Raw genomic sequence first — 113913 nt, 5'->3', positions numbered from 1 at the left:
TGACAAAAACATGTGGATGCTGATGGGCGCAGATGCAAAACCCTACCCAAGCCTCGAGCCGGGAACGCTGGGCGGCCACCGAGGCGGCAAGCGCTATGGAAAGCTCGACTGTCGTGCGGCGCTGCGAGCCATTGCGCGTGGCGGCTACGTGAAAAATCGCGTGTTTTTTCTCGATGAAGCGACGGCTATCGCCGCGGGATTTCGTCCTTGTGCGGTGTGCATGCCATCCGAATATCGCCTGTTTCGAGGGCACGCCTGAATCGAGTGTCCGGGACAAATTCCAGGCAAAAAAAAGCCTGCATCGCTGCAGGCTTTTTTACTATCTGGCTCCACGACCTGGACTCGAATAGAAGATTAAGCATCTGTTTTAAAAGTAAATTATGTCGACTTATAAAATATTTATCCCTAAGGTTATCCTTATTAAGCCCGGATTTTATACGAACTCTTTGGATCCCCATGAGCACGGCAGTTGCGTCCGTCCCGCCTACCGATCAGTGCAGTAGTTCGTTCCTCGTGATCACTGTGTCAGTCAGAAACGGACTTTAGTTGGGTGGTTTAGGTATTGAAAAAGACGTCCTGAATTTCGACAGGTTTTGATTCGTGGTTTGCATTCCTGCCGGCTAATCAATGGCATTGATGCTGACCATCTTTTGCATCCGACTTGACCGATACTCGTAGAGAAGGTGACCGGCAGTGAGCAACCCAAAGCTGACGATTGCGATGGGCAGAAATTGGCCGTTCTTTGCCGGTCGCGACGGGCAAGAGTCGGCCAGAAGGTACCATTGAGTAACGGCAACAATCGACCCAAAGTAGAAACTTAGGGAAGCAAACTGGCTCTACCACCACGGTTACGATTCAGGAGGACTATTCCCGAATGGGACTGATGCCCTCTAGAGTCGAGAATGATGTGTCTTTCGCCGTCAGCAGAAAATCCCTCATGTAGGGTGTGGTCAGCATGTCCGTACGCACCGCAGCGAATAGAGTGGGAAATAGGCCTTTGTCGCCCAGGCGTCGAGCTGTGACATATCCACGAGACGTGTATTCGTGCACGGCCCAGTTTGGTAGGCAGCAAATCCCTCTACCAGATGCGACGAGTTGCATCATCATCACGGTCATTTCTGAGGTTCGTATGTTGAGCGGTTCGACATCGGCGGGGTCAAGGAAACGAGTGAAGATGTCGAGCCGGTCTCGGTCGACGGGATAGGTGATCAACGTGAAGGGCTTCAAGTCCATTGGCAGAATAATACTTTTCCCAACCAGTGAATGATGGTTATCCACGGCCAGCAATGCTTCATACATGAACAGCGGCACATAGGTAACGCCACTCAGGTTTATCGGATCGGAGGTCACGACCAGATCCAGATCCCCTCGGGCTAAAGCTGGAAGCGGCGCGAATGAAAAACCTGATGCCAGATCCATCTCCACCTCAGGCCATGAGGTCCTGAAGGCGTCAATGGCTGGCATCAGCCACTGGAAGCAGCTATGACACTCAATTGCCAGGTGCAAACGCCCAGCAGAGCCTCCCGCTAACCGGCTGAAATCGCGCTCAGCTTCCCTCATCAATGGAAGCACTTCATCCGCCAGCCTGAGCAATCTAAGACCCGCACTGGTAAAGCGCATCGGTTTGGTCTTGCGCGCGAACAATGTCATACCCATCCGCTCCTCCAGCTCTTTGAGCTGATGGGAAATGGCTGACTGCGTCAGGTTCAAACGCTCAGCCGTCTCCACCAGACTGTTGGTGTCACGCATGGTTTGTACGGTTTTAAGATGACGAATATCGATCATGATCATGAATAAAATTTGAGTTGTCATAGACTAAAATTAGTTTGTCTCACCATAGATTAATTGACGACAATGGGTCTAGAGATAAACGAATTGCAGTCGCCTGCTTCTCAGGGGTTAATCCTCCTCGTATTTCCGTGTATGGGAGGCGACTGTGAACCTGGAAATCCCGCTGAGAACTCGCGATGACAACGGTAGATCGACCTCAACTCACCTTGCCGAATGGAGCCGATAAGCTGCTCCTCCACTCTTGCTGTGCTCCCTGCTCTGGAGAGGTGATGGAAGCGATCACGGCATCGGGGATCGACTACACAATTTTCTTCTACAACCCGAACATTCACCCTGCACGCGAGTACCTGCTGCGCAAGGACGAGAACATCCGTTTTGCCGAAGACCACAACGTGCCGTTTGTGGATGCCGACTATGACACCGACAACTGGTTCGCTCGTGCTAAAGGGATGGAGCATGAACCTGAACGCGGCGTACGTTGCGCCATGTGCTTTGACATGCGTTTTGAACGTACGGCCCTGTATGCCTTTGAGCATGGATTCAGCGTGATCAGCAGCTCGCTAGGGATTTCTCGTTGGAAGGATATGAAGCAGATCACTGATAGCGGTATCCGCAGCGCGCAGAAATATCCTGGAGTCAGCTATTGGGATTACAACTGGCGCAAGGCGGGCGGTTCGGCACGGATGATCGAGATCAGCAAGCGTGAGCGTTTCTATCAACAAGAATACTGCGGCTGTATCTACTCACTGCGAGACACCAATCACCATCGCAAGGATCAAGGGCGAGACATCATCCGTATCGGCGTGAAGTATTACGGGGATGACCGTGATGATGGCTCGGTTGGTAGGTAACCGGCCAGAAACGGCACTCATATGCAAAAGGAAAATTCCTCACTTTATGTCGTCACTGGAGCCGATGAGGATGTGCGGCTGAATGATGAGATCTCTCCGATACGGATAAAACATGAGTGTGTTGAAAGAAGCACTGCACGATGGCGTATTCACTTGCGTCGTTGAGTTTGTGCCCAAACCATCATCGGAGCGTTTTGCTGCTTTTGAGGCTCTCATGGAGCATGCACGGCTTCACGAGTGGCCGCTCGTCGCCGCCGTGGCAGACCGTGTTGGCGGTAACCTGGATGTGGGCCCTGTGGACGCATGTGCTGCTTTCAAACGCCCAATTCCGGTGCTCATTCATTTTTCTGGAAAAGACCGCGAGCGTTCCGACCTGTTGGCACAACTGGACAGGCTGGAAAACCTGGGTGTAAATCAGCTGCTGCTCATCAGTGGCGACCGATTGTCAGGACGTGAGCCTGGCCAGCGCCCGGTGCGTTATCTCGAATCGGTGCCCGCGCTGCAAATCGTTCGTGCGGCTCGCCCGGACTGGCTGTTGGGCGCTGCGCTCAATCCATTTAAATATTGCGAGGAGGAAGGCGGCGCCCAGTACCTCAAGGCACAAAAGAAGCTTGCTGCGGGTGCCGATTTTCTCACTGTACAACTCGGCTTCGACACCCAGAAGCACTTGGAAGCGCTTGCTTGGATGGCTGAACAGGACAGGCCTAAGCCACTTCTGGCTTGCGTGATGGGGTTAACCCCGCAACGCGCCAACATGCTTCAGCGTACCTGGCATCGTGATCAGCCCCTCTATGCTTAAAGCGCTGGCTGCTGAGGCAGCTATCTCAGAGGATCATGCACACTTGCGCTGCATTGATCGCTTGGCTCTCCAGATCGTCGGCTTGCGGTTGATGGGATATGCCGGAATCCACCTGTCCGGTGTCCACACGCCAGATGAGCTTGTAGCGTTGGAACAGCGGATTTCCATTTGGGTCAGCCAAATCGATTCCCTGAAACAGTGGCAGCCAGCTTGGGAAGCTAGTTGGCACTTGGATGGCCAACGTTGCAGTCACTTTTAACCCCATTGGAGGCAATTGGTATCGGGGCGAATCCAGCGTGAAGGCGACTCTGAAAGAAACGTTTCGCTACCACGTATTGTCGGCCTTCCATTCTCACCTTTTCAGTCGAACCACGGGGCTCAGCAAGGCTTTCGGCTGGAGCGTACAGCGCTCTGTATGGTCTTCCGCTACGGGGTAACGATGGTTGCACCAATTGGAGCGAAATCTGAAACGTCCCGTGATGGGCTGCAACACCTGCGGGCAGTGTCGTCTTGAGGATACGCTGTATGTCTGTCCCGAAACATGTCCGAAAGGATTGGCCAATGGCCCCTGCGGCGGCACTCAACTCAACCGTTGCGAGTTCGGGGATCGGGAGTGCGTACACAGTGTGAAGTACCGTACCGCCAAGTCAGTAGGTCAGTTTCCAGTTCTCGCAGATCGCTTGATTCCGTGCGTTGAGCTGGGCAGTAGACATCGTAGTTCCTGGCCACACTGGTTTGCTGCCGATTCCAGGCAGTCTGGAAAAGCATCCGAATGAAATCGAAAGAGCAGCAGGCGCATGAGCCGAGAATTGAGCATTCAGGATCGACCAGACAACTGATAGCGCCTTTAGTTATCGAAGCGGTCAAGCAGAATCGCTACCAGGTAGCGCGCAGATATGGCCGGGTCACTATCGCCTAGCATGAGTATTTTTACGTGCGAGCACAGGATATTCTGGTACATAGCGACGTTTTTCACACGTATCAAAAAGAAGGACGTCAACGGTTGCTCGATGCAGATGTATACGGGGTGATCGACAGGGGCCTCCACGATGACCTCACCGCTGCGCCTACACGCCATCATGAGCGTGACTAATATTCTTTTGAAATCAATTCGTTTTTGTTCATGTAGCCTGCCTGCTTAAAATGCGTGCAGCACTTCACTGTGGCTGATCTACAGGCCGTCGAGCGAAGGAAGAGAATGTTGATCAAAGCTGAAAGAGGCAATGCGCCAGTTCAGGCTTGTCAAAAATATAGGTGCAGGTCACGATGAACAATGAATTCACATTTGCTATCAAGAAAATTTGTTTTGATGAAAACTACTTTCCCTCAGACAATACGCGCATTACGACCAACTTTGCTAATTTAGCAAGAGGAGAGAGTCGTCAGGAGAATTTGCGTAACACTTTAAAGATGATTGACAATCGATTTAATGCTTTGGCGCACTGGGATAATCCGACCAGTGATCGTTACGCGGTCGAGTTGGACATTATCTCCGCTGAAATGAAAATTGATCCTGAAGGTTGCGGCCAACCTATTCCGTTAATTGAGATTTTGAAGACAACCATTGTTGATCGAAAAACCAATGAACGCATCAATGGCATTGTAGGTAATAATTTCTCATCCTACGTGCGAGACTATGACTTCAGTGTGAGACTGCTGGAGCACAACAAGAACCAGTCGGAGTTCAGCACCCCAGATGACTTTGGCGATTTGCACGGCAAACTGTTTAAGTGCTTCGTCAACTCAAGCGCTTACAAAGATCATTTCGACAAGCCACCTGTCATCTGCCTGAGCGTATCAAGTACCCGGACATACCTGCGAACCGAGAACCAGCACCCTGTCCTGGGCTTTGAGTACCAGCAAGATGCGTACTCTTTGACAGATGAGTATTTCAGGAAAATGGGCTTGAAGGTTCGTTATTTCATGCCGCCGAACAGTGCTGCGCCACTGGCTTTCTACTTCTCAGAGGATTTGCTCGGTGATTACACCGATCTTGAGTTGATTGGCACCATCAGTACAATGGATACGTTCCAGAAAATCTACCGTCCTGAGATTTACAATGCGAACTCCGTAGCTGGAAAGTTCTATCAGCCTAGTTTGAAGCATCAGGACTACTCATTGACTCGAATTGTTTATGATCGAGAAGAGCGTAGCCGACTGGCTGCCGAACAGGGAAAGTTTGCCGAAGAACAATTCATCAAGCCATATCAAGCCATTCTTGATCAGTGGTCTGTTAGCTGCGCGCTTTAATAATTTAAATCAAGGTCATTTTTAATGAAAAAACTGTTGCCTACTTCGACCGCTGGTAGCCTGCCTAAACCTTCCTGGCTTGCACAACCTGAAACGCTTTGGTCACCCTGGAAATTGCAGGATGAAGAACTAGTTGAAGGTAAACAAGACGCTCTGCGCCTCTCATTGCAGGAGCAACAGCTGGCCGGTATCGATATCGTCAGTGATGGCGAACAGACTCGTCAGCACTTTGTGACGACCTTCATCGAGCATCTCGAAGGTGTCGATTTTGAGAATCGTGAAACCGTCCGGATTCGAGATCGCTACGATGCCAGCGTGCCGACGGTTGTAGGTGCGGTTGCTCGGAGAAAGCCGGTGTTCGTCGAAGACGCCAAATTTTTGCGCCAGCAGACGAAGCAGCCGATCAAGTGGGCCCTACCTGGCCCAATGACCATGATCGATACCCTCTACGATGCTCACTATAAAAGCCGTGAAAAACTGGCTTGGGAATTTGCGAAGATTCTCAATCAGGAGGCCAGAGAGCTGGAGGCTGCCGGGGTAGATATCATCCAGTTCGATGAGCCCGCATTCAACGTGTTCTTCGACGAAGTGAATGACTGGGGTGTAGCCACCTTGGAGCGAGCCATCGAAGGGCTTAAATGCGAAACCGCCGTGCATATTTGCTACGGCTACGGCATCAAGGCCAACACCGATTGGAAGAAAACGCTTGGTTCGGAATGGCGCCAATATGAAGAGGCGTTCCCCAAGTTGCAGAAATCCAGCATCGATATCGTCTCGCTGGAATGTCATAACTCTCACGTCCCTATGGATTTGATCGAACTCATTCGGGGCAAAAAAGTAATGGTGGGGGCCATTGATGTGGCAAACCATGCTATCGAGACGCCCGAGGAGGTTGCCAATACCCTGCGCAAGGCACTTCAGTTCGTCGATGCCGACAAGCTCTATCCATGCACCAACTGCGGCATGGCTCCGTTGCCTCGTCAGGTGGCAAGGGGCAAGTTGAATGCGTTGAGTGCAGGCGCAGAGATCATTCGGAAAGAGCTGTCGAACTAGGAACTGCGATGTCACTCACTGCCGCTACCAATGCTACAGCTATTGCCATCGAGCCCGTGAGCTTTCGTGAGGCGCTCGGGCATTACGCCTCCGGTATTACGGTGATCACATCGCACACCGGTGATGAGCCGATTGGCTTTACTTGTCAGTCGTTCTATAGCGTTTCGATGAACCCGCCGTTGGTGTCGTTCAGCGTCATGCGCAGTTCGGCCAGCTATCCGAAGATTCGCGACGCAGGTCGGTTCGCAGTCAATATTTTGTCCGGTGAGCAGGCCGGGATTTCCAACCAGTTCGCTCGCCGAGGCACGGATAAATGGCAGGGAATCGAATGGCAGGAATCGCCGCTGGGCAATCCGGTCATCGATGGCAGCCTGCATTGGCTCGATTGTGAGATTCACGCCGAGTATATCGCGGGTGATCACGTGATCGTGATTGGTGAGGTGAAAGCTTTGGATCTGCAAAAAGCTGATACCGAACAGCCATTGCTGTATTTCAAAGGGCAGTATCGCAACCTGGCGGCGCATGGCGCAGTTTGAGCGACGAGCGTTTTTCTGCGTAACCGGAGTGGCCACAAACCACTCCTTTATGCTGCGTTAAAGCAAATTAGACGCCTACAGCCTTGCGAGATGGGTATAGGGCCAACTCGGCAACCTTGCCGAAAATCAGTCCTAGGCTAGTCCACAGTACGATCTGGATACCTAACGACGCCGTACGGAACTTCCACAGCAGTACCGCAGAGAAGTTGTCTGGCACCTCATTGATCGTTGGGAACAAGTAAGCGGCGACCGATACGATGACTAGATAAAGCGCGACACCACTGATGGCGCCACTCCAGATGCCGTTTTGGCCGATCAGCTTGCGGCCCACATTGACCGAAATCACGGCGCCGATCACAGACACCAGCATGATCAGGAAGAACAGTTGAGTGCGCAATCCGATTGTGTCTGGGTTACCAACCGAAGGCGGATTCGGCGGATACTTCAGGCCAGGAATAAGAAACACCGCCACGAACGCGGTCAGTGCCAGCAGTGCTGCCAGACCGCAAGGCCCGACACGGCCAATGCGACCCAACGCGTAGGCGAAAACCAGCGAGAAGATGCCGCCCAGCGATACGCTGTACACGACAACGCCAGTTAGCAGGCCAGCGCTGCCCTGCACGTCGCGGCTAACCAGTTCCTCCTCTTCCTCGGCGTCACCGTGCATATGCGCCATGCTTTCTTCGAAAGCAATCGCCTTGTCCACCTGTGGCTCACCAAACACTTTGGCGAATCCAAATGCCAGAAGGCCTGCAATTAGACCGACAAGCATGCCCCTGACGAGTAAACGACCAGTCATGTGAAATACCTCAAGAAATCAGTGGCAGGGGAAACCCAGAAGATGACGACTATCGTGTACGAACTCGTGCACGTACATGCCTTTGAATACCGCCGTGGCGCCTTGTTCGGCGCCGACGAAGTAGATCGCGAGCATTAGCAGCAGGCCACCGAAGATTGCCCAAGGCAGCACTTCACCCAGAGGAATGGTAGGGATGGAGATGTCGGTATCAGTTGCAGCGGTATAAGCCACGAAAACCTCCTGGGATTTCGCGTCCCGTTGACGGTGGTAAGGATCGAAGAAAGGTCTGGCTTTCGGCAATGAGCCGACCACAGTGGCGCGACCGCGTCAGAGTTAGACCGACTTCTTGCTTCGTAATAAATTGATACAACTCCGCTAGTGTAGTCCTTCCCTGCTTAAGCTCACATGAATTTTTACCGTGCAGCACGAACCACGATATCCGCTTAGGCTGAGTTTTTTCCAAAGAATGGAGAAGGGAGATTTTGCAGCGGAGTGACGGTTATTGGCTGTTTTCTGACCTTCGCTTAGCGGTTGAACTGCCAGGATTTTCCTAGTCGATAAGTGAGTAATTGCATGGTCAGCAAATAGTAATAACGCGTCGAGTCAGTGCGCTGGTTTAGGTGGTGCTTTAAAAACCACGCAAGGTGTTTTCTCTGCCAAGTCCATGGGTTGTCGCGCTGCCATCGCTCAGCGATTGCTGTTTGGATAGCCTCCGCCTGACGAAGGTGGCGTTGGCGTGTGGAATGCGATCCGGTCAGAACGCCGGCCAGGAACAGCTCCATATCGAATGCCTTGCTCATGTTCGACCGCCAATGTAAGCCGACACCACGTCGATACGGCCGTGCCCGAGTTCATCGCTGATTTGTACTCGGGCCTCCTGATCTAACCGTCGGTCGAGCTGATAGCAGCGGCCACCGTTGATGGGCGCGAGATGATGGGTGATCTGTTCATAGCGTTCACACGCATAGGCCGCCCGCAAGTCGTGAAAGCCTTTGAGTTCGTGCGTATGGAGGAGGTCTCGAACGGGGCGGACGGAGCTCTGTGTGAAGTCCAGATAACTTTCGTGCGGTGCTAACAGGTTGTGGCTACCGTCAGGCGAGACATGATGGGCGAATGCCAGAGCGCCGCGGATTTGATCGTTCACCGTGATCCAGCGAGGGGCCGACGCACCTGAGCGGCCACCTTTGGTGACATCCTGGATGTTCATCTTGCCGTAGTGTTCGGCCTCACGTTTTAAACGCGGTAGGTCCGCCAATATGACCTCGCGTAAGCGCATGCCGGTGGCTCGTGCCAACTGAGCGATCGCCGCCGCGCGCGGCATTTGGTGTTCGCAGAGCACGTCGACGATCCGCTTCACCTGTTCGCGGTCTTGGCCTTGCGGCACTGAACGACGAACAGTGGTGCGTCGCATTCCCAGCGCCTCACTCGGGCTCGGCACTTTCACATACTGATCACCGCGAAGCGCGGCCATGGTTCGATTCACACTGGACAACCGGTTTTGCGCAGTGGCGATAGCCAGCTCACCTTGTCCAACTTGTTGGCGCAGATGTCCGGTGTAGTCCAGCAAGGTTTGGCGATCTATCTGCCGCGCATCGTTAAACCCTAGCCCATCCTCCGACCGACACCAGCGCACAAACGCCTGCCACCGATCACTGTGTGCCTTGACCGTGCCGTAATGTCCGCCGCCAAATAGGTCTTTGAGCGCTTGCGGCCCGGCATAGCTCAACTGCCGACCATAGCCAAAATTGCGTCCATCTCGCCTGCCCACCAGTGCCATGATAGAAGTCCTCTCGAAGCCAAAACTTTTAAAACTGTCCCCACGTCATCCCGCCAAGAATGTTGAGTGTTATCAGGGATCAAGGCCCCTGCGACCTGTGAGGGTTGTCCACTAACGCGGGACTGGCGGCTCTTTACGACCGTGAGCTTGGGCATCTCATGATCTAGCCTCCTGAGCACTTCCGAAGAAGTGGGCGGGCGGAAGCTGCGCTGGCTGACGAGACCAATGCGCGAGATCCTGAGTCGGGTGAAGGCAGTGATGCGATGACTGGGGCATGCCTGACTGTCAGTCAGGTGCAGTCCATTCCGTGGGCTGCGGCACCATCATCTGCATCGCTGTTGCTGGTGACTTCGGTGTTTGTCGCGCCGATTGTCACGAGGGGGAATGCCGCAAAGCCTTGTACGAGGTGGGCTGCAGCAGTGGTAGGAGTGCCCGTCTCTTTCCGGGAGAAAGAGACGGGCAAAGTGGATAATTTGGGTCAAGGCTCGAATTTTCCGGAGCTCTGCGGTGGTGGATGAAATTATTCACCGGCGGAAATCGGTGGTTTTCCACAGATAGCTATATGGGCTTTAGATTTTTTAAGGGAGGTCCATCCAAACAGGGCGGCTTTGCAGCCCTATTTGGATGGACCCGCGTGGACAAAGCGGATCACTGAGATATGAGGACCGAGCGCTTACTCAGTTGCGCCACGTTTTGCTTTTAGGCGAGTGACATTCCCACCCGTCTGATTGGCGAATTCGCGTGGGCTGACATGCTTCTGCTGATTAGCCTCAAGGTAGCGACTCCACCAGTTCATGATCAGCCTGCGCTCTTCGATGAACTCGGCCTTGTGGATGTACGCGGCGCGGACGTTGTTGCGTTCCTTGTGGCTCATCTGCCGCTCAATGGCTGTGTCTGTCCACAAACCTGACTCGATCAGTGCGCTGCAGGCCATCGAACGAAACCCATGCCCACAGATCTCGGATTTGGTGTCGTACCCCATCTTCCGAAGCGCGCTGTTCACCGTGTTTTCGGACATTGGTTTCCAAGATTTGGTATCGCCTGCGAACACCAAGTCAAATTTGCCTGTGATTGCGTAGATCTGTTCGAGCAGGGCGATCGCTTGCGGCGATAAGGGTACAAGATGGATATCGCCTGCCATCTTCGTACCCCTTGTGGAAAAGGGTACGCCTTCCAACGCTGGTCGCGTGTCGGGTATTTCCCAGACGCCACGTTTGAGGTCGAACTCGCTCCAGCGGGCGAAGCGCAGCTCGCTGGAGCGTACAAACACGTGCAGCGACAGCAAGACCGTCAGCCGGGTAAGTGCGCGGCCTTTATAAGTGTCGATCCGTTCCTGCAATTCAGGCAAACGCGATAAGGATAAGGCGGGGCGGTGGATGACTCGCGAGGCTTTGATCGAGCCTACGAGGTCGTAAGCAGGGTTTACGGTGATAAGCCGGAGGCGCTTTGCCTCGCGCATGATGCTCTGCAGGTAGTTTTGTACCCTTAAAGCAATGTCTATCGTTCCGCGCCTCTTAATCGCGTCCAGGGGCCGCATCAGGTCGTGGGTATCAAGGTCAACAATGGCGCGGGCGCCGATCAGCGGGAAGAGGTGAGTTTTGAGGCGATTCATCACTGTCTTGGAATAGTCTGGTGCCCACTTGGCTGACATTTCCGTGTGCCAGCCGAGGGCAACGCTTTCAAAGGTGCGGCCTTTGATCAGAGCGTCCGTCTTGGCTAGGTTCTTGGCTCCTATGGGGTCAATGCCATCCGCCAGCATTCGCTTGACCTCCAAGCGCTTACGGCGCGCATCCGCGAGGCCAACGATGGGGTAGTTGCCGAATGAGGTCAGTCCTTCCCGGCCATCAGGTTTGACGTATCTGAGACGCCAGCCTTTGCGGCCATTGGGTTGGACTAGAAGGTAAAGGCCGTCGCCGTCGAAAAGCTTGTAGGCGCGGTCTGTGGGCTTGGCCGAACGGCAAGCGGCGTCGGAGAGTGGAGCAGTAGTGCGCGACATAAGGGTACTCCCTATTATCGAACTGACCTTTATCCCAAACTCTACCCTTAAAATGGCTGGTACCCACCGGAATCCGACAGAACGCCAAAATGAAAAAACCCGCCAGAAGGCGGGTTTTTCGGGGGTTTCAGAGATTTTGAAAGCCTTCTCTGGAACCTTGTATGGCTCCACGACCTGGACTCGAACCAGGGACCCAATGATTAACAGTCATTTGCTCTACCAACTGAGCTATCGCGGAATGCGCCGTATGTTACTGATTGAAAAGGAGAAGTCAAGCATTCAGTGAGATTTTTGCTCCACCCCAGGTGCGCCGCGCTGGAAAATCACCACGCCACTTCCTGTCACGACGCTGTCATACGTCAACGCCAACATCCGCAGATACCCCGCCCCTACCCTCTTCTTGAAGGACGACACATGCACACTCGCTCAGGCCCGCCAGCGGTAAAAACCCTGCTTGCCCGTTTTATCGTTATCGGATGCAGCCTGACGGTGAGCGCGTGTGACAGTGTGACCAGGAGCGCGCCTGTCGCGCCTGCTTCGTTCAAAACCCTGGACGGTGCATCGCCGCTGGTTATCGGCCATCGCGGCCTGCCAGGACTGTACCCGGAAGAAACCCGGGCCTCCTACGAGCATGCAGCCGACGCTGGTGCAGATTCGCTGGAGCTGGACCTGCACATGACCAAGGACTGTGTATTGGTGGCCCGGCACAATCCCTGGTTGAGCGACAACACCAACATCAGCGACGTCGCGAAGACCAATCCCGAAGTTGCACGCCGCAAGCGCACGGTGCCGGGTGTGCTGGTTAACGTCAGGTACCCGGCCACTGCAGAAAATGGCCCGGCCCAGTACCTGAGTGATCTGACTGACCCCAACGATCCAAAATCCGTGTTGAAGTCCTTGATCGTGGATGGCGAAGACCATACCAACGACTGGTCAATCAGCGATTTCACCCTGGCCGAACTCAAGCAATGGATCGGCGGCACGACGTACGACGCCCGCGACGAGCGCCCGACCGAACTCAACGGCAAGCTGCCGATCCTGAGTTTCCAGGAAGTGATCGACATCGCGAAAGCCAAAAGCGCCGCCACTGGCCGGGTGATTACCACCTACCCGGAAAGCAAGAACCCGATCTGGAACAATGCCCAGGCCATCGCCAACGGCTGCGGCGCGCCGGGCAGTCATCCGTTCGAAGCGGCGTTTCTCAAGACCCTTGAAGACAACAACCTCAATCGCAAAGATGCGCCGGTGTTCGTGCAGAGCTTCGACCCGAACAGCCTGAAGTACCTGCGCTCCATCGGCCTGCAATCCAGGGCGGTTCAACTGGTGGATGGGAACGGGGTGAACTTCAAGACCGGCGAGACCATTTTCATCACGGACAAACCCAACACCTTCGTCAGCGGCCGCCCCTACAGCTGGACCGTCGCCGGCGACCCACGCGCCTTTGGTGCGATGCTGACCCCGGCCGGGCTGGCCGAGGTCAAGACCTATGCCGACGGCATCGGGCCATGGAAGCCGCAAGCAATGTCGCTGACCGCCGCTTCAGCGCATAACCCCGGCTTGCCCGAGGTCGATACCTTCAAGCCCACCAGCCTGATCAGCGATGCGCACAAGGCCGGCCTGTTCGTGCATATTTTCACCTTCCGCAACGAAGCCAAATACCTGGCAGGTGCCTACAAGGGCAACCCGGCGGCGGAATACATGGCCTTTTTCCGCGCCGGTGTTGACGGTGTGTTTACGGATTTCACGCCGACTGCCGTTGCGGCCCGAACTGCCTACCTTAAAGAAGTCGCGCGCTAAAAAGTCGTGCGCAAAGATGGCGGCCTTATGGGCCGCCATCCTTCAGTCGAGTTGCTCAATCACCCCTCCTGCCTTGAGCTGCCCCAACTGCTCTGCCGACAACCCGAGGCGCTCGCCCAGTACCTCATCGGTATGCTGCCCCAACATCGGCGCCGGCCTTACATACTCTACCGGCGTGCCCGACATCTTGATCGGGCTGCCGACCATCTCGAACTGCGGATTCCTGGGATGCGGGATCTTCACCATCAACCCACGGGCAATCACCTGCGGCTCTTCCAGGGATTGCGCGATGTTGTTGATCGCCCCCACCGGTACTTTCGAGGCGTGAATACTCGCCACCCACTCGTCCGCCGTGCGCCCCAGGAAGTGCGCCGACAACAGTTCGACAATCTCCGCCCGATGCGCAACCCGATCGGCATTGCGCCGAAAGCGCGGGTCTTCCGGCAGGTGCGGCAAACCGATGCTGTGGCACAGCGCTACAAACTGGCTGTCGTTGCCGCAGGCAATAATGAAGTCGCGGTCGGCGGCGCGGAATACCTGGTACGGCACGATGTTGGCGTGGGCGTTGCCGAAACGCTGCGGCACCTTGCCCGAGGCCAGGTAGTTCATGCTCTGGTTGGCCAGGGTTGCCACTTGTACGTCCAGCAGCGCCATGTCGATGTGTTGGCCAACGCCGGTGCGTTCGCGGCTGAGCAGTGCGGCCTGGATCGCGACGGTGGAATACAGGCCGGTCATCAGGTCGGAGAACGCCACGCCGACTTTTTGCGGGCCGCCGCCGGGCAGGTCGTCGCGCTCGCCGGTGATGCTCATCAGGCCGCCGATGCCCTGGATGATGAAGTCGTAGCCGGGTTCTTCGGCGCGCGGGCCGGTCTGGCCGAAGCCGGTGATGGAGCAGTACACCAACCGTGGATTGATCTCGGCCAGGGTCGCGTAATCCAGGCCATAACGCGCCAGGGAACCGGCCTTGTAGTTTTCGATCAGTACGTCGGAGCTGGCCGCCAGGGCCCGCACCAGTTCCTGGCCTTCGCTGGTGGCCAGGTCAATGGCCACGGATAGTTTGCCGCGGTTGGTGGACTGGTAATAAGACGCCTGCCCGGACGACTCGCCGGTGTCGGTCTTCATCCACGGCGGGCCCCAGCCGCGGGTATCGTCGCCACTCTGTGGCCGTTCGATCTTGATCACTTCCGCGCCCAGGTCGGCCAACACCTGGCCACACCAGGGCCCGGCCAATACACGGCTTAAGTCCAGCACCCGCAAACCTGTCAATGCACCCATTATTCTTGTCCTGTGATGAATCGAAATCAGCCGACTGCCGGCTCTTCATGACGCAGGGAAATCCCCAGCGCCGCACGCCGCCGCAGCCAGGGGCTGGGGCGATAACGTGGGTCGTGGGTGAGTTCGCTCATGCGTTGCAAAATCGTGAGGATGCGCCGTGGCCCGAGGGCATCGCCCCAGGCGAGCGGGCCTTGTGGATAACCCAGGCCGAGTTGTACGGCCTGGTCAATATCGTCGACGCTGGCGATGCGTTGCTGGGCAATGTCGCAGGCCAGGTTGACCACCATCGCCAGGGTGCGCTGGGCAACGAAGCCGACGCTGTCGCTGATCACTGTCACACCTACACCGTCATTGGCGAGCAACGCGTGGGCGGCATCGCGGGTGGCGGTGGACGTCAGTGGGTTTTGCATCAGGGTGCGGTGGCGAGACAGGTCGGTCAGCAGGTCGATGCACAGGGTGCGTGCCGGGTCAGTGTGGAAGCGCTCGCTGGCCGAGGTGGCGTCGAGACCGTAGGGCGCCAGCAGGCACAACGCTTCAGGCGAAGGCTGCGCCGCGCTTTCAAGGTGCGCGCCCAACTCGATCACCAGGGCGCTGAGGCGCTCGTAGTCGTCGGTGTTTTCGGTGGCGATCCATACCGGCGGGAATTGCTTGATGGGAGGCACCGGCTGCGGCTGCGGGCCGTCCACCACCTGGCCATTTTCATAGCGGTAGAAGCCCTGCCCGCTCTTGCGCCCGAAGCGTCCGCCCACCAGCATCTGGCGGGTCAGGGGCGATGGTTTGTAGCGCGGGTCCTGATAGAACTGGTTGTAGATCGACTCCATCACCGGGTGGGAAACGTCGAGCCCGGTGAGGTCCAGCAGTTCCAGCGGCCCCATGCGAAAGCCTGCGCCTTCACGCAGGATACGGTCGATGTCGCCGCGCTCGGCAATGCCTTCATCGAGCATCTTCAAGGCTTCGGTGCCGTACGCACGGCCGGCGTGGTTGACGATGAAACCCGGGGTGTCCTTGGCGCGCACGCCGCGATGGCCGGTACGGCCGACGAAGGCCAGCAGGTCATCGCCGACCTTCGGTGCAGTGGCCAGGCCGTCGATTACTTCGACGACGCGCATCAACGGTACCGGGTTGAAAAAGTGCAGCCCGGCGACCCGCTCAGGGTATTGGCAGCCGGTGGCGATGGCCGTGACCGACAGCGACGAGGTGTTGGTGGCGAGGATGCACGCCGCGCTGACCACACCTTCCAGCTGCTGCAACAGGCCGCGCTTGGCCTCGAGGTTTTCGACAATGGCTTCCACCACCAGGTCGCAGTCGTGCAGCGCCTCAATGGTGGCGGCAACTTGCAGGTTCGCAAGCGCAGCGTCCACCGCTGCCTGGGTGATCTTGCCCTTGGCGGCCAGCTTCGAGAGCGTGGCGCCGAGGTTATCCCGAGCGGTTTGCGCCGCACCGTCGCGGGCATCGAACAAGCGCACCAACACGCCCGCCTGAGCGGCAATCTGAGCAATCCCGGCGCCCATCACGCCGGTGCCTACCAGGCCCATGATCTTGATTGAATCAGCCATTGTCATTCCCCCAGGTAGTTCGCGGTGCGTTTTTCGAAGAACGCCGCGGCGCCCTCCTTCTGGTCTGCCGAATCGAACAGCAGTTGAAAGGCCTTGCGCTCCAACACCAGCGCGCTTTCCAGCGGCAGGTCGGCGCCGGCCAGCATCACTTCCTTGATCTGTTCCACCGCCAGTGGCGGCAAGGCGGCGATCTGCGCGGCCAGTTCCAGGGCGCGGGGGATGGCCTGGTCATCGGCCACCACTTCGCTGAGCATGCCCATGGCCAGGGCTTCCGGGGCCTTGACCATGCAGCCGGTCAACGCGATGCGCATGGCCTGGAACTTACCCACGGCGCGTACCAGGCGCTGGGTGCCACCGGCGCCCGGCATCAGGCCCAACTTGACCTCGGGCTGGGCGAAGCGCGCCGATTCCCCGGCGACGATCAGGTCGCAATGCATGGCCAGCTCACAACCGCCGCCCAGGGCAAACCCGTTCACCGCGGCGATCACCGGCTTGGGGCAGCGGCTGATGGCTTCCCACAGGTATTCAGTGTGGCGGCGATACATCTCGATCGGGCTGGCGCTGGCGAATTCCTTGATGTCGGCACCGGCCACGAAGAACTGGTCGCCGCCGGTGAGCACGATGGCGCGCACATCACGGCGTTTGGCCAGGGCACGAAAGTGCTCGGCCAGCTCTTCGCGAACCTGGGCGTTCAAGGCGTTTTTCACTTCGGGACGGTGGATGCGTACCACGGCGACGCCATTGTCCTGGACGTCGAGGTGCACTACGGGTTGGTCGAGGCTGGCCACAAATTCTCCTGCTGCAATGTTCTTGTTAGTTCGGATATCGCCAGTTTCGCTATGCGAAACAACATTCCGTATTTAGCGATAATCATAAGGACCGAGTCGCCGTGATGTAAACGTAAAAACCTGACCCTCCGATAAATCGGGCTATAACTCGTTGTTTAGACGAGTTTTATTAAACAAAAAGACAACGCCACGCAAAGTTGATTAGTTTCGCTGTGCGGAATACAATTTTGTTTTGTTGATTTTCTAAAAAAAGGGGGACTAACATGCGCCGTCGAAACCTGGACCCGAACACACCCGAAACACCTGCCGGCAACCACGCCTTCGAGCACTTGCTGATCGATCCGATGAATGCCGACGAGGAAGAAGACAAGGACCGCCAGTTCGTCACCGCCCTGGCCCGAGGCCTGGAATTGCTGCGCTGCTTCACCCCCAGCGAAAGCGTGCTGGGTAACCAGGAGCTGGCACGCAAGACCGGGCTGCCAAAGCCGACGATTACGCGGATGACCCATACGCTGACCCGCTTGGGCTATCTCAAGCACCTGCCGCAGTCAGGCCGGTATCAGCTGGATGTGGGCGTGATGGCATTCGGTTACGCGATGCTGTCGAACCTGTCGGTGCGGGCCGTGGCCCATCCGCTGATGGAGACGATGGCCAAGTACGCCCAGGCCGCGGTGGCGATGGCCACGCGGGACCGCCTGGACATGGTTTACCTGGACGTGGTCCAGGGTGAAGCCAACATGACCATGCGCCGCCAGGTCGGCACACGGTTGCCGTTGCACTTGAGTTCCGCAGGCCGCGCCTGCCTGGCAGCGATGCCGGAAAACGAGCGGGAATTTATCCTCGACCATATCCGCCAGCGTCATCTGGAGGACTGGCCGGGCATCAGGAAGGGTCTGGAACGTGCCTTCCGGGATTACACCGATTTCGGCTATTGCATGTCGATCGGTGAGTGGCACCGCGATGTAAACGCCATCGCCGTACCGCTGCTGCATGCACAACATGGGCTGCTGACGTTCAACTGTGGCGGACCGAGTTTTCACCTTTCCCGGGAGAAACTCGAGGACGACATCGGGCCCCGTCTCAAGCACATGGTGAACAACATCGAGGCCGCCGCCCGCTAGACAGATCGGTGCAAGGCCTCGGCAGATTGACGACAACAGGCCCGCCGAACGGGCCGCTGAGGAATGCACATGATCCGAGACCCCGAAACGCTTCATCTGTTGCTGGAAACCCTGCAGCAGTTCGTCAACGAGGCGCTGATCCCCCGGGAAAACGAACTGGCCGAGACCGATGACGTCCCGGCGGATATCGTCAGCCAGTTCCGCGAGCTGGGCCTGTTTGGCCTGACCCTGCCCGAAGCCTACGGCGGCCTCGGGCTGACCATGGAAGAAGAGGTCAATGTGGCCTTCGAACTGGGCCGCACCTCGCCGGCATTTCGTTCCTACTTCGGCACCAACAACGGCATCGGCTCCATCGGCATCCTGCTGGACGGCACCGAGGCGCAGAAGCAGCACTACCTGCCAAAACTCGCCAGCGGTGAACTGCTCAGTTCGTTCTGCCTGACCGAGCCGGACTCCGGCTCCGACGCCGCCTCGCTGAAAACCACGGCGGTGCGCGACGGTGATCACTACGTCATCAACGGCACCAAGCGCTTTATCACCAACGCCCCCCACGCCGGGATCTACACGGTGATGGCCCGTACCAACCCGGACATCAAGGGCGCGGGCGGCATCAGTGCATTCATTGTCGAGCGCAACACCCCCGGCCTGTCCCTGGGCAAGCGCGACCACAAGATGGGCCAGAAAGGCGCCCACACGTGCGACGTGATTTTCGACAACGTGCGCGTACCGGCCGACCAACTGATCGGTGGCGTCGAAGGCGTGGGGTTCAAGACCGCAATGAAGGTGCTCGACAAGGGCCGCCTGCACATTGCCGCCGTCAGCGTCGGGGCCGCCGAGCGCATGCTCAACGATGCCCTGAACTACGCCCTGGAGCGCAAGCAGTTCGGCCAGCCGATCGCCGAGTTCCAGCTGATCCAGGCGATGCTCGCCGACAGCAAGGCCGAGATCTACGCCGCCCGCTGCATGGTGGTGGACGCTGCGCGCAAGCGTGACGAAGGCCTGAACATCGGCACCGAAGCGTCCTGCTCGAAAATGTTCGCCACGGAAATGTGCGGCCGCGTGGCCGACCGTTGTGTGCAGATTCACGGCGGTGCCGGGTATGTGAGCGAGTACGCCATCGAGCGGTTCTATCGCGATGTGCGCTTGTTCCGCCTGTATGAAGGCACTACGCAGATCCAGCAATTGGTGATCGCCCGCAACATGATTCGCGAGGCCAAGCACTGAACCCCGGGAACAACACTGGACCAATGTGGGAGCGGGCTTGCTCGCGAATGCGGTACATCAGCCACCGGATGCATTAACTGACACACCGTTTTCGCGAGCAAGCCCGCTCCCACATTTTGACCGTGTTCCAACCGCATTACCGCAACACCCATAACTTGTGCCCTAACAACTACAACAAGGTATCGCTATGGAAGTCGCCGCTTCGGCGGGTGCGTTGTCGCCCGCGCAAAACAAACTGTGGATCATCGTATTCATCTTCTGCTTCCTCGGCCTGCTGATCGACGGTGCCGACTTGATGCTGCTGTCCTACAGCCTCAGCAGCCTCAAGGCCGAGTTCGGCCTGACCAGCGTCGAAGCCGGCAGCCTGGGCAGCTTCACCCTGGCCGGGATGGCCATCGGCGGGATTTACGGCGGTTGGGCCTGTGACCGTTTTGGCCGGGTGAAAACCGTGGTCTGGAGCATCGTGCTGTTCTCCGCCGGCACGGCGATCCTGGGCATGACCCACAGCTATTGGCAGTTCGCGAGCACCCGTTTCTTCGCGTCCCTGGGCCTCGGCGCGCTGTATGTCGCGTGCAACACCCTGATGGCCGAATACGTGCCGACCCGCTATCGCACCACCGTGCTCGGCACCTTGCAGGCCGGTTGGTCGGTGGGCTACATCGTCGCCACCCTGCTCGCCGGCTGGATCCTGCCGAACCACGGCTGGCGCTGGTTGTTCTACGTGGCGATCATCCCGGTGATCCTCGCCGTACTGATGCAACGCCTGGTGCCGGAGCCGCAAGCCTGGATCAAGGCCCAGGCCGAACGTGCCCGGGAAAAGGCCGAAGGCATCAAGCGCGTGTCGGCGAAGAAACCCGACGGCATGTTCAAGCTGATCTTCAGCGACCCGAAAGCCAGCCGCATGTTTATCCTCTGGGCACTGACCGCAGGCTTCCTGCAGTTCGGCTACTACGGCGTGAACAACTGGATGCCGTCGTACCTGGAAGGCGAGCTGGGGATGAACTTCAAGTCGATGACCAGCTACATGGTCGGCACCTACGCGGCGATGATTTTCGGCAAGATCCTCGCCGGGCTCGCGGCAGACCGCCTGGGCCGGCGCCTGGTGTTCGCCGTCGGCGCGCTGGGCACGGCGATTTTCCTGCCGGTGATCGTGCTGTTCCAGAGCCCGGACAACATCCTGTGGATGCTGATTGTGTTCGGTTTCCTGTACGGCATCCCCTACGGCGTGAATGCGACCTACATGACCGAAAGCTTCGAAGCGAAATTTCGCGGCTCTGCAGTGGGCGGCGCCTACAACATTGGCCGAATCGGCGCGGCGGTGGCACCGGCAGCCATTGGTTTCCTGGCGTCCCATGGCTCGATTGGCGTGGGATTCCTGGTCATGGGCGGCGCGTACTTTATCTGCGGCGTGATCCCAGCGCTGTTTATCCGTGACAAGCAGTTCGACCCGCAAAAACAATAAGCCCAACCCGGGGCCCGCGGCGACGCGGCCCCGGCTATAAGACGTGCGGCAGTTATACCCTTAGGCAAACCGGGCTAGACTGTACGTCAGTCCTACGGAACTGAAGGAACAGTACGACGCTCTCACCCAGCCTGTAAGACAGTTTTGTGCTTAGAGGCTCATTCGCTTATGAAAACACCGACCCAGACCAACGCAATTGACTTCGACAGCGCCAAATTGCAACGCCTGGGCTTTGGTCAGCCTTCCCTTCTTACACGACGCCCCGCGACGGTTGAGCAACTTCGCCAGCAACTGGGCATGCAATTGCAAACCAGCCTGGAGCCGGAGCATATCCTTGCGTTGTTCTTCCGCGAGATCCAACGCCTGGTGCCGCTGGACGCCCTGCAATACCGCCACGAAGCCAGCGACCTGCGCCTGGAGTACGGTCACCGCGGCCATCATTCGGTGAGCTATGCCCTCAGCCATGAAGGCGAGCACCTTGGCGAACTGGTGTTTCGGCGCAACCAACGCTTTCTCGAAGACGAACTGGCCAACCTGGAATCGCTGCTGGCCACCTTGCTCTACCCGATGCGCAATGCCCTGCTCTACCGTGCGGCGACTCGCAGTGCCCTGCGCGACCCACTGACCGAAACCGGTAACCGCATCGCCATGGACCAGACCCTGCAACGGGAAATCGACATGGCTCGCCGGCACCTGCAACCCCTGTCCTTGCTGATGCTGGACATCGACCACTTCAAGCACATCAACGACAGCCACGGCCATGCCACGGGCGACAAGGTGCTCAAGGCCGTCGCCGCCTCGATCAAGAGCCAGCTGCGCAATGTGGACATGGTGTTCCGGTTTGGCGGGGAAGAGTTTCTGATCCTGCTGTCCAACACCGGCCGGGACGCGGCATCGATGGTCGGCGAGCGCCTGCGCCAGGCGGCACAGGCCCAGGATTATTGGGCGGATGATGAGCGGATCGAATTGACGGTGAGCCTGGGCTGCTCGACCTTGCTGGCGGGAGAGTCCGCCGAGAGCCTGTTGCGCCGGGCGGACAGTGCCTTGTATGTGGCCAAGCGTGAAGGCCGCAATCGGCTGGCAATGGCGGGGTAATTTACCCCGCCATCACCCCGTTTACGCCTCGCTGGCAACCAGGGCGGGTTGTTTGCGGGGGGCGGCCACCGACTTTTCCAGCTGCATGCAACGTTCCAGGAACAGGTACATGTAGTCGTAGCTCTTGCAGACCGCCTGGCGCAGCTCTACCTGCAGTTCCTTGGTCGGGTTCATGCCGGCCAGGGTGCAGATGATTTCCAGGGCTTCCCAGGGATGTGCGTCATCGTACTGGGCATGCATCTTCAGCCACTTCATCGCGCGCTTGCGGTCTTCCTCAGGGAAAGCCGCGGCATAGACGCCGGTGGAACACACCACGGCGGACCACTCCCCAGTGGCCCCCTCGATGGCGTAGTTGGTGGCGGCAATCGCGACAATCAGCGAGTCGGCCGAGCTGGTGTGCCAGCACCAGTGGCTCAGTGCATGCAGCTCCGGCGGCACTTCCTGTGCCTGCAATTCTTCCAGGCTGACACCATGGGCGCGGGCCCAATGCACCCAATAATCGGCGTGGTTGAGTTCCACGCGAATATTGCGCATCAGCCAGCGGCGCGCCATGTCCTCCCCAGGATGGCGGGCAAATTTGGTCTTGGTGAGGTTCTGTGCCATGTACAACGCAAACTGTTCAACCACCGGCCAGCCACCAATCAGGTAGTGGCGCATGGTCTTGGCGCTGAGCTTGTTATCGCGCATGCGCTGGTACAGTTCGTGTTCGACAACGCGACGCTTGCTCTCGCTACAGTCCTGGATCAGCTGTTGCGCCCAGGCGGGGTAACTTGAGGCTTCCATAAGCGGGCCGGTTCTGTTGAATGTGTCGATCACTGTCGGGCTCCTTTTGATTTGTGATATGTACAGACCAGCAAATGTTTCATCGGAACGTGCCAGGCGCCTTGAATAACAGAGGGTGCGGTCGCACAGGTCGACACTGCAAACTATCAAAGGTAAACAACTGCGGTCGCTCGATCAGGTATCCCTGAGCGTAGTCGACCCCGATCTCAAGCAAGGCTTGTTCGATCTGGGGTGTCTCGACAAATTCGGCAATTGTGCGCTTACCCATGACGTGACCGATGTGATTGATCACTTCGACCATAGCGCGGTTAATCGGGTCGTCCAGCATATCCTTTACGAAACTTCCATCGATCTTCAAGAAGTCTACAGGTAAATGTTTAAGATATGCGAACGAGGACATCCCGGCGCAGAAGTCATCCAGGGAGAAATGGCACCCTAACTCTTTGAGCTCGTTGATAAAACGAATCGCACTACCCAAATTCGCTATAGCGCTGGTTTCTGTAATTTCAAAACAAATCATTTCCGGTGGAATGCCGTAGGCAATGAATTGCTCACGCAGGAACCCAAGAAAGTCCTCATCGCCGATGGTAGTGCCTGACAGATTGATCGCACACATGGCCATGGGCCGGCCCGGGCGCTCACGCATGCAGCCCGCGATGATCTTGAACACGTTCTCCACCACCCAACGGTCCAGGGAGGTCATCAAGCCGTAACGCTCGGCGGCCGGGATAAAACTGTCCGGCAGGATGATCCGCCCCGCCTCGTCATGCAGGCGCAGCAGGATTTCGATATGCCCATCACCCTGTTCGGTGTGCCCAAGGGGCGCGATTTCCTGGGCGTACAGGCAAAAACGGTTCTCTTCCAGCGCCATGTGCAGGCGCTGCACCCAGGCCATCTCGCCAAAGCGCAGGGACAATTCCGAGTCATCGGCGTGATACACCTGCACCCGGTTGCGGCCCTTTTCCTTGGCCATATAGCACGCCATGTCGGCGGCTCGCAGGGAAGTCTCCAGGGTGGTCGGGGCGTGCGTGATGTGCACCAGGCCAATGCTCACGGTGGTGACAAACGGCCTGCCCTTCCACACAAAGTGCAGGCTCTGCACGGTGTGGCGCAGGCTTTCGGCGATTTTTTCCGCCACCGGCGCCGGGCAGTTCTCCAGCAGGATGCCGAACTCGTCGCCCCCCAGCCGGGCCAGGGTGTCACCTTCACGCAGGTCGGACTGCAAGAGCGCGCAGATATGCCGCAACAGTTCATCCCCCGCGGCATGCCCGCAGGTGTCGTTGACCAGCTTGAACTGGTCCAGGTCGAGGAACATCAAGGCATGGCGCCCGGTTTGCTGGCGCCCGACGTTGTGCAGCACCTGCTCCAGGCGGAACTCGAACTCGCGGCGGTTGGCCAGGCCGGTCAAGGCGTCGTGGGTGGCCTGCCAGGACAGGTTGGCGATGTACTGGCGTTCCTGTGTCATGTCGTGCAGCACCAGCACCGCGCCGACGACTTTGCCGGCACTGCGGATCGGCGCGCCCACCAGGGTGACGGACACGGTGGTGCCGTCCAGGCGCTGGATCAGCTTGGAGTGCTCGCTGCCCCCACCGAGCTGGCCGCCCAATATGTGTTCGATCAGGGTAAAGCCGTCGGCCTGGGCATTTTCGTCCAGCAGGTTGAACAGCGCCGCCAGCGGCAGCCCCTGGGCCTGGGCGGCTTTCCAATGGGTCAGGGCTTCGGCGGCCGGGTTCATATACGCAATGGCGCCGTCGACATCGGTGGTGATCACTCCGTCGCCAATCGACTCCAGGGTGATCTGCGCCCGCTCCTTCTCCAACTGGAGCGCGTCGGCAAACGCATGCCGCTGGGCCAGCAGTTTGTGGGTGCGCAACAGCGCCAGCACGATCAAGCCGAGTGCCGTGGCCAAGTTGGTCACCAGCAGCAGGCGCAGAATCATCCGCGAGCCTTCACCCAGAGCATCGCTGAAAGCTTTCGCGGCCGGCGTCACCCCGTCGTTGATCGCGAAGATCCGCTGCTTCCAGCGGTGTACGTCGCTGCCGCTGACCTGATTGGCCATGATCGCTCGGTGCATCTCCTGGGCCAGGTCGTCCAGTTGCACCAGGTAGCCATCGCCCACCGTCCACAGTTCAATGGCTTTTTCCAGGTAACTGAAATGGCGGAAGTTGAGGTACAGCCAGATCAGGCTGGAAACGTCGTCAGGGTGGTTACCGCCCTTGAGGATGCCCTGGCGCGCGGCAGGCAGGTCCGGCGTCGGGCGGTCCAGGGCCAGCCGCAGCTCATGCCCGCCCTGGGGTACGGCAATCGCGTTCTGGTATTTGAGGAAGGTGGCTTCGTCGCGGCTGTCGGCGTAGAGCGTCAGGTAAAAGATCGCGTCTTTCTGGCCCTTGGACCACAGGCTTTCGCCCGCCACATAACCGCGCACCGCCGAGAGTACGTAGAGACTGACGCAGCCTAACAATGCCTGGAACAGCACGACGGCGATAAAAGGCCACACAATGCCCAATAACCGAGGGGTTCCGAGAGTCTGCTTTTGCTTCATGAGGTCCCTTGCACATGCACAACTAAAATACGCACGCGAGTGAAAACCGCTCCTGATAGCTCAGCGTAGGCTAAATCACCGCACTTGTTGCAAGTGTCCGTAAAGTTTGGCGTACAAGCCACCATCAGCAATCAACTGCTGATGGTCGCCATCTTCGGCAATATGGCCGCCATCGAACACCAATACCCGATCCGCCTGTTTCACCGCCGACAGCCTGTGGGCGATGATCAACGTGGTACGGCCACTGAGAAACCGCGCCAGCGCCTGGTGCAGGTTGTATTCGGTTGCCGCATCCAGGGCCGAGGTGGCCTCGTCGAGTATTACCACTTTCGGCTCCGCCAGCACCATCCGTGCAATGGCCAGGCGTTGACGCTGCCCACCGGAAAAGCGCACGCCGGAGCGTCCGACCACGCTGTCCAGGCCCAGCGGCAGCGCCTTGACGGTCGCATCCAGCTGGGCAATTTCCAGCGCCTGCCAACAGGCCTGGTCGCTGCGCTCGCGGCCCATGGTCAGGTTGGCGCGCACCGTATCATTGAACAGTGCCGGGTGCTGCAGCACCACGGAGACATTCTCGCGAATCGTCTCCAGGCCGATTTCCTGCTGGGTCGAACCACCGAAGCGAATGCTGCCGGCCTGCGGCGTATACAGCCCCAGCAACAGCTGCACCAGGGTGCTTTTGCCGCCGCCGCTGGCGCCGACAATCGCGACTTTTTCACCCGGGGCGATGTTCAGGTTCAACTGGTCCAGCACCAGTTCCTCGCCGTAGCCGAAATTCAGGCCGCGCACTTCGATGCCGACCGTCTCGCGTCCGGTAAACGGATCGGCACCGCCCGCGTACTGCGGCTCGTCGGCGCGGGCCAGCAGTTCGTTGATCCGCGTCAGCGCCCCGCCCGCCGCGTAGTAGGCGTATTGCAGGTTCAGCAACTGTTCCACCGGGCTGATCATGAACCACAGGTAACTGAACACCGCGAGCATCTGGCCGATGGACAGGTCGGAAAACAGCACCGTCAGCATCGCCGCCGCACGGAAGATGTCGATACCGAACTGGAACAGCAAGCCACTGGCGCGGCTGGAGGCGTCGCTTTTCCACTGGGAATTGACCGCAAAATCCCGCACTTCCTGGGCCCGCTGGCCCAGGCGCCCGAGGAAAAAGCCCTGGCGATTGCCGGCACGCACTTCCTGGATCGCATCGAGGGTTTCGGTCAGCGCCTGGGTGAACCGCGACGTGCTGTCGTTTTCCAGCTTCTTCAGGTGCTTGACCCGCTTGCCCAACTGCACCGTGGCGTAGATCACCAGCGGGTTGAACAGCAGGATCAACAGTGCCAGCTTCCAGTGCATCCACATCAGGATCCCGGAGGTGCCTACCAGGGTGAGCATCGCCACCAGGAACCGGCTGAGGGTTTCACCGACGAATTTGTCCACCGTGTCCAGGTCGGTGACCAGGTGCGTAGTCACCGTGCCGCTGCCCAGGCTTTCGTATTCGCTGAGGGAAATGCGTTTGAGGCGCTCGATCAGCCGCACGCGAATGCGATAGACGATGTCCTTGGCCAGTCGCGCAAACAACCGCGCCTGCAGCACGTTGAACACCAGGGCGCCGCAACGCAGCAGCAAGGTCACCAGCAGCATCAGGCCGATATAGCCGGCGGCCTTCTGCCAACCCAGGGGCAATGCGTGGTTCATCACCTTCAGTGCCGCATCGCCATGGCCCAACAGCACTTCGTCCACCAGCAACGGCAGCAGCAATGGAATCGGCACGCTGCACAAGGTTGCCAGCACGGCGACGCCATTGGCGATCCACAGGGATTTCTTGTGATGCAGCGCCAGGCGGCGGACTTCCGCCCAGGTCAGCCGGTCGACACGCTTGGGTTGCTCAACGGGATCGGGCTGATCATGCACAGGCAGCTCGCTCCAGCCAGCGGCTCAGCAGCGGCGCCAATTCGGACAGCGGCTGATAGCCGTTGGTCAGCAGCGCCAGTTGCCCATTACGCTCCGCCAGCAAGGTCGGGAAACCGGCGATGCCCAGGTCCTGGACCCAGGTGAAATCCGCCGCGGTGGCCGCGTGCTGGTCGGCGCGGTCGAAAGCTTCGGCGAACTCAATACGCGGCACGCCGGCGGTCTCGGCCAGTTCCACCAATACGTCGGCGCGAGTCACGTCGCGCCCTTCGACGTAGAACGCCTGCTGGATCAGCCCCAGCAGTTTCCAGGCGCAATCCGGCGCCAGGCTGCGGGCAGTGACCACGGCGCGGCAAGCCGGCTCGGTGTCGTAGACAAAACCATCAGGCAGCGCACCTTCACGCTTGAACGGCTGGCCGGTGGCGTCGGTCACGGCCTGCCAATGCTCAAGAATATAGCGCCGGGTCGTCGGCTCCAGCGCCGCGCCACTGCCGGTGCGCAAGCCGCCCACCACCAGGTGCAGCTCCACGCCTGCGGCCTGGGCCTGCTCAACCAGCGCCTTGGCCACCGGGGCGAAACCCCAGCACCAGGAGCACATCGGATCCATTACATAGAGCAGGCGTGCGGACATGGCTCAGGCCTCGGAGGATGGGGATTGCTTGTAGTTGTAGCCAATCGGGTGCGGCATATTGCGGGCCTTGGCCAGTTCAATCTGCTTTTGCCGGTCGATCGCGCTGCGACGGGTCTTCTCTGAAAGCTTATCCCAGCAATGCGGGCAACTGATGCCAGCTACATAGTGTTCGGATGCACGGTCCTCGACGCTGACCGGTGTGCGGCAGGCATGACATTGATCGTAGTCGCCTTCGCTCAAGTCGTGGCGCACGGTCACGCGATTGTCGAACACAAAGCAGTCGCCCTGCCACTTGGTTTCTTCCTGCGGCACCTCTTCGAGGTACTTCAGGATGCCGCCCTTGAGGTGATACACCTCGTCGAAACCCTCGCTGAGCATATAGCTCGAGGCCTTTTCGCAACGAATGCCGCCGGTGCAGAACATGGCGACTTTCTTGTGTTTGGCCGGGTCGAAGTTGGCTTTGATGTAGTCGGGAAATTCGCGGAAGCTGGTGGTCTTCGGGTCGATCGCGCCTTCAAAGGTGCCGATGGACACTTCGTAGTCGTTGCGGGTATCGATCAGCAGCACTTCAGGGTCGCTGATCAGCGCATTCCAGTCCTGCGGCTCGACGTAGGTGCCGACTTTCTTGTTCGGGTCGACGCCTTCGACGCCCAGGGTCACGATTTCTTTCTTGAGCTTGACCTTGGTGCGGTAGAACGGCTGCTCGTCGCAGTACGACTCTTTATGGTCGATGTCGTCCATGCGCGGGTCGTTCTTGAGCCAGGCCATCAAGCCATCAATGCCTTCGCGGCTGCCGGAAACGGTGCCGTTGATGCCTTCTTCGGCGATCAGCAAGGTGCCTTTGATGCCGTTGTCGACCATCGCCTGCAGCAGTGGCTCGCGCAGGGCGACGTAATCTTCGAGGGTGACGAACTTATACAGTGCCGCCACGACAATCGGTTGAGTCATGGGTGTTCTCTCCAGGTGGCTACCCTCGTAAAGGGTGAACCGGATGCAAAAAAAACGCGCCGACTGAGCGGCGCGTTGCGGATTCTAACAAAAATGGCGACGATTATGGGCCGCCTCTTACTGTGGCGAGGGAGCTTGCTCCCGCTGGGCTGCGGAGCGGCCCCAACCAGGCAGTTGCAACCTTTCAGAAAGATCGCGGTGATTGGCAGAAGGGCTGCTGCGCAGCCCAGCGGGAGCAAGCTCCCTCGCCACATCAAGCTGATGTGCCACAGTGTCAGTGACCGCCGGCGCAGGTCGGCGAGGCCGGGGCTGCGTCGATTTTCGCCCATTCTTCAGGCGTGTAGGTATGCAGCGCCAACGCATGGAATTCGCTCATCAGGTCACCCAACGTGGCATAGACCTTCTGGTGGCGCTTGACGCGGTTGAGGCCCTCGAACTGCTGGCTGACCAGCACGGCCTTGAAGTGGGTCTGCAACCCACGGCTGTGCATATGGCTTTCATCCAGCACGCTCAAGTGTTCCGGGCTCAGGGCGACGAGTGCCGATTCGATACGCTGTTGCATGGTCATTCCTGTTTACTTCTTCTTGGCCGGGGCCGGGGCTTTTGGCGTCAGCTCGTTGGTCATGTCTTCCAGCAGCTTGTTCACCACAGGTACCGCGCTTTCAAGCTTGGCCTGGGTCATCTGGGCCGATTGCTGGGTCAGCTGGGGCATTTTCTCCAGGACTTTCTTGCCCAGTGGCGACTGGTAGAACGCAACCAGGTCCTTGAGCTCGGATTCGCTGAAGTTGTCGGTGTAGAGCTTGATCATGTCCGGCTTGAGCTTGTTCCAGCCGATGGCCTGGTCCAGGGCGGTGTTGGCCTTGGCCTGGTAGGTGTCCAGGACGGTTTGCTTGGAAGCAGGCGCCTTGGTCTGCTCGAAACGCTGGGCGAACATTTGTTGCACTTGCATGTACACCGGGGTACCCAGCTTGTCGGCATGGGCCAGGGTAAGGAAGGCTTCGGCACTGGCGTTGTGGCTGGCGGTATCGGCAAAAACCTGGCCGCTGGCACATACCAGAGCAACCGCGGTACAGATGGCACGAAGACGAGTCATCGAGTTTCCTTTTCTAGCAGGCGAGGTAAGACCCCAAGGGCGCCCATTCTGCGCCTAAAAAACGCCGCGGCTCAACCCCACGCCTTGTGGGGCCTGGTTTTGCGGGGCTTAATCCGATGAAAAGTCTTTTAAGGGAACCCCACCGGGCGATCAGGGCCTAAACTGCGCAAACGAACCTGAAGGAGTGTGCCCGATGAGCCGTATCGAAACCGACAGCCTGGGAGAAGTGCAAGTCCCGGATGACGCTTACTGGGGTGCGCAGACCCAACGCTCGCTGGTGAACTTCGCCATCGGCGACCAGCGCATGCCCCTGGCTGTGTTGCACGCCCTGGCCCTGATCAAGAAGGCTGCGGCCCGAGTCAACGACCGCAATGGCGACCTGCCCGCCGACATCGCCCGGCTGATCGAACAGGCCGCTGACGAAGTGCTCGCCGGCGAACACGACGACCAGTTTCCCCTGGTGGTGTGGCAGACCGGCAGCGGCACCCAGAGCAACATGAACGCCAACGAAGTGATCGCCGGCCGTGCCAACGAGCTGGCGGGCAAGCCCCGCGGCGGCAAGAGCCCGGTGCATCCCAACGACCACGTCAACCGTTCCCAGAGTTCCAACGACTGCTTCCCCACCGCCATGAGCATCGCCGCCGTGCAGGCCGTCACCGAGAAGCTGTTGCCGGCGATCCGTGAACTGTCTGGTGGTTTGGCAGAGTTGTCGGCGCGCCACATGAAGCTGGTGAAAACCGGCCGCACCCACATGATGGATGCGACGCCCATCACCTTCGGCCAGGAAGTCTCGGCCTTTATAGCGCAACTCGACTACGCCGAACGCGCGATCCGCAGCGCCCTGCCCGCCGTGTGTGAACTGGCCCAGGGTGGTACTGCCGTCGGCACCGGGCTCAATTCACCCCACGGTTTTGGCGAGGCGATTGCCTCGGAATTGGCCGCGCTGTCGGGCCTGCCGTTTGTCACCGCACCGAACAAATTCGCCGCGCTGTCGGGCCATGAGCCGTTGACCACCCTGCACGGCGCCTTGAAGACCCTGGCCGTGGCCCTGATGAAAATCGCCAACGACCTGCGCCTGCTGGGCTCCGGCCCGCGTGCCGGGCTGGCGGAAGTCAAGTTGCCGGCGAATGAACCGGGCAGCTCGATCATGCCCGGCAAGGTCAACCCGACCCAGTGCGAAGCGCTGTCGATGCTGGCCTGCCAGGTGCTGGGCAATGACGTGACCATTGGCTTCGCCGCCAGCCAGGGCCACTTGCAGTTGAACGTGTACAAGCCGGTGATCATCCACAACCTGCTGGAATCGATCCGCCTGCTGGCCGACGGTTGCAGCAACTTCCAGGAGCACTGCATCGCCGGCCTGGAACCCGACGCCGAGCAAATGGCCGCGCACCTTGAGCGTGGCCTGATGCTGGTGACTGCGCTGAACCCGCACATCGGCTACGACAAGTCCGCCGAGATTGCCAAGAAGGCCTATGCCGAAGGGCTGACCCTACGGGAAGCGGCGCTGAAGCTGGGCTATCTCACGGACGAAGAGTTCGACCAGTGGGTGCGTCCGGAAAACATGCTGGAAGCCGGTCATTAAGACGCCAATCGTGCACGCCGGGCCCTGAGCCCGGCGAACAGCGACGGCGCCAACGCCACGGTCGCAGACCCCAGCACCACCAACACGGCACCGCCGTAGCCGAGGGCATTGATGTCTTCGGCGTGCACATACTCGGGCCACATCCAGGCGGCCAGCGCCACCGCGACGAAAGTCACCAATGGCGTCAGCGCCAGGGTGGCGCTGACCCGCGAGGCTTCCCAGTGGGCCAGGGCTTCGGCGAATGCGCCGTAGGCAATCAGCGTATTGAAACAGCAGGCCAGCAGCAGCCAGCCTTGCAGCGGGCTCAGTTGCAGCGCTTCCATCGGGTGCGCCCATGGCGTCAGCAAGAGCGCGCAGGACAGGTAGATCACCATCATCACCTGCAACGAATTCCATACCGTCAGCAACTGCTTCTGGCCCAGGGCGTAGAAGGTCCAGATGGTGGTGGCCAAGAGAATCGTCAGCACCCCGGCGGTGTAGCTGCCCAGGGAGGTCAACAACTCGGTCAGGCGCTGGTTGAAGAACAGGCCGAAGCCGATGATCAGCACCAGCAGGCCCATGCCCTGCCCGAGGCTGAAGCGTTCCTTGAACACGAAGACGCTGGCGATCATCAGGAAGATCGGGCCCACCTGTACCACCAGTTGCGCGGTGCCGGGGCTCAGCAGTTTGAGGCCGACCAGGTAGAGCACGTAGTTGCCCATCAGGCCGCACACGGCGATTGCTACCAGCCAGCCACCTTTTGGTCCGAGGGAGCGCCAGCTGGGCAGGCGCCTTACGGCGGCGAGATAGATAAACAGACAACTGCCGGAGACGACCAGGCGAAACCAGGTGACGGTGACGGGGTCCATCACCTGCAAGACCTGTTTGAGTTTGATCGGCAGAATGCCCCAGAGCAGCGCGGTCAGCAGGGCCAGGGATAAACCGTAGACCCAACGGCCCGATGAGATGTGCATGAGTGCCCCGAATGCCTGAGGTGGAGGAGGTGCATTCTAGGGGGATGTGAACGGATTGGGATACGGTGCTGATCAAATGTGGGAGCGGGCTTGCTCGCGAAGGCGGTCTATCAGCCAACATTTTCATCGACTGCCCCGCCGCATTCGCGAGCAAGTCGAATCGTCGCACCGCCACTCCCACACTGAGTCAGCGTACGGCTTCGAACAAGCCGGTGGCCCCCATGCCGCCGCCCACACACATAGTGACAATGCCGTAACGCAACTTGCGCCGCTGCAACTCACGCACCAGATGCCCCACCTGCCGCGACCCCGTCATCCCAAACGGATGCCCGATGGAAATCGACCCACCGTTGACGTTGTACTTGGCGTTATCAATTTCCAGCCGATTACGCGCATAAAGGCACTGCGAGGCAAACGCCTCATTCAACTCCCACAAATCAATATCCGCCACTGCCAGCCCACGGGCCTTGAGCAACTTGGGCACCGAAAACACCGGCCCGATCCCCATCTCATCCGGCTCACACCCCGCCACCGTAAACCCGCGAAAAAACGCCTTGGGCTTAAGCCCCAGTTCCAGCGCTTTTTCCAGGCTCATCACCAGTGTCATGGAAGCCCCATCAGACAACTGCGACGAATTCCCCGCCGTCACCGACCCATCCTCCGCAAACACCGGCTTCAATCCCGCAAGACTGGCCAACGTCGTATCCGGACGATTGCAATCATCCCGATCCACCACCCCCTCCAACACCTGCACCGCGCCAGTGTTCTTGTCCTCAACCTTGTACTTCACCGCCATCGGCACGATTTCATCATCGAACAACCCGTCAGCCTGGGCCTGAGCCGTACGCTGCTGGCTTTGCAGCGCATACAGATCCTGCTCTTCACGACTGACGTGATACCGCCGCGCAACGATTTCCGCCGTCTGCCCCATGGGAAAGTAAATGCCCGGCACCTGCTCCTTGAGCAACGGATTGATCAGGTTATCGGTGTTGACGCTCTTCATGGTCAGGCTGATGGACTCGACCCCACCGGCGACAATGATCTCGCTGCAACCGGAAGCAATCTGGTTGGCGGCGATCGCAATCGCCTGCAACCCCGAGGAACAGAAACGGTTGAGGGTCATGCCCGCCGTACCGGTACCCAGTTGCGACAACACCGCCACATTGCGGCCGATGTTGTAGCCCTGGGCACCTTCGTTGGAACCGGCGCCGACGATGCAGTCCTCGACCGTGGCCGGGTCGATGCCGTTGCGGGTCAGCAACGCGTTCACGCAATGGGCAGCCATGTCATCGGGACGGGTCTGGTTGAACTTGCCGCGAAAGGACTTGGCCAGGCCGGTTCGCACGCTGTCGACGATCACTACTTCACGCATGGGCTACCTCAATTGTTGTGGTTGTTGAGAGATGGATCGAGCATAGATCCCGCCCTCTTCAACCGCGACAATCATTCACCCCGCGTATGCAAAAGCATGGCGTTACTTCTTCTTGTCCTTCTTGTCATGCTTGTCGGTCTTGTCGAACGCTTCCTCCAGCGCCCGGTTGATGGTGCGCAGTACCTTCACCCGCGCCCAGCGCTTGTCGTTGGCTTCAACCAGCGTCCACGGCGCAATCTCGGTGCTGGTGCGGTCTACCATGTCGCCCACCGCCGCCCGGTAGTCGTCCCACTTCTCGCGGTTACGCCAGTCGTCCTCGGTGATCTTGAAGCGTTTGAACGGAATTTCCTCGCGGGCCTGGAACCGCTCCAGCTGCGTCTGCTTGTCGATCGCCAGCCAGAACTTGACCACGATCACCCCGGCGTCGCGCAGTTGCTCTTCGAAGTCGTTGATCTCGCCGTAGGCGCGCATCCAGTCCGTCGGCGTGCAGAAGCCTTCGATGCGTTCCACCAGCACCCGGCCATACCAGGAGCGGTCGAACACGGTGAACATGCCCCGCGCCGGAATCTTCTGCCAGAAACGCCACAGGTAAGGCTGGGCGCGCTCGTCTTCACTGGGCGCGGCGATCGGCACGATGTGGTACTGCCGGGGATCGAGGGCTGCCGCCACACGCCGGATGGCCCCACCCTTGCCCGCCGCGTCGTTGCCTTCAAACACCGTCACCAACGCGTGCTTGCGCATGCGTTTGTCGCGCATCAGCCCGGAGAACCGTGCCTGCTCGGTAATCAGTTGTTCTTCGTAATCGTCCTTTTCAAGGCTCAGGCTCATGTCCAGGCTGTTCAGCAGGCTCATCTGGTCAACCGCCGATGGCAGCGGCGCCGGGTTCATGCCGCTGGCTTTACCCTTGGGCACTTTCAAGGCGTTTTGCAGGCCTTCGAGCAGGATCTTGCCGACGGTCAGCCCGCGGTAGTGCGCATCGACACCCTCGATCACATACCAAGGCGCATAGTCACGGCTGGTGCGGCGCAGGATCCGCTCACCAAAATGCACAAACTTGTCGTAGGTCTTGGACTGCTGCCAGTCCAGCGGGCTGATGCGCCAGCTGTGCAGCGGGTCGTCCTGCAAGGCCTTGAGCCGGGATTTCATTTGCTTCTTGGAGAGGTGGAACCAGAACTTGAAGATCAGCGCGCCTTCGTCACACAGCATCTTTTCCAGGCGCTCGGCCCCGGCGATGGCCTGATCCAGCCGCGCGTCCTTGATCTCGCCATGGACGCGACTCTGCAGCATCTGGCTGTACCAGTTACCAAAAAAGATCCCCATGCGGCCTTTCGCCGGCAGCTGGCGCCAGTAGCGCCAGGCCGGTGGGCGGGCCAGTTCTTCGTCGGTCTGCTGGTCGAAGGTGCGCACCTCGATCAGGCGCGGGTCCATCCATTCATTCAGCAATTTGACGGTTTCACCCTTGCCCGCGCCTTCGATGCCATTGATCAGGATGATCACCGGGAAGCGCTTCTGCTGTTGCAGTTCGTACTGCACTTCCAGCAAGGCTTCACGCAGGGCCGGCACTTCGGCGTCGTAGGTGTCTTTGTCGATGGCGTGACCGATTTCGGCAGATTCAAACATGGGCGGCTCCGTTCCAGAAGTGATCAAGACTAGCGGATTGGGCAACAACACGTGGCAGGAAATTCCGCAGCGGCTTGCCATGGATCAATGACAACCCTGTTGATCAGCTAGAATGGCCGCCTTGCCTTTGCCGAGCCGCTCATGAACCCCGTATCCCACGCCCAGCTTGACTGGGATGACCAAGGTCGCCCGCACTCGCGGGTCTTCGATGACGTGTACTTCTCCGACAAGTCGGGCCTTGAAGAAACCCGCTACGTGTTCCTCGAACAGAACCGTCTGCAGGAACGTTTTGCGGCGCTGCCGGTGGGCGGGCGCTTGGTGATTGGTGAGACGGGCTTCGGCACCGGCCTGAATTTTTTGTGCGCCTGGCAGTTGTTTGATCAACACGCGGAGGCGGGTGCGCGCCTGCATTTTGTCAGCGTGGAAAAGTACCCGCTGAGCCACGCCGACCTGCAGCGCGCCCTCGCCCTCTGGCCGGAACTGGCACCGTTCGCCGAGCAGCTGTTGGCGCAATACATCGCGATTCACCAAGGCTTCCAGCGGCTGGTACTGGATAACGGTCGAGTCACCCTGACGTTGCTGATCGGCGACGCCCTGGAGCAATTGCCGCAACTGGACGCGCAAGTCGACGCCTGGTTCCTCGACGGTTTCGCCCCGGCCAAGAACCCCGACATGTGGACTGCCGAGCTGTTCGCCGAACTGGCGCGGCTGGCGGCGCCGGGCTCGACCATCAGCACCTTTACCAGCACCGGCTGGGTACGGCGGTTGATCAACGCCGCCGGGTTCAAGATGAAGCGCACCCCCGGCATCGGCCACAAGTGGGAAATCCTGCGGGGTGAGTTTCTCGGCTGGCCCGCTGAAACGCCTGCGCCTGCCGCGGCAAAACCCTGGTTTGCGCGCCCGCCTGCGGTTTCCGGTGAACGCCATGCACTGGTCATCGGTGGTGGCCTGGCCGGTTGCGCCACGGCGGCCAGCCTGGCGGCACGCGGCTGGCGCGTCAGTTTGCTGGAACGCCACGCAGCGCTCGCGCAGGAAGCCTCCGGCAACCCGCAAGGGGTGTTGTACCTCAAGCTTTCCGCCCATGGCACGGCACTTTCGCAGTTGATTCTCAGCGGTTTCGGCCACACCCGGCGCCTGCTGGAACACCTGCAACGTGGCGTGGACTGGGATGGCTGCGGCGTGCTGCAACTGGCCTTCAACGCCAAGGAAGCCGAGCGCCAGGCACAACTGGCCGGCGCTTTTGCCCCGGACCTGTTGCACCTGCTGGATAAAGAGCAGGCACAGGCGCGCGCCGGGATAACGCTGGAGCACGGCGGCTTGTTCTTCCCCGAAGGCGGCTGGGTTCACCCGCCGGCGCTGTGCGAATGGCAAGCCAGGCACCCGCTGATCGAAGTGCTCCAGCACCACGACGCCCTTGAGCTCAAGCAGGTCGACAGTCAGTGGCAGGCGTTGCAGGGCGATACGGTTCTGGCTCAAGCCAGTGTGGTCGTGCTGGCCGGCGCCGCCGAGATCAAGCGGTTTTCCTTCAGCGCTGACTTGCCCCTCAAGCGCATCCGCGGGCAAATCACTCGCCTGCCGCAAACGGCGCAAAGCCAGGCGTTGGCCACGGTGGTGTGCGCCGAGGGCTACGTCGCCCCGCCACGCCTGGGCGAGCACACCCTCGGTGCCAGTTTCGACTTCAAGAGCGATGACCTTACGCCCACGGTGGCCGAGCACGCGGGCAATCTGCAGATGCTGCGGGAAATCTCCCTCGATTTGCTGCAACGCCTGGGCGCCGACAGCCTGGCACCCGAACAGCTCGAAGGCCGCGCCGCCTTCCGTTGCACCAGCCCGGACTACCTGCCGATCGTCGGACCGCTGGCGCAGCGAGAGGCGTTTGATCACACCTACGCCGCCCTCGGCAAAGACGCCCGGCAGGTCCCTGATGCGCCGTGCCCGTGGTTGCACGGCGTGTATATCAACAGTGGCCATGGCTCACGGGGGCTGGTCACCGCGCCACTCTGCGCAGAGCTGCTGGCCGCCTGGCTCGACAATGAGCCCCTGCCGCTGCCGCGCAGTGTCAGCGAAGCCTGTCACCCCAATCGGTTCGCGCTGCGTGCCCTGATCCGCGGTAACCCAGGCAAATCCTGAGGGCCATGACGGGCTCGCAACCCGTCAAGGCTCTTTGCCTTATAACGTATTGTTCTAAAACTCCCACAATTTACCCGGGTCAGTCTCTGGGTACCCGCTGTTTTGGCGGGCTGCATTTCTATCCCTCCCCAACGGAAAAACCGGTAAGGAATTTATGTGCGGATTAGCTGGAGAGTTACGTTTCGATCACCAACCTGCCGACCTGGCAGCGGTGGAACGAATCACCCATCATTTGGCGCCACGCGGTCCTGACGCATGGGGCTTTCATGCCCAGGGGCCGATTGCCCTGGGCCATCGACGCCTGAAAATCATGGACCTGTCGGATGGCTCCGCCCAACCGATGGTCGACGCCCAGCTGGGCCTGTCCCTGGCGTTCAACGGCGCGATCTATAACTTCCCGGAATTGCGTGAAGAGCTGGAAGCCCTGGGCTACGCCTTCTATTCCGGTGGTGACACCGAAGTGTTGCTCAAGGGCTACCACGCCTGGGGCGAAGCCCTGCTGCCCAAGCTCAACGGGATGTTCGCCTTCGCCATCTGGGAGCGCGATGCCCAGCGCCTGTTTATCGCCCGTGACCGCCTCGGCGTGAAGCCGCTGTACCTGTCGCGCACCGGCCAGCGCCTGCGTTTTGCCTCGGCCTTGCCGGCGCTGCTCAAGGGTGGCGATATCAACCCGATCCTCGATCCGGTGGCCCTTAATCACTACCTGAACTTCCACGCCGTGGTGCCGGCGCCGCGCACCCTGCTGGCGGGCATTGAAAAGCTGCCGCCCGCCTCCTGGATGCGCATCGACGCCGATGGCAAGACTGAACAGAAAACCTGGTGGACCCTGCCCTACGGCCCCCACGCCGACGAAGCCAACCTGACCCTGGAAGACTGGACCGACCGCGTGCTCGACAGCACCCGCGAAGCCGTGGCGATTCGTCAGCGGGCGGCGGTGGATGTGGGCGTGCTGCTTTCCGGTGGTGTCGATTCCAGCATGCTGGTGGGCCTGTTGCGGGAAGTCGGCGTGCAGGACCTGTCGACCTTCTCCATCGGTTTTGAAGACGCGGGTGGCGAGCGCGGCGACGAATTCCAGTATTCGGACTTGATCGCCAAGCATTACGGCACCCGTCACCACCAACTGCGTATCGCCGAAAGCGAAATCATCGAGCAATTGCCGGCGGCGTTCCGCGCCATGAGCGAGCCGATGGTCAGCCATGACTGCATTGCCTTCTACCTGCTGTCCCGGGAAGTGGCCAAGCACTGCAAGGTGGTGCAAAGCGGCCAGGGCGCCGATGAACTGTTCGCCGGTTACCACTGGTACCCGCAGGTGGATGGCGCAAGCGACCCGTACGCGGCCTACCGCGACGCATTTTTCGACCGCAGCTACGACGACTATGCCGCTACCGTCGCGCCGAAATGGTTGACCGCGAATGACGCCGCCGGTGACTTCGTGCGCGAGCATTTCGCCCAGCCCGGCGCCGATGCGGCGGTAGACAAAGCCCTGCGCCTGGACAGCACCGTGATGCTGGTGGATGACCCGGTCAAGCGCGTCGACAACATGACCATGGCCTGGGGCCTGGAAGCGCGCACGCCGTTTCTCGACTATCGCCTGGTAGAACTGTCGGCCCGCGTGCCGGGCAAATTCAAACTGCCGGACGGCGGCAAGCAAGTGCTCAAGGAAGCGGCGCGCCGGGTGATCCCGAGCGAGGTCATCGACCGCAAGAAAGGCTACTTCCCGGTGCCCGGCCTCAAGCATTTGCAGGGTGACACCTTGAACTGGGTGCGTGAGCTGCTGCTGGACCCAAGCCAGGACCGCGGCCTGTTCAACCCGGCCATGCTCGACCGCCTGCTCACCGATCCCCAAGGCCAACTGACCCCGTTGCGCGGCTCCAAGCTGTGGCAACTGGCGGCGCTGAACCTGTGGCTCAGCGAACAAGGAATCTGATTCATGAAACCTCATGCCACGGCTTACAGCCAACGCTTGCTGCGAGGCCAGGCGCCCTCCTACGAGCGCCTGCAAGCCCGCTTCGCCGAAGACGGCAGCGAACTGGACCCCACGCCGATTGCCGTGCATTGCGGTTGGGGCCGGTTGTTGATCGGCCACACCTTCCCGGACCCGGCGAGCCTGGCCCTGGAGTTGCTCAACGAGCAGCCCGGCGAGCGGGATATCGCGCTGTATGTGGCGGCGCCGCAGCAGATCCTCGGGATTGATCCCCAGCAGTTGTTTCTCGACCCGTCCGATACCCTGCGCCTGTGGTTCACCGACTATCGCCCGGCAACCCGGGTGTTTCGCGGGTTCCGGATTCGCCGGGTACAAACCGAGGCGGACTGGCAGGCGGTGAACCAGCTGTACCAGGGGCGCGGCATGTTGCCGGTGGACCCGGCACTGCTGACGCCACGTCATCAAGGCGGCCCGGTGTATTGGCTCGCCGAGGATGAAGACAGCGGCGCGGTGATCGGCAGCGTGATGGGCCTGAACCACCAGAAGGCCTTTCACGATCCGGAGAACGGCTGCAGCCTCTGGTGCCTGGCGGTCGACCCGCAATGTACCCGTCCCGGGGTGGGTGAAGTGCTGGTGCGCCACTTGATCGAACACTTCATGAGCCGTGGCCTGAGCTACCTCGACCTGTCGGTGCTGCACGACAACCGCCAGGCAAAAAGTCTCTACGCCAAGCTTGGCTTTCGCGCGCTGACCACCTTCGCCATCAAGCGCAAGAACGGGATCAACCAGCCGCTGTTCCTCGGCCCTGGCCCGCAGGCGGAGTTCAATCCCTATGCGCGAATCATTGTCGAGGAAGCCCATCGGCGCGGGATCGACGTGCAAGTGGACGATGCCGATGCCGGCTTGTTCACCCTGAGCCACGGTGGCCGCCGGGTGCGCTGCCGCGAATCCCTCAGCGACCTGACCAGCGCCATCAGCATGACTTTGTGCCAGGACAAGAGCCTGACCCACAAGGCACTCAAGGCTGCAGGCTTGAAGCTGCCGGAGCAGCAGTTGGCCGGCAGTGCCGACGACAACCTGGAGTTTCTCGACGAGCACCAGCGTATTGTGGTCAAGCCGCTGGATGGCGAACAAGGCCAGGGTGTGGCGGTGGATTTGCAGACCATTGAAGACGTGCAAAAAGCCATTGAGGCGGCCCGCCAATTCGACACCCGTGTACTGCTGGAAAGCTTCCACGAAGGCCTCGACCTGCGCATTCTGGTGATCGGCTTTGAAGTGGTTGCCGCCGCCATTCGCCGCCCGGCGGAAGTCACCGGCGATGGTCAGCATTCCATTGGCGCGTTGATCGAAGCCCAGAGCCGCCGACGCCAGGCCGCCACCGATGGCGAAAGCAAAATCCCCCTGGACCATGAAACCCAACGCACCCTGCAGGCGGCCGGCTACGACTACAACAGCATCCTGCCCCGTGGCGAACGCCTGGCGGTGCGGCGTACCGCCAACCTGCACACCGGTGGGTGCCTGGAAGACGTGACGGCCATCCTCCACCCGACCCTGGTGGACGCCGCCGTGCGCGCCGCCCGTGCCCTCGACATTCCCATGGTGGGCCTGGACCTGATGGTGCCGGCCGCCGACCAACCGGACTACGTGTTTATCGAAGCCAACGAACGGGCCGGGCTGGCCAACCATGAACCGCAGCCGACGGCTGAAAAGTTCGTGGACCTGTTGTTCCCCCATAGCCAACCGACGGCTTGAGAAAGGTGTTGCCTTGACTGGCGCTTTCGCGAGCAAGCCCGCTCCCACAGGGGAATGCATTCCAAATGTGGGAGCGGGCTTGCTCGCGAAGACGCCGGTACAGCCAACACAATCTCTGAGGCGCCCCTTTCATCGAAACCATCGATGCCCTCAACTCATCAGGAGTTTCCATGACCCGAACCATCCCCGAACCGGATCTCGCTTACCTGCAAAAAGTGCTGCTGGAAATGCTCGCTATTCCCAGCCCCACCGGGTTTACCGACACCATCGTGCGCTACGTTGCCGAGCGCCTCGAAGAGCTGGGCATTCCCTTTGAAATGACCCGGCGCGGCACCATCCGCGCCACCCTCAAGGGCCAGAAAAACAGCCCCGACCGCGCCGTTTCCGCGCACCTGGACACCATCGGCGCCGCCGTGCGGGCGATCAAGGACAATGGCCGCCTGACCCTCGCGCCGGTCGGCTGCTGGTCCAGCCGTTTTGCCGAAGGCAGCCGCGTCAGCCTGTTCACCGATAACGGCGTGATCCGTGGCAGCGTGTTGCCGTTGATGGCCTCCGGTCACGCGTTCAATACGGCCGTGGATGAAATGCCCATCAGTTGGGACCACATCGAACTGCGCCTGGATGCCTACTGCGCCACCCGCGCCGACTGTGACTCCCTGGGTATCAGCGTCGGCGATTTCGTCGCCTTCGACCCGCTGCCGGAATTCACCGAGAGCGGGCATATCAGCGCCCGTCACCTGGACGATAAAGCCGGGGTTGCCGCGCTGCTGGCGGCGCTCAAGGCGATTGTCGACAGCGGCCAACCGCTGCTGATCGACTGCCACCCGCTGTTCACCATCACCGAAGAAACCGGCAGTGGTGCGGCGGCGGCATTGCCGTGGGATGTGAGTGAGTTCGTCGGCATCGACATTGCGCCGGTGGCCCACGAGCAGCACTCCAGCGAGCACGCGGTGAGTGTGGCGATGCAGGATTCCGGCGGGCCGTATGACTATCACCTGTCCCGCCACCTGCTGCGCCTGGCGGCGGAAAATGAGCTACCGGTGCGTCGCGACCTGTTTCGCTACTACTTCAGCGACGCGCATTCGGCGGTGACCGCCGGCCACGACATTCGCACCGCACTGCTGGCGTTTGGTTGCGATGCCACCCATGGTTATGAGCGCACGCACATCGACAGCCTCGCCGCGCTGAGTCGCCTGCTGGGCGCGTACATCCTCAGCCCGCCGGTGTTCGCCAGCGATGCACAGCCGGCCAAGGGCTCCCTCGACCGGTTCAGTCACCAGATCGAACACGACACACAAATGGAGAGTGATACCCGCGTGCCGTCGGTGGACAGCCTGGTGGGCCAAAAAACCTGAGACTGGCAACTCGGATCCCGGCGCAGTAGCATCGCCGGGATTCCCTAGCCGAGGCTTGTATGCTGATTCCCTACGATGCACTTGAAGTCGACACCCTGACACGCCTCATCGAAGACTTCGTGACCCGCGACGGCACCGACAATGGTGACGACACACCTCTGGAAACCCGGGTGCTGCGGGTACGCCAGGCGCTGACCAAGGGCCAGGCGCTGATTGTCTTCGACCCCGAGAGCGAGCAGTGCCAGTTGATGCTCAAGCACGATGTGCCCAAGCACCTGTTCGACTGAGACTCAAGGGTTTGGCACCGGCACTGGATGGGTGTTGGCCTGCTGCCCGTGGCGACTGAGGATCTTCTGATAGACCTCCGCCCGGTGCACATTGACCCCCACCGGCGCTTCCACACCCAGCTTCACTTGGGTGCCGTTCACTTCCAGAATGCGCAAGGTGATCTGGTCACCCACCGAAATTATTTCACCTACCGCGCGGCTTAATACCAGCATGGGGTTCGTCCTTTTTAAGTTACCGAACCCCGACCATGCGCTCCCTGCCTGGCACCATCAATGGCCTTCAGGTTAAACAGGCATGCCTTACACATCAGGGTAAATTACCCTACAGACAGGCAGTGAATAATCTCGAATTACACCCAAGAACCAAACGATATGTTCAAATTTGCAGGCGCTCTCTGTGGCTAGAGAGCCTGTTGTGGCGAGGAGCTTGCTGTGGCGAGGGAGCTTGCTCCCGCTGGGTTGCGAAGCAGCCCCCAATAAGGTCAATGCATTCTTTCAGGAAGACTTGGGCGGCTGGTTTTGGGGCTGCTTCGCACCCCAGCGGGAGCAAGCTCCCTCGCCACAGCAAGCGCCCTCGCCACATCAGGTGCTAACCTGAAATTCAACCTTTTACCGCCTGCGACTGGGCTTTCGCCCGCATCTTGTCCGCCATCACGGTCATCTCGTCATACAGCAGTTGCGGGTTCTTCTGTTTCAGTGCCCAGGCCATGCGCCCCTGCTCGTGGGGCAGGATCATGAATTGCCCTTGCGCCACCTGCTGGTAGATGTAGTCGGCGATCTGTGCGGCGGTAATCGGCGAGCTTTCCAGCAGCTTGCCCACCTGGGCCTTCATCGCCGGCGTCGGCCCGCGGAACGAGTCCAGCAGGTTGGTCTGGAAGAAGGATGGGCACACCACATGCACGCCGACTTCCTGTTGCTTGAGTTCCACCAGCAGGCTCTCCGAGAGCGCCACCACGCCGGCCTTGGCCACGTTGTAGTTGCTCATGGCCGGGCCCTGCATCAGGGCGGCCATGGACGCGATGTTGATGATGCGGCCCTTGCTCTTTTCCAGCAGCGGCAGGAAGGCCTTGCAGCCCTTGACCACGCCCATCAGGTTGATCGCGATCTGCCAGTCCCAGTCTTCCAGGGACAGTTCGCTGAAGAACCCGCCCGATGCGACACCGGCGTTGTTGACGATCACGTCGATGCCACCGAGCTTTTCCTCACAGGCCTGTGCGAACGCGGTGAGCTGGCTGTAGTCGCGCACGTCGCAGCGCTGGGTGAAACCGTCACCACCGGCCTGGCGTACAAGCTTGAGGGTTTCTTGCAGGCCCGCTTCGCTGACGTCCGACAAGGCCAGCTGCCAACCCTCACGGGCCCAGCGCAGAGCGATTTCGCGACCCAGGCCAGAACCGGCGCCGGTGATCATCATGCGATTTTGCATAGGAAAGTAGCCTTGTGGTTCACGGAAGAAGTGAGCCGCAGTGTAGCGAAGGTTTTTCCTGCACCCACGCACCATCAGACTGCTGAATGCCCCAGGCAAACCGTGGGCCGGGTCGGATAGCGGGAAACCCGCCAAGTTCCATTTATTTGAACTAAGGACGGTTATTTGCAACGGGGTTAAAGGAAATAAGCAAGTTAGCGAAAAGCTTTAAAAAAACACGGAATTTTCTGCCAAACACAGGGGTCGGAGTTATTAAGGCGTCCGTATCAGCTGTCGGGCCTATCCGTTAAATACCAGGTCTTTTCAGAAGACAATAAGGAAAACAAAACATGAGCCTCATTCTTATCATTATTCTGATCCTCCTGCTGGTCGGCGGTCTTCCAGTGTTCCCTCACTCACGTAACTGGGGTTACGGGCCATCGGGTATTCTCGGTACTGTGTTGGTAGTGCTGCTGATTCTGTTGTTGCTCGGCAAGATATAACGCGTTCCAGCGTGCAAAAAAAAGAGGCCTTGAAAGGCCTCTTTTTTTATGCGCGGGTGTTTAGTCCGGCTTGCCGTCCACTACACCGGCGGTGTTGTCCAGCAGGCTCTTGGTAGCGGTCTGCAGGAACGATTCGAGCTTCTGCTTCAACGCAGCCTCGTCCGGCGACTCTGGAATCACTTTCCCGGTCGGGTTGGCGCCCAGTTCGTATTCCCACAACTTTGGTGGCATTTCCTTGGGCAGGACCAGCACGCGATCACCGGTGAGCAAGGCGACGGTCTGGTCGCTGCCCGACGGCTTGATCACACCAAAGCCCTTGTCGCCTTCCGGCAGGTTGAGCAGGTCACGGCCCCAGCACTGGTGCAGGGTGTCACCGCCCAGGCGGCCCATGATGGTCGGCACGATGTCGATCTGGGTGCCCACGGTGTGGTCACGCTCGCCGAACTTCTCCTGCATGCCCGGTGCGATCATCAGCATCGGCACGTTGAAGCGGCCCAGGTCCATTTCGGTGATCTGTTGCTCGTTGCCGAAGCCGTGGTCGCCCACGATCACGAACAGGGTTTCCTTGAAGTACGGCTCCTTGCGGGCCTTTTCAAAGAACTGGCCCAAGGCCCAGTCGGAGTAGCGCATGGCCGTCAAATGCTCGTTGAGGCTGCCACGGTCGGTGACCTTCTCGACCGGCAATGGCGTCGGCAACGCGTACGGCGTGTGGTTGGACAGGGTTTGCAGCAGCGCATAGAACGGCTTGCCGCCTTCACGGGCCTTCAACTCTTCCAGGCCACGGTTGAACATGTCCTGGTCGGACACGCCCCAGGTCGGGTCCGAGAACACCGGGTTGACGAAGTCATTACGCCCGATGAAGTTGGTCATGCCCTGGTTGCTGAAGAAGCCCGACTGGTTATCCCAGGCGAAGTCGCCGTTGTAGACGTACACGTCATCGAAATCGCGATGGCTGAGCAACTGCGGCAGGCCCGACAGCTTGTGGCTGCCTTCCGGAGTCTGCATCAGGTATTCGAAACCCGGCAGGTTCGGGAAGCAGGCCATGGTGGCGAACATACCCTGGTGGGTGTGGGTGCCGTTGGAGAAGAAGCGGTCGAACAGCAGGCCTTCCTTGGACAGTTTGTCGAAGTACGGCGTGATGTTGCCCGGGCGGCCCAGGGCGCCCACCGAGTGACCGGCGAAGCTTTCCATCAGGATAACCACGACGTTCTTGATCGGCAGGGTCTTCTCGGACGGCGGCGTGAAGTCACGGCGTACCGCGGCGGTGTCGGTGTCGACCAGTTTCTCGCTCGGCAATACCAGCATGTCGCGCACGGTCTGGGTGGCCAGCGGCTGCTCCAGGGTGGCTTTCCAGATGTTCGAACGCTCCTCGGAGAAGCGCGATTTCGCCGCCGCAATCAGCGACAAGGTACCGTTGAGCCCCAACTGGTTGGCGAAGTTCGAGTCGGTGGTGTACACGTCGCCCCAACGCAGTGGCGGGCCCTGGCGCAGGGTGCCACGGATGGCGACCACGGCGACCAGCAGGCAGACCACGAACACCGCGATGCGCGTGTACCACGGCGCTACCTGGCGAGTGCCGATGCTGCCACCGCTGAACGGGCCGCGTGGGCGCGTTGCACGGTCGGCGCCTTTGAAGGCGATGCTCAGGATCAGCGTACCCACGGCCCAGGCCAGCAGGTAGCGCACCACCGGGAAACCGTACCAGAGCATGCTCATCACGGTTTTCGGGTCTTCCTTCACGTACTGGAAGACCAGACCGTTGAGGCGCTGGTGGAACTCGCGGTAGAAGTCCATTTCCATCAGGCCCAGGAACAGCGCGATGCTGGACGCGACCGTCAGCCACAAGCGGAAGAACCCGCGCGCCGCCATGGCCCGTACGCTGAACAACGCCAGCAGCAGCGGCACCAGCAGGTACATCACCAGGCGGATATCCAGGCGCAGGCCGTTGGCGAACGCTTCAAGGAAAGTCGAGGCCGGTGTGTCGAGGATCATCTCGCGGTTGTAGACCAGCAGCGCCAGGCGCAGCAGGGAGAACATCACCATCATGATCAAGGCACAAAGCAGCGTGTACGCCAGATGGGATTTGACGGTCGGTTGCAGCAAGCGATTAGAAGCTCGCTGCTGATTCAGGGCGTCCGGGTTTGCCATGTCGTTTTAGGACCCATTGGAAGTTTAAGTTGCGAATGAATACAGCGGCGCCCCGCCCTCGCCCAGGCAAGCTGGGGTAGACGGTGAACGCAATGGCGCAAATGGTGCCCGATCAACGCCGGCAACGCCATTGATTACTCAATCCGGCCAGTGTTTGAGACTCGTCTTAGAGCATCCGACAGGAAAAATAGCCGGCGAATTGTCTTGGATGGAATGTGAAAATTCTGTGCAGCGAATATCTCGAAACACAATAACGGGCGTACGGAAACAGATGTGGGAGCGGGCTTGCTCGCGAATACGGTAAATCAGTCGATACATCAGGTGACTGTTACACCGTATTCGCGAGCAAGCCCGCTCCCACACTTACTGTGCCCGCTCTGGATAGCGTTGTTTGGATCAGATCCGCACGTTACCGCGCGGCCCGGCGATCGCCCAGATGATCAAGCCCAGTACCGGCAGCAGCAGGATCAACAGGATCCACAACACTTTGGCGCCGGTACTCGCGCCGCTTTTGAACACGTTGATGATCGCCCAGATATCCAGCGCGAGGATGATCAACCCGATCAGACCATTAAAAGTGGAACCCATGGTGTCGCTCCTAAGTGAGGGCTTGCCTGCTTAGGATAGTCAGCCGTGGCCGGGGGTTCCGTTTTATTTCAGACGTGTACCGCAACCCGCAGGGCTTCCAGCGATGGTTCGCCCTTTATGCCGGTTTCGGCACACAACTCCAGCACCCGTGGCACGTCGTTGCCGTAGACCAGCACAGCCTGGATCTCGTCGTCCAGCAATTGGCTGAAGTTCATCAGCACGTAGCCGCCGTTCTCCGGGTTGAGGGCGCTCATCTGGATCTGGATGCGGTTCAGCGCGGTCAGGGCTTCGGTCTTGGCCAGTTGCTTGGGCTTGAGGTTGAACGCCACGCCGGGGCCAAAGGAGGCGACGATCTGGGCGAACAGGTCCAGGTAGGTGTCGGCCTGGAACAGCACGGTGTCAGGCAGGCTGCCGACGACGATCCACTCACCCAGGGGAATCGGGAAAGTGTCGTCGTAGTTGATGTCGGGGTTGGCGGCCAGGAAAGCGTCGGGATCGGCGTAGGCCTGGGCCGCCTCGTCCGCCACCTTGGCGATCTCGGGTTCGCTCATGCAGCCGGAGCTGATTTTGCTGATGAGTTCGACGAGTGCGGTTTTCATGGGGTGGTCCTGTGGCGGGGCTGATTTTGAGGGCGCAAAGCCTACACCAGTTTTTGCAACTGCGCCGCCGTATCCACCGCCCCCATGGTCTGCGCGGCTGCCAGCGCGGTCACGCCCTGGGCATCGGTGGCCTTGGGATTGGCGCCCTGGCTGATCAGGTAGTCCACCATTTCGGTACGGTTGAACATCGCCGCCATCATCAAGGCGGTGCGACCATCAGAGGATGCGCCTTCGACCAACGCTCCGCCTTCGATCAACGCCTTGACCACCGGCAGGTTGCCCTTGAACGCCGCGCCGGCAATCGGCAGTTGGTTCTTGTCGTTGGCAATCTGGGGGTCGGCCTTGAATTCCAGCAGCACTTTCACCGCGTCCACATGGCCATGGTAGGCCGACAGCATCAACAGCGTATCGCCATTGTGGTTGCGCAGGTTCGGCGGCAAGCCCTTGGCCAGCAACGCCGCCAGCATCGCGGCATCGCCCTTGCGCGCCACGTCGAACACCTGCTCGGCAAATTCGGCGGCTTCGTCTTCGGTCATTTGTTTGGCTTGGTCTGACATGTGGGGCTCCTTGTCTGGTGTTTCATAAGGCGCCCAGTCTCGCGATGGAGTTCCCCACTGTCATGCCTTTTTTCCCAAAAGCGGCGATAGGCAGAATCAATAACGGAACTTGCCCGCCTGAATATCCGCCAACAGTTGCCCGGTGACCGGCACATAACTGTCCGACCCAGGCAGCCAGGCAAAGATCGGATCATCACCGGCCTTGCCCGGATCGAACGCTTCCTCCTTGAGTTTCACCTTCTGGTATTTAAAGGTGCCCGTGGTTTCCATCTTCACCTTGATCCGCAGGAACAACGGCACCGCATACGCGGGCAATTGCCCGTGGGCGAAGGTCAGCAACTCGCGCATGTCCAGGGAAGCCAGGGATTCGGCAGGCGTAATGGCCGCCATGCCCGCGCGGCCGTTGGTGTTTTCAATCTCCACGCCGTAGGCCACCACTTCGGAAATCTGCGGGTGCTGCAGGAAGATGTTCTCGACTTCGGTGGTGGAGACGTTTTCACCTTTCCAGCGGTAGGTGTCCCCCAGCCGGTCAACGAATTGGGCGTGGCCGAAGCCGATATTGCGCAACAGGTCGCCGGTGTTGAAATACCGGTCGCCCTTCTCGAACACGTCGCTGAGCACCACCTTGCGGTTCTTCTCGGGGTCGGTGTAGCCGTCGAACGGTGCCTTGTCATCGATCCTGGCCAGCAGCAGCCCCTGGCCCCCCTTGGGCACTTCGCGCATGAAACCGTCGGCGCCGCGAATCGGCTCACAGCTGTCATGGGCGTAGTCCACCAGTGCCCAGTGCATCAGGGAAAAGCCGATGGTGTTGTCGAAGTTCAGCACATTGGTGAAGCCGATGTTGCCGTCACTGGCGGCGTACAGCTCGCAGATATGATCGACGCCAAAGCGCTGCTTGAACTCAGCCCAAACCCCAGGGCGCAGGCCGTTGCCGATCATCTTCGTCACCCGGTTATCCAGGTCGCGCCCGTGGGCAGGCTGGTCGATCAGGTAGCGGCACAGCTCGCCGACATAACCCAGGGTGGTCGCATTGAATTTGCGCACATCGTCCCAGAACTGGCTGGCGCTGAACTTGCGGCGAATCGCGAACCCCGACGCCCCGGCAATCGCTGAACCCCAGCACACGCACAGGCCAGTGGCGTGATACAGCGGCAAGGTGCAATAGACGACATCCTCGGGCCCCATATCCAGGGCGATGGTGCCGAAACTGGCCGAGGACTTCATCCAGCGGCCGTGTTTGAAAATGCCGGCCTTGGGCAAGCCGGTGGTGCCGGAGGTGTAGATATAGAAGCAAGGGTCGTTGAAGTAGATCTGCTGAGTGCTGGCGGGGTTTTCCACCGGGCAGTCGGCGCTGGCGGCCATCAGGTCGACGTAATCCGGCGGCACATGGCTGTGCTGCTGATCGGCAATAAACCAGGTTTTATCCGCCTCGATGGCCACCTGGCTGCGCACGGCCTCGTAGGCCCCTACCAACTCGGCTCCCACCACGATGGCCGCCGGTGCCACCAGGTTGAGGCTATGTACCAGCGCCGACTGGGTTTGCGAGGTATTGAGCATCGCGCAAATGCCGCCCACCTTGGCCACGGCCAGTACGCTGAGCAACAACTCGGGGCGGTTTTCGATAAACAACGCCACCACGTCGCCCTTGCCGATCCCCTGCCGCTGCAGGTAGTGAGCCATGCGGTTGGCCTGCTGGTTGGCCTGGCGGTAGCTCAGCACCGTGTCGCCATACAGCAGCGCGGCGCCGTCGGGGTTGCGTTGGGTGGCTTGTTCAAAGGTCCAGCCCAGGCCGCACGGCTGGTCGGGATCGGTGATGTTGGCAACGCGGATTCCGCGCACCAGGCGCGGCAGCGCACGGACAATGGTGGGCACCTTACGCAGCATCATGCCCCAGGTGATCATGTCACTTGGCGGGTGGTTCATGGCGGGAACGTCCTTTTTCTTATTGTTCGTATGACCCTCAAGGCACTCATCGCACTGTAAGACCCGCGCCGAATGCCTTGCAGGAAAATACGCCAGCCGTTCTTCGGCTGTACACGCAGGATTTGAAAAGTTTTGTATCCCGAAAGGAAAAGGAATTTTGCGCACCGCCAGGTGGTCACTATGGAAGACCTGCCTTGCGTGCCAGCGGTGAAACACTTGGCAAAACCCCGCAAAATGCAGGATGCACGATGGCCATTCATGCAAATTGCACGAAACCGGAAATCTTAAAATTTTATAACTGATTGATTTATAACGATTTTTTAAGATACTCAGTACTGGCACAATCGCTGCACCTATCACTCCACGCTGCAAAACATGAGCTAACGGAGCTGATAGACATGAGCCTGATCCAAGATAAATTTTCTTCTGTGTTCTCCAATTTCGACGTCACCACCCAGGCGCGTCCTGATGGCGGCATCCTGCTGACCTTGCGTAACAGCGAAGGCAAGCAGATCAAACGTTCGATCTCTTATCAGCAACTGCACACGGCCGACCAACTGACGTGGGTCATCAGCGCCATTCGCCGCGACCTGGCTGAACAAGCCAGCGACCTGCCACAGATTTCGATGCTGCAAAGCCAGAACCGCTTTGCCCTGCCGACCTACCATTCGGCTTGACCGTCATGCAGGACCCGAACAGGTCGTGGTGCCGTTGCGCACCACGGCCTTTTTTTATTTGCACAATCCCTGTTTCACCGCCTCGTTCACGGCCTGGACCCGGTTAGTCACCTGCAACTTGCCGTAGATGTTGCGCAGGTGAAACTTCACCGTGGCCTGGGAGATGGAGCGAATCCTGCTGATTTCCCACACCGTCTTGCCCTCGACCGCCCAATGCAGGATTTCCCGTTCCTTTGGGGTCAGGGGTTTACCCGACAACATCGCACGCGCCTTGCGGTTGGCAACCGGCGCGCTGTCCGTTTGCGTGGACGGTTGTTCCTGTGGCTCCGAACCGCTCATGCAGGCCTCTCTCTTCATATAGGTCTTGTAACGCCCGAAGTCGGATTACTCCTATTGACAGGCGAATAAATATTGAGACCAGAGAGAGTTACACAAAGAGTGGAAGTAACAAGTAAGGTCAACGATAAACAGCTGTTACCCACAAACTTTCAAGTTTATTCCTACAGCGATTTCCAACCTGAAGGAATTGAAGTTAAAAAAATGCCCCCTGTTCAGGAGGCATTGCCGGACGGACTTAGTCATCAAGCCGGGGAAAACCCTCGGCGATCGCGTCGCCGGTCAGCATGACCGCCAGCCCTTCAGGGTCACTGAACAGGCGGATCGCCACAAAGTGCGGGTTCTCCCCCATATCAAACCAGTGCGGGATGCCGCTCGGCACCAAGATCAGGTCGTTTTTCTCGCAGAACACCGCGTACACATAATCTTCGATGTGCAAGGTAAACAGCCCACGACCCGCTACGAAAAAACGCACGTGGTCTTGGGCCATGCGGTGTTCGTCGAGTCGCTCGGCGCGCAATTGGGCTTTCTGCGGGTGATCATTGCTGATGCGGAGCACATCAACGGTGGTGTAGCCGCGCTCGGTCATCAGCTTGTCGATGGGCGCCTGGTAGGCCGCGATAATCTCAACCTCGCTGGCCCCGGGCTCAAGTCGGGTAGCCGCCTGCCAGCGATCGAAACCCACACCCAGCTCGGCCAGGGTCGAGGCGATATCGTCCTGGTGAGTCAGGACCTTGTTCGGGGTGTCGGGGGTGCAGACGTGGTAAACCGCGAGATAGCTCATCAAACTCTTCCTCTGTCACGGGAGCCGCTCATGGCCGCTCCTCTTGCAATCGAATGCCAATGATTAGGGCGGCGGCCAGGGCCGCGATGCTGGCAATGCTGAAGGTCAGGGTCGGCCCCAGCAGGTTCCAGCTGTAACCTGAATAGAGTGCGCCCAGCGCACCGCCGGTACCGGCCAGTGCCGCATACAGTGCCTGGCCCTGGCCTTGCTGGCGAGCGCCAAAGCTGCGTTGCACGAACTGGATGGCCGCCGCGTGGAAGCTGCCGAAGGTCGCCGCGTGCATCACCTGCGCCAGCAACAGCACCCAGAAGAATTCGGCAAACGAGCCCAGCAGCAACCAGCGCAGTGCGGCCAGCAGGAAACTCGCCATCAATACCCGGCGTACCGAAAAGCGCGTGAGAATCCGGCTCATGGCCAGGAACATCAAGACTTCCGCCACCACGCCCAGCGCCCACAACATGCCGATCACGCCACGGCTGTAACCGAGGTGTTCAAGGTGCAGGGTGAGGAAGGTGTAGTACGGGCCGTGGCTCATTTGCATCAGCGCCACGCAGGCATAGAACGCCAGCACGCCGGGGCTGCGCAGTTGCCGCAAAAAGCCGTCACCGGCCAGGCGGTTGCCCTGGGCCGGCGGCTGCGCATTCGGCACCCAGAGGCTGGCGCCGATGATGCCGGCCATGATCACCACGACCACCACCGGGTAGATATCCAGGCTCAGCCAGTCGAACAAGCGGCCCATGATCACCACGGTGAGGATAAAACCGATGGAGCCCCACAACCGCACCTGGCTGTAGCGCGAGGTCTGGCCTTGCAGGTGCGCGAGGGTGATGACTTCAAACTGCGGCAGGACCGCGTGCCAGAAGAACGCGTGCAAGGCCATCACCAGCGCCAGCCAGGCGTAGGTCTTGCTGACAAAGATCAACGAGAAACTCACCAGGGTGCACACCGCGCCAAAGCGCACGATGGCCAGGCGCCGGCCGGTGTAGTCCCCCAGCCAGCCCCACAGGTTGGGTGCCACGCAGCGCATCAGCATGGGGATGGCCACCAGCTCGCCGATGCGCGCGCTGGAGAACCCAAGGTGATCGAAGTACAGCGCCAGGAACGGCGCCGTCGCCCCCAGCAGGGCGAAATAGAACAGGTAGAAGCTGGAGAGTCGCCAGTATGGAAGGGCTTGCGTCAGCATAAGTGACTTGTGGCGAGCGAGCTTGCTCGCGCTGGGTCGCGAAGCGGCCCCACTAGAAGCGCCGCAGTTCTCCAGGTACTACCGGATTGCAGGCTTTGGGGCCGCTGCGCAGCCCAGCGCGAGCAAGCTCGCTCGCCACACACGGTCACAGCTGGCCCAATACCGGAGTACTGACTTTTACGTCGGCGTTTTGCCCACGATGGCGCAGCAGGTGGTCCATCAACACAATGGCCATCATCGCTTCGGCAATCGGCGTGGCACGGATGCCGACGCACGGGTCGTGACGGCCCTTGGTGATCACGTCCACCGGGTTGCCGTGCACATCGATCGAGCGGCCCGGCGTGGTGATGCTGGACGTCGGCTTGAGGGCCAGGTGCGCAACGATCGGCTGGCCGGAGGAGATGCCGCCGAGAATGCCGCCGGCGTTGTTGCTGAGGAAACCTTCCGGGGTCATCTCGTCACGGTGCTCGGTGCCACGCTGGGCCACACAATCGAACCCGGCGCCGATTTCCACGCCCTTGACCGCGTTGATGCTCATCAGCGCGTGGGCCAGTTCGGCATCGAGGCGGTCGAAGATCGGCTCGCCCAGGCCCGGCATCACGCCTTCGGCAACCACGGTGATCTTGGCGCCGACGGAATCCTGGTCGCGGCGCAACTGGTCCATATAGGCTTCCAGCTCCGGCACTTTGTCCGGGTCTGGGCAGAAGAAGGCGTTGTCTTCGACGCTGTCCCAGGTCTTGAACGGGATTTCGATCGGGCCCAGCTGGCTCATGTAGCCGCGGATCACGATGCCCTGGGTCGCCAGGAACTTCTTCGCAATCGCACCGGCCGCCACACGCATCGCGGTTTCCCGCGCCGAGCTGCGGCCACCGCCACGGTAGTCGCGCTCGCCGTATTTGTGGTGGTAGGTGTAGTCGGCGTGGGCCGGGCGGAACAGGTCCTTGATCGCCGAGTAGTCCTTGGACTTCTGGTCGGTGTTGCGAATCAGCAGGCCAATGGCGCAGCCGGTGGTGCGGCCCTCGAACACGCCCGAGAGGATTTCGACTTCGTCGGCTTCCTGGCGCTGGGTGGTGTGGCGGCTGGTGCCGGGCTTGCGGCGGTCGAGGTCACGCTGCAGGTCTTCCAGGGACAACTCGAGGCCCGGCGGGCAGCCGTCGACAATGGCGACCAACGCCGGGCCATGGCTTTCGCCCGCGGTGGTAACAGTGAACAGCTTGCCGTAGGTATTGCCGGACATGCAGGGCGCTCCGTGAAATCAGTTGAATCAAGTCAACCGTAATAACTTAAGGCGGCCAGTATACGCAGGCTAACCGACTAGTTCATCCTCGAAACCTTACCGGTAGACGTTGGTCCAACCGGCACCTTCCTCATGATGGCGCGATGATGCTGCGAGTTCTGCTTTTGACCCTCACTCTGTTTTCCAGCCTTGGCTTCGCCGCCTCCCCTGTCGTGCTGCAACGGCCCATCAGCCTGGACACCGGCAGTGGCGAGCTGTTTGGTTCGCTGTTGTTGCCCAAATCCGACAAGCCGGTGCCGGTGGTGCTGATCATCGCCGGCTCCGGGCCCACCGACCGCAACGGCAACAGCGCCGACGGCGCACGCAACGACAGCCTCAAGCGCCTGGCCTGGGTGCTGGCCAGGCACAACATCGCCAGCGTGCGCTACGACAAGCGCGGCGTGGCCGCCAGCCTTGCCGCCACCCCCGATGAACGCAACCTGACCCTGGATGCCTACGTGTCCGACGCCGTGGCCTGGGGCAAGTTGCTCAAGGCCGACCCACGCATGGGCCCGCTGATTGTGCTGGGCCACAGCGAAGGTGCACTGGTGGCCGCCCTCGCCGCCCCGCAGCTCAACCCGGCCGGGGTGATCTCCCTGTCGGGCAGTGCGCGCCCGGTGGACCAGGTGATCCGCCAGCAACTGGCCGACCATATGCCTCCAGCGCTGTTACTGCGCAGCAACCAGATTCTCGATCACCTCAAGGCCGGCCAGGTGGACGCCGATGTGCCCACCCCCCTTGAGGGCATTTTCCGCCCCAGCGTGCAGCCCTATCTGATCAGCCTGTTCCGCGCCGACCCTTCGGCGGCCTTTGCCAAATTGACCATGCCGGCGCTGATCGTCCAGGGCACCAATGACCTGCAGGTCGGCGTGGCCGATGCGCAACAATTGCAGAAGGCCAAGCCCGACGCCGAGCTGACGGTGATCGAAGGCATGAACCACGTGATGCGCATCGTGCCCAACAACGTGAAGCAGCAACTGGAGTCCTATAACGACCCGCAGTTGCCGCTGGCGGCTGAACTGGGCACCCGCCTGGTTCGCTTTATCGACGGACTTCGCGCCAGTTAAGCGAGTATTGCCCCTCCAGTCCTGAGCAAAACGGCCGATAAGCCATGGGTCGACAGCAAAAAGCCTGTCGACCCGCAGAGCTTGGACAGGATCGCGCCGAATGACGAACACCGAAGCAACACCCGAACCTACCGCCGACACCACGGCTGACACCGAGGCCGCCGCATCGGCCGCGTTACCGTGGGCGGAGGTGCAGGCCGAACACTTCAAGATGCTGCGCCTGGCCCCTTTGGCCACCGACCGTGCCACGGGCGTGCGGCCCCTGCGCTTTGTGCAGTTTGGCTGGGCCGAACGCAACAACAAGGACCACAGCCTGCTGCGCATGGTCATTCAGTTGCCGGGCCAGCGGGTGCGCCGGGAACAGAACCATTTGGATATCTGGGTCGATCACGCGACCCATCGGGTGCACTTTGGCCCGGGCAACAGCCTGGAGATCGAGCCGGCTAACCGCGGCATCGGCCGTTTCCTGGTAGCCCAGGGCGCCGCCTGGGCGAAAAAGAAGTGGTCGCACTACCGCGTCGACGGCGTCGACCTGGCCAACAAGGACGCCCTCAACGAAGCCACGCGCCTGCGCCGGGATCACTTCCTGCGTATCCAGGGCTTTGATGTGGCGTACGCCGATGTCCAGCATTTGAAGGGCAACGTGCAGCCGGGCAAGGTCAGCGATGTGCTGGACAGCTGGAACACCGAAAAGCTGCAGTTCGTGGAGATTCTGGAAGCGGCGCAGATGCTGCAACAGGCCGAGCAGAACCTGGCGGAACAGGAAGTGAAACTGCGCAAGGAAGAGGAAAAAGTCACCAAGTTCAAGCGCGAAGACAGCGGGTTGCGCTTCACGATTACGTGCCTGGTGGCGTTTACCGTGTTTCAGGCGGGGTTGTTGATCTGGATTGCGACACATCGGTAATCCGGTTTATCAATTGAAACCGGATCAAAATGTGGGAGCGGGCTTGCTCGCGAATGCGGTGTGTCAGTCACCGGATATCTTGACTGAGCCACCGCATTCGCGAGCAAGCCCGCTCCCACACTGACCGCGTTACCCACTTGGAAGCGGTTAAACCCTGGCGGCAAACACCGCCTGATGCGCCCGGCACTGCTCGGCCGTCAACATGAACACGCCATGCCCGCCGCGCTGGAACTCCAGCCAGGCGAAGTCCACTTCGGGGTACAACGCCTCGACGTGAACCTGGCTGTTGCCCACTTCGACAATCAGCAAGCCCTTCTCGGTCAAGTGATCTGCCGCCTCGGCCAGCATCCGCCGAACCAGGTTCAAGCCGTCGTCACCGCAGGCCAGGCCCAGCTCCGGCTCGTGCTGGTATTCATCCGGCATGTCGGCAAAGTCTTCGGCGTCGACATACGGCGGGTTGGACACGATCAGGTCAAAACGCTGGCCCGGCAAACCATCAAAGCCGTCGCCCTGAACGGTATACACGCGCTCATCGACGCCATGGCGCTCGATGTTCTGGTTGGCCACCTCCAGCGCTTCGAAGGACAGGTCGCCCAGTACCACTTCGGCGTCCTGGAACTCGTAGGCGCAGGCAATACCGATGCAACCGGAACCGGTGCACAGGTCCAGAATGCGTGCCGGCGGTGTGCCCAGCCACGGTTCGAAGCGGTTTTCGATCAGTTCGCCAATCGGTGAGCGGGGAATCAATACACGCTCATCAACGATAAACGACATGCCGCAGAACCAGGCTTCCTTCAACAGGTAAGCGGTCGGCACACGCTCGTGGATACGGCGGTGCAGCAACCGTTGCACGTGGGAGATTTCCTCTTCTTCCAGGTTGCAATCCAGGTAACTGTCGGCAATTTCCCATGGCAGGTGCAAGGCGCCGAGCACCAGTTGCCGGGCTTCGTCCCAGGCGTTGTCGGTGCCATGGCCAAAAAACAGGTCTTCCCCATGGAAACGGCTGACGGCCCATCGGATGTGGTCGCGCAAGGTGCGCAGGCGGGAAGTGATCACGGGGGCAAGCTCCTGGAAAAAACGACCGGCGATTCTAACAGTCTTAAGCTGTACCGACGATGTACGAAAAAACCCTTTGCCGCACGTCGGATTTCATCTTAAACGTGGTTTTTGCCTAAACGTAGTGCCCTATTGACATCGCTGCACGCCAACAACGGCGTACCTTACGATGGTAGCGATTCACAGAAGCGCTCAGCCAGAGGACAATGTCACAAAAGCCCCACTCACAGGAGCCCCAGAATGTCCGTTCCAAAGACGATGTTTCAACTCAGCGGTCGTGGTTACGCAGCGGCGAACCTGAACCATGCGACCCTCGTGATCATCGACGCCCAGAAGGAATACCTCAGTGGTCCCCTCGCCCTCTCGGGCATGGACGCTGCTGTCGAACATATCAAGCAACTGGCGGCTGCCGCGCGCAACGCCGGGCGCCCGATCGTGCATGTGCGCCACCTGGGCACTGTCGGCGGGTTGTTTGACCCTCAGGGCGAGCGCGGTGAGTTCATTCCTGGCCTTGAGCCACAGGCCGACGAAACCATCATCGGCAAGCTGCTGCCCAGCGCCTTCCACGGCACCGGCCTGGAGAAACACCTGCAAGACCTCGGTTCCCTGGACCTGATCGTCTGCGGCTTCATGAGCCACTCCAGCGTCAGCACCACGGTGCGTGCGGCAAAAAACCTGGGCTTTCGCTGCACCCTGGTGGAAGACGCCTGCGCCACCCGCGACCTGCCTTACAAGGGCGGCATCCTCAGCGCCGACCACGTGCAGCAGACTGAAATGGCCATCATGGCTGACAACTTCGCCACCCTCGCCTTGACCAAAGATCTGATCTGATCGACCTTCGATGAGCGGGTAGCCGCCCGCTCATCCGCAAATACCTGTCATTTGCTGCAATTGCCTCTGTACCCGGAACAACCTGTGTATCTTCCGGTCGAAGGGCCGATACCCTGGAGGAAAGGTCGGAATGAAGATATCCGATGGTTTTGATGCTCGTCGCTTGCGCCCCAAGGGCCCGAGCAACTGGCGTCTGCGCATCGGCGCCGGCTTTGCCGCGCTGTTGGCGATAGGTGGCGTACTACTGGCAATTGCTGGCGGCGCTGGTTTGGTTGGACACTCACCGGCCCTGGGCGAGCTGAATGCCAGCCCTGGCGGTTCTGCAATACTCTTGGTCATCGGCCTGCTGGTGCTGTGGTTCGGCGTATGGCTGTGGCGCCGTTGCCGTCGGCGCATGCGCCAACCGCTGTCACTGAACATCGCTTCGCACCTGATGAAAAAGCACGACTGATGGCGCACAGATAGCGTTTGTTGCGCATCAAGCCGCCGCGATTAGGTAAACTGCCCGCCCTTCGCGGAGGCTGACATGCAAGACGACGATTTTTCCCTATTCAAGAACGAGCTGCGCGGCGTCAAGCCGATCAAGCATGATCGCGCCGACACCGGCAAACCCAAGACCGATCGCGCCCAGATCGCCAAGCTGCGCCAGGCCGCGACCGTGCGCACGGACGCCACCACCGTGGACGGCCTGTCGGATCAATTCGTTATCGATGTAGGTCCCGAAGACGAGTTGATGTGGGCCCGCGACGGCGTGCAGGAAAGCCAGATGCGCAAGCTCAAGGTCGGCCAGATCCCGTTCGAGGGTAGTCTCGACCTGCACGGCATGACCGTCGAAAAAGCCCGCGAAACCCTCTGGGCGTTCCTCGCCGAAGCCACCAAATTCGAAATCCGCTGCGTGCGCGTCACCCACGGCAAGGCCGTGCGCCTGGACGGCAAGCGGCCGATGATCAAAAGCCACGTCAACACCTGGTTGCGCCAGCACTCCCAGGTGCTGGGTTTTACCTCATGCCAGCCACGTCACGGCGGCGCTGGCGCGGTGTATGTGATGCTCAAGCGCACCATGATGGAAGGCCGCGACGAGTAACAAGTGCCATCGTCAGGCTTGCAGCGATGTGTTGGCCGCCGTACCCTTGCCCTTTGCGAAAATCCCACTAGGTAGTTTCATGTCCCTGGAACAGAATTACACCGCGATTCTCGGCCAACTCGGCGAGGACGTTTCCCGCGAGGGCCTGCTCGACACGCCAAAACGTGCCGCCAAGGCCATGCAGTATCTCTGCCGCGGTTATGAACAGACCCTCGAAGAAGTCACCAACGGTGCCTTGTTCAGCTCTGACAACAGCGAAATGGTGCTGGTCAAGGACATCGAGTTGTACTCGCTGTGCGAACACCACCTGCTGCCGTTCATCGGCAAGGCTCACGTCGCGTATATCCCGAGCGGCAAAGTGCTGGGCCTGTCGAAGGTCGCGCGTATCGTCGATATGTATGCCCGCCGCCTGCAGATCCAGGAAAACCTCAGCCGCCAGATCGCCGATGCGGTCCAGCAGGTCACCGGCGCCCTGGGCGTTGCAGTGGTGATCGAGGCCAAGCACATGTGCATGATGATGCGCGGTGTGGAGAAGCAGAATTCGTCGATGATCACGTCGGTGATGCTGGGTGAGTTCCGCGAAAACGCGGCGACCCGCAGCGAGTTTCTCAGCCTGATCAAGTAATACGCGGCACCTGGAAAAACCGGCGTTCATCGCCGGTTTTTTTTCGCCTGTGAAAAATCAGGTAAGCTGCGCCCCCTTAAGTCTAGGGCAAGAGGTTTCAGCCATGTTCGTCAAAGCACTTCGAGTGGGCCTCGGCCACGTCATCATCGCCGGCGACTTCCTGACCCGTCCGCGCAAAAAGCAGCGCCCTGCCGAACAACAGGCGCAGGTGAACGCAGCGGCCAAGGACCTGACCCTGTATCAATTCCACGCCTGCCCGTTCTGCGTGAAGACCCGCCGCACCCTGCACCGCCTGAACGTGCCGGTGGCCTTGAAGGATGCGAAGAACAACGAGCAGGACCGCCAGACCCTGCTGGAGCAAGGCGGCAAGATCAAGGTGCCATGCCTGCGCATCGAAGAGAACGGCCAGACCACCTGGATGTACGACTCCAAGGTGATCATCGATTACCTCGACAAGCGGTTTGCGGCGGTCTGACAAACAGCGAGGATCCAGTGTGGGAGCGGGCTTGCTCGCGAAGGCGGAGTATCAGTCACAGATGTAGTGGCTGACACTCCGCCTTCGCGAGCAAGCCCGCTCCCACATTAGTTTGGTATTGCCAATTCAAGATCCAGCAATGCTGAGCCCAGGCACTTGCCATGGGCGTCCAGCGCCAGCGACCGCGTCACCCCGCCTCGCAGGATCCCCGGCAACACGAAGTTCAGTGCCTGCACATTGGGCAGTTCATAACGCCGCACCGGTGCAGCTCCCGCCTCCAGCAACGGCGCAAAAAATGCCGCCACCACCTCAGCCGTGAGTTGCTTGCAGAGCAGCGGATAGTCCTCGGCCCGATACGCGATGATCGAGATGTTCGAGGTGTCGCCCTTGTCGCCCGTTCGGGAGTGGGCCAGGGTGTGCAGTTTCATGACTCGATCCTCGGGTTGACCGCGTGACGAGGCAGCAGCAACGAGGCCACCGCCACCACCTGGCGCAGGCTCTTGCTGGCGCCGCCGCCGCCGGACGGGCCGTTGGTGTAGAGAGTTTCAACTTCATTGCCGACACGCACCGCCTCGCTGCGTTCTGCGCAGCGGGCGGCTATGCGCAGGCGCACTTCCCACGGTTCAACCGTGCTGCGCGGGCCGTGCAGGGAGTCGACGCCGATCAATTCGGCACGCACGTCCTGCATGCGCACACCGGTCAACTCCAAGCGTTTCAGGACCACATCGCGAGCCAGTTGCGCACGAGCGACCGCGCCCGGGCCACCGTAGGAAATCTGCCCCTCACCGATCCAGCCGTCCAGATAACCGACGCTGACTTTCAACGCTTCGGGACGTGGCCGTCCGCTCGCGCCGTGGGCACGCACCCGGTCCACGGCTTCTTCGGTAAACGCCACCTGGGAAAAATCCGCGCACACGTCCGGTGTGAGGTAGGCCGCCGGGTCGTGCACTTCGTAGATCAATTGTTCGGTGCACGTGGCACGGCTGACCCGCCCACCGGAACCTGCGACCTTGGTGATCAAGGCCTCGCCGTCTGGGTCAATCTCGGCCAGTGGAAAGCCCAGGCGTGCCAGGTCGTCCACATCCTTGAAGCCCGGATCGGCAAAGTAGCCACCGCTGACCTGCCCCGCACATTCCAGTAAATGCCCCACCAGCGTGCCGCGCCCCAGCCGTTGCCAATCATCCGCAGCCCAGCCGAATTCGAACATCTGCGGCGCCAGGAACAACGAAGGGTCTGCGACCCGGCCGGTGATCACCACGTCGGCCTCGGCGCGCAAGGCGTCGATAATGCCGTCGGCGCCCAAATAGGCGTTCGCGGAAATCAATCGCTCGCCCAACGAGCCAAGGGTCTGACCGTTGTCGAGCAACTGCTCCGGCTGGGCACGCAAGGTCTCAAGCACGTCGTCGCCAACCACCGCCAGCACCTTGAGGTTAAGCCCCAATTCACTGGCAATCCGCCGCACTTCAACCGCCGCCGCCACCGGATTGGCCGCGCCCATATTGGTGATTACCCGCAGGCGTCGGCGCCCTTCGGACCGGCCGACAAAGGGCAGCACGCGGCGCATGCGCTCACTCAACAGCGGGTCGTAACCGCCTTGTGGATCGCTGATCCGCGCCTGTTGCGCCAGGGCGATGGTGCGTTCGGCCAGGCATTCGAAGACCAGGTAATCCAGGTCGCCCTGTTCGGCCAATTCCACCGCAGGTTCGATACGGTCGCCGGAGTAGCCGGCGCCGGAACCGATGCGCAAGGTTTTCATTTCAAATCACTCCCAGGAACAAAGCCGTCAGAGTCATCAACACCGACGCGGCAAACAGAAAGGGGATGGTGAAGCGCTGGTGATCGGCCAATTCGATCTTGCACAGGCCCACCAACAGGAAGGTCGCAGGCGTCAACGGGCTGACCGGAAAGCCGGTGGTGTGCACGCCCAGCAACGAGGCCTGGGCCACTTGCAGCGGGTCGACGCCCAAGGCCTTGCCGACTTCGGCGATCACCGGCATCACGCCGAAATAGTAGGAGTCGGGGTCAAACAGCATGCTCAGCGGCATCGACAGGAAGCCCACCACCGCCGGGATCAACTTGCCGTGGCCCGCCGGAATCTGCGCCACCGCCACTTCGGCGATGGCCTTGAGCATGCCGGTACCTTGCATGATGCCGGTGAACACACCGGCAGCGAGCAGGATGCTGGCCATGGTCAGGGCGGTTTTTGCGTGGGCGTCGATCCGCGCGCGCTGGGCATCGACGTTCGGGTAGTTGATGCACAGCGCCACCACAGTGCCGAGCATGAACATCACCACCGGGTCGACCCAACCGGCGATCATCACCACCATCACCAGTACCGTCAGGATCAGGTTGACCCAGAACAGCCGCGGGCGACGCAGGGCAATGTCATCGTCGCTGAGCACCCGTTGCGGCACGGCGTCCACGCTGGAACCAGCGCCCAGGCCCAGGCGTTTTTCTTCCCGGTGGCCCAGCCACCAGGCGCAGGCGAATACAAAGACCAGGCCAACGATCTGCACCGGGATCAGCGGCTGGAACAAGTCCGCCACCGGCACGTGCAGCGCCGCCGAGGAACGCAGTACCGGGCCGGTCCACGGCAGGAAGTTGACCCCGGCCGCCATCGCCGCCACACACGCGAGGATGCGTTTATCAATTCCCAGCCGCGTGTACAGCGGCAGCATCGCCGGCACCGTCACCAGGAAGGTCACCGCGCCGGAGCCGTCGAGGTGCACCAGCAGGGCCAGGGTCGCGGTACCGACGACAATCCTTGTAGGACGCGTCCCTACCGTGCGCAGGATGCGATCAATGATTGGATCCAGCATGCCGGCATCGGTCATGATCCCGAAGAACAGGATCGCGAACACAAACATCCCCACCACGGGGGCGACGTTCTTGATGCCGGTGATGATGAAGGCGCTGGTTTGCAGGCCGAAACCGCCCAGCAGCGCGGCGATGATCGGCAAGGCAATCAGGGCCACCAGTGGCGACAGGCGTTTGCTCATGACGGCAGTGAGCAGGCACAGGATGGTGATGACACCCAGGGTAGCGAGCATGGGGTAGCTCCAGAACGGCGTTTTCGGCCGGTTATTGTTTTCCCTGGAGTATTGGAATCGCGTTAGGCTTTGTAAATTGGAATATTCGGCACTCCACATTCGAAAAAACAAAACGCTCGAGCAAAATAAAAATGAAAAATTCGATCCAGCATATCCAGGCGTTTCTCGCCGTTGCCCGCACGGGCAGTTTTACCAAGGCTGCCAACGAACTGCATTTGTCGCCCTCGGCGCTGACCGTGCAGGTGCAACAACTGGAGGAATGGCTGGGCGTCGCGCTGCTCGACCGCAGCCCGCGCCACGTCAGCATCACCGCCGCCGGGCTGGATGCACGCGGGCCGATGGAGAAATTGCTGCTGGACCTGGACAACATCGTCACCGGCTCCCGTGACCTGGCGGCGCTACGTCGAGGCGTGGTGACCATCGCCGCCCTGCCCTCCGTGTGCGCCGGCGCGTTGCCTCCCGCCCTGCGCCTGTTTCGCGAGCGTTTTGCCGGGATCGAGGTGCGCTTGCATGACCTGGTTGCTCACCGCATTCATGCGCAAGTGCGTTCGGGCGAGGTGGATTTCGGTATTGGTGTGCGGGCGCGGCTGAGTCATGGACTGGCGTTTGTGCCGGTGCTGAATGATCGGTTATGTGCGTTCGTGCCGCTGGATCATCCGCTGACTCGTTTTGCAAAGTTGAGCCTGGAGCAACTGGCCGACCAGCCGATCATCCTCACCGGCCGCGACAGCAGCGTGCGGGAACAGGTGGACGCGTTGTTCGATGAAACACGCCTGACGATGCTCGCGGGGATGGAGGCCAACTACATGTCGACCGTGTTGGCGTTGGTGCGGCAGGGCTTGGGGATCAGTGTGTTGCCGGAATCGGCGGCGGACAGTCTGGAGGGGTTGAAGCGGATTACCATTGATCATCCGGGAGTGAACCGGGAGATCGGGTTGATCAGTCGCAGTGGACAGCCGTTGAGCCCAGCGGCGCAGCGCTGTTTTGAGTTGCTCAGTGAAGAATTACCTGGCGCACCGCAAAACTAAATGTGGGAGCGGGCTTGCTCGCGAAGGCGGTGGGTCAGCCAATACATGTGCTGACTGGTACACCGCCTTCGCGAGCAAGCCCGCTCCCACATTTTTGACCGCATTTCAGCCCAGCATCGGCACATGCTTGGGATGGCTGGCCACGCGCTTCAACCACGCCTGCACGCCTGGATAGGCGCTCAGGTCAAAGCCACCTTCATCCGCCACATGGGTGTAGGCATACAGCGCCACGTCGGCAATCGAGAATTGGTCGCCCACCAGATACGGTGTCAATTGCAACTGGCGCTCCATCACCTTCAGGGCTTTATAACCGCCCTTGTGCAGCTTCTTATATTCCTCCAGGCGATCTTCCGGCAGCCCCAGGTAAAACTGGATAAACCGCGCCACCGCGATGTACGGCTCGTGGCTGTACTGCTCGAAAAACTGCCACTGCAGAACCTGGGTGCGCAGGCGCGGTTCGCTGGGCAGGAACTCGCTGCCATCGGCCAGGAAGTTGAGAATCGCATTGGACTCCCACAGGCAGGTACCGTCTTCCAGCTCCAGCACCGGGATCTTGCCGTTGGGGTTCTTGGCCAGGAACTCCGCGGTCTGGGTGTCGCCCTTCAGGATGTCGACATCGATCCACTCATAGTCGATGCCCAACAGGCTGAGCATGAGTTTGACTTTGTAGCAGTTGCCCGATTTGTAATCGCCGTAGACCTTGTACATGGAGGCTCCCCTATGCCGCTTGCGCGTGCTGTGCTTGACGGACCACCGCAGCGAGACGCTTGAGACCTTCGTCCAAGCGCGCCGGGTCGATATGGCTGAAATTGAGCCGCAGGTGACCGTGATGATTGTCCGGCTCGGAAAAGAACGGTTCACCGGGCATGAACGCGATGTCCTGGTCGAGCGCAGGTGCCAACAAGGTGCGGGTATCGAGCGGCTGTTTCAAGGTCAGCCAGAAGAATAATCCGCCCTGGGGTATTTGCCAGTCGGCCAGGTCGCTGAAATGCCGCGCCAGTGCAGCCTGGAAAGCGTCGCGCCGGCCCCGGTAAAAGCTGCGCAACTCTACCAGGTGATGCTGATATTTCTCGGTGCCGATCCATTGCATCGCCTGCCACTGGCCAACGCGGTTGGTATGCAGGTCGGCTGACTGCTTGAGTTTGAGCAGGTGCGGGAACAGGTCCGGACTGGCGATCAGGTAGCCGACCCGCAGGCCGGGCAACAAGGTCTTGGATACGGTGCCGGTGTAGATCCAGCTGGCCTTTTTCAGTCGGCTGACGATGGGTTGCGCGCTGCCGCCGTCGAAGGTCAGTTCGCGGTAGGGTTCGTCTTCGATCAGGGTTACGCCAAACTCGTCCAGCAACGCGGCGACGGCCTCGCGCTTGGCATCGCTGTAGCGCACCGCCGAAGGGTTCTGGAACGTCGGGATCAGGTAGACGAAGGACGGGCGATGCTGCTCAAGGCTGCTGCGCAAGGCTCTGAGGTCCGGACCGTCCGCCTCAAGCTGTACGGTCAGGCAATCGGCGCCGAACAATTGGAAAATCTGCAATGCCGCAAGGTAAGTCGGGCCTTCCAAGAGGATTTTGGTGCCCTTGTCGATGTACAGCTTGGCCGCCAGGTCCAGGGTTTGCTGGGAGCCGCTGACCACCATGACCTGGCGCACATCGCAGGCAATACCCAGCACCCGCGCCTCGGCCGCCAGCAATTCACGCAACTGTGGCTCGCCTTCGCTCATGCCGTATTGGCCGATATTCAGCGGCATGCCTTCCCAATCCAGCGTGGGCAGCATCACTTCGGCCGGCAGGCCACCGGCAAAGGACATCACCTGCGGCTTTTGCGCCGCCGCGAGGATTTCACGGATCAGGGAGCTTTTAAGACGCGAAACACGTTCTGAGAAGGCCATAAGGGTCACCGGTAGCAAAGCCTGGGGAAAATACGTCAAACTGCTTGACCGAAATTACGACGACTTGGGCGGATACGTCAATATGCTTGACCTTAAAAACCAGACCAGCCAGCAAACCGCCATGGAAGCCTTCTTCTTCGGCTACCAGGCGTTCACCGCCAAGGCTGACGAAATGCTGGAGCGCCGCGGCTTGAGCCGGGTGCATCAACGCATCGTGTTTTTTATTGCGCGCTACCCGGCCTTGAGCGTCAAGGAGCTGCTGGAACTGCTCGGCGTGAGCAAACAGGCGCTGAACATGCCGTTGCGCCAACTGCAGGAAATGCACCTGGTGGACAGCGTGGCGTCCGAGACCGACAAGCGTAAGCGCCTGCTGGAGTTGACCGAGGAAGGCCGGCGTTTCGAACAATCGCTGCGGCGCGAACAGGTAAAGCTGCTGCAACGGGCGTTTGCCGAGGCAGGCGAGACGGCGGTAGAAGGCTGGCTGGCGGTAAACAAGGCACTCAGTGGCCAATCCTGAATTGCCTTTCATCCCCTTTCGCACACAAAATAGAAAACATTATTTGCTTTATTTGTATACAAAAGCATAATTCGCTTCGTGCGAGTTCCTGACCTATTGGTCAACAAAACCCGCTGGTACCTCAAAGCGCTGCTGCCCACTCATGTGTCCGGCGCTGGAAATAACAATAAAACTCTTGAGGAGTACTTGCTGTGGAAAGCCGCAAATCCGAAGCCCCTACGCTCGACCTCTCGCCAACCCACAACGGTTGGCTGGAACGCCTGTTCAAACTCCGCTTGCATGGCACCACAGTGAAGACCGAGCTGATCGCTGGCCTCACGACCTTTATCACCATGGCCTACATCATCTTCGTCAACCCCAACATCATGGCCGACGCCGGCATCGATCACGGCGCGGCGTTTGTCGCCACCTGCATCGCCGCCGCGCTGGGTTGCCTGCTGATGGGCCTGTACGCCAACTGGCCAGTAGGCCTGGCGCCGGGCATGGGCCTGAACGCGTTTTTTACCTACACCGTGGTCGGGACCATGGGCTACAACTGGGAGACGGCACTGGGTGCGGTGTTTATCTCCGGTGTGTTGTTCATGATCCTGACGCTCTCACGCATTCGCGAGTGGCTGCTCAACAGCATTCCGGTGAGCCTGCGCCATGCCATGGGCGCCGGCGTCGGATTGTTTCTCGGGGTGATCGGCCTGAAAACCGCCGGCATCATCGTGCAAAGCCCGGCCACCCTGATCAAGCTCGGCTCCCTGCATGAACCCGCCCCATTGCTGGCGGCCATCTGCTTCCTGTTGATTGCGATCCTCAGCTACCACCGGGTATTCGGCGCGATCCTGATCAGCATCATCGCCGTGACCCTCGCCGGTTGGGGCCTGGGCCTGGTGGAGTACCACGGCATCCTGGCCACCCCGCCAAGCCTGGCGCCGACCTGGATGGCCATGGACGTGATGGGCGTGTTCAACGTCAGCATGATCAGCGTGGTGTTCGCCTTCCTGTTTGTGCACATGTTCGACACCGCCGGCACCCTGATGGGCGTGGCCCAGCGCGCAGGCCTGGTGAATGCCGACGGCAAGATCGAAAACCTCTCCCGCGCCCTGAAAGCCGACAGCGCCTCCAGCGTGTTCGGCGCCATGGTCGGCGTGCCGCCAGTCACCAGTTACGTGGAAAGCGCCGCCGGGGTTGCCGCCGGTGGCCGCACCGGGCTGACGGCGGTTACGGTTGGCGTGTTGTTTATCGCAGCGATGTTTTTTGCCCCGCTGGCTGGCATGATTCCGGCCTATGCCACCGCCGGCGCGTTGATCTATGTGGCGATGCTGATGATGAGCGGCATGGCCCATATCAATTGGGACGACGCCACCGACAGCATTCCGGCGATCGTCACGGCCATCATGATGCCCCTGACCTTCTCGGTGGCCGACGGCATCGCCCTGGGTTTCATCACCTACGTGGCGCTGAAGGCCGGCACGGGTAAACACAAGGAAATTTCCATCAGCCTGTGGGTGCTTTGCGCGATCTTCATCGCCAAGTTCGCGTTCCTGTAGGCCAACCCGCTTGACCCTGCCTCACCCCGTCGGGTGGGGCTTTTGTACGAATGGAGGAATGCAATGAGTCTGGAAACCTGGCTGCTGTTCAGCGGCGCTGCGCTGGTGGTGATCCTGATCCCCGGCCCCCTGTCCTTATTGATGATCAGCAACAGCCTGAACTACGGCCTGCGCCGTTCGTACCCGGCCTTTCTCGGCGGGGTGATTGCTTCGATCTGCCTGCTGAGCGCCTCGGCGCTGGGTTTGGGTGCGTTGTTGTTGGCCTCGGAACAGCTGTTCAGCGCCCTGAAGATCGTCGGCGCGCTGTACCTGTTCTACCTCGCCTGGCAGAGCTGGCAGCAATCCCGGCAACCGGCGCACGTCGCCGACGTACCGCAAGTGGCCGCCACCCCGCGATTTCGTGCGCTGTTTGGCCGGGCCTTTGTGCTGGGCGCCAGCAACCCGAAGGACATCCTGTTTTTCGCCGCCTTCCTGCCGCAATTCCTCAGTGCCCAGCAGGCCTTTTTGCCGCAGTTGCTGATCATGATCGCCACCTGGACCGTGCTCGACCTGCTGTGCAAACTGGCCTACGGCCTCGGCGCCCATGGCGCCGCGCGCTACCTGCGCAGCGGCAGGGGCCAGAGCTGGTTCAACCGGATCAGCGCGGGCTTGTTCACAGGCGCCGGCGCTGCGTCGCTATTGAGCCGCTGAAGATCCAGCCCCGATCGCACTGACGATCGGGGCCGCCTTTATTGTGCAATCAGCAGGCGAAAAAAAGCCCGCAGTGTGAGCGGGCGAAAAACCAACGAAGAGCTTTGGGGGTGTGAAGCGCGGTGACGACTCAGCTACCGCGATAGGTGGAGTAGCTGTAAGGCGAAATCAGCAAAGGCACGTGGTAGTGATCCTGTTCGGCGCTGATGCCGAAGCGCAGCACCACCACATCGAGAAATGCAGGTTCGGGCAGTTGCACACCGCGGGCGCGGTAGTAATCACCGGCGCTGAACTGCAACTGATAGACACCGCTGCGGTAGTCATCGCCTTGCAGCAGGGGTGCATCGCAGCGGCCGTCGCTGTTGGTCAGGGTGCTGGCGACCAGCTCAAGCTGTGCGCCCTCGACACGGTACAACTCAACCTTGATTGCGCTGCCAGGGCAGCCATGCGCGGCGTCCAATACGTGTGTGGTCAAACGTCCCATAGCGTCTGCGCGCCTCCCGAAGTCAGTAAAAAGTGAAAGACCGCACCTTTTCAGGTCACTGAAAAAGTCGGCGATGGCTGATTAAGACACTTTTCAAAAAAATTGTACACAATAAATTCAACAAGCCTGCGTTCCGTTGCTGACGCCGATACTGTAGGAGCGAGCTTGCTCGCGAAGATCGTTAACGATAACGCAGCGCTTCAGGGTTAACGAGGCGCTCTCAGGTTTTTCGCGAGCAAGCTCGCTCCTACAGTGAATGAGGTTTTTTTCAATTTAGCTGACCAGTCAGGCAGGTTTCTTGCAGTGCTATTCTGCAAAGACCCTGCGGAAAAAATGCAGAAATACAGGCTTACAAAGTGCACACTAAGTTGTATACAATCAGTCATCGTTGTGACGCCACCCAGCCTTTCCGCTGCCCGGCCGCCACACACACCGCTACCACGAACAAGAAGGAAGACTGCAGTGAGCGCTGACTACCCACGCGACCTGATCGGTTACGGCAGTAACCCTCCTCACCCACACTGGCCGGGCAAGGCCCGTATCGCCCTGTCGTTCGTACTCAACTACGAAGAAGGTGGTGAGCGCAACATCCTGCACGGCGACAAAGAGTCGGAAGCCTTCCTGTCCGAGATGGTCTCGGCGCAACCGCTGCAAGGCGAGCGCAACATGAGCATGGAATCGCTGTACGAATACGGCAGCCGGGCCGGCGTGTGGCGCATTCTCAAGTTGTTCAAGGAATTCGATATCCCGCTGACCATCTTCGCCGTGGCCATGGCCGCCCAGCGTCACCCGGATGTGATCCGCGCGATGGTCGCCGCCGGCCACGAGATCTGCAGCCACGGCTACCGCTGGATCGACTACCAATACATGGATGAGGCCCAGGAACGCGAGCACATGCTCGAAGCGATCCGCATCCTCACCGAACTCACCGGCGAGCGCCCACTGGGCTGGTACACCGGCCGCACCGGCCCCAACACCCGGCGGCTGGTGATGGAGGAAGGCGGCTTCCTCTATGACTGCGACACCTATGACGACGACCTGCCCTACTGGGAACCCAACAACCCGACCGGCAAGCCGCACCTGGTGATCCCCTACACCCTGGACACCAACGACATGCGCTTCACCCAGGTCCAGGGTTTCAACAAGGGCGACGACTTTTTCGAATACCTGAAAGACGCCTTCGACGTGCTGTATGCCGAAGGCGCGGACGCACCGAAAATGCTCTCCATCGGCTTGCACTGCCGCCTGATCGGCCGCCCGGCACGCCTGGCCGCCCTCAAGCGGTTTATCGAATACGCCAAGGGCCATGACCAGGTGTGGTTTACCCGCCGCGTCGACATCGCCCGTCACTGGCATGACGTACACCCTTTCCAGGGAGCCGCCAAATGACCGCGTTCCAAACCCTGAAACCGTCGAGCCTGAGCCGCGACGAATTCGTCAAAGCCTTCGCCGACATCTACGAACATTCGCCATGGGTGGCCGAAAAGGCCTTCGACCTGGGCCAGGACGCTTCGATCGACGAGATCGAAACCCTGCACCACCGCATGAGCGACATCCTGTTGAGCGCCGATCACACCAGCCAACTGGCCCTGATCAACGCTCACCCGGACCTGGCGGGCAAAGCGGCCGTCCAGGGCCAGTTGACCGAAGCCAGCACTAATGAACAGGCTGGCGCCGGTATTCACCAATGCTCGAGCGACGAGTTTTCGCGCTTCACCGAGCTGAACGATGGCTACAAGGCCAAGTTCAAGTTTCCCTTCATCATGGCGGTAAAAGGCAGCAACCGGCACCAGATCCTTGCCGCGTTTGAAACGCGCATTCACAACTCGGTGGAAGCCGAGTTCAAATGCGCGCTGGCCGAGATCAATAAAATCGCGTTGTTCCGATTACTGACCCTTTAGCAGACCTGGCCCGAGCGATTCATGAACGCCCAGGGCCTGGCGAGCATCCCAAGCCACTTACTTTAAGGCAGACAAGAAGAATGAAAGCGCAACCCGTACCTTTCGAAAAGTTCGTCAACCTGGCCGACGCCCGCCTGGGCACCAAGATCATCTCTGTCACCGATGACTGGTTCGCCGACGCCAACCGCCTGTTCCAGCCGACCCCGGCCGTGTGGAAGGAGGGCGTTTTCGATGACAACGGCAAGTGGATGGACGGCTGGGAGTCGCGCCGCAAGCGCTTCGAAGGCTACGACAGCGCAGTTATCCGCCTGGGCGTACCGGGTTCGATCAAAGGCGTGGACATCGACACTTCATTCTTCACCGGCAACTTCCCGCCATCGGCGTCCCTGGAAGCCTGCTTCCTCGCGAGCGGCGAGCCGGATGACAACACCCAATGGGTTGAAGTGCTGTCGGCTGTAGAGCTGCAAGGCAACAGCCATCACTTCCACGAGATCAACAACGACCAGGCCTTCAGCCACCTGCGTTTCAACATCTACCCGGATGGTGGCGTGGCCCGTCTGCGTGTGTACGGCATTCCGTTCCGCGACTGGTCGGCGGTGGGCGACAACGAACAGGTGGACCTGGCTGCTGCATTGAACGGCGGCCGCGCACTGGCCTGCTCCGATGAACACTTCGGGCGCATGAGCAACATCCTCAACCCGGGCCGTGGCATCAACATGGGCGACGGCTGGGAAACCGCACGTCGTCGTACGCCGGGCAATGACTGGGTGATCGTCGCACTGGGCCACCCGGGCGAGATCGAGAAGATCGTGGTCGACACCCTGCACTTCAAGGGCAACTACCCGGACACTTGCTCGATCCAGGGCGCATTCGTGAAGGGCGGCACCGACAGCCAGATCGAAACCCAATCGCTGTTCTGGCGCGAACTGCTGCCGGCGCAGAAACTGGAAATGCACGCTGAACACACGTTTGCCGAGCAGATCAAGGCGCTGGGCCCGATCACCCACATTCGTCTGAATGTGTTCCCGGATGGTGGTGTGAGCCGCCTGCGGGTTCTCGGTAAGGTCTCGAAGTAAGCGGTGAACCTGTGGCGAGGGAGCTTGCTCCCGTTGGGTCGCGAAGCGGCCCCAGGAAATGGGACTGCTACGCAGTCCAGCGGGAGCAAGCTCCCTCGCCACAAAAGCAAACAACACAGAATCCGGATAAGAAGACAGCCATGCGCACACTGATGATCGAACCCCTGACCAAAGAAGCCTTCGCCCCTTTCGGAGACGTTATCGAAACCGATGGCAGCGATCACTTCATGATCAACAACGGGTCGACCATGCGCTTCCATAAACTGGCGACGGTTGAAACCGCCACGCCAGAAGATAACGCGATCATCAGCATCTTCCGCGCCGACGCGCAGGACATGCCGCTGACCGTGTGCATGCTGGAACGACACCCGCTGGGCAGCCAGGCTTTCATCCCGCTGCTCGGCAACCCCTTTCTGATCGTGGTCGCGCCACTTGGCGATGAACCTGTATCGGGCTTGGTCCGCGCCTTCGTTACCAACGGCAGGCAGGGCATTAATTACCATCGCGGCGTCTGGCACCACCCGGTGCTGACGATCGAAAAGCGGGATGACTTCCTGGTGGTTGATCGCAGTGGCACAGGCAATAACTGCGATGAGCATTTTTTCAAAGAGGATGAGCGGTTGATCCTCGCCCCCCACCAATAAGAGAAGGTCTGATCACTCGACGACAGAGTGACAGGCGAGAGGTAAAGACTGTGGAAGCACATTTGATGGAATGGCTGAACCTGAGCGTGCGCTGGGTTCACATGATCACTGGCGTCGCCTGGATCGGCGCTTCGTTCTACTTCGTCTGGCTGGAAAACAACCTCAACCGCGTCAACCCCAAGGACGGCCTCGCCGGTGACTTGTGGGCGATCCACGGTGGCGGTATCTACCACCTGGAAAAATACAAACTGGCCCCACCGACCATGCCGGACAACCTGCACTGGTTCAAATGGGAAGCCTACTTCACCTGGATGTCCGGCATCGCGCTGCTGTGCGTGGTGTTCTACGCCAACCCGACCTTGTACCTGCTGGCCCCGGGCAGCAGCCTCAGCGGTCCAGAAGGTGTGTTGCTGGGCCTCGGCTCGCTGCTGGCCGGCTGGTTCATCTACTCCTTTCTCTGCGACTCGGCACTGGGCAAGCGCCCCGCCCTGCTCGGCCTGATCCTGTTCGTGCTGTTGATTGCCGCTGCGTACGGCTTCAGCAAAGTGTTCAGCGGCCGTGGTGCGTACCTGCATGTGGGCGCCGTGATCGGCACCATCATGGTGGGCAACGTGTTCCGCATCATCATGCCGGCCCAGCGTGCACTGGTGGCGGCCATCGCCGAAAACCGCACACCCGACCCGGCACTGCCGGCCAAGGGTTTGCTGCGTTCGCGCCACAACAACTACTTCACCTTGCCGGTGCTGTTCATCATGATCAGCAACCACTTCCCGAGCACCTACGGCAGCCAATACAACTGGCTGATCCTCGCAGGTATCGCGGTGGCGGCGGTGTTGGTGCGTCACTACTTCAACACCCGTCACAACAGCCAGAAATACGCCTGGACCTTGCCGGTTGGCGCGCTGGCGATGATTTGCCTGGCCTACGTGACCGGCCCAAAACCGGTGGCGACTGCACCGGATGTGGCCAAGGCTCCTGCGGCCATCGAATACCAGCCGCTGCCGGAAACGGCGTTGGGTGGCGGGCTTAAACCGGCTGCTCCAGCGGCACCTGCACCGGCACCTGCCGAAGCAGCACCGGCCCAGGCATCGATTGATTTTGACAAGGTCCACGGGGTGATCCAGGAGCGCTGCGCGGTGTGCCATTCGGCCAAGCCGACAAGCCCGCTGTTCAGCACCGCGCCGGCCGGGGTGATGTTTGATACGCCGCAGCAGATCCAGCAAATGGCCCCGCGCATCCAGGCACAGGCCGTGGCCAGCCAGATCATGCCGCTGGGCAATATCACCCAGATGACCCAGCAGGAACGGGACTTGATTGGCACCTGGATCACTCAGGGGGCGCGTACCAACTGACTGATTAACGCAGGACTAGTGTGGGAGCGGGCTTGCTCGCGAATGCGGTGTGTCATTCAACACTTCAGGTGACTGAACCACCGCGTTCGCGAGCAAGCCCGCTCCCACATGGGATCTGCGGTGTGCTTTGACGAATGAGTTCCACCCGGCAATTGAATGCCGAACAACACAACAATAAAAAGATCCGAGGTGTTGCATGTCCCAGCTAGAAACGCAGACTCCTGCCGCGCCCGCCATGGTGCGGCTGCCCCTCTTGCAACTGATTCTGGTAGGCCTGCAACACGTCTTGCTGATGTACGGTGGCGCCGTCGCCGTGCCTTTGATCATCGGCCAGGCCGCGGGCCTGAGCCGTGAAGAAATCGCCTTCCTGATCAACGCCGACCTGCTGGTGGCGGGCATCGCAACCATGGTCCAGTCCTTCGGCATCGGCCCGGTAGGCATTCGTATGCCGGTGATGATGGGCGCCAGTTTCGCCGCTGTCGGCAGCATGGTGGCCATGGCCGGCATGCCCGGCATCGGTCTGCAGGGGATCTTCGGTGCGACCATCGCCGCCGGTTTTTTCGGCATGGTGATCGCGCCGTTCATGTCCAAGGTCGTGCGCTTCTTTCCACCGCTGGTGACCGGTACCGTGATCACCGCCATTGGTCTTTCGCTGTTTCCCGTCGCGGTCAATTGGGCCGGCGGTGGCGCAGCGGCGTCCACGTTTGGCTCACCGATTTACCTGGCGATTGCCGCGCTGGTGCTGGCCACCATCCTGCTGATCAACCGTTTCATGCGCGGCTTCTGGGTGAATATCTCGGTGCTGATCGGCATGGCCCTCGGCTACGGGCTGTGCGGGATGATCGGCATGGTCGACCTCAGCGGCCTGGCGCGCGCCCCGTGGGTGCAAGTGGTGACGCCACTGCATTTCGGCATGCCCAAGTTCGAGTTGGCGCCGATCCTGTCGATGTGCCTGGTGGTGGTGATCATCTTCGTCGAGTCCACCGGGATGTTCCTCGCCCTGGGCAAGATCACCGGCCAGGAAGTCACGCCGAAAATGCTCCGCCGTGGCCTGTTGTGTGACGCCGGCGCATCGTTTTTTGCCGGGTTCTTCAACACCTTCACCCACTCCTCGTTCGCGCAGAACATCGGCCTGGTGCAGATGACCGGCGTGCGCTGCCGTTCGGTGACGATCGTGGCCGGCGCGTTCCTGATTGTGCTGAGCCTGCTGCCCAAGGCCGCCTTTTTGGTAGCGTCGATTCCACCCGCAGTGCTGGGCGGCGCGGCGATTGCCATGTTCGGCATGGTGGCAGCCACCGGGATCAAGATCCTCCAGGAAGCCGACATTGCCGACCGTCGTAACCAGTTGCTGGTGGCGGTGAGTATCGGCATGGGATTGATCCCGGTGGTACGTCCCGAATTCTTTGCACAGCTGCCGCTATGGATGAGCCCGATCACTCACAGCGGCATCGCCATGGCCACGATCAGCGCGCTGTCGCTGAACCTGTTATTCAACATCCTGGGTGGCGCCGAACGCGCTGCCCCAAGCGCTCACGCACACCCACATTGATTCCTGCGTCACAACAAAAACAATAACGATCAGGGAACACACCATGTACGCCATTCACCCGGGGCCGGCCACGCGCCGTGCCCCATTCTCGCCCCGCGCGCTCTTTAACGGCGCACTTGAGCACAGGCCTGGGAGTCAGTATTCTCGGCGCCCGCTCAAATCGACTCAAAAAAAAACAGCGAATGTAAAAGCTGACTGCAAGGCCAACTTATCCGGGCCCCACGTCCGCAGCCAACGTGTGCAAAAACTCTCCGAATTCGACTGTGTTCATCACAGCCGACGGGGATTTTTTGGCTTTTTAAACACCTTGGCGCAGCTCTTGCTAAAAGCATCAAAGCTGACCGAACAGACGATTTTTGCGGCAAGCCAAAAGACGCCACACCAGAGCGTCCGCTTAGAAAAAAAACCAGAAACCTTTACCTCGGGAGCAACCGAATGAAACGTACCGTGAACAGCCTGATGCTGGCAGGATCCCTGCTGGCCGGGGGCCAGGCCATGGCCGGTGATCTGCTGCAGTGGCAGAACAACAGCCTGACTTATCTGTGGGGCAAGAACTTCACTGTTAACCCGCAGATCCAGCAAACCGTGACCTTCGAACACGCCGATGCGTGGAAGTACGGCGACAACTTCTTCTTCCTCGACCGCATCTTTTACAACGGCAAGGAAGACGGCAATGTCGGCCCGAGTACTTACTACGGCGAGTTCAGCCCACGCTTGTCGTTCGGCAAGATCTTCGACAAAGACTTGTCGTTCGGCCCGATCAAGGACGTGTTGCTGGCGTTCACTTACGAGTTCGGCGAAGGCGACAACGAGTCGTACTTGCTCGGCCCGGGCTTCGACCTGGCAATCCCTGGTTTCGACTACTTCCAGCTGAACTTCTACCAGCGCCAGACCGAAGGCAATCGCCCGGGTGACGGCGTATGGCAGATCACACCGGTGTGGTCGTACACGATCCCGGTGGGCAACTCCAATGTGCTGATCGACGGCTTCATGGACTGGGTGGTGGATAACGACAAGAACGCCCGCGGCACTTACCACGCCAACCTGCACTTCAACCCGCAGATCAAATATGACCTGGGCAAGGCGTTGCATTGGGGCGAGAAGCAGTTGTATGTCGGTATCGAATACGACTACTGGAAGAACAAGTACGGGATCCAGGACAGCGGCGCGTTCGAGACCAACCAGGACACTGCGAGCCTGTTGGTGAAGTACCACTTCTAACCACACCGCCTATCCCCTGTGGAATCGGGTTTATGTGGGAGCGGGCTTGCTCGCGAATACGGTGGGTCAGTCAATACATCTGGCGACTGACACACCGCATTCGCGAGCAAGCCAGCTCCCACACAAGCCCGCTCCCACATTCAGTCCGGTGTCAGGCCCAGGAACCGCTGCAACTCTTCGCGCTTGGCCAGCGCATCCCGCCTTCCCAGCTCGATCAATTCGCTGCAATACCCCGCCTCGAACAGCAGGTAGCTGAGCACACCCGCGCCACTGGTTTTGGTCGCCCCCGGCCCGCGCAGAAACAGGCGCAATGCCGCCGGCAATTCCTGGCGGTGACGTGCCGCAATTTCGTCGATTGGCTGACTGGGAGCGATCACCAATACTTCCACTGGCGCCAAACCTTGTATCGCCGCGTTGGCCGGCAACACGTGGCTGAACTGGTTCAGGCGCTCGAGCAATTCGATATCGCTTTCCAGGCTATCGATGAACGTGCTGTTGAGCATGTGCCCGCCGATCTGCGCCAACGTCGGCTCCTGGCCGGTGAAGGTGCGCGCCGGGTTCGATGGATCGTTGCCACGCGGGTTGCCACTGACCCCCACCACCAGCACGCGGCTGGCGCCCAGGTGCAACGCAGGACTGATCGGCGCCGACTGGCGCACCGCCCCGTCACCAAAATATTCCTGGCCGAGTTTGACCGGCGCAAACAGCAACGGAATCGCCGAGCTGGCCAGCAAATGTTCAACGGTCAATTGGGTGGGAATGCCGATGCGCCGATGCCGCAACCAGGGATCGATGGTGCCGCCGCCCTGATAGAAGGTCACGGCTTGCCCGGACTCGTACCCGAACGCGGTCACCGCCACAGCATGAAGGTGTTTCTCGCGGATCGACTGCGCGATGCCTTCCAGGTGCAGTTTGTCGCGCAACAAGTCCCGCAGCGGCGAACTGTTGAGCAGCGCCACTGGCACCTGCGCCCCCATCCCCAGCAGGCTGTGGATAAGGAATCGACTGGCCTGGCTGATCACCCCGGGCCAGTCGCTGCGCAGCACCAGGTGGCTGCGAAAGCCCTGCCAGAAGGCGGTCAGGCGCTGGATGGCGGCGGTAAAGTCCATGGCGCCACTGGCCAGGCTCACTGCATTGATCGCCCCGGCCGAGGTGCCGACGATCACCGGAAACGGATTGGCCGCGCCCGGCGGCAACAGCTCGGCAATCGCCGCCAGTACCCCCACCTGATAGGCGGCTCGCGCCCCGCCGCCGGAAAGAATCAAGCCTGTGACCGGTTCAGCTGGGCGCATTGCATCACTCCATGGTGCTTGGGGACTTCAGATCAACGGCGGCGTTTTTCATACAGTTTAGGTTCACCTGGCGGCCGGCTCTTGAAGCGGCGGTGCGTCCACAGGTATTGCTCGGGGCATTCGCGCACGGAGGCTTCGACCCACTGGTTGATGCGCAGGCAATCGATCTCGTCGGTTTCACCGGGGAAGTCGGTCAGCGGCGGATGGATCACCAGGCGATAACCGCTGCCGTCGGCCAGGCGTTCCTGGGTGAACGGCACCACCAGTGCCTTGCCCAGGCGGGCGAACTTGCTGGTGGCGGTCACGGTGGCGGCCTGAATGCCGAACAATGGCACGAAGATACTTTGCTTGGCGCCGTAGTCCTGATCCGGTGCGTACCAGATCGCACGACCGGCCCGCAGCAGCTTGAGCATGCCGCGCACGTCTTCGCGCTCTACGGCCAGGGAGTCGAGGTTGTGCCGCTCGCGGCCACGGCGCTGGACGAAATCGAACAAGGGATTGCCGTGCTCGCGGTACATGCCGTCGATGGTGTGCTTCTGCCCGAGCAAGGCGGCGCCGATTTCCAGGGTGGTGAAATGCAGGGCCATGAGGATCACGCCCTTGCCTTCCAGTTGCGCCTGCTTGAGGTGCTCCAGCCCTTCGACATGGGCCAGGCGCGCCAGGCGCGGCTTGGACCACCACCAGCTCATGGCCATCTCGAAGAACGCGATGCCGGTGGAGGCAAAGTTTTCCTTGAGCAAATGTTTACGCTCTTTAGCGGACTTTTCCGGGAAGCACAGTTCCAGGTTTCGTGCGGCGATACGTCGACGTTCACCGGCCACCCGGTACATTCCCGCCCCCAAGGCACGGCCAATCCCCAGTAAAGCCCGGTACGGCAACTGCACAATCAGCCACAGCAAACCCAGCCCCAGCCATAACAGCCAGAAGCGCGGATGAAAAAATACAGCTCGAAAACGCGGGCGATCCATTCAAGATTCCGGTAAAGACAACGGCCGCGCATTCTACAACGGTTCGACCCGGCTTGCGGCTAGCGGATGTTCTCGTTATAAGTCTCGACACTTTTCGTGACAAGCCGCTTTGCCGACCATGAGCCAAACCGAACCGCTAGACCAAGATCCCGTGTTCCAGTTGAAAGGCAGCATGCTCGCCATTACCGTGCTGGAACTGGCCCGCAACGACCTTGATGCCCTGGACCGCCAGCTCGCCGCCAAGGTCGCCCTGGCGCCGAACTTCTTCAACAATGCACCGCTGGTGCTGGCCCTGGACAAGCTCCCGGCCGGCCAGGGCGCGGTCGACCTGCCCGGGCTGATGCGCGTGTGCCGCCAGCATGGCCTGCGCACCCTGGCGATCCGTGCCAGCCGTATCGAAGACATCGCCGCGGCAATCGCCATTGAACTGCCAGTACTGCCGCCGTCGGGTGCCCGCGAGCGTCCGCTCGACCCGTTGGTCGGCGAAGAGAAGAAAAAACCGGAGAAACCGCCGGAGCCGACGATCAAGCCGACAAAGATCATCACCTCTCCCGTACGGGGCGGGCAGCAGATTTACGCCCAGGGTGGCGACCTTGTCGTCATCGCCCCGGTCAGCCCGGGGGCGGAACTTCTCGCCGATGGAAACATCCATGTATACGGCCCCATGCGTGGTCGTGCCCTGGCCGGCATAAAAGGTGACACCAAGGCCCGTATTTTTTGCCAGCAGTTGACCGCTGAGCTAGTGTCCATCGCAGGCCAGTACAAGGTTTCGGAAGATTTGCGCCGCGATCCGCTGTGGGGGGCCGGGGTACAAGTCAGCCTGTCGGGCGATGTGTTGAACATCGTTCGTCTTTAACGGATACTGCCGCATTTTCCAAGCATCTCTGGACTCTGATAGCACAGCGAAAACGGCAAAACTTGTGTAGGAATAATTTTAAGGTGGGGTTTGCCCAGGCAAACCGTGCTTTCTCCTACAAGAGCTGCCCGCCTGCAGCGAGTGACAAGAGATGTTTTTCAGGGACTAAAAAGTCCTTTTTCCTTAGGGGTGAAACACCTTGGCCAAGATTCTCGTGGTTACATCCGGCAAGGGTGGTGTGGGTAAGACCACCACCAGCGCCGCTATCGGTACCGGCCTCGCTCTGCGCGGCCACAAGACAGTTATCGTCGACTTCGACGTCGGCTTGCGTAACCTCGACCTGATCATGGGCTGTGAACGCCGCGTGGTTTACGACTTCGTCAACGTCGTCAATGGCGAAGCCAACCTGCAACAGGCCCTGATCAAGGACAAGCGCCTTGAGAACCTGTATGTACTGGCCGCCAGCCAGACCCGCGACAAAGACGCGCTGACCAAGGAAGGCGTGGGCAAGGTCCTCGCCGAACTGAAGGAAACCTTCGAATACGTGGTGTGCGATTCCCCGGCGGGTATCGAGACCGGTGCTCACCTGGCGATGTACTTCGCCGACGAAGCCATCGTCGTGACCAACCCTGAAGTCTCCTCGGTACGTGACTCGGACCGCATGCTCGGCCTGCTGGCCAGCAAGTCCCAGCGCGCCGAGAAAGGTGAAGATCCGATCAAGGAACACCTGCTGCTGACCCGCTACAACCCTGAGCGCGTCAGCAATGGCGAAATGCTCGGCGTTGAAGACGTGAAGGAAATCCTCGCCGTGACCCTGCTGGGTGTGATCCCGGAATCCCAGGCCGTCCTGAAGGCATCCAACCAAGGTGTGCCGGTGATTCTTGACGACCAGAGCGACGCCGGCCAGGCGTACAGCGATGCGGTAGATCGCTTGCTGGGCAAGACCGTGGAACATCGCTTCCTCGATGTTAAGAAGAAGGGATTCTTCGAGCGTATCTTTGGAGGCAACTAAACAATGAAATTTCTCGACTTCTTTCGCGCCAACAAAAAGCCAAGTACCGCGTCGGTAGCGAAAGAGCGTCTACAGATCATCGTGGCGCACGAACGCGGCCAACGCAGCACCCCGGATTACCTGCCAGCCCTGCAGAAGGAACTGGTGGAAGTGATCCGCAAGTACGTCAACATCGGTAACGATGACGTGCATGTCGCCTTGGAAAATGACGGCAGCTGCTCGATTCTGGAACTCAATATCACCCTGCCTGATCGTTGATCGAAAAGGCGGTCGCCACGGCGGCTCGGTTACCTGGCTCCCCTCACGGGGCCGGGTGAGCGAGCCGCCGTTGGCGTTTGTTACGAGGCTGTTTTAATGCCGTTGTCCAATGTCCATATCCTTCATCAGGACGCTGCTGTCCTGGTGGTGAACAAGCCTACCCTGCTGCTCTCGGTGCCCGGTCGCGCCGACGACAACAAGGACTGCCTGATCACCCGCCTGCAGGAAAACGGCTACCCCGAAGCCCGCATCGTCCATCGCCTGGACTGGGAAACGTCCGGGATCATCCTGCTGGCCCGTGACGCGGATACCCACCGTGAACTGTCCCGCCAGTTTCATGACCGGGAAACCGAAAAGGCCTACACCGCACTCTGCTGGGGCCAACCGGAACTGGACAGCGGCAGCATCGACTTGCCCTTGCGCTACGACCCGCCGACCAAGCCACGGCACGTGGTGGACCACGAGTTCGGCAAGAACGCGCTGACCTTCTGGAAAGTCCTGGAGCGTTGCGGCGACTGGTGCCGGGTTGAGCTGACACCGATCACCGGCCGCTCCCATCAACTGCGCGTGCATATGCTGTCCATCGGGCATCCGTTGCTGGGCGATGGCTTGTATGCCCACGAACAGGCCTTGGCTGCCTGGCCACGCCTGTGTCTGCACGCCAGCATGCTGAGCTTCACCCATCCCCAGAGCGGCGAGCGTCTGCGCTTCGAGTGCCCCGCGCCGTTTTAACCTGTAAACGCAATTAAAATGTGGGAGCGGGCTTGCTCGCGAATGCGGTGGATCAGTTAGCTCATTCGGCGACTGACACACCGCATTCGCGAGCAAGCCCGCTCCCACATTTGTTCTGTGCACTTATCCCGTCGGACGGTAAACTCGCGCCATTGCTGTCTGGAGCTACTTATGCGCGAAGAGTTGAACCAAGGCCTGATCGACTTCCTCAAGGCCTCCCCTACCCCGTTCCATGCCACCGCCGCCCTTGCACAGCGCCTGGAAGCGGCCGGTTTCCAGCGTCTTGACGAGCGCGAGACCTGGACCACCGAGGCCAACGGGCGCTATTACGTGACCCGCAACGACTCCTCGATCATCGCCTTCAAACTCGGCCGCCACTCGCCCCTGCAAGGCGGCATCCGCCTGGTCGGCGCCCACACCGACAGCCCGTGCCTGCGGGTCAAGCCACAGCCTGAACTGCAACGCCAGGGCTTCTGGCAACTGGGTGTGGAAGTGTACGGCGGCGCGCTGCTGGCGCCGTGGTTCGACCGCGATCTGTCCCTGGCCGGCCGCGTCACTTTCCGCCGCGACGGCAAGGTCGAAAGCCAGCTGATCGACTTCAAGCTGCCCATCGCGATCATCCCCAACCTGGCCATTCACCTGAACCGTGAAGCCAACCAGGGTTGGGCGATCAATGCCCAGACCGAACTGCCGCCGATCCTTGCGCAGTTCGCCGGTGACGAGCGCGTAGACTTCCGCGCAGTGCTGACCGAGCAACTGGCTCGTGAACACGGGTTGAACGCCGATGTGGTGCTCGACTATGAGCTGAGCTTCTACGACACCCAGAGCGCGGCCGTGATCGGCCTCAATGGCGACTTTATCGCCGGTGCCCGCCTCGACAACCTGCTGTCGTGCTACGCCGGCCTGCAAGCCCTGCTCACCGCCGAAACCGATGAAACCTGCGTGCTGGTCTGCAACGACCACGAAGAAGTCGGCTCGTGCTCCGCCTGCGGTGCCGACGGCCCGATGCTGGAGCAGACCCTGCGCCGCCTGCTGCCCGAGGGTGATGAATTCGTACGCACCATCCAGAAGTCGCTGCTGGTGTCTGCCGACAACGCCCACGGCGTGCACCCCAACTACGCCGAGAAGCACGACGCCAACCACGGCCCGAAACTCAATGCCGGCCCGGTGATCAAGGTCAACAGCAACCAGCGCTACGCCACCAACAGCGAAACCGCCGGGTTCTTCCGCCACCTGTGCATGGCCGAAGAAGTGCCGGTGCAAAGCTTTGTGGTACGCAGCGACATGGGTTGCGGCTCGACCATCGGCCCGATCACCGCCAGCCACCTGGGCGTGCGCACCGTGGATATCGGCTTGCCGACGTTTGCGATGCACTCGATTCGCGAGCTGTGCGGCAGCCACGACCTGGCGCACCTGGTGAAGGTGTTGAGTGCGTTTTACGCGAGTCGTGATTTGCCGTAACCGCAGGATGAACACAAATCAAATGTGGGAGCGGGCTTGCTCGCGAATGCAGAGGGTCAGTCAATACATCGGGTGACTGATCCACCGCTTTCGCGAGCAAGCCCGCTCCCACATTTTGATCTTCATTGTTTGATAGATCGGGCTCAGTTCAACACTTCACTCAGCGGAATGAAGTTGACCCGGTCACCGATCTCCAGCGTCGTCCCCTCCAGCACTTCTACCAAACCTTCGGCCCACGCCGCGCTACGCAGCACACCCGAGCTCTGGTTGCGGTAGATGATCGCCTTGCCCTGCTCCAGCCGCCCGCGCAAATACTCGCGGCGATTCCCCGGCTTGGGCCAGACAAATCCCACGGGCACTTCAATGCGCAGCGGCTGCACGTCTTCCACGCCCTGGCGGCGCAACAGGTAAGGCCGCGCCAGCAAGGCAAAGGTCACCAGCGTCGACGCCGGATTGCCCGGCAAACCGATCACCGGTACACCACGGAAATGCCCGAACGTCAGCGGCTTGCCCGGCTTGATTGCCAGCTTCCACAGCGCCAGCTCCCCTTCTTCCCGCAGTGCAATCCCGAGAAAATCCGCCTCCCCCACCGACACACCGCCGGTGGACAGAATCAGGTCTACCGAGCCCAATGCGCCCAGGCGTTCGCGGGTTTGTTCCAGGTCGTCCGGCAGGATCCCGGCGTCCACCACTTCGCAGCCCAGGCGCTCCAGCCAGCTGCACAGCACCCGGCGATTACTGTTGTAGATCTGCCCGGGGCCCAGCGGCAGACCCGGCTCGATCAACTCGTCGCCGGTGGACAGCACAGCCACGCGGGCGCGTCGTACCACCTCCAGCCGATCACGACCCAGCGAAGCCGCCAGGCCCAACTCGATCGGGCCCAGGCGTGTACCTGCTGGCAACACCCACTCGCCCACCGTGGTTTCCTGGCCTTGGGGACGGATGTTTTGATCCACCTGCAACGCTTCGGTGAAGCTCACCCGCTGATCGGCATGGACCACGGCGTTTTCCTGCATCTCGACGCAGTTCGCGCCCTCCGGTACCGGGGCTCCGGTGAAGATCCGCGCGCAGGTACCGGCAGCCAAGGGCTCGGGTGCCGTGCCCGCAAAAATGCGCTGGCTGACTACCAGTGGCTCACCGGTCCAGTCCGCCAGGCGCAGGGCGTATCCGTCCATGGCGCTGTTGGGCCAGGGCGGCAAGTCCAGCGTGGAGATCAACGCCTGGGCCAGCACCCGACCATCACACTCGGCCAGCGGCAACGTTTCCGGCTCGCGGATCGGCGCTGCCTCGGCCATCGCCAGCAATTGTTCGAGGGCGTCTTCCACCGGCATCAACGCGCCGGTCTTGCCCGGCTTACCCACGGGATTCACAGGGCTCGGCCTGTTTCAAATGCGGGACGAAGTTGCACGGGCGGTGACGGTTATCCAATTGCTCGGCGAGAATCCCGTCCCAACCGGTGCGCACCGCGTTGGTGGAGCCCGGCAGGCAGCACACCAGTGTGCCGTTGGCCAGGCCGGCCAGGGCACGGGATTGCACGGTGGAGGTGCCGATATCGGCCACGGAGATTTGCCGGAACAGTTCGCCGAAACCATCCACCTGTTTATCCAGCAGGCAGCTCACCGCTTCCGGGGTGCTGTCGCGGCCGGTGAAGCCGGTGCCGCCGGTGATCAACACCACCTGCACCACGTCTTCGGCAATCCAGTGCGCCACTTGCGCACGGATTTTGTACAGATCATCTTTAAGCAAAACTCGCTCGGCCAGCAGATGACCGGCGGCGGTCAGGCGGTCGACGAAGACCTGGCCCGAGGTGTCGGTTTCCAGGGTGCGGGTGTCGCTGACCGTCAATACAGCGATATTCAGGGGTACAAAGGGCGCATCAGCCTTGGCTTTCATGGCTCGGTCCGGTTGTCGAAGGAACAGCCCGATGTTATATCACAGCCCCCCATTTCACTGCCCGCAGGAGCCGTCATGCCAAGCCATTCTTCCCCACTGCCCTGCTCGATCCTTTTGCTGGCCGGCGGTCGTGGCCAGCGCATGGGCGGCCTCGACAAGGGCCTGCTGGACTGGCACGGGCAGCCACTGATTGCGCACCTGCATCGCCTGGTGCGGCCGTTGACCGACGACCTGATCATCTCCTGCAATCGCAACCAGGCGCAGTACGCGGCCTATGCCGACCGATTGGTCGGCGATGACAGCCCCGACTTTCCAGGGCCACTGGCCGGCATTCGCGCAGGACTGGCGGTGGCGCAGCATGGGCATCTGCTGGTATTGCCGTGCGATGTGCCGCAGATCGATGCACGATTGCTCGCCGACCTGCGCAGTACGGCGCAGCAAAACCCGTTGCTGCCGGTGATGGTGCGCCACGGCGATTTCTGGGAACCGCTGCTCTGCGTGATCCCCACTTCGCTGCGCGAGCCCTTCGAGCGGGCCTGGGCAGCCGGCGAGCGCAGCCCGCGCCAGATCATGCAGGCGCTGGGGGCCAAGGCCCTGGATTGCCCCGCCGACGATCCGCGCCTGGCCAACCTCAATACACCGGAGTTGTTGCACCGCCCGCCCAGCGTGTCAGAATGAGCGTCGAACAAGGAACTTTGCCGACGTTACACACGTCACAAGGTCAGTACTCAACAAAGCATTCTCTCGGAGACAAACTCATGACTCAACGGACCATCGCCGCTCTCATGCTTGCACTGGGCCTCGCTACCCTTGCCGGTTGCGCCTCGCCGACAGTGATCACCCTGAATGACGGTCGCGAAATCCAGGCCGTCGACACTCCTAAATTCGACAAGTCCACCGGCTTCTACGAATTCGAACAGCTGGATGGCAAGCGCACCCAGATCAACAAGGATCAGGTTCGCACCGTTAAAGACCTGTAAGTCTTAACGCCAGATACAAAAAAGCCCGCGTAATGCGGGCTTTTTCGTTGCTGGGGTTTACCAGTCCAGGCTGATCTCGCTGCGAAAGTCGCGCTCAAGGCCGGTGACCGGGTCGATGAAACGCACCCCCTGGGCCAGCAGCTTGAGCGGGTTGGCGTAGTCGTCCTCGGCATCCTTGATAACGTCGGGGTAGAACGGATCGTTGCAGATACTCGCGCCCAGGGCCGTCATGTGCACCCGCAACTGATGCTTCTTGCCGGTCACCGGAAACAGGCCATAGCGCCACAGGTCGCCATTCTTTTCCCGCACCTCGACCGCCGTCTCGGTGTTGCTCGCCCCCGCGCCTTCCTGCATGCGAAAGAACGGCTCGCCATCCACCAGCCGGCTTTTGTGCACCAGCGGAAAGGTCAGCCCAGGCAATGCAGGGGCAATGGCTTCGTAGAACTTGTCGATCTTGCGCGTGGGAAACAGCTGTTGATACGCCGAGCGCGTCTGGGGGTTGGCCGAAAACAGCACCAGCCCTGCGGTATGCCGATCAATGCGATGCAGCGGCACCAGCGCCGGGTTGTCGAGGCGACGGATCAAACGCCGCAACAGGGTCTGCTCGACGTATTCACCGGCAGGCGTGACCGGCAGGAAATGCGGCTTGTCGGCTACCACCAGGTGTTCATCGGCGTACAGGATCGTCTCCTGCACCGGGATTACTTTCTCGTTCGGTACTTCGCGAAAGTAGTAGATGCACAGGCCTTCGCGGTAGGCGAGGTCCTGATTGATGGGGGTGCCATTGATGTCCAGTACCCGGCCTCGGGCGATGCGGTCCAGCCATTGCTCACGGCTGATGGCCTGGAAGTGCTCACACAGGCAATCCAGCACGGTGGCCCAGGCGCCTGGCGGCAGGTACAAGGTGCTGGCTTGGTGCTGGGCAGCGGAAAAAACGGACATGGCAGGCTCAAGACGTGGACATACAGGCGCGCATTATCCCGCATGCAGCCGGATCAGGCCCAGCACAGATTCAGGCCTTGGCCAATTCCACGCGCAACACCGGTGACGCACTGGCCGCCTCGGTGAACTCCTTGAGCCAGCGCAGCACATCCACCGCTTCCCAGCGGCCCGGGTCGTAAAGCGCATACAGCAAGCCCTGGTAACCCACCACATCCAGCTGCTTGTGATAACCCGCGCGCTGGAACAGCGCCTCGATCTCGGCAAAGCAGGTGTTGAAATGCACTTTGTTAAACGGCGTCTTGCCTTCCGTGACCAGGCCATCGAGGCGCAGCTCGTTCACCGCGTCACGCACGACGTCGGCGGACATGCGATTGACGCTGCTTTTCAGTTGTTCAACATTCACCACGGGCGTTCCCTCTCATTCAATCGCTGTACAAACATACAGTAACCGAATAATCGGGAACTCGCCATCGCCGAGTGCTAGCTAAGAAAGTTCACTACCTGCGCTTCGTCGAACGGCCACTCCAGCTCCGCGCCCGTGTCTACCCGGCGCAGCACCGGAATCCGCAGGCCGTAGGCTTCATACAGGGCCTCGGAATCGGCGATATCCACCAACTCCACCAGCAGGCCGTGTTCGACCAACGGCATGATTTCGGCTTCGGCAATCTCACACAGATGGCAGCCCAGGGTGCCGAACAACTGACATTCAGGAAGCATGGCAAAGGGTCCGAGAAGAATCAGGCACCTATTCTAACAGCGTCGGGACACTGCAAAAGCCTGACCCAGATCAGCATGGCGTATAACTGATTCAGCGACTCTCGCGACTTTTTTCCCGTAATACCTGCAATGGAGCTGCATGTGTTTGCCAACCTGCTGATTATCCTGGCCTCCTCCCTGGTGGTGATTGCGCTGTTTCGTCGCCTGCAACTGCCGCCGGTGCTGGGCTATCTGTGTGTTGGCCTGGCCGTGGGCCCCACCGCCCTCGACTGGGTCAATGACAGCGAAGAGTTGCCAGACCTTGCCGAACTGGGTGTGGTGTTCCTGCTGTTTTCCCTGGGCCTGGAATTCTCCCTGAGCAAAATGCTCAGCCTGCGCCGGGTGGTGTTTGGCTTGGGCAGCCTGCAGGTACTGTGCTGCGGGTTGCTGCTGGGCGGTTTGCTGGCACTGTTCGGCCTGTCGCCGACGACCGCGCTGTTGCTCGGTGCTGGACTGGCACTGTCGTCCACCGCCATCGTCAGCAAGGAGCTGACCAGCCTCGGCGAAATCTTCAGCAGCCATGGCCAGAATGCGATTGGGGTATTGCTGTTCCAGGATGTAGTGGCCGTATTGCTGCTGACCCTCGTGCCAGTGTTCGCCGGTAACAGCGAGCAAGCCTGGTACTGGGCATTGCCACTGACCCTGGGCAAAACCGTGGTGCTGTTCCTCGGCCTGCTGCTGGCCAGCCGCTGGTTGCTGCCGCGTTTGTTCCGTGAGGTGGCGGCGTCCCATTCGGCCGAATTGTTCGTGCTGCTGGCACTGGTGATCGTACTGCTCACCGCCTGGCTGACCCACTTGCTGGGCCTGTCCCCGGCACTCGGTGCGTTTCTCGCCGGCATGCTGCTGGGGGAAAGCCATTACCGCCATCAGATCGAAGCCGATATCCGGCCGTTTCGCGACATCCTGCTAGGACTGTTTTTTGTCAGCATCGGCATGCTGATCGACCTGCAACTGTTCGTCAGTCATAGCCTGTTGATTCTCGGCCTGACCCTCACGCTGATGTTGATCAAAGGCTGTGTGGTCGCGCTATTGGTGCAACTGCGCGGCAGCGACGGTGAAACCGCATGGCGCAGCGGCCTGGCGCTGGCCCAGGGCGGCGAGTTCTGTTTCGCCTTGATGGCGCAAATGCAGCAAAGCCGCCTGATGCCCGCCGACATCAGCGGCCTGCTGCTGGCTGCCACCTTCTGCTCGATGCTATTGACTCCGCTGTTGCTCAGGGCTGCACCCGCGATTGCCCTGCGCCTGCACCGCAAGCCCAACCAGCAAGTACAGCTTGAAGAGATTACGGCCCTGAATGCCGAGCTGCGCGACCACGCGGTGATCTGCGGCTACGGCCGGGTTGGCCAGTCCATCGGGCGCTTCCTGCACCGTGAACAACAGGCGTTCATTGCCCTTGATGACGACCCGGAGCGAGTCCAGGAAGCGTCTACCGAAGACAGCGCCGTGCATTACGGCGACTGCCGCCGTGGCGCCCTGCTCAGCGCGGTCGGCCTGGAACGTGCGCGCCTGGTGGTGATCGCGGTGGACAACAGCGACGTCGCCCTGACCGTGCTCAACGAAGCGCGGCGGATCAACCTGACCGTACCGATCCTGGTACGCACCCGCGACGACAGTCAGCTGGCCGAACTGAAAGCCGCCGGCGCCACTGAAGTGGTGCCCGAGTTGCTGGAGTCGAGCCTGATGCTCGCCTCCCATGCGTTGATCCTGCTGGGGTTGTCGGAGCAGCAGGTGCAAGGCCGTGTCGATGAAGTGCGCCAGAGCCGGTACCGGCTGTTACATGGCTGCAACCAGAACGAAGGGGACGCGCCCCTCAATCCTGACTGACCGCGCCAATCTTGTGGATCGACAAATCCGCGCCGTAATACTCTTCTTCCTGACTCAAGCGCAGGCCATGCACGCGTTTGATCACGCCATACACCAGGAAGCCACCGGCCAGCGCCACCACCACACCCAGTGCGGTGCCGATCAACTGGCTGATCAGACTGACGCCGCCCAGGCCGCCGAGGGCGGTCTGGCCGAAGATCCCGCAGGCAATCCCGCCCCACACGCCGCACAGCCCGTGCAACGGCCATACACCCAGCACATCGTCGATCTTCCAGCGATCCTGGGCGGCAATGAAGAACCAGACGAACAAGCCGCCCGCCACCACGCCGGTCACCAACGCGCCCACCGGGTGCATAAGGTCGGAACCGGCACAGATCGCCACCAACCCGGCCAATGGACCGTTGTGCAAGAAGCCTGGGTCGTTACGCCCGATCACCAATGCCGCTACCGTGCCACCGACCATCGCCATCAACGAATTGACCGCCACCAGCCCGCTGACCCCGGACAGGGTTTGCGCACTCATGACGTTGAAGCCGAACCAGCCGACGATCAAGATCCACGAGCCCAACGCGAGGAATGGAATGCTCGACGGCGCGAACGCCACCAGGCGCCCTTCCCGATAACGCCCCTGCCTTGGCCCCAGCAACAGCACCGCCGCCAGCGCCAGCCAGCCGCCCATGGCGTGCACCACGACGCTGCCGGCAAAGTCATGGAAGCTGGCGCCGAAGGTGGCCAGCAACCAGGCTTGCAGGCCGTAGTTGCCGTTCCACACCATGCCTTCGAAAAACGGGTAGATGAAGGCTACGATCAACGCAGTGGCACACAGTTGCGGAACAAACCGTGCACGCTCGGCGATTCCCCCGGAAATGATCGCCGGGATCGCCGCCGCGAAGGTCAGCAGGAAGAAGAACTTCACCAGGCCGTAGCCGTGGTCGGCGCTGATCACCGCCGCCGGTTGCATGAAGGTCACGCCGTAGGAGATCCAATAGCCTATAAAGAAATAGGCCAGTGTTGAAATCGCGAAGTCACTGAGGATTTTCGACAGGGCATTGACCTGGTTCTTCTGGCGCACCGTGCCGACTTCCAGGAAGGCAAAGCCGGCGTGCATGGCCAGGACCATGACCGCACCAATCAGAATGAACAGCGTGTTGGAGCTGTGGACGAGGGTGTCCACCGCGCTTTGCAAATTTTCCATGGAGGATGGCAGGCCTGCAGATGCAGGAAAAAGCACCAAAGCAGTTCATGACCTTCATGATGCGCACTAAATTGGCACCAACGATCCGACCCTCGTTTGAGGCCGTGAACCGCTTTGGCGCAGCGATCATTGAAAAAGGCAGAATCCGACAGGGTTTTTCCGCGAGTTTTAGTTATTTAGGGTAAGGTTTTTCAGGGTTTGAGCCCCAACCGCCCGGATTCAGCGCAAGGCCCCGGGCCTGCGCACCAAGGCAAAGCAAAAGCTGTACCAGACAATTGCAGTGAACCTTCACCGACACCGGTGACTCGAAACCAGAAGTAAACAGACCAGCCACTCACGGAGATAACCATGGCCAGAAAAACGGCAAAGACTGCTCAAGAAATACTGATGGCGGATTTTCAAACCCTGGTCAGCGATACCGAGAAGCTGCTGGACGACACGGCGATCCTCGCCGGTGACCAGGCTGACGAGCTTCGCAGCAAGATTCACGAAAGCCTGCTCAAGGCCCGTGAAACCCTGCAACTGACCGAAGACTCCCTGCGCGAACGCGGCCAGGCGGCGGTCACGGCCACTGAAGACTATGTGCAGGCCAACCCCTGGCAGTCCGTCGGCATTGCGGCCGGCGTGGGCTTTTTGATCGGCCTGCTGGCTACAAGGCGCTAATCATGTCTATCGGCGAATCCGGCTCGTCCACGGGCCCAAGTTCTACTTCACGGCGCCTGGGCGCGGCTGTCCTGGGTTTGCTGCACAGCCATGTCGAGCTGTTCGGCATCGAGTTGCAGGAGCAGAAAGCCCGCACCGTCAGCCTGTTGCTGTTCGCCGGCCTGGCGCTGGTGTTTGCCTTGCTGTTGCTGGTGGGTTTGTCGGCGCTGGTGATGATTCTGGTGTGGGATACCTACCGCCTGACCGGGATTATCAGCCTGTGTGTGTTCTACATACTGGCCGCAGCATTCTGCGGGTTGCGCCTGAAGGCGGCGGTGTTCGATGAGTCCACGCCGTTCCACGCCACCCTCGAAGAGCTGGCCAACGACCGGGAGCGCCTGCTGCCATGAGCATGACTGAATTGCCGCAAAACACTTCCCGGCGAGAAATGCGCAAGGCGTTGATCCGCCTGCGCATGGAAATGCACCGCCAGGAAATCCGTCACGAGTCCCAGCAACTGATGCTGCCGCTGCAAAAGGTCCGCAATATGGGCCAGAGCTGGCAGGACGGTTTTGGCATCAAGCACGCGCCGCTGTGGGGCGTGGGCGTGGTGACGCTGCTGGGGTTTCTCACCGGCAAAGGCGCCAAGGGTGGCGGAATCGGCACCATGACCCGCCTGGTGCGGCTGGGTGCCGGCCTGATCCCGCTGATCAAACTGGCCATGCAAGGTGCTTCGCGCAAAAGTTGAGCGTGCTGGCTGCATTCTTGCAAACAGATCAGGCCCGGCCCTCTCCATTGAGGGCCGGGCCTTTTTTATTTCCGGTCTTTTAAGGAGGCCCCGTGATCGACGGGCAACCGCTCGCCTGCTTCCAGCCATTCATCGACACCGCCACCGGCCGCATCGCCGGCGTAGAAGCCCTGGGCCGCCTACGCCAGGCGAATGGCCAACTGCGCTCGGTGGGTCCGCTGTTCGCCGACCCGCGCACGCCCTCGGTGGCCTTGCGCCGCCTGGACCGGCAGATCCGTGACAATGCCCTGAGCCGCCTGCATGAAGCCCCGCAGGAGTGGTTCCTCAGCCTGAATATCTCGCCACGCTGGATCACCCGCCTGCGCCCGGGCCAGGCGCTGCCGAGCCTGAAGCAATTGCAACTGCATAACGTCGACCCGCGCCGCATCGTGTTCGAGATCACTGAACTGGGCGGCGATATCCTGCGCCTGGCCGAAGTCGTCGAGCGCTACCGCGAGGCCGGCGCGCGGATTGCCATTGATGACTTCGGCGCCGGCTATTCGCAGCTGGACCGGGTGCTGGCCTTGCAGCCGGACATTCTCAAGCTGGACATGCGCCTGTTCCAGGCCGCGGCCCGCGGTGGCCCGAGCGGTGAGGTGGTACGGGCACTGGCGCAAATGGCAGAAAAAACCGGCTGCTGGATCATCGCCGAAGGGGTGGAAACCGAGGCCCAACTGAATTTCGCCCTGGAATGCGGTTCGCGTTATGTCCAGGGCTACCTGTTCGCCCAGGCCCAACTGGACTGGTTCGACACCGACGCATTCGTGCCGCGCTTCGCCCAGCTGCGCACCGGCTATGTCCAACAGAAGCTCGCCGAACGTGGCCGGATCATGCAACTGCGCCAGCAACTGGCGGAGCTGATGCAGATCCTGCAAACCTGGGCCCACACCCGCGCACCGCTGAGCCACCTGCCGCAATTGCCGGCGTTTCCCTGGCTGCTGCGTTTTTACCAGTGCGACCGGCATGGCACGCAACTGACACCCAACTTCGAATGGCACCAGGGCGCCTGGCAAGCCGACAGCCGCTACCTGGGCCACAACTGGTCATGGCGTCCGTATTTTTATCATTTGCTGGCCGAAGGTTGGGAGGAGCGGCGGCTGACCCTGTCCTCAACCTATCGCGATGCCACGACCAACCAGTACTGCCTGACTGCCGGACAATTCTTTGATAATGGTCAGCGCCTGCTGTTAATCGATATCGACGCCGCCGGCCTGTAGTTTTTCGCTTGCGAAGGCCTGGCTGAACCGGGAAGCTGGGAGCCGTCATTCACCGCACGGAGAGTACCCGCCTTGGATTGGCCCACCCTGCTTACCCGCGAACGCCTTGGAAAACCCCTGCACAGCCCGGAAGAACTGGGGCGCAGTCCGTTTCACAAAGACCATGACCGCATCATCTTTTCCGGTGCGTTTCGCCGCCTGGGCCGCAAGACGCAAGTGCACCCGGTGACCAGCAACGATCACATCCACACCCGGCTGACCCACTCCCTGGAAGTCAGTTGCGTGGGACGATCCCTGGGCATGCGCGTGGGCGAGACCATCCGCAGTGCCCTGCCCGACTGGTGCGACCCGAGCGACCTGGGCATGGTGGTGCAGTCGGCCTGCCTGGCCCATGACATCGGCAACCCACCCTTCGGCCATTCCGGCGAGGACGCGATCCGGCACTGGTTCCAGCAAGCTTCAGGCCGTGGCTGGCTGGATGACATGAGCAGCGCCGAACGCAATGACTTCCTCAATTTCGAAGGCAATGCCCAGGGCTTCCGGGTACTCACGCAACTGGAATACCACCAGTTTGATGGTGGCACCCGCCTGACCTACGCCACCTTGGGCACCTACCTGAAATACCCCTGGACCGCCCGCCACGCCGACTCCCTGGGCTACAAGAAACACAAGTTCGGCTGCTACCAGAGCGAACTGCCGATCCTGGAGCAGATCGCCCAGAAGCTCGGCTTGCCGCAGTTGGAAGAACAACGCTGGGCCCGGCACCCGCTGGTGTACCTGATGGAGGCGGCTGACGATATCTGCTACGCGTTGATCGACCTCGAAGACGGCCTGGAAATGGAGCTGCTGGAATACGCCGAGGTCGAGTCACTGCTGCTGGACCTGGTGGGCGACGACTTGCCGCAAACCTATCGGCAACTCGGCCCGCTGGATTCCCGGCGACGCAAGCTGGCGATCCTGCGAGGCAAGGCCATCGAACACCTGACCAACGCCGCGGCCCGGGCGTTCGTCGAACAACAGGACGCGCTGCTGGCCGGCACCCTGCCGGGGGACCTGGTGGAACATATGCACGGCCCGGCCAAGCGCTGCGTGCTGGATGCCAAGGACATGGCCCGCAAGAAGATCTTCCAGGACAAGCGCAAGACCCTGCATGAGATCGGCGCCTACACCACCCTGGAAATCCTCTTGAATGCCTTCTGCGGCGCGGCCCTGGAACAACATGGCGGTCGCACCCCGTCGTTCAAGAACCGACGCATCCTCGACCTGTTGGGCAATAGCGCCCCGGATCCCTCCTGGTCATTGCACGCGTCCTTCCTGCGCATGATCGACTTTATCGCCGGCATGACTGACAGCTACGCCAGCGAGATGGCCCGCGAGATGACCGGCCGCTCCAGCCCGCAATAAATCGGAGCCCTGGCTGATGGCCAGGGCGACTTTTCAAAGAATCGCCCTACGCACGGAACAGAGCGGCCTGATCGAAGTTCTTCCCCGCCGCGATGAATAATCGCGCGCCCTGACCGCAGTCTTTCGACCTGCTCCTGCGCCCGATAGCTGGCGGGCCCATTAACTTCTTACTACACGCCCTGGTGGAGCGTCTTCAGGGCTCTTGTCCATTCCATGGAAAAAACCATGCTCGAACAACTTCGCATCCTGTTGGTGGAGGATCACCCCTTTCAATTGCTGGCCACCCAATGCCTGCTACGAAACTATGGCTACCACGACCTGGCACTGGCCGAGAATGCAGAACAGGCAATGCGGCTGATGACACAAACCGACGTGCCATTCGATATTCTGCTCTGTGATCAATGTTTGCCCGACTTGCCTGGGCTGGAGTTGATTGAAATTGCCAACCGCAGAGGCTTTATAAGGTCCGCGATATTGCTCAGCGGCCTGCCCGTCAATGAACTGGAACACCTGATGGCCCAGGCATCCCGACGCAACTTTCCATTACTTGGCTATTTGTCGAAGCCGTTAAGCCACCTTGAGCTGAATGAACTCATACGCCAATCACGCCTTACTCGCTCAACAGAAAAGTAGGAAGTTAAACACCCGGGCAATCCGAAAACGCCTCTTTATAACGCTGCCCTCTCACGACCAGTTACTTTTAAATTCCACCCACGCAAAACTCTTACACCCAAACAACAAACACCTCACAGAGCGTAATCCCTTGCTTTTTTTGATGTAGGATTATTCTTGTTTTACGTTTGTTCCACATCAAGTTCATCCTCCTTCATTGCCATGTGAGCTAATGTGCCGACTTTATTTGCGCCTGTATGGAATTTGATCATGAACTCAGTTTTTATTATTGACGACCACCCCGTCATCCGACTTGCCATTCGGATGTTGTTAGAACACGAAGGCTATAAAGTAGTGGGAGAAGCCGATAACGGTTGTGATGCGATACAAATGGTCAAGGAGTGTCAGCCTGACCTGATTATCCTTGATATCGGCATTCCGAAACTCGATGGCCTGGAAGTGCTGTGCCGGTTCAACGCAATGAGTACGCCGACCAAGACGTTGATACTCACTGCCCAGACCCCCAAGCTCTTTGCTACCCGGTGCATGCGCTCCGGCGCGGATGGCTATGTGTGCAAGGAAGGTGACTTGAGCGAACTGCTCAGTGCCATCAGGGCGGTCTTGTCAGGTTACAACTACTTCCCGAGCCAGGCCCTTAACGGCAGCACTAACGAAACGGATAACAATGAGGAGCTTGAACTGTTCAAAGTCGTCAACGATCGTGAACTCATGGTATTACAACTTTTTGCCCAAGGCCGGACAAACAAGGAAATCGCCAAGGGCATGTTTCTCAGCAACAAAACCGTCAGCACTTACAAAAAAAGGCTCATGCAAAAACTGAAAGCCAAATCCTTGGTAGAACTTATCGAGATGGCAAAACGTAACGCGCTAGTGTGAGAAATCGGATGCCCAGGCGATTAAAGGACTATCTAATCATATTGAGTATCGGGGTGTGCCTCAGCACTTCCGTGCCTGCCGAACAAACTGTTCCCGAGCAATATGCCCTGCTGGGGCGTGCCGGTGCCGTTCAACTGGACACCCCCCTGAACAAGACACAGCGCCAGTGGCTGCAGAACAAACGGGAACTGATACTGGGCACCTCTGCACCCGACTATCCGCCCTTCGACATCACCTCCAGCGGGCGTGATTATGAAGGGCTGACTGCCGATTACGCCGGGCTGCTGGCCAGGACACTGGCGATACCGCTCACCGTGTTGCGCTACTCCTCCCGTGAAGCCGCGATCCAGGCGCTGGCAAACGGCGAAATCGATTTTCTGGGGTCTGCCAACGGTTTTGAAGCGGCGAATCCCGACATCGTCCTGTCACTGCCCTACGCAGTGGATCAGCCGGTACTGGTGACCCGTGAAGGTGAGAACCGCGACCTTGGCGACGGCCTGGCCGGTCTGCGCCTGAGTCTTGTCTACCATTACCTGCCCATGGACGAAGTGCAGGCGCTGTACCCCAAGGCGACCATCCACGCCTACCCGTCCTATCAAAATGCCTTGAATGCCGTGGCATTCGACCAGGCTGACGTATTCCTGGGCGACACCATTTCCACTCACTACATGATCAACAAGGGCTACCTGAAAAATATCCGCATGGCCAACTTCGGCAAGCACGAGGCCCACGGGTTCAGCTTCGCCTTGCGCAAGGATCAACCCATTCTCCTGAGTATCATCGACTCAGTGCTCGATGGCGTATCAACCTATGAACGTGACAGCATCGCCAAGCGCTGGAGTGCGGGCAGCGACATTCTGCTGACCGACCGCAAGCTGCAACTGAGCCTGCGCGAAGAGCGCTGGCTCAAGGACAACCCCGTGGTGAAGGTGGTGGTCAATGAAACCCTCGCCCCCCTGACGTTCTTCGATACCGACGGCAAGTTCCGGGGCGTCACCGCCGACGTGCTGGAGCTGATCCGCCTGCGAACCGGCCTGCGCTTCGAGATTCAACACGTGCGTGACGTCGCCAACATGATGCAACTGGTGCAGACCGGCGCAGCCGACATCATCGGCGCAATTACCCCCAGTACCGGGCGCGAGTCCCAGTTGAACTTCAGCCGCCCCTACCTGGAAAACTCCTACGTACTACTGACCCGTAAAGAGCCGGGCGCGCCCACAAGCCTTCAAGAACTGGCCGGCAAGCGCCTGGCGATTACCCAGGGCAATCAGCTGGAAAAATTCCTGCAGCAGGCATTTGCCCAGATAAACCTGGTGGAAACCGGGGATACCTTCAAGGCATCGGAATTGCTGGCACAGGGGCAAGTCGACGGCGCAGTGAACCCTTTGGTGATCGCCAACTACCTGCTTTCTTCTCCGGCATTCCAGGACAAACTGCAGATCAGTTCCAGCATCGGCACGTTGCCTGCGACGTTTGCCCTGGCGACGTCCCGACACGCCACGGAGCTGAGTTCGATCCTGGACAAGGCACTGCTGAGTATCGCCCCGGATGAGATGGCGGCGATCAACAGCCGCTGGCGCGGCTACAACGCAGCGTCCGATGGCTACTGGCGCAATTACCATCGCCTGATTGCCCAGATCATCATCGGCACCGGGCTGCTGCTGTTGATTTCCCTGGCCTGGAACGGCTACCTGCAGCGCCAGATCAAGCACCGAAAACTGGCCGAGCGCGCCCTTAACGACCAGTTCGAGTTCATGCGGGCGCTGGTCAATGAAACGCCCCATCCGATCTACGTACGCGACCACAACGGCTATCTGCAGACCTGCAACGACAGCTACCTGCAGACGTTCGACATCAAGCGTGAAGACGTCATCGGCAAAAGCATCACGCAGATGAGCATGGCCCTTGAGACGGAGGCGGCGCAGTACCATGCCGACTACCAGCGGGTAGTGGCCGAGGGTAAACCGTTGATCCTTGATCGCACCCTGCACGTGCACGGGAAAAAACTCACGATCTACCACTGGATCCTCCCCTACCGCGACTCCGTGGGCGAGGTCCAGGGCATCATTGGCGGCTGGATCGATATCAGCGAACGGCGCCAGTTGTTCGACGAGCTGCGCGCCGCCAAGGAACGCGCCGACGAGGCCAATCGCGCGAAAAGTACGTTCCTGGCCACCATGAGCCACGAAATCCGCACGCCGATGAACGCCGTCATTGGCATGCTGGAATTGACACTCAAGCGCGCCGATCAGGGTCATCTTGATCGCCCTGCGATCGAGGTCGCCTACAACTCGGCCAAGGACCTGCTGGAGTTGATCGGCGACATTCTGGACATTGCACGTATCGAGTCCGGTCGATTGAGCCTGGCCCCGGAGCGGGTCAACCTGCGCGAAGTCATCGAGTCGGTGGTCCGCGTGTTCGATGGCCTGGCGCGCCAGAAAACCCTGAGCCTGGTGCTGGAGTTCACCCCCGATGTCGAGGATACCGACGTACTGATCGACCCTCTGCGGTTCAAGCAGGTGCTCTCGAACCTGGTGAGCAATGCGATCAAGTTCACTGAACGCGGGCAGGTGAAGATCAAGGTGCAGCTGAAGGCGACCGGGCAACCTCAACAGATCGAGATGAAACTGGTAGTGGAGGACACCGGCATCGGGATCAATCGCGAAGACCAGCTACGCCTGTTCGAGCCGTTCGCCCAGGCCGACAACTCCGGGCACCTGGCCAGGAGCGGCGCCGGCCTTGGCCTGGTGATCTGTCGCAGCCTGTGCGCCATGATGGGCGGGCAATTGAGCCTGAGCAGCGTGCCCATGGTAGGCACCCAGGTCCACGTCAGCCTGAAGATGACCAGCCTGCCGCCGGTCAAGGCCGTAGACAAGCTCGAACCGGCCGCAGCCACGCCGGCGCCAGTACTCAACGTGCTGGTGGTGGATGACCATCCGGCCAACCGCTTGCTGATGTGCCAGCAACTGGGTTTCCTGGGGCATCAGTTCACCGCGGCCCATCATGGTGCTGCGGGGTTCCAGGCCTGGCGCCAGGAACACTTCGACCTGGTCATTGCCGACTGCAATATGCCGATCATGAACGGCTACGAATTGAGTCACTCCATTCGCGAGTATGAGGAGCGCGAGCAGAAAACCCCGTGCGTGATACTCGGCTTCACCGCCAACGCGCAGCCCGAGGAGAAACAACGCTGCTTTGACGCCGGCATGAATGACTGCCTGTTCAAACCCATCAGTCTTACTGCGCTGGAACAGCACCTGGCGCAGGTCGATCCGCTGCCCACCCGCAACGTGTTTACCCTGCAAAGCCTGGACGCGATGACGGGCGGTGACCCACAGTTGAGCCGGCGTTTGCTCGAGGAGTTGCTCAGCAGCAGCCGGAATGATCGGGTCGAGCTGATGGCCATGCTGGCACGGCAAGCCGCGCCCGGCGACCTGATCGACCAGGCCCACAAGATCAAGGGCGCCGCCCGGATCATCCAGGCCGATACCTTGTCCGGACAATGTGAAGCGTTGGAGCAGGCGTGTGGCGAACGCGAGACACCACACGTTATCGAGGCGGGCATCAAGGCAATAGAGAAATCCATGCTTGAGCTGGAGAGGATGCTGCAGATGCAACTGGACGTGCTGGACTGTCGATAGCCTGCAGGAGCGAACTTGCTCGCTCCTGCAGGAGACTCACCCCATCAACAATCGGTCAACCGCAGGAAAATCGCCGCCAACTGCTCGATGCCGGCCTGATCCTGCGGGGTAAACCGCGACAGCGATGGGCTGTCCAGGTCGAGCACACCAATCAAGCGCCCGTCCTTGACCAACGGGACGACCAACTCGCTGTTGGACGCACTGTCACAGGCGATATGCCCCGGGAATGCATGCACGTCTTCCACCCGCTGGGTTTGCCGCGAGGCCGCTGCCGCGCCGCACACACCGCGACCAAACGGAATGCGCACACAGGCGATCTGCCCCTGGAACGGCCCGAGCACCAGCTCTTCATTGCGGTTGAGGTAGAAGCCTGCCCAGTTCAAATCATCCAGCTGGTTGAACAGGAACGCAGAAAACTGCGCGGCATTGGCAATGAAATCCCGCTCATCCGCCAACAGCGATTCCAGCTGCGCATGCAGCATGGCGTAGCCATCGAGGCCGGTTCCAGCCTGTTGCAAATCAATCATGGTTGACGCTCCAACAACTTGAGGCCCACCCAGTAGCGGGCGAACTGATAGGCACAACGGCCGTTGCGATTACCGCGCCCGGTGGCCCAGCGCACCGCGAGGATGTCCAACTCTTCATCGCGTTGCCACTGCAGACCGGCCTTGCTCGCCAACTCGCCGATCCAGTGCTCGACCACATCCAGGAAGTGCTCCTGATTGAACGGGTAAAACGACAGCCACAAACCGAAACGGTCAGACAGGGCAATCTTGTCCTCCACCGCTTCGTTGGGATGCAGCTCGCCGTCTATGGTCTTCCAGTTCTCGTTATCGCTCTGGTTCTCGGGCACCAGGTGACGACGGTTGGAGGTGGCATACAACAGGACGTTTTCCGGCGCCTGCTCCAGGGAGCCGTCGAGTACGCTCTTGAGCACACGATAATCGCTCTCGCCGGCTTCGAAAGACAGGTCATCGCAGAACAACACAAAGCGTTGTGGCAATTTGATCAGTTGCTCGACCACCCGCGGCAGGTCCGCCAGGTGATCGCGCTCGATCTCGATCAGGCGCAGCCCGGCCTTGGCGTGCTGGGCCAGCAAGGCGCGCACCATGGACGATTTACCGGTGCCGCGCGAGCCCCAGAGCAGCGCATGGTTGGCCGGCAGGCCGTCGAGAAACTGTTGGGTGTTACGGGCCAATTGTTCGCGCTGTTTATCCACGCCGATCAGGTCGGACAGGCGCATATCCAGGCTGACTTCCAGTGGCAATAAAAAGCCGCTGCGACCTTCGCGCTGCCAACGGGCAGCCAGGCAATGGTTCCAGTCAACGGCTTCACGCGGGGCAGGCAACAAGGGCTCCAGGCGAGCCAGTACCGCGTCGGCACGCTCAAGAAAGGCATTCAATCGAGAATCCACGACTATTCCTCTGGCAAGTTCTTGTAAAAGATGGCGTATTGGCAACCCTGAGGCAGACCGTGCAGGGCTGCACCGAATAAAATCGATTCGTGCCGGGCAAGTTTGAGCCTGTGGATGTTCAGCTATGCTTGCCGGGCGAAAGGAAACGTAAAGTGGTACAGCACCCGATGGATATCAAGTTCGCCCACCGCTTGTCTTATAAACAAGCCAGACTGACAGTGCTGGTCGGATTCGTCTTGGGAACCTTGCTCAGCCTGATACAGATTGGGATTGATTATGCCAGCGAAGACGCTTCCATCAACCGGGAAATACGTGCGCTGATTGAAATCAGCCATAACCCGGCTTCGCGCATCGCCTACAACATCGACGCCGAGCTGGCCCAGGAACTGACGCTGGGCCTGCTGCACTCCCCCGCCATCACCCATGCACAACTGGTCGACAACAACGGTTTGGTCCTGGCCGATGTCCATCGTCCGCGCAAGGAAAGCACCTACCGGCCCATCAGCGACTTCCTGTTTGGCGCCAACCGCCAATTCGAAGATCGGCTCTACCTCGCCCACATGCCCAATGATTCCCTCGGTGTACTGCGTCTTGACGTAGACACCTACGCGTTCGGCAGCCGCTTCCTGCACCGCGCCGAGATCACCCTGCTCAACGGCTTCGCCCGCAGCCTGATCCTCACCGGCATTCTGTTGGCGCTTTTCTACGTGATGCTGACCAAGCCGCTGGTGCGCATTATCCGCGAGCTGAGCTCACGCAAGCACGAGCGCCTGGACTGCCCGCCGGGGCACGAGCACGACGAGATCGGCGTACTGGTCAACGTCGCCAACCAACAGTTTGAAAACATGGAGACTGAAATCCAGCAACGCCGGCATGCTGAAAATCGCCTGACCGAATACCTCGGCCAACTGGAAGACATCGTCTCCGCCCGCACCACCGAGCTCAAGGCGATCAATCATCGGTTGACGCTCTCGAACGACGAGCTGGAAGCGGCGAAGATGACGGCCCTGGGCATGGCCCAGGCACGGGCGGCGTTCCTGGCCAACATGAGCCATGAAATCCGTACACCGCTGAACGGCCTGCTGGGGATGATCGCCCTCTCCCTCGACAGCCCGCTGAACGCCGAGCAACGCCAGCAACTGTCGATCGCCCATGACTCCGGCAAAGTACTGGTGGAGCTACTCAACGATATCCTCGACCTGTCGAAGTTCGACGCCGGCCAACTGGAACTGGAAAGCATCCCGTTCGACCTCGGTTCACTGGTGGAAGACACCGCCAACCTGCTCTCGCAAAACGCCGCGCCCAGCGTGGAGCTGACGTGCCTGATCGACCCGCAGTTTCCCGCCCAGGTGCTGGGCGACCCGACGCGGGTACGGCAGATTGTCAGCAATTTGCTGTCCAACGCCCTGAAGTTCACACGTTTCGGCCGGGTGGATGTACGCCTCAGTGCCCAGGCCGGCCGGGTCAGGATCGAGGTGTGCGACACCGGTATCGGGATCGCCCAGGATGCCCAGGTCAAGATTTTCCAGCCGTTCACCCAAGCCGGTGCGGGCATCACCCGCCAGTTCGGCGGGACAGGCCTGGGCCTGGCGCTGACCCACAACCTGTGCGAAGCCATGAAGGGCCGCCTGAGCATCAGCTCGGAAGCTGGCTTTGGCAGCCAGTTCTGTGCCGACCTGCCCTTGCCGACCCACTTGCCGGCGGTGCGCCTGGCGCCTTTGGCTGGAGATGTAATCGCCATCACCAGCACCAGCAGCGGGCTGGCAGAACTCCTCACCAGCCTGCTGCCGAGTTGGGGCCTGGCTCCGCGCTGTTATTCCATCGACGATGACTTGAGCGGGCAGAATCCCGACCTGCTGATCACCGACTGCCCCGAATGCCTGTTCCGCCTGCGCCCGATGATCACCGCCCCGATCCTGGTGGTAACCGCCTACGGCAACTTCATGCCCAGCGAAGAAGTCGCGGCCCTGGCCCCCTTGCAGCAACAGGCCCGCCCCCTGAGCCGCACCGCGCTGTACCAGGTCCTGCAACGCAACTTGCGCACCGATCCGGACCTGGTCCTGGACCTGATCCAGCTGGAAACCGGCCCCCTCGCCCACCGGGCGCGCATCCTGCTGGTGGAGGACAACCCGGTCAATCAACTGGTGGCCAAGGGCATGCTCGGCAAGCTCGGGTGCGAGGTAATCGTCGCCGCCCACGGTGGTGAAGCCCTCAAGCTGCTGGAAGAGCAAGGCTTCGACATGGTGTTGATGGACTGCAATATGCCGGTGATGGATGGCTATGAGGCCAGTCGGCAGATCCGCCGCAGCGGGCGCTGGCCGGACTTGCCGATCGTCGCCTTGACGGCCAATGCCATGTCCGAGGAACGCGAGCGCTGCCGGGCTGCGGGCATGAACGATTACCTGGCCAAGCCGTTTCGCCGGGAAGAACTCAAGGCCTTGCTCGATCTGTGGGTGCCGACTACGACAAGTCTTTGATCTGGCGCAACAGCTGATCCAGACCGTCACGCAAGGCATCGGCCTGGTTCAGATCAACGCCGCTGTCACACAACAGGCGGGCCTTCAGCGGCTGCACCCGGTCGCGCAGGTGCCGGCCTTTATCGGTCAGGCTCAGGTGCACTTCACGCTCATCCAGCGCACTGCGCTGACGCCGCACCAGGGTAAGCTGCTCCAGGCGCTTGAGCAGTGGCGTCAGCGTGCCGGAATCCAGCAGCAGGCGCTCGCCCAGGGCCTTGACCGTAGGCTGCGACACCGCTGCAGCCTGCCATTCCCACAGCACCAGCATCACCAGGTATTGCGGATAGGTCAGGCCCAACTGATCGAGCATCGGCTTGTAGGCCCGGGTGACCGCGCGGGAGGCGGCGTAGAGCTTGAAGCACAGTTGGTCGTCGAGGGCCAGGGACAGGTCGGTCATTTGAGCAGGACTTCGATCTCTTGGGTCAGGTCCTGGGGCTTGGTGGTCGGGGCGAAGCGCTTGACCACCTGGCCGTCGCGACCGATCAGGAACTTGGTGAAGTTCCACTTGATGCCCTTGGAGCCCAGCAATCCCGGGGCCTGCTTTTTAAGCTGTACGAACAATGGGTGGGCATCGCTGCCGTTGACGTCAATCTTCTTGAACAGCGGGAAACTGACACCAAAGTTCAGCTCGCAAAACTCCGAAATGGCGCCTTCGTTGCCCGGCTCCTGCTTGCCGAACTGGTTGCAGGGAAAGCCCAATACCACCAGTCCCTGGTCCTTGTAATGCTGCCAGAGCTCCTCAAGCCCCTTGTATTGCGGGGTGAAGCCGCACTTGCTGGCAGTGTTGACCACCAGAATCGCCTTGCCGGCGAAATCGGCCAAGGTCTTTTGCTCACCCTTGATGGTGGTGCAAGGGATGCTCAGCAGGTTGTCGCTCATGGCAGTGCCTCTACAGAGATAAGAAGGACTGAACGATAGTAGGCAATTCAATTGTGTGCAATTTAATTGGCGGGACTTATGCCTTGATATAACAGCCCCTGCGGGCACGAAGCCCGCAGGAGCCTGACGGCTCAGCGCGGTACCAGGTCCAGGCACACCGAGTTGATGCAGTAACGCAAACCGGTCGGCGGCGGTCCGTCCGGGAACACGTGGCCCAGGTGCGCATCGCATTTGGCGCAGGTGACTTCGGTACGGATCATGCCGTGGCTGACGTCCCGGATCTCGACCATGGCCTGCTCGGCGATCGGCTCGTAGAAGCTGGGCCAGCCGCAGCCGGAGTCAAACTTGGCCCTGGAATCGAACAGCGGCTCATTGCAGCAGATGCAGTGGTAGACGCCGTCGGTCTTGGTGCCGTTGTACTTGCCGCTGAACGGTCGCTCGGTGCCTTTGAGGCGGCACACGTTGTACTGCTCCGGGTCGAGCATGGCTTTCCATTCTTCAACGGTTTTCTGCAACTTTTCCATCGGTACACCTCGGCAACTGAAAAAGCCTGATCTGTGTCTTTTCCATGGATCAGGCGGCACGTATGATTGCGCCTCTTCAAAGCGCCAGTCTGGCACCCGCGTTACCGGCATTCAAACGTATTTATGGGTCAGGCCAACGCAGGATTCTCAGCACGGTAGTCTTCACACCGTCTGGATCGTTCATTTTCAGGATCACATCGCCATGCAGGTCAGCAAATCGAACAAGCTCGCCAACGTCTGCTACGACATTCGCGGCCCGGTGCTCAAGCACGCCAAACGCCTGGAAGAGGAAGGCCATCGCATCCTCAAGCTAAACATTGGCAACCCGGCACCCTTTGGTTTCGAAGCGCCGGACGAAATCCTCCAGGACGTGATCCGCAACCTGCCTACCGCACAAGGCTACAGCGACTCCAAAGGCCTGTTCAGCGCGCGCAAGGCCGTCATGCAGTACTACCAGCAGAAGCAGGTTGAAGGTGTCGGCATCGAAGACATCTACCTGGGCAACGGCGTGTCCGAGCTGATCGTCATGTCCATGCAGGCCCTGCTCAACAACGGCGACGAAGTGCTGGTTCCGGCTCCCGACTACCCGCTGTGGACCGCCGCCGTAACCCTGGCCGGTGGCCATCCGGTGCATTACCTGTGTGACGAAGGCGCCGACTGGTTCCCGGACCTGGCCGACATCAAGGCCAAGATCACCCCGAACACCAAGGCCCTGGTGATCATCAACCCGAACAACCCCACCGGCGCCGTCTACTCCAGGGAAGTGTTGCTGGGCATGCTCGAACTCGCGCGCCAGCACAACCTGGTGGTGTTTTCCGATGAGATCTACGACAAGATCCTCTACGACGACGCCGTGCACATCTGCACCGCCTCCCTGGCGCCGGACCTGTTGTGCCTGACCTTCAACGGGCTGTCTAAATCATACCGGGTGGCGGGCTTCCGTTCCGGCTGGATCGCCATTTCCGGCCCCAAGCACAATGCCCAGAGCTACATCGAGGGCATCGACATGCTGGCCAACATGCGCCTGTGTGCCAACGTGCCGAGCCAGCACGCCATCCAGACCGCACTGGGCGGCTACCAGAGCATCAACGACCTGGTGCTGCCACAAGGCCGCCTGCTGGAGCAGCGCAACCGCACCTGGGAACTGCTGAACGCGATTCCCGGCGTCAGTTGCGTCAAGCCGATGGGGGCGCTGTATGCGTTCCCGCGGATCGACCCGAAAGTGTGCCCGATCCTCAACGACGAGAAGTTCGTGCTCGACCTGCTGCTGTCGGAAAAGCTGCTGGTGGTCCAGGGTACGGCGTTCAACTGGCCGTGGCCGGATCACTTCCGGGTGGTCACCCTGCCGCGGGTGGATGACCTGGAGATGGCCATCGGTCGCATCGGCAACTTCCTGAAGTCCTATCGCCAGTAATGGGCATTGCGCTGTACGGCCCACCCGTGGTCGTACAGCGATTATCTGGCAACACTTCTCTGCCCTGCGCGGGCGGTATCGCCTTTTACACCTGCCGGCTCCACCCTTGCTCGGGCATCACCCTATAATTACAGGGCTGCAAGGTAATGGGGCGAGGCTGCCGAGCCACACCAGGCCTCGGAAATTCCCTTCAAGGCTCTACATTCAGGCTGTAGGACACAGTTTGAAATAGTCCCCCGGTTGAATAGCCCCATGCCGCACCTTATATACCCCGCAGTACGCGACATATTAAGCATGAGGAGAATTCTACAACCATGATGCGCATTCTGCTGTTCTTGGCCACTAACCTGGCGGTCGTGCTGATTGCCAGCATCACGCTGAGCCTTTTCGGCTTCAATGGGATCATGGCGGCCAACGGGGTTGATCTGAACCTCAATCAGCTGCTGATCTTCTGTGCGGTCTTTGGTTTTGCCGGGTCGATTTTCTCGCTGTTCATCTCCAAGTGGATGGCGAAGATGAGCACCAGCACCCAGATCATTACCCAGCCACGCACCCGTCATGAGCAATGGCTGCTGCAGACCGTCGAGCAACTGTCCCGCGAAGCCGGGATCAAGATGCCTGAAGTCGGGATCTTCCCGGCCTATGAAGCGAACGCCTTTGCTACCGGCTGGAACAAGAACGACGCCCTTGTGGCCGTCAGCCAGGGCTTGCTGGAGCGGTTCTCGCCCGACGAAATCAAGGCGGTGCTGGCCCACGAGATCGGCCACGTGGCCAACGGTGACATGGTCACCCTGGCGCTGGTCCAGGGCGTGGTGAACACCTTCGTGATGTTCTTCGCGCGGATCATCGGCAACTTCGTCGACAAGGTGATCTTCAAGAACGAACAGGGCCAGGGCATGGCCTACTACGTGGCGACCATCTTCGCCGAACTGGTACTGGGCTTCCTCGCCAGCTCGATCGTGATGTGGTTCTCGCGCAAACGGGAATTCCGCGCAGACGAAGCCGGCGCACGCCTGGCCGGTACCGGCGCGATGATCAGCGCCTTGCAGCACCTGCGCTCCGAACAGGGCTTGCCGGTGCACATGCCGAACACCCTGACCGCCTTTGGCATCAACGGTGGCATCAAGCAGGGCATGGCTCGCCTGTTCATGAGCCACCCGCCACTGGAAGAGCGAATTGACGCACTGCGTCGTCGCGGCTGACAGCGACAAGAAGAAGGGGCGATTCAATCGCCCCTTTTTTGTGGGCGCTCTTCAGCGCCTGGCCAACCGGTACACCCGCTCGTCCAGGCGCGTGACGCCGTCCTGAACAAACTTCCAGCTGTCCCCCAGGATGTCCTGCTCCTGCAGCACATCCAGGCTCCACCGGCCGCCCAGGAGCAATTGCACTTCCTCATTGCTCACCGCGAACGGCGGGCCGGCCTTCTGCGACTGTTCATAGTCGAGGGTGATCAACAGGCCACGACTGCCTCCCGCCAGAATCCCATTCAAGTGCGCCGCATACTGCTCGCGCATCAACGGTGGCAGGGCAATCAGCGCCGCCCGGTCGTAAAGCGCTGTGCAACCAACCACGGCACCGGCATCCAGGGCGAAGAAATCCCCGCACCACAGCTCGATGGAACCCGCCTGGAAAACTTTGAAAGCGCCGCGCTGGCTGACCTGCGGCATCAGCTCCTGCTCGCTGAAAAACTCTTCAACGGCCTTTTCCGACAACTCGACCCCGATCACCCGATGCCCGATGCTCGCCAGCCACACCAGGTCCAGGCTCTTGCCGCACAACGGCACCAGCACCTGCGCCCCGCTCGCCACACCCAGACCGGGCCAGTGGCGCAGCAGGTAAGGATTCACCTCGGGCAAGTGGAAACCCGTCTGATTGCGCGCCCAACGCTCATGCCAAAATCCAGGTTCCATGATTTATCCTAAAACTTGATCAAATAGCGCTAAAACTTATATTAGATTTAGATCAATGATCTGATTGAAGATGGTCCCATCTTAACCCTCAGGACCCTACTCATGCTGCCCAGCCTGTTTATCTCCCACGGTTCGCCCATGCTTGCCCTGCAACCCGGTGCCAGTGGCCCGGCACTCAAGCGCCTGGCAGCCGAGCTGCCACGCCCCAAGGCCATTGTGGTGGTCTCGGCGCACTGGGAAAGCCAGGGGCTGCTCGTGACTGGCAGCGCCGCACCAGAGACCTGGCACGACTTTGGCGGCTTCCCACGGGAACTGTTCGCGGTGCAGTACCCGGCACCCGGTGACCCGCAGTTGGCCGCCCAAATCGTGCAGTTGCTCAAGGCTGACGGCCTGGAAGCGCGCATTGATGATCAGCGCCCCTTCGACCACGGCACCTGGGTGCCCCTGTCGCTGATGTACCCGGCGGCCGATATCCCGGTGGTGCAGGTATCGCTGCCAAGCCGCATGGGCCCTGCCCTGCAAACCCGTGTCGGCCACGCACTGGCGAGCCTGCGGGAACAGGGCGTGCTGCTGATCGGCTCCGGCAGCATTACCCACAATCTCGGCGAACTGGACTGGCATGCCGGGCCGGAGAGCATCGAGCCCTGGGCGCGGGATTTTCGCGATTGGATGGTCAGCAAACTGGCAGCCAACGATGAAGCCGCGCTGCACGACTATCGTCGCCAGGCACCTCATGCCGTGCGCAGCCACCCCAGCGACGAGCATTTGCTGCCGCTGTATTTCGCCCGGGGCGCCGGCGGTGAATTCAGCGCAGCCCACCAAGGCTTTACCATGGGTGCGCTGGGCATGGACATCTACCGTTTCGCCTGATTGCAGGCAAAAAAAATCCCCGAACCAGTCGGGGATTTTTTATGTTCGATCAATCAGCCCGGGGGCGGATCAATCTTCGCGGTAGCGACGCAGCTTCAACTGCTTACCGGCAACGCGGGTGTCCTTCAGCTTGGTCAGGAGTTTCTCCAGGCCATCTTCCGGCAGCTCTACCAAGGAGAAGCTGTCACGCACCTGGATGCGACCGATTGCTTCACGTGCCAGGCCACCCTCGTTGAGGATAGCGCCCAGCAGGTTCTTGGCAGCGATGCCATCACGCGCGCCCAGCGCGGTACGGCAGCGAGCACGGCCTTCAGCCAATGGAACCGGAGCACGACGCTCACGATCACCACGGTCCGGACGGTCGCCAGTACGCTCTGGACGATCACCGCGCGGAGCGTTGTTCGGCACCAGTGGACGTTCTTTCTCGATGGCAGCCAGGGTCAGGGCCTGACCGTTGGTCGCCTTGCGCAGCAGGGCTGCAGCCAGGGCACGCGGGGTGCAACCGATATCGGCAGTCAGGCGGTCCAGCAGATCGCCGTGGGTCGATTCAGCATCAGCCACCAGTGGCGACAGGCTGTTGGTCAGTTTCTTGATGCGCGCATCGAGAACGGCCTGGGCATCCGGCAGGCGGACTTCGGCAACTTTCTGACCGGTTACACGCTCGATCACTTGCAGCATGCGGCGCTCACGTGGAGTCACCAGCAACAATGCACGACCTTCGCGACCAGCACGGCCGGTACGGCCGATACGGTGAACGTAGGACTCTGGATCGTAAGGCATGTCAACGTTGAACACGTGGGTGATACGTGGAACGTCGAGGCCACGGGCAGCAACGTCGGTCGCCACAACGATGTCCAGACGGCCATCCTTGAGGGAGTCGATCACGCGCTCACGCTGGTTCTGGGCAATGTCACCGTTCAGCGCAGCGGCTTTGTAGCCTTTGGCTTCCAGGGCGCTGGCCAGGTCCAGGGTCGCTTGCTTGGTGCGCACGAACATGATCAGGGCGTCGAAGTCTTCGACTTCCAGCAGGCTCAATACAGCCGAGGTCTTCTGGTCAGCGTGAACCAACAGGTGAGCCTGTTCGATCGCGGTAACGGTCTGAGTCTTGGTCTGGATCTTCACGTGTTGCGGATCGCGCAGATGGCGTTCGGCAATGGCACGGATCGACTGTGGCAGGGTAGCCGAGAACAGTACGGTCTGACGGGTTGCTGGCAGTGCCTTGAAGATGACTTCCAGGTCGTCCATGAAGCCCAGCTTGAGCATTTCGTCAGCTTCGTCCAGAACCAGGTGGTTCACGGTCGACAGCACTTTTTCGTCGCGACGCAGGTGGTCGCACAGACGGCCCGGAGTGGCGACAACGATCTGTGCGCCGTTACGGATTGCTTTCAGTTGTGGGCCCATAGGCGCGCCGCCGTAAACGGCCACAACGGTAACGCCCGGCATTTGCTTGGCGTAGGTTTCGAAAGCGGTTGCTACTTGCAGCGCCAACTCACGGGTTGGCGCCAGGATCAGGGCTTGCGGCTCGCGCTTGGCAGGATCGATGCAGTGCAGGATTGGCAGTGCGAACGCGGCGGTTTTACCGGTACCGGTTTGCGCTTGGCCAATCATGTCTTGGCCGGCCATGATGATCGGGATCGATTGCTGCTGAATAGCCGAAGGTTCTTCGTAGCCAGTCGCGATGACGGCAGCAAGAATGTTCGGGTTAAGATTAAAAGCGGCGAAGCCGCCGGTTTCCTGGGTCATGGGTCTGCCTCTAAGTGCATCCGCAAAGACCCATGCTCCAAAGCTGCGCATGCCGTGTTGAGACTCAAGAGTCGCCCTGGCTGCTTTGTCGGCGGGGATTTGCGAAAACGAATGAATGAAAAAGATTCGTCAAGGAAGAGTCCGCTGTGCGGACGTGCAGCCGAAGCTGACTTCGGGGAATTGCGCTACCTAAACGCGGCCCGGTTAAAGGCCGGCGCGCACTATACCGGAAATCGCTGAAAAAGGGAGCTTTTTTTATCGCAAACCGCAGGTAAACGCCTCTGCATCAAAGGCTTTGCGCATCCTGGCAGCAGGGTCTATTTTTCAAAGGCCCGGCCCTGTTGGTCATGACGCTTAAACGGTTCACCCTTAACAGCGGGCCCTTCGGTCCGAAACCTCCCTTTGCGCCCGAGGGCACACCCCATGAACCAAGCCACCAACAGCCGCGTCAGCCGTGAACAGCAGGGTCATATCCTGTTGCTGGGGCTGGATCGCGTGGCCAAGCGCAATGCGTTCGACCTGGAATTGCTCAATGATTTGAGCCTGGCGTATGGCGAATTTGATCGCAATGAGCAAGCGCGGGTGGCCATTGTCTTCGGGCATGGCGATCACTTTACCGCCGGATTGGACCTGGCCAATGTGGGGCCCACGATGGCACAAGGCTGGCAACCGCCGTTGGGTGGTTGTGATCCGTGGGGCGTTTTCGCGGGGCCCCGGGTCAGTAAGCCGGTGATTGTTGCGGCTCAGGGGTACTGCCTGACCATTGGTATCGAGTTGATGTTGGCGGCGGATATCAATCTGTGTGCCAGCAATACCCGGTTTGCGCAGATGGAAGTGCAGCGCGGGATTTTTCCTTTTGGGGGCGCGACGTTGCGCTTTCATCAGATCGCGGGGTGGGGGAATGCCATGCGCTGGTTGCTCACGGGGGATGAGTTTGATGCCCACGAGGCGTTGCGATTGGGTTTGGTGCAGGAGGTGATGGCCAGCGAGGATTTGTTGCCTCGGGCGGTGGCGCTGGCAAACCGCATTGCCCAGCAGGCGCCGCTGGGGGTGCAGGCCACGCTGATGTCGGCGCGTCAGGCACGGATCGAGGGGGAGACCGCGGCGGCGGCCGGGTTGCCCGTTTTGGTGGAGAAACTGCTGAATAGTGAGGATGCCAAGGAAGGTGTACGGGCGATGGTCGAGAAGCGGCCTGGGGTTTTTAAAGGCTGTTGATGGGGGGGGCTTGGGGCGGGGTACATATCCGTTATTTAGGTAACGGCCACTATTGGTTCCGCTCTTACAGC

General features: G+C 60.4%; 110 protein-coding genes, 1 tRNA gene, 1 pseudogene and 1 riboswitch (1 of these 113 running past the window's edge). Of the genes and pseudogenes, 59 read left to right on the top strand and 53 right to left on the bottom strand.

Annotated features, from left to right (window positions below; all coding sequences use genetic code 11):
- Positions 1 to 259 carry the 3' portion of an Ada metal-binding domain-containing protein gene (locus HX814_RS02340; protein WP_003216523.1) on the top strand. It extends 5 nt beyond the left edge of the window, so the window shows 259 of its 264 coding nt (coding positions 6-264); its start codon lies off the left edge, out of view; the stop codon is at positions 257 to 259.
- Positions 260 to 864: 605 nt separating this feature from the next.
- Here HX814_RS02340 and HX814_RS02335 read toward each other — a convergent pair.
- Positions 865 to 1785: a LysR family transcriptional regulator gene (locus HX814_RS02335; RefSeq protein WP_087692965.1), complete on the bottom strand. Its 921-nt coding sequence runs from the start codon at positions 1783 to 1785 to the stop codon at positions 865 to 867.
- A 182-nt stretch (positions 1786 to 1967) separates the two neighbouring features.
- On the opposite strand from HX814_RS02335, the gene HX814_RS02330 reads away from it, so the two are divergent.
- The 5 genes and pseudogenes from HX814_RS02330 to HX814_RS02310 all read left to right on the top strand — a co-directional run bounded on the left by HX814_RS02330 (position 1968) and on the right by HX814_RS02310 (position 7280).
- On the top strand, positions 1968 to 2642 hold the full coding sequence (locus tag HX814_RS02330; protein WP_087692942.1) for an epoxyqueuosine reductase QueH: 675 nt from the start codon (positions 1968 to 1970) through the stop codon (positions 2640 to 2642).
- Positions 2643 to 2754: 112 nt separating this feature from the next.
- Positions 2755 to 4217 (top strand): annotated as a pseudogene (locus HX814_RS02325) (methylenetetrahydrofolate reductase C-terminal domain-containing protein).
- 490 nt (positions 4218 to 4707) lie between these two features.
- Positions 4708 to 5691, top strand: coding sequence for a DUF1852 domain-containing protein (locus HX814_RS02320; protein ID WP_087692944.1), 984 nt, complete (start codon positions 4708 to 4710; stop codon positions 5689 to 5691).
- 24 nt (positions 5692 to 5715) lie between these two features.
- A complete protein-coding gene (locus tag HX814_RS02315; protein WP_087692945.1) occupies positions 5716 to 6744 on the top strand; it encodes a methionine synthase in 1029 nt (342 codons plus the stop codon).
- 8 nt (positions 6745 to 6752) lie between these two features.
- The gene (locus HX814_RS02310) at positions 6753 to 7280 is read left to right on the top strand and encodes a flavin reductase family protein (RefSeq protein ID WP_177009480.1); all 528 of its coding nucleotides are present in this window, start codon (positions 6753 to 6755) and stop codon (positions 7278 to 7280) included.
- Between the two features lie 67 nt (positions 7281 to 7347).
- On the opposite strand, the gene HX814_RS02305 is transcribed toward HX814_RS02310, so the two are convergent.
- From HX814_RS02305 to HX814_RS02280, 6 genes are all read right to left on the bottom strand, one after another.
- On the bottom strand, positions 7348 to 8079 hold the full coding sequence (locus HX814_RS02305) for a CbtA family protein (RefSeq protein WP_087692947.1): 732 nt from the start codon (positions 8077 to 8079) through the stop codon (positions 7348 to 7350).
- Positions 8080 to 8097: 18 nt separating this feature from the next.
- The gene (locus HX814_RS31395; protein WP_087692948.1) at positions 8098 to 8310 is read right to left on the bottom strand and encodes a CbtB-domain containing protein; all 213 of its coding nucleotides are present in this window, start codon (positions 8308 to 8310) and stop codon (positions 8098 to 8100) included.
- A gap of 1 nt (position 8311) precedes the next feature.
- Positions 8312 to 8447: riboswitch (adenosylcobalamin (AdoCbl) riboswitch) on the bottom strand.
- A 156-nt stretch (positions 8448 to 8603) separates the two neighbouring features.
- Positions 8604 to 8879, bottom strand: coding sequence for a hypothetical protein (locus HX814_RS02295; RefSeq protein ID WP_087692949.1), 276 nt, complete (start codon positions 8877 to 8879; stop codon positions 8604 to 8606).
- Complete coding sequence (locus HX814_RS02290) at positions 8876 to 9856, bottom strand: integrase domain-containing protein (protein WP_087692950.1); 981 nt, start codon at positions 9854 to 9856, stop codon at positions 8876 to 8878. The genes HX814_RS02295 and HX814_RS02290 overlap by 4 nt, the downstream gene beginning before the upstream one ends.
- Positions 9857 to 10529: 673 nt before the next feature.
- Entirely contained in the window at positions 10530 to 11852 is a 1323-nt protein-coding gene (locus tag HX814_RS02285; protein WP_177009481.1) for an integrase arm-type DNA-binding domain-containing protein, read from the bottom strand.
- 162 nt (positions 11853 to 12014) lie between these two features.
- A tRNA-Asn gene (locus HX814_RS02280) sits at positions 12015 to 12090 on the bottom strand.
- Between the two features lie 176 nt (positions 12091 to 12266).
- Between HX814_RS02280 and HX814_RS02275 the strand changes: the two genes are divergently transcribed.
- Positions 12267 to 13649 carry a glycerophosphodiester phosphodiesterase family protein gene (locus tag HX814_RS02275; RefSeq protein ID WP_177009482.1) on the top strand — a complete coding sequence of 461 codons (1383 nt, stop codon included), beginning with the start codon at positions 12267 to 12269 and terminating at the stop codon, positions 13647 to 13649.
- 42 nt (positions 13650 to 13691) lie between these two features.
- Here the strand turns inward: HX814_RS02275 and HX814_RS02270 are convergent, their stop codons facing one another.
- From HX814_RS02270 to HX814_RS02260, 3 genes are read right to left on the bottom strand one after another with little or no spacing between them, the layout of a single operon-like run.
- Positions 13692 to 14924 (bottom strand): CaiB/BaiF CoA-transferase family protein, encoded by a 1233-nt coding sequence (locus HX814_RS02270; RefSeq protein WP_003216714.1) that lies wholly within the window; start codon positions 14922 to 14924, stop codon positions 13692 to 13694.
- Positions 14925 to 14950: 26 nt separating this feature from the next.
- The gene (locus HX814_RS02265) at positions 14951 to 16480 is read right to left on the bottom strand and encodes a 3-hydroxyacyl-CoA dehydrogenase (protein ID WP_177009483.1); all 1530 of its coding nucleotides are present in this window, start codon (positions 16478 to 16480) and stop codon (positions 14951 to 14953) included.
- A 2-nt stretch (positions 16481 to 16482) separates the two neighbouring features.
- On the bottom strand, positions 16483 to 17268 hold the full coding sequence (locus tag HX814_RS02260; RefSeq protein WP_003216721.1) for an enoyl-CoA hydratase: 786 nt from the start codon (positions 17266 to 17268) through the stop codon (positions 16483 to 16485).
- 263 nt (positions 17269 to 17531) lie between these two features.
- On the opposite strand from HX814_RS02260, the gene HX814_RS02255 reads away from it, so the two are divergent.
- The 4 genes from HX814_RS02255 to HX814_RS02240 all read left to right on the top strand — a co-directional run bounded on the left by HX814_RS02255 (position 17532) and on the right by HX814_RS02240 (position 22170).
- Positions 17532 to 18389, top strand: a complete 858-nt coding sequence (locus tag HX814_RS02255) for an IclR family transcriptional regulator (protein ID WP_008433245.1) — start codon at positions 17532 to 17534, stop codon at positions 18387 to 18389.
- 69 nt (positions 18390 to 18458) lie between these two features.
- Entirely contained in the window at positions 18459 to 19613 is a 1155-nt protein-coding gene (locus HX814_RS02250; RefSeq protein ID WP_003216725.1) for an acyl-CoA dehydrogenase family protein, read from the top strand.
- 187 nt (positions 19614 to 19800) lie between these two features.
- Positions 19801 to 21075: an MFS transporter gene (locus HX814_RS02245; protein WP_003216727.1), complete on the top strand. Its 1275-nt coding sequence runs from the start codon at positions 19801 to 19803 to the stop codon at positions 21073 to 21075.
- A gap of 168 nt (positions 21076 to 21243) precedes the next feature.
- Positions 21244 to 22170, top strand: coding sequence for a GGDEF domain-containing protein (locus tag HX814_RS02240; protein ID WP_003216729.1), 927 nt, complete (start codon positions 21244 to 21246; stop codon positions 22168 to 22170).
- 21 nt (positions 22171 to 22191) lie between these two features.
- Here the strand turns inward: HX814_RS02240 and HX814_RS02235 are convergent, their stop codons facing one another.
- From HX814_RS02235 to HX814_RS02205, 7 genes are all read right to left on the bottom strand, one after another.
- Positions 22192 to 22953: a TenA family transcriptional regulator gene (locus tag HX814_RS02235; RefSeq protein WP_218166164.1), complete on the bottom strand. Its 762-nt coding sequence runs from the start codon at positions 22951 to 22953 to the stop codon at positions 22192 to 22194.
- Positions 22954 to 23032: 79 nt separating this feature from the next.
- On the bottom strand, positions 23033 to 25495 hold the full coding sequence (locus tag HX814_RS02230) for an EAL domain-containing protein (RefSeq protein ID WP_177009484.1): 2463 nt from the start codon (positions 25493 to 25495) through the stop codon (positions 23033 to 23035).
- A gap of 75 nt (positions 25496 to 25570) precedes the next feature.
- A complete protein-coding gene (locus HX814_RS02225; RefSeq protein ID WP_003216734.1) occupies positions 25571 to 27391 on the bottom strand; it encodes an ABC transporter ATP-binding protein in 1821 nt (606 codons plus the stop codon).
- The gene (locus tag HX814_RS02220; RefSeq protein WP_008433236.1) at positions 27384 to 28019 is read right to left on the bottom strand and encodes a DsbA family protein; all 636 of its coding nucleotides are present in this window, start codon (positions 28017 to 28019) and stop codon (positions 27384 to 27386) included. Before HX814_RS02220 ends, HX814_RS02225 begins: the two co-directional genes overlap by 8 nt.
- Before the next feature lie 3 nt (positions 28020 to 28022).
- Entirely contained in the window at positions 28023 to 28967 is a 945-nt protein-coding gene (locus HX814_RS02215; protein WP_003216738.1) for a rhodanese-related sulfurtransferase, read from the bottom strand.
- Positions 28968 to 29241: 274 nt separating this feature from the next.
- On the bottom strand, positions 29242 to 29535 hold the full coding sequence (locus HX814_RS02210; RefSeq protein WP_003216739.1) for a BolA family transcriptional regulator: 294 nt from the start codon (positions 29533 to 29535) through the stop codon (positions 29242 to 29244).
- A 6-nt stretch (positions 29536 to 29541) separates the two neighbouring features.
- A complete protein-coding gene (locus HX814_RS02205) occupies positions 29542 to 30060 on the bottom strand; it encodes a DUF2059 domain-containing protein (RefSeq protein ID WP_003216742.1) in 519 nt (172 codons plus the stop codon).
- 193 nt (positions 30061 to 30253) lie between these two features.
- Here HX814_RS02205 and HX814_RS02200 point away from each other — a divergent pair, with 193 nt between their 5' ends.
- Positions 30254 to 31642 carry a class II fumarate hydratase gene (locus HX814_RS02200; protein ID WP_003216744.1) on the top strand — a complete coding sequence of 463 codons (1389 nt, stop codon included), beginning with the start codon at positions 30254 to 30256 and terminating at the stop codon, positions 31640 to 31642.
- Here HX814_RS02200 and HX814_RS02195 read toward each other — a convergent pair.
- The 3 genes from HX814_RS02195 to pap form a co-directional block, all read right to left on the bottom strand.
- Positions 31639 to 32595, bottom strand: coding sequence for a DMT family transporter (locus tag HX814_RS02195; protein WP_003216745.1), 957 nt, complete (start codon positions 32593 to 32595; stop codon positions 31639 to 31641). The two genes, HX814_RS02200 and HX814_RS02195, sit on opposite strands and share 4 nt — an antisense overlap.
- Positions 32596 to 32782: 187 nt before the next feature.
- A complete protein-coding gene (locus tag HX814_RS02190) occupies positions 32783 to 33967 on the bottom strand; it encodes a thiolase family protein (RefSeq protein ID WP_003216747.1) in 1185 nt (394 codons plus the stop codon).
- 102 nt (positions 33968 to 34069) lie between these two features.
- Positions 34070 to 35587, bottom strand: coding sequence for a polyphosphate:AMP phosphotransferase (gene pap, locus HX814_RS02185; protein WP_177009485.1), 1518 nt, complete (start codon positions 35585 to 35587; stop codon positions 34070 to 34072).
- Positions 35588 to 35728: 141 nt separating this feature from the next.
- Here pap and mnmC point away from each other — a divergent pair, with 141 nt between their 5' ends.
- From mnmC to HX814_RS02160, 5 genes are all read left to right on the top strand, one after another.
- On the top strand, positions 35729 to 37717 hold the full coding sequence (mnmC, locus tag HX814_RS02180) for a bifunctional tRNA (5-methylaminomethyl-2-thiouridine)(34)-methyltransferase MnmD/FAD-dependent 5-carboxymethylaminomethyl-2-thiouridine(34) oxidoreductase MnmC (protein ID WP_177009486.1): 1989 nt from the start codon (positions 35729 to 35731) through the stop codon (positions 37715 to 37717).
- A gap of 154 nt (positions 37718 to 37871) precedes the next feature.
- The gene (locus HX814_RS02175; RefSeq protein WP_003216754.1) at positions 37872 to 39644 is read left to right on the top strand and encodes an N-acetylglutaminylglutamine amidotransferase; all 1773 of its coding nucleotides are present in this window, start codon (positions 37872 to 37874) and stop codon (positions 39642 to 39644) included.
- 3 nt (positions 39645 to 39647) lie between these two features.
- Complete coding sequence (ngg, locus tag HX814_RS02170) at positions 39648 to 41393, top strand: N-acetylglutaminylglutamine synthetase (RefSeq protein WP_177009487.1); 1746 nt, start codon at positions 39648 to 39650, stop codon at positions 41391 to 41393.
- A 170-nt stretch (positions 41394 to 41563) separates the two neighbouring features.
- A complete protein-coding gene (locus HX814_RS02165; protein WP_003216760.1) occupies positions 41564 to 42748 on the top strand; it encodes an osmoprotectant NAGGN system M42 family peptidase in 1185 nt (394 codons plus the stop codon).
- Positions 42749 to 42807: 59 nt separating this feature from the next.
- The gene (locus HX814_RS02160; RefSeq protein ID WP_003192759.1) at positions 42808 to 43035 is read left to right on the top strand and encodes a YheU family protein; all 228 of its coding nucleotides are present in this window, start codon (positions 42808 to 42810) and stop codon (positions 43033 to 43035) included.
- 3 nt (positions 43036 to 43038) lie between these two features.
- Here HX814_RS02160 and csrA read toward each other — a convergent pair whose 3' ends face one another.
- Positions 43039 to 43248, bottom strand: coding sequence for a carbon storage regulator CsrA (gene csrA / locus HX814_RS02155; RefSeq protein ID WP_008433220.1), 210 nt, complete (start codon positions 43246 to 43248; stop codon positions 43039 to 43041).
- 388 nt (positions 43249 to 43636) lie between these two features.
- Positions 43637 to 44458 (bottom strand): SDR family oxidoreductase, encoded by an 822-nt coding sequence (locus tag HX814_RS02150; RefSeq protein WP_102368462.1) that lies wholly within the window; start codon positions 44456 to 44458, stop codon positions 43637 to 43639.
- A 329-nt stretch (positions 44459 to 44787) separates the two neighbouring features.
- On the opposite strand from HX814_RS02150, the gene HX814_RS02145 reads away from it, so the two are divergent.
- Positions 44788 to 44940, top strand: coding sequence for a DUF3309 family protein (locus HX814_RS02145; protein WP_003216767.1), 153 nt, complete (start codon positions 44788 to 44790; stop codon positions 44938 to 44940).
- Positions 44941 to 45000: 60 nt separating this feature from the next.
- Here HX814_RS02145 and HX814_RS02140 read toward each other — a convergent pair whose 3' ends face one another.
- From HX814_RS02140 to HX814_RS02120, 5 genes are all read right to left on the bottom strand, one after another.
- On the bottom strand, positions 45001 to 47088 hold the full coding sequence (locus HX814_RS02140; RefSeq protein ID WP_177009488.1) for an LTA synthase family protein: 2088 nt from the start codon (positions 47086 to 47088) through the stop codon (positions 45001 to 45003).
- 396 nt (positions 47089 to 47484) lie between these two features.
- Entirely contained in the window at positions 47485 to 47676 is a 192-nt protein-coding gene (locus HX814_RS02135; RefSeq protein ID WP_003172956.1) for a PLDc N-terminal domain-containing protein, read from the bottom strand.
- A 68-nt stretch (positions 47677 to 47744) separates the two neighbouring features.
- Entirely contained in the window at positions 47745 to 48275 is a 531-nt protein-coding gene (locus HX814_RS02130) for a hypothetical protein (protein ID WP_003216771.1), read from the bottom strand.
- 41 nt (positions 48276 to 48316) lie between these two features.
- The gene (locus tag HX814_RS02125) at positions 48317 to 48832 is read right to left on the bottom strand and encodes an ankyrin repeat domain-containing protein (RefSeq protein ID WP_010176046.1); all 516 of its coding nucleotides are present in this window, start codon (positions 48830 to 48832) and stop codon (positions 48317 to 48319) included.
- Positions 48833 to 48928: 96 nt separating this feature from the next.
- Positions 48929 to 50755, bottom strand: a complete 1827-nt coding sequence (locus HX814_RS02120; RefSeq protein WP_177009489.1) for a long-chain-acyl-CoA synthetase — start codon at positions 50753 to 50755, stop codon at positions 48929 to 48931.
- Between the two features lie 398 nt (positions 50756 to 51153).
- Between HX814_RS02120 and HX814_RS02115 the strand changes: the two genes are divergently transcribed.
- Positions 51154 to 51432: a DUF3509 domain-containing protein gene (locus HX814_RS02115; protein ID WP_003216777.1), complete on the top strand. Its 279-nt coding sequence runs from the start codon at positions 51154 to 51156 to the stop codon at positions 51430 to 51432.
- A gap of 54 nt (positions 51433 to 51486) precedes the next feature.
- Here HX814_RS02115 and HX814_RS02110 read toward each other — a convergent pair whose 3' ends face one another.
- The 4 genes from HX814_RS02110 to aroC form a co-directional block, all read right to left on the bottom strand.
- On the bottom strand, positions 51487 to 51771 hold the full coding sequence (locus HX814_RS02110) for a response regulator transcription factor (RefSeq protein WP_003216779.1): 285 nt from the start codon (positions 51769 to 51771) through the stop codon (positions 51487 to 51489).
- A gap of 235 nt (positions 51772 to 52006) precedes the next feature.
- The gene (locus HX814_RS02105) at positions 52007 to 52552 is read right to left on the bottom strand and encodes an acireductone dioxygenase (RefSeq protein ID WP_134326014.1); all 546 of its coding nucleotides are present in this window, start codon (positions 52550 to 52552) and stop codon (positions 52007 to 52009) included.
- A gap of 28 nt (positions 52553 to 52580) precedes the next feature.
- Positions 52581 to 53732, bottom strand: coding sequence for an MFS transporter (locus tag HX814_RS02100; RefSeq protein WP_177009504.1), 1152 nt, complete (start codon positions 53730 to 53732; stop codon positions 52581 to 52583).
- 148 nt (positions 53733 to 53880) lie between these two features.
- Positions 53881 to 54972, bottom strand: a complete 1092-nt coding sequence (gene aroC / locus HX814_RS02095) for a chorismate synthase (protein WP_093200005.1) — start codon at positions 54970 to 54972, stop codon at positions 53881 to 53883.
- Positions 54973 to 55115: 143 nt separating this feature from the next.
- On the opposite strand from aroC, the gene HX814_RS02090 reads away from it, so the two are divergent.
- Together HX814_RS02090 and HX814_RS02085 are read left to right on the top strand one after the other, a co-directional pair.
- The gene (locus HX814_RS02090) at positions 55116 to 56078 is read left to right on the top strand and encodes an alpha/beta hydrolase (protein ID WP_003213124.1); all 963 of its coding nucleotides are present in this window, start codon (positions 55116 to 55118) and stop codon (positions 56076 to 56078) included.
- Positions 56079 to 56178: 100 nt separating this feature from the next.
- Entirely contained in the window at positions 56179 to 56982 is an 804-nt protein-coding gene (locus HX814_RS02085; RefSeq protein ID WP_003213127.1) for a hypothetical protein, read from the top strand.
- Between the two features lie 147 nt (positions 56983 to 57129).
- Here HX814_RS02085 and prmB read toward each other — a convergent pair whose 3' ends face one another.
- Positions 57130 to 58038 (bottom strand): 50S ribosomal protein L3 N(5)-glutamine methyltransferase, encoded by a 909-nt coding sequence (gene prmB / locus HX814_RS02080; protein WP_003213129.1) that lies wholly within the window; start codon positions 58036 to 58038, stop codon positions 57130 to 57132.
- A 240-nt stretch (positions 58039 to 58278) separates the two neighbouring features.
- On the opposite strand from prmB, the gene HX814_RS02075 reads away from it, so the two are divergent.
- The 5 genes from HX814_RS02075 to HX814_RS02055 all read left to right on the top strand — a co-directional run bounded on the left by HX814_RS02075 (position 58279) and on the right by HX814_RS02055 (position 61053).
- On the top strand, positions 58279 to 58869 hold the full coding sequence (locus tag HX814_RS02075; protein WP_003213131.1) for a cysteine hydrolase family protein: 591 nt from the start codon (positions 58279 to 58281) through the stop codon (positions 58867 to 58869).
- Positions 58870 to 58999: 130 nt separating this feature from the next.
- Positions 59000 to 59320 (top strand): hypothetical protein, encoded by a 321-nt coding sequence (locus HX814_RS02070; protein WP_003213133.1) that lies wholly within the window; start codon positions 59000 to 59002, stop codon positions 59318 to 59320.
- A 75-nt stretch (positions 59321 to 59395) separates the two neighbouring features.
- The gene (locus HX814_RS02065; RefSeq protein WP_003213135.1) at positions 59396 to 59953 is read left to right on the top strand and encodes a Smr/MutS family protein; all 558 of its coding nucleotides are present in this window, start codon (positions 59396 to 59398) and stop codon (positions 59951 to 59953) included.
- A gap of 79 nt (positions 59954 to 60032) precedes the next feature.
- Positions 60033 to 60578, top strand: coding sequence for a GTP cyclohydrolase I FolE (folE, locus tag HX814_RS02060; protein WP_003204506.1), 546 nt, complete (start codon positions 60033 to 60035; stop codon positions 60576 to 60578).
- A gap of 103 nt (positions 60579 to 60681) precedes the next feature.
- The gene (locus tag HX814_RS02055) at positions 60682 to 61053 is read left to right on the top strand and encodes a glutathione S-transferase N-terminal domain-containing protein (RefSeq protein ID WP_063031984.1); all 372 of its coding nucleotides are present in this window, start codon (positions 60682 to 60684) and stop codon (positions 61051 to 61053) included.
- 107 nt (positions 61054 to 61160) lie between these two features.
- Here HX814_RS02055 and HX814_RS02050 read toward each other — a convergent pair whose 3' ends face one another.
- The 3 genes from HX814_RS02050 to HX814_RS02040 are packed head-to-tail and all read right to left on the bottom strand — an operon-like array spanning position 61161 to position 64103.
- Positions 61161 to 61481 (bottom strand): hypothetical protein, encoded by a 321-nt coding sequence (locus tag HX814_RS02050; protein ID WP_177009490.1) that lies wholly within the window; start codon positions 61479 to 61481, stop codon positions 61161 to 61163.
- Positions 61478 to 62809, bottom strand: coding sequence for an acyclic terpene utilization AtuA family protein (locus HX814_RS02045; RefSeq protein WP_177009491.1), 1332 nt, complete (start codon positions 62807 to 62809; stop codon positions 61478 to 61480). The genes HX814_RS02050 and HX814_RS02045 overlap by 4 nt, the downstream gene beginning before the upstream one ends.
- Before the next feature lies 1 nt (position 62810).
- Positions 62811 to 64103, bottom strand: coding sequence for a CitMHS family transporter (locus HX814_RS02040; protein WP_177009492.1), 1293 nt, complete (start codon positions 64101 to 64103; stop codon positions 62811 to 62813).
- A 131-nt stretch (positions 64104 to 64234) separates the two neighbouring features.
- Between HX814_RS02040 and HX814_RS02035 the strand changes: the two genes are divergently transcribed.
- Positions 64235 to 65131 carry a LysR family transcriptional regulator gene (locus HX814_RS02035; RefSeq protein ID WP_003213144.1) on the top strand — a complete coding sequence of 299 codons (897 nt, stop codon included), beginning with the start codon at positions 64235 to 64237 and terminating at the stop codon, positions 65129 to 65131.
- 105 nt (positions 65132 to 65236) lie between these two features.
- On the opposite strand, the gene HX814_RS02030 is transcribed toward HX814_RS02035, so the two are convergent.
- Entirely contained in the window at positions 65237 to 65839 is a 603-nt protein-coding gene (locus HX814_RS02030; RefSeq protein ID WP_008432197.1) for a glutathione S-transferase family protein, read from the bottom strand.
- A 10-nt stretch (positions 65840 to 65849) separates the two neighbouring features.
- Positions 65850 to 67016, bottom strand: a complete 1167-nt coding sequence (locus HX814_RS02025; protein WP_177009493.1) for a PLP-dependent aminotransferase family protein — start codon at positions 67014 to 67016, stop codon at positions 65850 to 65852.
- A gap of 82 nt (positions 67017 to 67098) precedes the next feature.
- On the opposite strand from HX814_RS02025, the gene HX814_RS02020 reads away from it, so the two are divergent.
- The 3 genes from HX814_RS02020 (at position 67099) to HX814_RS02010 (ending at position 69761) form a co-directional block, all read left to right on the top strand.
- The gene (locus tag HX814_RS02020) at positions 67099 to 67533 is read left to right on the top strand and encodes a MarR family winged helix-turn-helix transcriptional regulator (RefSeq protein ID WP_003212841.1); all 435 of its coding nucleotides are present in this window, start codon (positions 67099 to 67101) and stop codon (positions 67531 to 67533) included.
- Between the two features lie 191 nt (positions 67534 to 67724).
- Positions 67725 to 69071, top strand: coding sequence for an NCS2 family permease (locus tag HX814_RS02015; RefSeq protein WP_003212843.1), 1347 nt, complete (start codon positions 67725 to 67727; stop codon positions 69069 to 69071).
- A 63-nt stretch (positions 69072 to 69134) separates the two neighbouring features.
- Positions 69135 to 69761 carry a LysE family translocator gene (locus tag HX814_RS02010; RefSeq protein ID WP_008432192.1) on the top strand — a complete coding sequence of 209 codons (627 nt, stop codon included), beginning with the start codon at positions 69135 to 69137 and terminating at the stop codon, positions 69759 to 69761.
- A gap of 130 nt (positions 69762 to 69891) precedes the next feature.
- Here the strand turns inward: HX814_RS02010 and uraH are convergent, their stop codons facing one another.
- A complete protein-coding gene (uraH, locus tag HX814_RS02005; protein ID WP_003209117.1) occupies positions 69892 to 70245 on the bottom strand; it encodes a hydroxyisourate hydrolase in 354 nt (117 codons plus the stop codon).
- A gap of 462 nt (positions 70246 to 70707) precedes the next feature.
- Between uraH and puuE the strand changes: the two genes are divergently transcribed.
- The 8 genes from puuE (at position 70708) to HX814_RS01965 (ending at position 77988) form a co-directional block, all read left to right on the top strand.
- On the top strand, positions 70708 to 71634 hold the full coding sequence (puuE, locus tag HX814_RS02000; RefSeq protein ID WP_008432189.1) for an allantoinase PuuE: 927 nt from the start codon (positions 70708 to 70710) through the stop codon (positions 71632 to 71634).
- Entirely contained in the window at positions 71631 to 72146 is a 516-nt protein-coding gene (gene uraD, locus HX814_RS01995; RefSeq protein WP_177009494.1) for a 2-oxo-4-hydroxy-4-carboxy-5-ureidoimidazoline decarboxylase, read from the top strand. Before puuE ends, uraD begins: the two co-directional genes overlap by 4 nt.
- Before the next feature lie 80 nt (positions 72147 to 72226).
- The gene (gene alc / locus HX814_RS01990) at positions 72227 to 73222 is read left to right on the top strand and encodes an allantoicase (RefSeq protein ID WP_003209112.1); all 996 of its coding nucleotides are present in this window, start codon (positions 72227 to 72229) and stop codon (positions 73220 to 73222) included.
- A gap of 140 nt (positions 73223 to 73362) precedes the next feature.
- Complete coding sequence (locus HX814_RS01985; RefSeq protein WP_003209110.1) at positions 73363 to 73866, top strand: ureidoglycolate lyase; 504 nt, start codon at positions 73363 to 73365, stop codon at positions 73864 to 73866.
- A gap of 50 nt (positions 73867 to 73916) precedes the next feature.
- Entirely contained in the window at positions 73917 to 75218 is a 1302-nt protein-coding gene (locus HX814_RS01980) for a urate hydroxylase PuuD (protein WP_087694785.1), read from the top strand.
- A gap of 196 nt (positions 75219 to 75414) precedes the next feature.
- Positions 75415 to 76767, top strand: a complete 1353-nt coding sequence (locus HX814_RS01975; RefSeq protein ID WP_087694784.1) for a nucleobase:cation symporter-2 family protein — start codon at positions 75415 to 75417, stop codon at positions 76765 to 76767.
- Positions 76768 to 76810: 43 nt separating this feature from the next.
- The gene (locus HX814_RS01970; RefSeq protein WP_177009495.1) at positions 76811 to 77206 is read left to right on the top strand and encodes a hypothetical protein; all 396 of its coding nucleotides are present in this window, start codon (positions 76811 to 76813) and stop codon (positions 77204 to 77206) included.
- The gene (locus HX814_RS01965; RefSeq protein ID WP_003209104.1) at positions 77203 to 77988 is read left to right on the top strand and encodes an outer membrane protein OmpK; all 786 of its coding nucleotides are present in this window, start codon (positions 77203 to 77205) and stop codon (positions 77986 to 77988) included. The genes HX814_RS01970 and HX814_RS01965 overlap by 4 nt, the downstream gene beginning before the upstream one ends.
- Positions 77989 to 78128: 140 nt before the next feature.
- Here HX814_RS01965 and HX814_RS01960 read toward each other — a convergent pair whose 3' ends face one another.
- The gene (locus HX814_RS01960) at positions 78129 to 79280 is read right to left on the bottom strand and encodes a patatin-like phospholipase family protein (protein WP_177009496.1); all 1152 of its coding nucleotides are present in this window, start codon (positions 79278 to 79280) and stop codon (positions 78129 to 78131) included.
- Between the two features lie 32 nt (positions 79281 to 79312).
- Positions 79313 to 80248 (bottom strand): lipid A biosynthesis lauroyl acyltransferase, encoded by a 936-nt coding sequence (locus HX814_RS01955; protein WP_003209101.1) that lies wholly within the window; start codon positions 80246 to 80248, stop codon positions 79313 to 79315.
- 118 nt (positions 80249 to 80366) lie between these two features.
- Between HX814_RS01955 and minC the strand changes: the two genes are divergently transcribed.
- From minC to HX814_RS01930, 5 genes are all read left to right on the top strand, one after another.
- Positions 80367 to 81104, top strand: coding sequence for a septum site-determining protein MinC (gene minC, locus HX814_RS01950; RefSeq protein ID WP_003209099.1), 738 nt, complete (start codon positions 80367 to 80369; stop codon positions 81102 to 81104).
- A gap of 199 nt (positions 81105 to 81303) precedes the next feature.
- Positions 81304 to 82116, top strand: coding sequence for a septum site-determining protein MinD (gene minD / locus HX814_RS01945; RefSeq protein ID WP_003209098.1), 813 nt, complete (start codon positions 81304 to 81306; stop codon positions 82114 to 82116).
- A gap of 3 nt (positions 82117 to 82119) precedes the next feature.
- The gene (minE, locus tag HX814_RS01940; RefSeq protein ID WP_003175252.1) at positions 82120 to 82374 is read left to right on the top strand and encodes a cell division topological specificity factor MinE; all 255 of its coding nucleotides are present in this window, start codon (positions 82120 to 82122) and stop codon (positions 82372 to 82374) included.
- A gap of 96 nt (positions 82375 to 82470) precedes the next feature.
- The gene (locus HX814_RS01935; RefSeq protein ID WP_008432172.1) at positions 82471 to 83106 is read left to right on the top strand and encodes an RluA family pseudouridine synthase; all 636 of its coding nucleotides are present in this window, start codon (positions 82471 to 82473) and stop codon (positions 83104 to 83106) included.
- A gap of 171 nt (positions 83107 to 83277) precedes the next feature.
- Complete coding sequence (locus HX814_RS01930) at positions 83278 to 84567, top strand: M18 family aminopeptidase (RefSeq protein WP_003209095.1); 1290 nt, start codon at positions 83278 to 83280, stop codon at positions 84565 to 84567.
- Positions 84568 to 84710: 143 nt separating this feature from the next.
- On the opposite strand, the gene glp is transcribed toward HX814_RS01930, so the two are convergent.
- On the bottom strand, positions 84711 to 85937 hold the full coding sequence (glp, locus tag HX814_RS01925; protein ID WP_177009497.1) for a gephyrin-like molybdotransferase Glp: 1227 nt from the start codon (positions 85935 to 85937) through the stop codon (positions 84711 to 84713).
- The gene (gene moaB / locus HX814_RS01920; protein WP_003209092.1) at positions 85921 to 86460 is read right to left on the bottom strand and encodes a molybdenum cofactor biosynthesis protein B; all 540 of its coding nucleotides are present in this window, start codon (positions 86458 to 86460) and stop codon (positions 85921 to 85923) included. The genes glp and moaB overlap by 17 nt, the downstream gene beginning before the upstream one ends.
- 75 nt (positions 86461 to 86535) lie before the next feature.
- Here moaB and mobA point away from each other — a divergent pair, with 75 nt between their 5' ends.
- Together mobA and HX814_RS01910 are read left to right on the top strand one after the other, a co-directional pair.
- Positions 86536 to 87138, top strand: coding sequence for a molybdenum cofactor guanylyltransferase MobA (gene mobA, locus HX814_RS01915; RefSeq protein ID WP_003209091.1), 603 nt, complete (start codon positions 86536 to 86538; stop codon positions 87136 to 87138).
- 80 nt (positions 87139 to 87218) lie between these two features.
- Complete coding sequence (locus HX814_RS01910; RefSeq protein ID WP_003209090.1) at positions 87219 to 87440, top strand: YgdI/YgdR family lipoprotein; 222 nt, start codon at positions 87219 to 87221, stop codon at positions 87438 to 87440.
- 57 nt (positions 87441 to 87497) lie between these two features.
- Here the strand turns inward: HX814_RS01910 and HX814_RS01905 are convergent, their stop codons facing one another.
- The 3 genes from HX814_RS01905 to HX814_RS01895 all read right to left on the bottom strand — a co-directional run bounded on the left by HX814_RS01905 (position 87498) and on the right by HX814_RS01895 (position 89099).
- Positions 87498 to 88382 carry a pseudouridine synthase gene (locus HX814_RS01905; protein WP_003209088.1) on the bottom strand — a complete coding sequence of 295 codons (885 nt, stop codon included), beginning with the start codon at positions 88380 to 88382 and terminating at the stop codon, positions 87498 to 87500.
- A gap of 70 nt (positions 88383 to 88452) precedes the next feature.
- Entirely contained in the window at positions 88453 to 88788 is a 336-nt protein-coding gene (locus HX814_RS01900; RefSeq protein ID WP_177009498.1) for a transcriptional regulator, read from the bottom strand.
- Between the two features lie 74 nt (positions 88789 to 88862).
- Positions 88863 to 89099: a glutaredoxin family protein gene (locus tag HX814_RS01895; RefSeq protein ID WP_008432163.1), complete on the bottom strand. Its 237-nt coding sequence runs from the start codon at positions 89097 to 89099 to the stop codon at positions 88863 to 88865.
- A gap of 141 nt (positions 89100 to 89240) precedes the next feature.
- On the opposite strand from HX814_RS01895, the gene HX814_RS01890 reads away from it, so the two are divergent.
- The gene (locus tag HX814_RS01890) at positions 89241 to 90962 is read left to right on the top strand and encodes a monovalent cation:proton antiporter-2 (CPA2) family protein (RefSeq protein ID WP_177009499.1); all 1722 of its coding nucleotides are present in this window, start codon (positions 89241 to 89243) and stop codon (positions 90960 to 90962) included.
- Here the strand turns inward: HX814_RS01890 and HX814_RS01885 are convergent.
- The gene (locus HX814_RS01885) at positions 90949 to 92157 is read right to left on the bottom strand and encodes an ammonium transporter (RefSeq protein ID WP_003209083.1); all 1209 of its coding nucleotides are present in this window, start codon (positions 92155 to 92157) and stop codon (positions 90949 to 90951) included. The two genes, HX814_RS01890 and HX814_RS01885, sit on opposite strands and share 14 nt — an antisense overlap.
- Positions 92158 to 92505: 348 nt before the next feature.
- On the opposite strand from HX814_RS01885, the gene HX814_RS01880 reads away from it, so the two are divergent.
- From HX814_RS01880 to HX814_RS01845, 8 genes are all read left to right on the top strand, one after another.
- Positions 92506 to 92820 (top strand): YqjD family protein, encoded by a 315-nt coding sequence (locus tag HX814_RS01880; RefSeq protein WP_003209080.1) that lies wholly within the window; start codon positions 92506 to 92508, stop codon positions 92818 to 92820.
- A 2-nt stretch (positions 92821 to 92822) separates the two neighbouring features.
- Positions 92823 to 93209, top strand: a complete 387-nt coding sequence (locus HX814_RS01875; protein WP_003209078.1) for a phage holin family protein — start codon at positions 92823 to 92825, stop codon at positions 93207 to 93209.
- Positions 93206 to 93547, top strand: coding sequence for a hypothetical protein (locus tag HX814_RS01870; RefSeq protein WP_008432159.1), 342 nt, complete (start codon positions 93206 to 93208; stop codon positions 93545 to 93547). Before HX814_RS01875 ends, HX814_RS01870 begins: the two co-directional genes overlap by 4 nt.
- A gap of 92 nt (positions 93548 to 93639) precedes the next feature.
- Positions 93640 to 94803 (top strand): EAL domain-containing protein, encoded by a 1164-nt coding sequence (locus HX814_RS01865; RefSeq protein WP_008432158.1) that lies wholly within the window; start codon positions 93640 to 93642, stop codon positions 94801 to 94803.
- A gap of 72 nt (positions 94804 to 94875) precedes the next feature.
- Positions 94876 to 96207 (top strand): deoxyguanosinetriphosphate triphosphohydrolase, encoded by a 1332-nt coding sequence (locus HX814_RS01860; RefSeq protein WP_003209075.1) that lies wholly within the window; start codon positions 94876 to 94878, stop codon positions 96205 to 96207.
- Positions 96208 to 96432: 225 nt separating this feature from the next.
- Positions 96433 to 96840, top strand: a complete 408-nt coding sequence (locus HX814_RS01855; protein ID WP_003209073.1) for a response regulator — start codon at positions 96433 to 96435, stop codon at positions 96838 to 96840.
- A 249-nt stretch (positions 96841 to 97089) separates the two neighbouring features.
- Positions 97090 to 97716, top strand: coding sequence for a response regulator transcription factor (locus tag HX814_RS01850; RefSeq protein ID WP_003209072.1), 627 nt, complete (start codon positions 97090 to 97092; stop codon positions 97714 to 97716).
- A gap of 8 nt (positions 97717 to 97724) precedes the next feature.
- Positions 97725 to 101357, top strand: coding sequence for a transporter substrate-binding domain-containing protein (locus tag HX814_RS01845; RefSeq protein ID WP_102368450.1), 3633 nt, complete (start codon positions 97725 to 97727; stop codon positions 101355 to 101357).
- A gap of 44 nt (positions 101358 to 101401) precedes the next feature.
- On the opposite strand, the gene HX814_RS01840 is transcribed toward HX814_RS01845, so the two are convergent.
- Together HX814_RS01840 and HX814_RS01835 are read right to left on the bottom strand one after the other, a co-directional pair.
- Complete coding sequence (locus HX814_RS01840) at positions 101402 to 101884, bottom strand: GAF domain-containing protein (RefSeq protein WP_003209067.1); 483 nt, start codon at positions 101882 to 101884, stop codon at positions 101402 to 101404.
- Entirely contained in the window at positions 101881 to 102771 is an 891-nt protein-coding gene (locus HX814_RS01835; protein ID WP_003209065.1) for an ATP-binding protein, read from the bottom strand. The genes HX814_RS01840 and HX814_RS01835 overlap by 4 nt, the downstream gene beginning before the upstream one ends.
- 167 nt (positions 102772 to 102938) lie before the next feature.
- On the opposite strand from HX814_RS01835, the gene HX814_RS01830 reads away from it, so the two are divergent.
- Positions 102939 to 105248, top strand: a complete 2310-nt coding sequence (locus HX814_RS01830) for a response regulator (protein WP_177009500.1) — start codon at positions 102939 to 102941, stop codon at positions 105246 to 105248.
- On the opposite strand, the gene HX814_RS01825 is transcribed toward HX814_RS01830, so the two are convergent.
- The 3 genes from HX814_RS01825 to msrB all read right to left on the bottom strand — a co-directional run bounded on the left by HX814_RS01825 (position 105232) and on the right by msrB (position 106690).
- On the bottom strand, positions 105232 to 105684 hold the full coding sequence (locus HX814_RS01825; protein ID WP_177009501.1) for a MarR family winged helix-turn-helix transcriptional regulator: 453 nt from the start codon (positions 105682 to 105684) through the stop codon (positions 105232 to 105234). The two genes, HX814_RS01830 and HX814_RS01825, sit on opposite strands and share 17 nt — an antisense overlap.
- On the bottom strand, positions 105681 to 106166 hold the full coding sequence (locus tag HX814_RS01820) for a glutathione peroxidase (protein ID WP_177009502.1): 486 nt from the start codon (positions 106164 to 106166) through the stop codon (positions 105681 to 105683). Before HX814_RS01820 ends, HX814_RS01825 begins: the two co-directional genes overlap by 4 nt.
- Positions 106167 to 106297: 131 nt before the next feature.
- Positions 106298 to 106690 (bottom strand): peptide-methionine (R)-S-oxide reductase MsrB, encoded by a 393-nt coding sequence (msrB, locus tag HX814_RS01815; RefSeq protein ID WP_003209059.1) that lies wholly within the window; start codon positions 106688 to 106690, stop codon positions 106298 to 106300.
- 202 nt (positions 106691 to 106892) lie between these two features.
- Here msrB and HX814_RS01810 point away from each other — a divergent pair, with 202 nt between their 5' ends.
- Both HX814_RS01810 and htpX read left to right on the top strand, forming a co-directional pair.
- The gene (locus HX814_RS01810) at positions 106893 to 108104 is read left to right on the top strand and encodes a pyridoxal phosphate-dependent aminotransferase (protein ID WP_003209058.1); all 1212 of its coding nucleotides are present in this window, start codon (positions 106893 to 106895) and stop codon (positions 108102 to 108104) included.
- Between the two features lie 314 nt (positions 108105 to 108418).
- Positions 108419 to 109306, top strand: coding sequence for a protease HtpX (htpX, locus tag HX814_RS01805; protein WP_003209055.1), 888 nt, complete (start codon positions 108419 to 108421; stop codon positions 109304 to 109306).
- Positions 109307 to 109357: 51 nt separating this feature from the next.
- Here the strand turns inward: htpX and HX814_RS01800 are convergent, their stop codons facing one another.
- Positions 109358 to 110014: a thiopurine S-methyltransferase gene (locus tag HX814_RS01800; protein ID WP_177009503.1), complete on the bottom strand. Its 657-nt coding sequence runs from the start codon at positions 110012 to 110014 to the stop codon at positions 109358 to 109360.
- Between the two features lie 102 nt (positions 110015 to 110116).
- On the opposite strand from HX814_RS01800, the gene HX814_RS01795 reads away from it, so the two are divergent.
- A complete protein-coding gene (locus HX814_RS01795; protein WP_003209052.1) occupies positions 110117 to 110884 on the top strand; it encodes a class III extradiol ring-cleavage dioxygenase in 768 nt (255 codons plus the stop codon).
- A 69-nt stretch (positions 110885 to 110953) separates the two neighbouring features.
- Here the strand turns inward: HX814_RS01795 and HX814_RS01790 are convergent, their stop codons facing one another.
- Complete coding sequence (locus HX814_RS01790; RefSeq protein WP_003209050.1) at positions 110954 to 112627, bottom strand: DEAD/DEAH box helicase; 1674 nt, start codon at positions 112625 to 112627, stop codon at positions 110954 to 110956.
- Between the two features lie 423 nt (positions 112628 to 113050).
- Here HX814_RS01790 and HX814_RS01785 point away from each other — a divergent pair, with 423 nt between their 5' ends.
- Positions 113051 to 113842 carry a crotonase/enoyl-CoA hydratase family protein gene (locus HX814_RS01785; protein WP_134326003.1) on the top strand — a complete coding sequence of 264 codons (792 nt, stop codon included), beginning with the start codon at positions 113051 to 113053 and terminating at the stop codon, positions 113840 to 113842.
- Positions 113843 to 113913 lie beyond the last annotated feature (71 nt).

This window comes from Pseudomonas sp. C8002 (assembly GCF_013385765.1).
Taxonomy (GTDB): domain Bacteria; phylum Pseudomonadota; class Gammaproteobacteria; order Pseudomonadales; family Pseudomonadaceae; genus Aquipseudomonas.
This window is presented reverse-complemented; position numbering and strand designations above follow the sequence as displayed.

Coding starts and splice junctions, on each gene's coding strand:
- HX814_RS02335 (WP_087692965.1), bottom strand. CDS start 1,785: ATGATCGATATTCGTCATCTTAAAACCGTACAAACCATGCGTGACACC.
- HX814_RS02330 (WP_087692942.1), top strand. CDS start 1,968: ATGACAACGGTAGATCGACCTCAACTCACCTTGCCGAATGGAGCCGAT.
- HX814_RS02320 (WP_087692944.1), top strand. CDS start 4,708: ATGAACAATGAATTCACATTTGCTATCAAGAAAATTTGTTTTGATGAA.
- HX814_RS02315 (WP_087692945.1), top strand. CDS start 5,716: ATGAAAAAACTGTTGCCTACTTCGACCGCTGGTAGCCTGCCTAAACCT.
- HX814_RS02310 (WP_177009480.1), top strand. CDS start 6,753: ATGTCACTCACTGCCGCTACCAATGCTACAGCTATTGCCATCGAGCCC.
- HX814_RS02305 (WP_087692947.1), bottom strand. CDS start 8,079: ATGACTGGTCGTTTACTCGTCAGGGGCATGCTTGTCGGTCTAATTGCA.
- HX814_RS02295 (WP_087692949.1), bottom strand. CDS start 8,879: ATGAGCAAGGCATTCGATATGGAGCTGTTCCTGGCCGGCGTTCTGACC.
- HX814_RS02290 (WP_087692950.1), bottom strand. CDS start 9,856: ATGGCACTGGTGGGCAGGCGAGATGGACGCAATTTTGGCTATGGTCGG.
- HX814_RS02285 (WP_177009481.1), bottom strand. CDS start 11,852: ATGTCGCGCACTACTGCTCCACTCTCCGACGCCGCTTGCCGTTCGGCC.
- HX814_RS02275 (WP_177009482.1), top strand. CDS start 12,267: ATGCACACTCGCTCAGGCCCGCCAGCGGTAAAAACCCTGCTTGCCCGT.
- HX814_RS02270 (WP_003216714.1), bottom strand. CDS start 14,924: ATGGGTGCATTGACAGGTTTGCGGGTGCTGGACTTAAGCCGTGTATTG.
- HX814_RS02265 (WP_177009483.1), bottom strand. CDS start 16,480: ATGGCTGATTCAATCAAGATCATGGGCCTGGTAGGCACCGGCGTGATG.
- HX814_RS02255 (WP_008433245.1), top strand. CDS start 17,532: ATGCGCCGTCGAAACCTGGACCCGAACACACCCGAAACACCTGCCGGC.
- HX814_RS02250 (WP_003216725.1), top strand. CDS start 18,459: ATGATCCGAGACCCCGAAACGCTTCATCTGTTGCTGGAAACCCTGCAG.
- HX814_RS02245 (WP_003216727.1), top strand. CDS start 19,801: ATGGAAGTCGCCGCTTCGGCGGGTGCGTTGTCGCCCGCGCAAAACAAA.
- HX814_RS02240 (WP_003216729.1), top strand. CDS start 21,244: ATGAAAACACCGACCCAGACCAACGCAATTGACTTCGACAGCGCCAAA.
- HX814_RS02235 (WP_218166164.1), bottom strand. CDS start 22,953: ATGGAAGCCTCAAGTTACCCCGCCTGGGCGCAACAGCTGATCCAGGAC.
- HX814_RS02230 (WP_177009484.1), bottom strand. CDS start 25,495: ATGAAGCAAAAGCAGACTCTCGGAACCCCTCGGTTATTGGGCATTGTG.
- HX814_RS02220 (WP_008433236.1), bottom strand. CDS start 28,019: ATGTCCGCACGCCTGCTCTATGTAATGGATCCGATGTGCTCCTGGTGC.
- HX814_RS02215 (WP_003216738.1), bottom strand. CDS start 28,967: ATGACTCAACCGATTGTCGTGGCGGCACTGTATAAGTTCGTCACCCTC.
- HX814_RS02210 (WP_003216739.1), bottom strand. CDS start 29,535: ATGACCATGCAACAGCGTATCGAATCGGCACTCGTCGCCCTGAGCCCG.
- HX814_RS02205 (WP_003216742.1), bottom strand. CDS start 30,060: ATGACTCGTCTTCGTGCCATCTGTACCGCGGTTGCTCTGGTATGTGCC.
- HX814_RS02200 (WP_003216744.1), top strand. CDS start 30,254: ATGAGCCGTATCGAAACCGACAGCCTGGGAGAAGTGCAAGTCCCGGAT.
- HX814_RS02195 (WP_003216745.1), bottom strand. CDS start 32,595: ATGCACATCTCATCGGGCCGTTGGGTCTACGGTTTATCCCTGGCCCTG.
- HX814_RS02190 (WP_003216747.1), bottom strand. CDS start 33,967: ATGCGTGAAGTAGTGATCGTCGACAGCGTGCGAACCGGCCTGGCCAAG.
- pap (WP_177009485.1), bottom strand. CDS start 35,587: ATGTTTGAATCTGCCGAAATCGGTCACGCCATCGACAAAGACACCTAC.
- mnmC (WP_177009486.1), top strand. CDS start 35,729: ATGAACCCCGTATCCCACGCCCAGCTTGACTGGGATGACCAAGGTCGC.
- HX814_RS02175 (WP_003216754.1), top strand. CDS start 37,872: ATGTGCGGATTAGCTGGAGAGTTACGTTTCGATCACCAACCTGCCGAC.
- ngg (WP_177009487.1), top strand. CDS start 39,648: ATGAAACCTCATGCCACGGCTTACAGCCAACGCTTGCTGCGAGGCCAG.
- HX814_RS02165 (WP_003216760.1), top strand. CDS start 41,564: ATGACCCGAACCATCCCCGAACCGGATCTCGCTTACCTGCAAAAAGTG.
- HX814_RS02160 (WP_003192759.1), top strand. CDS start 42,808: ATGCTGATTCCCTACGATGCACTTGAAGTCGACACCCTGACACGCCTC.
- csrA (WP_008433220.1), bottom strand. CDS start 43,248: ATGCTGGTATTAAGCCGCGCGGTAGGTGAAATAATTTCGGTGGGTGAC.
- HX814_RS02150 (WP_102368462.1), bottom strand. CDS start 44,458: ATGCAAAATCGCATGATGATCACCGGCGCCGGTTCTGGCCTGGGTCGC.
- HX814_RS02145 (WP_003216767.1), top strand. CDS start 44,788: ATGAGCCTCATTCTTATCATTATTCTGATCCTCCTGCTGGTCGGCGGT.
- HX814_RS02140 (WP_177009488.1), bottom strand. CDS start 47,088: ATGGCAAACCCGGACGCCCTGAATCAGCAGCGAGCTTCTAATCGCTTG.
- HX814_RS02135 (WP_003172956.1), bottom strand. CDS start 47,676: ATGGGTTCCACTTTTAATGGTCTGATCGGGTTGATCATCCTCGCGCTG.
- HX814_RS02130 (WP_003216771.1), bottom strand. CDS start 48,275: ATGAAAACCGCACTCGTCGAACTCATCAGCAAAATCAGCTCCGGCTGC.
- HX814_RS02125 (WP_010176046.1), bottom strand. CDS start 48,832: ATGTCAGACCAAGCCAAACAAATGACCGAAGACGAAGCCGCCGAATTT.
- HX814_RS02120 (WP_177009489.1), bottom strand. CDS start 50,755: ATGAACCACCCGCCAAGTGACATGATCACCTGGGGCATGATGCTGCGT.
- HX814_RS02115 (WP_003216777.1), top strand. CDS start 51,154: ATGAGCCTGATCCAAGATAAATTTTCTTCTGTGTTCTCCAATTTCGAC.
- HX814_RS02110 (WP_003216779.1), bottom strand. CDS start 51,771: ATGAGCGGTTCGGAGCCACAGGAACAACCGTCCACGCAAACGGACAGC.
- HX814_RS02105 (WP_134326014.1), bottom strand. CDS start 52,552: ATGAGCTATCTCGCGGTTTACCACGTCTGCACCCCCGACACCCCGAAC.
- aroC (WP_093200005.1), bottom strand. CDS start 54,972: ATGTCCGGCAATACCTACGGCAAGCTGTTCACTGTTACCACCGCGGGC.
- HX814_RS02090 (WP_003213124.1), top strand. CDS start 55,116: ATGATGCTGCGAGTTCTGCTTTTGACCCTCACTCTGTTTTCCAGCCTT.
- HX814_RS02085 (WP_003213127.1), top strand. CDS start 56,179: ATGACGAACACCGAAGCAACACCCGAACCTACCGCCGACACCACGGCT.
- HX814_RS02075 (WP_003213131.1), top strand. CDS start 58,279: ATGTCCGTTCCAAAGACGATGTTTCAACTCAGCGGTCGTGGTTACGCA.
- HX814_RS02070 (WP_003213133.1), top strand. CDS start 59,000: ATGAAGATATCCGATGGTTTTGATGCTCGTCGCTTGCGCCCCAAGGGC.
- HX814_RS02065 (WP_003213135.1), top strand. CDS start 59,396: ATGCAAGACGACGATTTTTCCCTATTCAAGAACGAGCTGCGCGGCGTC.
- folE (WP_003204506.1), top strand. CDS start 60,033: ATGTCCCTGGAACAGAATTACACCGCGATTCTCGGCCAACTCGGCGAG.
- HX814_RS02055 (WP_063031984.1), top strand. CDS start 60,682: ATGTTCGTCAAAGCACTTCGAGTGGGCCTCGGCCACGTCATCATCGCC.
- HX814_RS02050 (WP_177009490.1), bottom strand. CDS start 61,481: ATGAAACTGCACACCCTGGCCCACTCCCGAACGGGCGACAAGGGCGAC.
- HX814_RS02045 (WP_177009491.1), bottom strand. CDS start 62,809: ATGAAAACCTTGCGCATCGGTTCCGGCGCCGGCTACTCCGGCGACCGT.
- HX814_RS02040 (WP_177009492.1), bottom strand. CDS start 64,103: ATGCTCGCTACCCTGGGTGTCATCACCATCCTGTGCCTGCTCACTGCC.
- HX814_RS02035 (WP_003213144.1), top strand. CDS start 64,235: ATGAAAAATTCGATCCAGCATATCCAGGCGTTTCTCGCCGTTGCCCGC.
- HX814_RS02030 (WP_008432197.1), bottom strand. CDS start 65,839: ATGTACAAGGTCTACGGCGATTACAAATCGGGCAACTGCTACAAAGTC.
- HX814_RS02025 (WP_177009493.1), bottom strand. CDS start 67,016: ATGGCCTTCTCAGAACGTGTTTCGCGTCTTAAAAGCTCCCTGATCCGT.
- HX814_RS02020 (WP_003212841.1), top strand. CDS start 67,099: ATGCTTGACCTTAAAAACCAGACCAGCCAGCAAACCGCCATGGAAGCC.
- HX814_RS02010 (WP_008432192.1), top strand. CDS start 69,135: ATGAGTCTGGAAACCTGGCTGCTGTTCAGCGGCGCTGCGCTGGTGGTG.
- uraH (WP_003209117.1), bottom strand. CDS start 70,245: ATGGGACGTTTGACCACACACGTATTGGACGCCGCGCATGGCTGCCCT.
- uraD (WP_177009494.1), top strand. CDS start 71,631: ATGACCGCGTTCCAAACCCTGAAACCGTCGAGCCTGAGCCGCGACGAA.
- alc (WP_003209112.1), top strand. CDS start 72,227: ATGAAAGCGCAACCCGTACCTTTCGAAAAGTTCGTCAACCTGGCCGAC.
- HX814_RS01985 (WP_003209110.1), top strand. CDS start 73,363: ATGCGCACACTGATGATCGAACCCCTGACCAAAGAAGCCTTCGCCCCT.
- HX814_RS01975 (WP_087694784.1), top strand. CDS start 75,415: ATGTCCCAGCTAGAAACGCAGACTCCTGCCGCGCCCGCCATGGTGCGG.
- HX814_RS01970 (WP_177009495.1), top strand. CDS start 76,811: ATGTACGCCATTCACCCGGGGCCGGCCACGCGCCGTGCCCCATTCTCG.
- HX814_RS01965 (WP_003209104.1), top strand. CDS start 77,203: ATGAAACGTACCGTGAACAGCCTGATGCTGGCAGGATCCCTGCTGGCC.
- HX814_RS01960 (WP_177009496.1), bottom strand. CDS start 79,280: ATGCGCCCAGCTGAACCGGTCACAGGCTTGATTCTTTCCGGCGGCGGG.
- HX814_RS01955 (WP_003209101.1), bottom strand. CDS start 80,248: ATGGATCGCCCGCGTTTTCGAGCTGTATTTTTTCATCCGCGCTTCTGG.
- minC (WP_003209099.1), top strand. CDS start 80,367: ATGAGCCAAACCGAACCGCTAGACCAAGATCCCGTGTTCCAGTTGAAA.
- minE (WP_003175252.1), top strand. CDS start 82,120: ATGAAATTTCTCGACTTCTTTCGCGCCAACAAAAAGCCAAGTACCGCG.
- HX814_RS01935 (WP_008432172.1), top strand. CDS start 82,471: ATGCCGTTGTCCAATGTCCATATCCTTCATCAGGACGCTGCTGTCCTG.
- HX814_RS01930 (WP_003209095.1), top strand. CDS start 83,278: ATGCGCGAAGAGTTGAACCAAGGCCTGATCGACTTCCTCAAGGCCTCC.
- moaB (WP_003209092.1), bottom strand. CDS start 86,460: ATGAAAGCCAAGGCTGATGCGCCCTTTGTACCCCTGAATATCGCTGTA.
- mobA (WP_003209091.1), top strand. CDS start 86,536: ATGCCAAGCCATTCTTCCCCACTGCCCTGCTCGATCCTTTTGCTGGCC.
- HX814_RS01910 (WP_003209090.1), top strand. CDS start 87,219: ATGACTCAACGGACCATCGCCGCTCTCATGCTTGCACTGGGCCTCGCT.
- HX814_RS01905 (WP_003209088.1), bottom strand. CDS start 88,382: ATGTCCGTTTTTTCCGCTGCCCAGCACCAAGCCAGCACCTTGTACCTG.
- HX814_RS01895 (WP_008432163.1), bottom strand. CDS start 89,099: ATGCTTCCTGAATGTCAGTTGTTCGGCACCCTGGGCTGCCATCTGTGT.
- HX814_RS01885 (WP_003209083.1), bottom strand. CDS start 92,157: ATGGAAAATTTGCAAAGCGCGGTGGACACCCTCGTCCACAGCTCCAAC.
- HX814_RS01880 (WP_003209080.1), top strand. CDS start 92,506: ATGGCCAGAAAAACGGCAAAGACTGCTCAAGAAATACTGATGGCGGAT.
- HX814_RS01875 (WP_003209078.1), top strand. CDS start 92,823: ATGTCTATCGGCGAATCCGGCTCGTCCACGGGCCCAAGTTCTACTTCA.
- HX814_RS01870 (WP_008432159.1), top strand. CDS start 93,206: ATGAGCATGACTGAATTGCCGCAAAACACTTCCCGGCGAGAAATGCGC.
- HX814_RS01855 (WP_003209073.1), top strand. CDS start 96,433: ATGCTCGAACAACTTCGCATCCTGTTGGTGGAGGATCACCCCTTTCAA.
- HX814_RS01850 (WP_003209072.1), top strand. CDS start 97,090: ATGAACTCAGTTTTTATTATTGACGACCACCCCGTCATCCGACTTGCC.
- HX814_RS01845 (WP_102368450.1), top strand. CDS start 97,725: ATGCCCAGGCGATTAAAGGACTATCTAATCATATTGAGTATCGGGGTG.
- HX814_RS01840 (WP_003209067.1), bottom strand. CDS start 101,884: ATGATTGATTTGCAACAGGCTGGAACCGGCCTCGATGGCTACGCCATG.
- HX814_RS01830 (WP_177009500.1), top strand. CDS start 102,939: ATGGATATCAAGTTCGCCCACCGCTTGTCTTATAAACAAGCCAGACTG.
- HX814_RS01825 (WP_177009501.1), bottom strand. CDS start 105,684: ATGACCGACCTGTCCCTGGCCCTCGACGACCAACTGTGCTTCAAGCTC.
- HX814_RS01820 (WP_177009502.1), bottom strand. CDS start 106,166: ATGAGCGACAACCTGCTGAGCATCCCTTGCACCACCATCAAGGGTGAG.
- msrB (WP_003209059.1), bottom strand. CDS start 106,690: ATGGAAAAGTTGCAGAAAACCGTTGAAGAATGGAAAGCCATGCTCGAC.
- HX814_RS01810 (WP_003209058.1), top strand. CDS start 106,893: ATGCAGGTCAGCAAATCGAACAAGCTCGCCAACGTCTGCTACGACATT.
- htpX (WP_003209055.1), top strand. CDS start 108,419: ATGATGCGCATTCTGCTGTTCTTGGCCACTAACCTGGCGGTCGTGCTG.
- HX814_RS01800 (WP_177009503.1), bottom strand. CDS start 110,014: ATGGAACCTGGATTTTGGCATGAGCGTTGGGCGCGCAATCAGACGGGT.
- HX814_RS01795 (WP_003209052.1), top strand. CDS start 110,117: ATGCTGCCCAGCCTGTTTATCTCCCACGGTTCGCCCATGCTTGCCCTG.
- HX814_RS01790 (WP_003209050.1), bottom strand. CDS start 112,627: ATGACCCAGGAAACCGGCGGCTTCGCCGCTTTTAATCTTAACCCGAAC.
- HX814_RS01785 (WP_134326003.1), top strand. CDS start 113,051: ATGAACCAAGCCACCAACAGCCGCGTCAGCCGTGAACAGCAGGGTCAT.